This is a genomic window from Noviherbaspirillum humi (assembly GCF_900188095.1).
GTDB classification, from domain to species: Bacteria; Pseudomonadota; Gammaproteobacteria; order Burkholderiales; family Burkholderiaceae_D; genus Noviherbaspirillum; species Noviherbaspirillum humi.
Window position 1 is genome coordinate 1 of record NZ_FZOT01000013.1, and the last position, 115343, is coordinate 115343.

Consider the following 115343-nt stretch of genomic DNA (forward strand, 5'->3'; position numbering starts at 1 on the left):
CACCAACAACACCGGCCGCATCTACGGCGACGTGTTGGCAATCAGCGGCAACACCATCAACAACAGCGGTACCGGCACCATCGCCGCCCGCGACACCCTGCTGATCGGCGCGCAGACCCTCAACAATACGAATGGCGGACTGATCTACAGCCTGGGCGACATCACGATCGGCGGCGCCATCGTCGGCGGGCAGGTGCAGGGCACGATGCAGACGCTGACCAACGCCTCCAGCCGGATCGAAGCGGGAGGCGACTTGAAGATTGCCGCCAACACGGTCACCAACCGGAATGACAGGTTGACGACGGCCGAGGTGGTGGTGGGGACGGGGTATGAGGAAAAGGTCCGGGTCAAAAATACGGGGAACGAGTATCCAGTCAAAGACCGGTGCAAAGGAATCGGCGGTGACCAGGATGACAATGAATGTATTGTCTACCCTGATAAATATGGAAAGCGCAGCACGCTTCCCCAAGCGTTCTCTACGGTCTGCAAGGGAGGCGGGGACGACGGGCAAGTCTGCACCAGCACGCCGAACTACGATTGGAACTCGCCTGTATTTACAAAATTCCAAGTGGCTACGGTGGGAACGCCTCCGCCTGAGCCGCCGGCTGGCGGCTGCACGCAATATAGCGGTGACAATGGGCCAAGCGAAATTCTGTCGCCGGGATGCATTCAATGGCACGCTGACATGGACGCATGGATCGTGGCCAATAATGCGCGGCTCTCCGAGCTGGACACCAAGATCACTGCCTACAACGCCGAAGTCAATCACGACAATCTTGTTGAAAGTTTTGAGGACTACACATGGTTCAAGATTAATTCCACCACCACCCGTACCCAAGTAGTCAGCACTGCTCCCGGAGAACTGCTTTCGGGCCTGAGCATGACGACTACCGGGAAGGCAATCAATCAAGATAGTCGCGTGGTTGCGGGCGGCAAACTGGTTGCGACGCTTGGCGTAGACAACCTTGCCACGCAAGGTTTGGAAAAAACCGAGTACAGCGGTACCAGACAATTCACGGAAGTAAATCCTTGTCATGGAATTGATCATTGCCGCGATTGGGATCCTCCGCAAATTTATGAGCAGTCTCCCGACAAAGTTAAATTTAGTCTTCCCACCGTCGAGTACGTAGCCTACGCTGCCAACCCCACCGTCACCCGCAATCTCGTCGTCGGCAGGGCCGCTGCTGATCAATCGGTCGCTGCCACCGCGCTGCAGGCAACAGGCAACACCCATCCATCGATCAATCCAGCACCCATCGACGTAACCGTCCCGGTGTTGACAGTGCCGCAGAACAGCTTGTTCCAGCTGCAAGCCGCGCCATCTGCCCGCCACCTCGTCGAAACCGATCCACGCTTCACCAGCCAGCGCGACTTCCTCTCCTCCGACTACTACCTGCAAGCGCTGAACCGCGACCCCGAGCGCTCGCTCAAGCGCTACGGCGACGGCTTCGTCGAGCAGAAGCTCGTCAATGACCAGATCCTGGCCCTCACCGGGCGGCGCTACCTCTCCGGCTATGCCAGCACCGAAGACGAATACCGGGCGCTGATGGATGCCGGCGTGGCCTATGCCCGCCAGTACCAGCTCACTCCCGGCGTGGCATTGACCGCCGAGCAGATGGCGCAGCTGAGCACCGACATGGTGCTGCTGGTAGCGCAGACGGTGACGCTACCCGACGGCAGCACCCAGCAAGTGCTGGTGCCGCAGGTCTACCTGCGCCGCCCGGCAGCCGGCGACGTGCGCCCCGGCGGCGCGCTCATCGCCGCCACCGACGTGGTGATCAGGAGCCCCGGGGATATCGTCAACAGCGGCACCATCGCCGGCGACCGGGTCGCCATTCTCGCCGACCGCGACCTCACCAACACCAGCGGCCGCATCGCCGGCCAGGACGTCCTGCTGCGCGCCAATAACAACCTGAAAAACCTCTCCGGCACCATCGAAGGCGTCGGCGCCGGCAGCAAGGTGCGCCTGTCTGCCGGGCGCGACATTGTTCTGCAAACCCAAACTCTGAGCAGCGTCAGCAAGGACGGCACCAGCACCGGCACCACGCTGCAGCGCACCGCCACCGTGCAAGGCGGCAGCGTCAGCATGGCCGCCGGGCGCGACCTGCTCGCCAGCGGCAGCGTGGTCAAGTCCGACGGCGACCTGCTGGTTTCCGCCAAGCGCCATCTGGTGGCCGATACCGCCACCGCCGAGTCCCAGCTCCACAGCAAGGAAAGTACCGGCCGCACCGTGCAGGGCCGCAGCGGCTATATTGACGAGGCCAGCACCCGCCATCAGGGTTCGGTATTCGAAAGCGGCGGCAACGCCGTGCTGGTGGCCGACGGCGACGCCCGCCTCACCGGCACCCAGGTCAAAAGCGCCGATGTCACGGTGCAGGCGCAGAACATTACCATCAATGCCGCCGTCAACCGCACGGCAAGCGACATGCAAGTCATCGGCGAGAAGAGCTACAACCGCTTCGCCCGCGACAATGAAACCCTGGTCGGCACCGACATCCAGGCCGGCAACAACCTCACCCTGCGCGCCACCGGCAACAGCCAGGCCGGCAGCGGCAATCTCAGCATCACCGGATCCAACCTCAACACCGAGCAGGGCCGCGCGGCTCTCATTGCCGCCAACGATGTCACCATCAACGCCGCCGCCACCCGGCAGGCGGCCGTCGATGAACGCTACACCAAGAGCAGCGGCCTGTTCTCCTCCACCGCCACCACCCGGGCCACCAGCACCACGCTGAACCAGGCACAGGGCAGCGCCGTCTCCGGCAACACCGTCGTGGTGCAAGCCGGGCGCGACATCAAGGTGGCCGGCAGCGGCATTGCCGGCGAGGGTGACGTCAACATCGTCGCCGGCGGCAATGTTGACATCACGACGGCCACCAATACCAGCGAGCGCACCAGCGTCTTTGACGAAAAGAAATCCGGATTGTTTGGTAGCGGCGGCGCCTCGTTGACGCTGGGGCAGCGACAACTCAACCAGCAAAGCGAAGACAAGGCCATTACCCAATCCGGTTCGGCCATCGTCAGTCTAAGCGGCAACGTCATGGTCGACGCCGGCAAGACCTACACGCAGACCGGCAGCCAGGTCTTGGCTGAAAAAGGCGACATCGACATCGCCGCGCGCCGCATTGTCATCAATGCCGCTGAGAACAACAACGCTGCTCGCCAGGAAAGCCGGTTCTCGCAATCGGGGCTCACCGTCTCGGTCAGCACACCGGTGCTCGATGCCGCCCAAAGTGTTGGCCAAGTCGCCGATGCTGCCGGCAAGACCAGCAGCGGTCGCACCAAAGCCGCCGCGGTGGCAGCAGCTGCGGCTGCCGGGTACAACGCCTACGACGCCGTGCAGCGAGGCCAAGGCAGCGCCATAGACGGACGTGACAACCAACTACTCACAGGTCAGACCAATGCCGACGGCACGCCCCAGACCCGTGACGCCACCGCCGCCGACAAGCTAGGCGGCATCAATGTCAGCATCGCTTACAGCAGCGCCAGCAGCAACAGCCAAGCCACCCAGAACAGCCGCACCGCCGTCGGCTCCACCATCGCCGCCGGCGGCAATGTCCGGCTCGCCGTCACCGGCGACGGCAAGGAAAGCATCCTGACCATCACCGGCAGCACCATCAGCGCCGGCAACAAGGCGGTGCTCGAAGCCGACAACATCATCAACCTGCTTGCTGCGCAGAACATAGCTGATGAGCGCAGCAGCAATAGCAGTCGCAGCGGCAGCCTCGGCGTATCGATGGGCACCCAAGGCGGCATTGGCATCACTAGCAGCGTCAGCCGCGCCCGTGGCAATGCCGCCGGCAGCGATGTCACCCAGGTCAACACCCACGTACAAGCAGGCAACCAGGTCATCCTGAAAAGCGGTGGCGATGCTGACCTGACCGGCGCGGTCGTGGCCGGCAAGAAAGTCACGGCCGACATCGGCGGCAATCTCAAGCTGGAAAGCCTGCAAGACACCAGCCGCTACAGCAGCCGGCAGAACAGTATCGGCGGCAGCCTCACCGTCGGCACGGCCGGCGCAGGTGGCAGCCTCAACCTCAGCGACCGCAAGGTCGACAGCGACTACGCCAGCGTGCGGGAACAGACCGGCATCATCGCCGGCGAAGACGGCTACGACATCCACGTCAAGGGCAATGCCACGCTCACCGGCGCCGTCATCGCCGCCAGCGACCAAGCCCTGGCCGAAGGCAAGGGCAAGTTCAAGGCCGAAGGCAAGGTCACGCAGATCGACATCGTCAACCAAGCGCAATACGACGCCAGCGGCACCAGTATCGGCATCGGCGGCGGCATCTCCGGCGCTGCCGGCTTCAAGCCGGGCGTGTCGGTCGGCATGGGAAGCGACAGTAACAGCCAGACTACGGTGACGAAAGCCGGCATCGGGGTGAGCACCGGCATGAATACCACCGCGGCTATCAAGCCTATCTTTGACGCCAAGCGGGTAGAAGGCGAAGTCGACGCGCAGGTGACTATCACACAAACGCTCAGCCGCGAAGGCCCCAAGGTGGTAGGCACCTATGCCGAAAGCAAGCTGCGTGAAGCAAATGACAAGCGGCAGCAGGCTGCCAGCGAAGCGAGTACGGCAAAGCAGGCGTCGTTGAGGGCAGAGGCCGAGCAACTGGAGAACGACTGGAAGGAGGGGGGCAAGGCACGGATCGCGCTGCACACGGCTTCTGGGGCCTTGGGAGGTGGCGCCGCTGGTGCGATCGGAGCAGGTAGCAGTGCGGCTCTTGTACCGGTCATTGCTGAAGACATCAATAAGCTTGATGTTCCAACCACAGTCAAGCGGGGACTTATCGCTGTTACTGGCACTGCAGTGGGCGCTGCGTTGGGTGGGCAAATCGGTGCAGCCAGTGGCCTGACCCAAACGACCAACAACTTTTTGCTACACCAGGAGGCATCAAAGCGGGAAGAGGCCAAGCAAAAGCTGCTGCAGTGTAAGGATGACAATTGCCGTCAACAAGTAAGTAAAGAGGTCGATGAATGGAACAAGCTGGATACTTGGCGAGACGAACAGATCAAGGCCGCTTGTACCACACCGTCCAGTCCCGCCTGCCAAAGCTGGAATGCCGCAATTCAATATGCCAAGGCGAGCTATGCGGGTTACGACGCGAAGTCTGACGTTACGGGATCAGTTGCCGGCGAGAGGCGCGAAGTCAATGAAATGGCGTACCTGTACGGGCAGCGTGCGGATAATCCTTACCTGTTTGGCATAGGCAAAGGCTTGCTCAAGCTGACTCCGCCGGGTATGGTCGTTGGCGTAGGAGTAGGCAGCTATTCGCTTACCAAGACCATAATGGAAAAGGGCTTGGTTGACTCTGCCATTGGTATAGCCAAGGGTATCGAAAACTTGCCGTCGGATATCAAGGCAAGACTCAGTAGCGACGATCCGACAGTACGCGGCGAAGCGCTAGTGGACGCCTTGAGCATAGGAGGCGGAGCGGCAATAGTTTCAGCCAAGCTTGTACAGGTTGGGGGAGAGAGGTTAGCGCAGTCAGTGGCGAAGCAGGCCGCCATTAAGGCGGAAGCTGATGCACTGAAAAAGGGGCAAGTAGAGCTACAAGCCACGACCCAACTGCCGGAGGCCGACTATGCCGGCCAGATCCCGGTACGGCCGCGCGATGGAGCTGTCAAGCCAGGTACACCAGTTACTGAAGCACCTCTAGCAAAACATTTGATTGAAGCCGAGATTATAGGATCAGGAAAGAGTAAGGTCATTTCAGGAGGACATAACATGGATAACTTTGATGCTCTTGTGAAGAGAACAGGGGCACAGATTTTAAAAAGGGATGAACTGGCACCTGGAATATATCAAGTGGAGTATCAGCTACCTGGTGGAAAGGTCCAGCCGAAGACGGTATATGATCCTGCGGTTTATTCCGATGCGAAGATGGCAGATATGGCAAGTGAGGCAGCAAGTAGAGCAATCGTGCAATGGGGGATAAATAAAAATCCGATCCAGAACGTTGAGGTTGGTGGTGTCACATTTCGAGTTCCTATAAGTATTAAAAGTGGGAATGCTTCTATTCCAACTGCATTTCCAATCGATCCAAAACGGGTAACTGAATGATCTGGAAAAAAGTAACAGAAAAGCAGATTGGCGGTAACTATACTTGGTGGGACTCGGAAAACGACTCACATACCCTCTTGCCATTGCTTTATTGCGTCGGAAACGCTTTACCCTACCAGCCCTTGGATTACTTCCTTCGAGGGATATTTACTGATGACCCACTTGCCCCTGGAGGGGGAGACCCAGGCTGGGTCTGGTATCGCGAAAAACAGGATGATGGAACATATCGCTATTACGCTTGGACGTACGCGGAAATGAGTGGCCTCGATCCATGTGAAGGCGATTACGATGAAGCTACCGTAAAACGACTCGTCAGAGAAACATTGGAAAATTTTAGAAAGGCTCATCCTGACCGTGCTGCAGAGATAGATGAGGTAATCAACAAGTACGACTTGTAATCGAGCTTGTTAAGTTCTCAAGGTCACTCTCAACATACCAAAAAGCCGGCTGCCATACTGGCTGCGGAGCACCGGCAACCTCGGCATCACACGAAGCGGCATCAGCGGTGCGGAAATCATCATCACCGATGAAGAAGCGCAAAAGCGCAAGACCGGCCAGGACGCCGCCACGACGATTGCCAAGCTGAATCGCGATGTCGTCACCGGCCGCGACACCAGCAGCAAGCTGGCCAACGACTTCAACAAGCAGGAGATCGACGCTGCCTTCACGGTGACGGGCGAGTTCGGGCGGCAGGTTGGTACCTATGTGGCCAACAAGGCCGCTGAAGCCGATGCACTCAAAGAAGCCGCCAAGGACCCGAAGCTGAACAATGAGCAGCGCAACGAGCTGTTAGCCCAGGCCAACCAGATCGAAGCCGACTGGGGCCCGGGCGGCAAGAGCCGGCAATGGGCCACGGCGATCACGGCGGCGGCCAGCGGCAACGTCACCGGCGCCAGCGGCGAGATGGTCAATAGTGCGGTGGCGAACTACCTACAGCAGCAGGGGGCGAGCTATATCGGCCAGCTGGTGCAAGACAAAAAATTGATAGAAGGCAGCCCCGAGCATGCCGCCATGCATGCCATCGTTGCCTGCGCCGGAGCGGCGGCCGGCAATCAAAGCTGCGGAGCGGGCGCCATGGGCGCGGCCAGCTCCAGCTTGCTGACGAACCTGTTCGAGAAGAAGGACAACGAGACCAATGTCGAGCGGGAGCGCAAGCGCAATCTGATTGCCACCATTGTGACCGGGGTTGCAGCAACCACGAGTCCGGCAGCGGCCGCCACAGCTACTAGTGCAGCGATCGCAGCGACGGACAACAACTTCCTGACGCAGAACGAGGCATCCAAAGCCCGACAACAGCTCATGAACTGCAAAGGCGATGCGGCTTGCGTGAAACGCGTCAGCGCCGAGGCGCTGGCGCTATCGCTGGAGAACAGCGAAAAGATGAAGCAAGCCTGTGAGAACGACTTCGGCCGCTGCATGAAAACCTATCGGGAAGCCAAGGGGAGTTACAACACGGTCGAGCCAATATCGATTTAGACCATCGTGCCGGACCTGGGCGACAAGTTGCTGGCAATCCAGCAAAGCGACATAGCGTATGCACGGCAGCGGGCGGAAACGATGGCAAAAGCCATGCCGATCGGCTTAGAACGGGCGCGAGCCATGCTTGAGTTGTACGGGCCGGAGATGGGGGCGGCGGCTTTGGGTAGTAAGCGGGCTGGTGCCGCTATTCGAAGTGGCACTCGAGGCGGCGCGGTCATAGAGGAAGCTACGCCAGCTTCCGCAAACAAGATATATAGTACAGATGGTGCATTGGCGGACGCTTCGAAATCGAAAATTGGTACGGTTGAACAATCCAGAGATTCTGGACCGCAGCCGACTTCTCCAGTCAAGCAGTCCAATGAGGTAGGCAATGCGTCAAAAGTCGTTGAGCTCACTTATGACAAAAGCAACCAGACTTGGACAACGCCAGCAGGTCTTGACTATGGACCGGGATCAGTGCATGGGAATCGTGTGCAGCATATTCTGGATCATGCTGAACCGAATCCGACCAAAACAACTCATATTGTGTTTAACGTTGATAGAAAAGAGGTATTGGGGTTGGTTGATGAAGCGTGGTTAGCAAGAGGCAGTCCTTTGCCAAACGATCCAGGTGCGTATGTTGTTCCGATGGGGCGAGCTGTCGGTACTGCTGGTGAGACCAATATTAAAATAATTGTTCGTCCTGGAACCAATAAAATAATTACCGCTTACCCAATTCAATAAATAAGGAATAGAAATGCTGTGTCCTCGGTGTGAGCAGGGCGATATAGTTAAAGCGCAGATAAAAAAAAATGGAGAAGAGATATTTGTTTGTCAGGAATGTGAAGCAACGTGGTTTGCTTTAAAAGAAATTGGTGTTTCACCGTTTACTGATTTCAGCGCATACATGGAAGGCCTTGGCTTGTGTCCTTTATGGGATGAACTGATTGTTCAGAAATTACGACCGGGCTAGCGTCACAAATCCGCGCGGGCAATGACCTCACCTTGGTGGCCGACAGCCGGCTCGACCTGCTGGGTGCCGAAAACACTTCGGAGTTGCACAGTATGAACAGCGCCGCAGCATCGCGTTGGCATTGGGTGGTGTGCAAAACGGCTTCACCTTGGAGATCGGCGTCAGCGGGACCTGTGGACAATCTCAAGGCAACAACGTCACCTGAACTAAAGCTCATGTTTCCGCTGGCAACCAGCGGCGGATCGACAGCGGTGCGACACCTACCTCAAAGGTGCAATCATCTATGACTACGCCAGCGTAGGCGGGCAGACCGCCATACGGGCTGACGACGGCGGCTTCCAACTCAGCATCAAGGGCAAAACCTATCTCAAGGGCGGCGTCATCAGCAGCACGCAGGCCGCTATCGACAACCAGCAGAACCGCTTGAAAACCGTCACGCTGACCCACAGCGACATCGGTAACCATGCCGACTACCGCGCCGACAGCGTCCAAGGGACCGGGTGGTGTCGACCTGATCGATGCCGGCAAGCCGAATGGCGGACGCAGCGGCGCCAACATGCCGATCGCCCTGGGCGCCAGCGGCAGTAATAGCAGCGTCACTTAAGCGGTACTAACTATGCGGCCATCGTCATCACCAATGACGAAGCACAAGAGCGCAAGAACGCAAAAACGACCAGGATGCAGCGACGCCGGTCGACAAAGCAAATTGGCCAACGACTTCAATAGGCGGTAGATCGAAGCCGCTTTCGTAGTGACCGCCGAGTTCGGCTGCCAAGTTGACGTGTTTGTCGCAAGCATGATCTGTAGTAGTTCCAAATTTGTTATTGAAGCCAATGCGTTATTGACAGCCGTCACCGATCCAAAACTTAGCGAGAAACAATGAAGACCACCGCTAACCGCTGCAAGTGTTTTAATTATGTCAATTGAACAAAGGTTTTTAATCCACGATTCTTACTCGCTTCTATTTCACTATGACATTTCTATAATCTCGATTCGGCTTACAGATGAGTCAGGTAACGCTAAAAGTAACATAGTATGGATCATTCTAATTTCCATTTATTAACTTGGATTAATAAGGGTTGAACTGAATGATCTCTTTTACCAAATTGTGTTCTTCTAACTTTAGAAACATGAAAAATATAAAGCAAGAACTATTAATAAACCGGTTTGTTGCCGGATTGGCATGCATGTTGACTGCGGCATGTGGAGGAGGTGGGAGTAGCACTGAATCGTCAACTGCTTCTGCAGTAAGCGTGGCTGCCACTTCTAGTTTTGTCGACTGTGTGCAATTGACCCCGGGAGTAAGCTACAGGAATAATGATGGATACAAATACTTGATCGTTCAAGAAAAATTCAACGGTCAAGACACTTTCGGAAGATTGGAATATCGCCCCAACGGTACTCGGTTCGGGACTTTTTACCAAACCATCGGTGATGGGTATTTGAAATGGATAGGAGCAACTGGCTATACCTATAGCACCGATGAACATCAGCGTTTATTCTGATGGCGCTAAGATTCCTCTCGATCTAGCAGTTGGCCAGACCATACAAATTAACTGGACCACTACCGATAATTCACTTTATTCACCTCCGAGCGTCACCACGCGAAGCGAGGGTGCAGTTATCACGTTTAACGGATATGAAGACTTAACTATTGCCGGCCGCGCATTTCTCAATACTTGTAAACTTACCGATAAGTACATTCCGACCGGGAAGACCTCAGTCGTGTGGTTAGCAAAGGGATTTGGCCCTATTCGAAGCGAAGAACTGGACGAAAAGGGCGTGGTTGTTCCTGGTTCTAGGAAAGAGATCTCGGCAATTCTTGCTGCACCTTGAATCGTGGAAATTAAAGGCATTGAAAGGCGGCACACGAGTTTCACGTTGTTTCGACGCTTTATGTATGTGCTTTTCCTCGCACTCGCAAGTTCCAGGGGTTTGTTAGATGGATGGATCCAGCGTTACCTGCTTAGACATTCAGGAAAGGGCCAGTGACCGTGCCAATTTGAAAGGCGCTGATTCCTTTTTCAGTTAAATTGAAGCGCTAGTGAGAAGCGGTTATCCTCAAAACCTGGTGTGAAATGCTTTGGACGATGTCATGTAATCATCCACTGCGGAACATCAAGCTAACCCATTAAAATTCTTCAATTTTCACTTTCAGAATTTTTACTAGACAACACCATGCCCACAGGAACCGTTCAACTCCACCGTGTCCTCCGCACCAGCCCGGACCGCGTCTACAACGCATTCTTGAACCCCGATGCCATGGCCAAGTGGCTTCCTCCGTATGGGTTCACTTGCAAGGTACATCAGATGGATGCTCGTATCGGCGGCACCTTCCGCATGTCGTTCACTAACTTCGGCACCGGAAACACGCATTCCTTCGGTGGCGAGTACCTGGAGTTGGTGCCGGGCGAACGCATCCGCTATACGGACAGGTTCGACAATCCGGAGATGCCGGGCGAAATGATGACGACGGTGTCCCTGAGGAAGGTCATTTGTGGGACTGAAGTCAGCATTTTCCAGGAAGGCGTGCCGGAGATAATTCCAGTGGAGATGTGCTATCTCGGCTGGCAGGAATCGCTAGCGCAGCTGGCGACACTGGTGGAGCCGCAGATTCCGGACTGACGAATCGCAGGGAGCTATCCGCTGCAAAAAATTCGATGTGATGGCAGCATGAGTCCACACCGGTAAGTGGCGCCGCAAGGGTTAAAAAGCTGAGCGGTAAATCCCGTAAAAACGCCCTAATCGGCATGAGCCGTCAGGGCGTTTTGTTTTACTGAGCCAATTTGTTTAAGAGTCTGTTTGTGGAGGGATGTCTATACCAGCTCGCAGCTGGCAAGACGTCCTCCATTCCCTTTGACCCTTAATTCGATCAGATCCGAAATAGCTTACCGCGCCGTCGCCGCCTTCACCTTCAACCGCCACGCGTGCAGCAGCGGCTCGGTGTAGCCAGCCGGCTGTTCCAGCCCCTTGAAGACGAGATCGCTCGCGGCCTTGAAGGCATAGGACGAGTCGAAGTCCGGCGCCATCGGCTTGTAGAAGGGGTCGCCGTCGTTCTGCGCGTCCACTACCTTGGCCATGCGCTGCAGGGTTTCCTTCACCTGCGCTTCGGTGACGATGCCGTGCAGCAGCCAGTTGGCGATGTGCTGGCTGGAGATGCGCAGCGTCGCGCGGTCCTCCATCAGGCCGACGTTGTGGATGTCCGGCACCTTGGAGCAGCCGATGCCCTGTTCGACCCAGCGCACCACATAGCCGAGGATGCCCTGGCAGTTGTTGTCGAGTTCCTGCTGGATCTCTTCCGGCGTCCATTTCGGGTTGGCGACGACCGGGATGTCGAGCAGGCCGTTGAGCAGGTTCTCGATTTCCTTGGGCGCGTCGATTTTCTCCAGTTCCTGCTGCACCTGGGACACGTTCACCTTGTGGTAGTGCAGGGCGTGCAGGGTGGCGGCGGTGGGCGATGGCACCCAGGCGGTGTTGGCACCGGCCTTCGGATGGCCGATCTTCTGCTCCAGCATGGCCGCCATCAGGTCTGGCATGGCCCACATGCCCTTGCCGATCTGGGCGCGGCCGCGCAGGCCGCAGGAGAGGCCGACCAGCACGTTGCTGCGCTCGTAGGAGGTGAGCCAGGTGCTCTGCTTCATGTCGCCCTTGCGCATCATCGGGCCGGCGTGCATGTCGGTATGCATCTCGTCGCCGGTGCGGTCGAGGAAGCCGGTGTTGATGAAGGCGACACGCGACGCGGCTTCCTTGATGCAGGCGGTGAGGTTGACGCTGGTGCGGCGCTCCTCGTCCATGATGCCGAGCTTGACGGTGTTGGCCGGCAGGCCGAGCAGGTGCTCGACGCGCTCGAACAGTTCGCGGGCGAAGGCTACTTCATTCGGGCCGTGCATCTTCGGCTTGACGATGTAGACCGAGCCGGTGCGGGAATTGCCGATGGCCTGGCCTTCCTTGCGCTTGATGTCGTGCAGGGCGATGGCGACGGTGACGACCGCATCCAGGATGCCTTCCGGTATCTCCTTGTCGCCCTCGTACAGGACGGCCGGGTTGGTCATCAGGTGGCCGACATTGCGCAGGAAGAGCAGGGAGCGGCCGTGCAGGGTGACCACGCCATCCTTGGCGCTGGTGGCACCGATGCCGGCGGTGTACTGGCGGTCCGGATTCAGCGTGCGGGTGAAGGTCTTGCCGCCCTTGGTGACGTCTTCCACCAGGCTGGCCTGCAAGATGCCGAGCCAGTTGGCGTAGGCCTGCACCTTGTCGTCGGCGTCGACGGCGGCGACCGAGTCTTCGAGGTCGAGGATGGTGGAAAGCGCCGCTTCCAGCACCACGTCGGCCACGCCGGCGGGATCATCCTTGCCGATGCCCTTGCTGCGGTCGATCTGGATGTCGATGTGCAGGCCGTTGTTGATCAGCAGGATGGAAGAAGGCAGTTCCGGCTGCCCCTGGTAGCCAACGAATTTCTTCTCGTCGGCGAGGCCGGTGACGCTGCCGTCCTTCAGGGCGACGGCGAGCTTGTTGCCGTCGACGCGGTAGGCAGTGGCGTCCTTGTGGCTGCCCTTGGCAAGCGGCGCGGACTGGTCGAGGAAGTCGCGGGCGAAGGCGATCACCTTGGCGCCGCGCGCCGGGTTGTAGCCGCCGGCGCGGGTGGCGCCGTCGGTCTCGGGAATGGCGTCGGTGCCGTAGAGAGCATCGTAGAGCGAACCCCAGCGCGCGTTGGCCGCGTTGAGGGCATAGCGGGCATTGAGGATGGGGACCACCAGCTGCGGGCCGGCCTGCAGCGCCAGCTCGGCATCCACGTTCTCGGTGGTGACCTTCACGCCTTCCGGCCGCGGCACGAGGTAACCGATGGACTGCAGAAAGGAACGATAGGCCGGCATGTCCTGGATCGGGCCCGGGTGGGCACGGTGCCACTGGTCGATCTCGACCTGGATGCGGTCGCGCTCGGCGAGCAGGGAGACGTTCTTTGGCGCCATCTCATGCACGATGGCGTCGAAGCCTTCCCAGAATTTCGCGCTGTCGATGCCGGTGCCCGGCAGGACCTTGTTTTCGATGAAGCGGTGCAGGACGGTGGCTACCTGGAGCCGGTGGACATTGGTGCGTGCAGTCATGATGGGCAACCTCGCTGATGGTGACGTTCGTTAAAGATAGGGCGCTTCCAAACCGGCTGGGCAGGGAATCCGCCGACCGCTCTCGGCACCTTCCCGCATCCATGCCCGCATGCCGAAGTTCGACCCGCATTCCGTCGCGGGTTCCGCGAATGCAGAAAAATGGACCATTCGGCATGCGGCAACAATTTATTGATCCGCAACTTGATCGATGTTGCCAAAGTATATTCAAAACTTAAACGCTATGAACCCAACAAAAAATCATTTGATTATTGCATCGTAGTCACAAATGGCGGTTCTCCTGCGGCGATGGTGGACTTGCTCGATTGCCGCGCGACCCGCGCAGCAAAGGATAGGGATTGATGGCGCGCCCGGCGGCATAGATGCCGTAATGAAGATGCGGCGGTGTGGCGTGGGCGTTTCCCGTGTTGCCGACGTAGCCGAGCACCGTGCCAGCCTCTACCCGCTGGCCGGAACGCACCCAGCCATAGCCGTCGAGATGTGCGTAATAGTGGCGCTGACCGCCCGGGCCAAGCACCAGCACGATCTTGCCGCCCAGGTTGTTATGCCCGACCCGCAGGACCAGCCCCTCCGTCGTCGACAGCACCGGCGTGCCGCGCCGCGCGAAGATGTCGATGCCTTCATGATGCCGGCCGCCGCTTCGAACGGCGCCCCAAGTGTCGTGCAGCCTGGCAGGCGTTGCGGTCCAGAGCGGCGAAGGCAAATGGTCAGGACGAGGGCGGACGACAAGCAGCGCCGGATAGAACGCATCCCGGAGAAAAGGTATGCCCAGGCTCAGCGCCACATGCAGGATCAGGGCGACGCTTGCCGTGCGCAAAATGGCTGCTAGCAGTCCCATTGCTTCACTTCGTTCATTTACGTATTAACCGCATCGGGTGTTAAAGCGCGCGACCTCGGGGATCGGGTAGTCGGTGAAGCTAATGAGTTCCAAGAAACTGACGAAATCGATGAACCTGATAAAGCGGATAAGCCTGATAAAACGCGCAAGGAAATCAACGTTGCCCGGCGCTTCTCGACCGGCTCAATCGAAACGCGGAGCAGGGCCGGCTGCCGACCGTTAATTCGGTTTTATTCCGTCATCCCGTTCAGTGCTTCGATGTCGGCCTGCGCCATTTTCAACATCAATTCCGGCGTTGCTTCATGAGGGTCCATGGCCGACTGCAGCACATCGGGCACCGACTTTTTCATTTCGCCGTCGCGCTGGATGAAGTACTCGGCCTGGTCGTATTCAATGGTGTAAGTCAGGCGCTTGCCGGTGGAGCGGGTGTACTGGGCGATAGGCATCTCTGGTTCCTCATGGGTTTTGCTTCTTGGAGAATTCCCCATTTCGAAAGTTCGGTGAGGACCGGCGTTCATGCCGGGGAGAAACTTCACTCTTTACCAAAATCAAAGGTCGTGCCTATTTTTTTGGCAGAATCTTTCGGCGGTCGTTATAAAAAAGCCATCGGCATTGCTAGTCCATTCATTCATTTGTCTGCGCTTGCCCGCTTACCGGCACCGCAGCCAGGTCGGCTGTCCAGCTCACTGGAGAATTGCATGCTCAATGAAGTGTCCCGGCAGTCCACAGACGCCGCCGTCCATGGCGAGTCGACCGTGTTCCAGCGCATGGAAGCGCTGCTGCTGAAGGCGGATATCCGCGTCAACGGCAACCGGCCCTGGGACATGCAGGTACATTCGCCGCAGCTGCCCGAACGCATCTTCGCCTACGGCAATCTCGGCCTGGGCGAGGCCTATATGGACGGCGACTGGGACGTCAAGCAGATGGACGAGTTCTTCCATCGCCTGCTGCGCGCCCGGCTGCAGGACCACGTGCAGCCGCTGCATGTGATCGTCGATACGCTGAAGGCCCGTCTGTTCAACCTGCAGAACATGAAGCGGGCATGGCAGGTGGGCGAGGCGCATTACGACCTGGGCAATGATTTCTACGAAGCGATGCTCGACCCGCGCATGACCTATACCTGCGGGTACTGGCGCCGTGCGGAGACCCTGGCAGAGGCGCAGGAAGCCAAACTCGATCTCATCTGCCGCAAGATCGGCCTGCAGCCGGGCATGCGCGTGCTCGACATCGGCTGCGGCTGGGGCAGCTTCATGGGCTTCGCCGCCGAGCGCTATGGCGCGCATTGCGTCGGCCTGACGGTTTCCAGGGAGCAGGCCGAATGGGGCCGCCGGCGCTATGCCGGGCTGCCGGTGGAATTCCGCCTGCAGGATTACCGCGAGGTGAACGAAAAGTTCGACCGCATCGTCAGCGTCGGCATGTTCGAGCACGTGGGCCGCAAGAACCACCGGGTCTACATGGAAGTGGCGGCGCGCTGCCTCGACGACGGCGGCCTGTTCCTGCTGCACACCATCGGCAAGAACCAGCGCGACAGCGTGACCGACGCCTGGGTCGACAAGTACATCTTCCCCAATGGCGACCTGCCCTCGATCGGCCAGATCGGCGACGCGGTCGACGGCCTGTTCGTGGTCGAAGACCTGCACAATTTCGGCGCCGACTACGACAAGACGCTGATGGCCTGGCATGCGAACGTGGAGGCCGCCTGGCCGCGCTTTGCGGACAAGCTCGGCGAGCGCTTCCGACGCATGTGGCGCTACTACCTGAACTCCTGCGCCGGCGCCTTCCGCGCCCGCGACATTCAGCTCTGGCAATGGGTGCTGGCCAAGCGCGGCGTGCCAGGCGGATACACGCGCGTGGATTGAACCCGCCTCAACCGCTTCGGATGCGTGGCGACATTGCGGTATTGTCGCTTTGATAATACGCAAGCCGCTGTCTTCCTGCCTCCGGTAAGGTAGGGCACAACCCAAAAACAAGCCCGGACCGTGCACTTCGTCGATATCACGTTGTTCTATGCCGCCGAGGGCGGCGGCGTCAGTACCTACCTGAATGCGAAAGCGCGCTGGCTGGCGCGTCACGGCAATTTCCGGCACACCATCGTCAGTTCCAGCGTCCCGCTCAGAAGCCGGCAGCCTGACCTCATTCGCATCCCCGGCGTGGCGGTGCCCGGCGTCGACACCTTCCGCCTGCCGACCAGCGTCGGCTATCCGGCGCGCGTACTGCGACAGCTGCAGCCGGACCTGATCGAAGCTGGCGATGCCTTCCATTGCGCCTGGGCGGCGCTGCGGGCCGGTCGTCGCCTCAAGGTGCCGGTGGTGGCCTTCTATCACTCCGACATGCCGCAGCTCATCGGCCGGCGCTGCGGACATGCGGTCGAGACCCTTGCCAGGCGTTATCTCGCCCAGGTTTATCGCCGCTTCGACATGGTGCTGGCGCCGAGCGAAATGATGGTGCGCCAACTGCATGACATGGGTGTGCGCGATGCGATCCTGCAGCCGCTCGGCGTCGATACCTGGACCTTCTGCCCGCAGCGCCGCGACCCTTCGCTGCGTGAGCAGCTGCGCCTCAAGCCGGACGTGCGCCTGCTGGTCTACGCCGGCCGCTTCACCCCGGAAAAGAAGCTCGGCCTGCTGATCGAGGCGGTGCGGCGGCTGGGGAAGAACTATCACCTGGTGCTGATCGGCAGCGGCGACGAGCTGCCGCGCTCGCGCCAGGTCACCCTGATTCCCTTCCAGCGCGAACCGCGCCTGCTGGCCCAGCTGATGGCTTCCTGCGATGCGCTGGTTCATCCGGGCGATTGCGAAACCTTTGGCCTGGTGGTGCTGGAGGCGATGGCCTGCGGATTGCCGGTGATCGGCACCAGCGCCGGCGGCGTGGCGGAGCTGGTGAACGATGACACCGGGATACGAGTGGCGCCGAACAGCGTCGATGCGCTGTGCGAAGGCATCACCGGCCTGTTCTCGCGCGACCTGTCGCTGCTCGGACAGCAGGCGCGCCAGCGTGCCGTCGACCAGTTCGACTGGAACCGCATCGTCCCGCAACTGCTGAACCGCTATGCCGGCCTGCTGGCCAGCCAGCAGCGCGCCGAACTCGAAGCCAGGCTGTCCTATGTCGCCGATTGAGAAGAAGACGCTCTGCCTGTCCATCCACGACGTCTCGGCGCGCACCATGGCCGAGTGCCAGGTGCTGCTGCAGGCGGTGCGCTCGGTGGCCGACATCCCGCTCACGCTGCTGGTGGTGCCGCGCTACCACGGCTGCGAAAGCAATCTCGGCTTCGAGCGCTGGCTGGACCAGCTGCAGCGCCAGGGTCATGAGCTGGCCCTGCACGGCTATACCCATCAGGACCAGGGGCCGGCGCCGGCCGACTGGCGTGGCCGCTTCCTGCGCCAGCTGTACACCGAGCGCGAAGGGGAGTTCGCCGCCATCGACGCGGCGCAGGCGCGGCACCTGCTGCAGCTCGGGCTGTCCTGGTTCAGGGAGCGGGACTGGCCGGTGAGGGGCTTCGTCGCGCCCGCCTGGCTGCTCGGCCAGGGCGCCTGGGAAGCCCTGCGCGAATCCTCGTTCGAGTACACCACCACCATGCGACGCTTCCACCTGCTGCCCGGCGGGCCCTCGCTCTCCGCGCCCAGCCTGGTCTACACCGCCCGCAACGGCATAGGACGCGGCGTTTCCCGCTGCCTGAACAGCATGATGCTGCCGCTGCTCGCCGCCCGGCCGCTGACCCGCTTCAGCCTGCATCCGCGCGATGCCCGCCATCCCGAGCTGCTGCAGCATGCGCGCCGCCTCACGAAAAAACTGCTGCGCGATCATGCCCCGAGCACCAAGCTCGCTTTCGCGCGCCAATGGCGGATGCAGCTCGAGCAGGAGACGGTGGCGGCGCGTTAGCCGCGCCGCCAAATGCCTGCGAGCCCCGAGCCGAGCAGGCGTCTCGGCGCTTTCTTGCCCGCGGCGGCGAACTGAGGAAGCGGGGCACCAGCAATCGCAGGAGTACGCACGCCGCAACCGCCAGGACGCACGACGGGCGAACCCTGGTTCCGAAGCTTTCCAAAATGTCCTGGCCGAGAGCCGGCGCGCTTTGCGCATTCTCAAGCGCCGGGGTGCTTCGGCTTCTAGAATCCCCTCCAGACATCCGCTTCCCTTGCCTCCTCACACCGCGCCTGCTTCGTCAGGCGGCGACGATCGGGCATCCATGCCACACCGGACAGGCGCCAGCATGCTGCGCGCCCGGGAGAGGCTTTGTCCGCGCGTTCGGCTGCGTCGGGCCTCATGCATCCGCGCAGTCGCCGATTCAACGACCCGGGCGGCCATCCCGGTCGATGATGATCGATCGGATCGCCCGCCAGCAGAGGAGGAGACATCATGACCCAGCCCGTCGGACCCATGTGGCCAGGCGCTTTCGAGACCATCGTCGCCACCAAGGATGGCCGCCGGTACGAGATCCTGTACCTGCCCGACCTGCACAACGAGGAGCTGCAGGCGGAAGGCAAGGCGCCGGTCTACTACTGGCTGCCGAACGGCGTGCGCGTCGCCCGCAACGGCGACAGCGGCGACTACAAATTTCATCTGATCCATTTCGTCGGCGTGATGAACGAGGATGCCAACGTCGGCGTGTCCGGCACCAGCGAAGTGGCCGGCGGCGTGCTCGGCGTGACGGTCACCGCCGCGCCCCCGCTGGACGTGCTGCAGGCGGCGCATAACCAGGTGACGCAGAAGCTGCGCGCCGACGCGCGCAAGTACTGGGGCTGGCGGGTGCCAAGCGCGCCGCAGTTCGCGCCCATCCCGGTGAGCGATTCCCGCACCCACATGTCCAATCTCTCGCCGCGCCTCGATGGCACCGTGCCGAGCGCCCTGCCCAATGGCAGCCGCGGCGGTTCGCCCGCCATGCAGCCTGCTCCGGCAGCCGGCGGCGGACCGGGCGGGCCAGGCATGCCGACCCGCTCGGCGGAGCTGGTGCAGCGCATGCGGCCGCGCATGGTCGCGCAGCCGCGGACCTTCCGCGAAGGGCGCGACACCATGCCGCAGAACCTCGATGCCTGGTACATGCGCATCGAGGGCGACGGCCCCGGCTCCATCAATCCCGCCGCCGAGAATGCCTACGTCGCCCTGTGCGGCAGCCTGCCGGCGGCCATCCTCTGGGCCGGCTTCCATGGCACCTACAGCCCGGTGGTGGTCAGCCAGACGCTCAACCTCAAGGTCTGGAGCGAAACCCTGCGCATCAAGATCAGGGGCAACTGGGACCGCGTGTTTTCGCATTTCTCCGCTGCGGCTGCCGGCAGGACATGGTGGTTCGGGGCCGACATCAAGGTGGAATTCAACAACCTGCGCATCAACGGCGGCATCACCGTCGAGATCGAGATCGACGGCACCAATCCCGGCGCCGACAAGATGAAGGAAGAGGTGGACAAGCGCGTCGACATGGTGGTGGCGAAATTCATGGAAGCGGCCAAGGCCCGCATCTTCGATCCGGCGCCGCCGGACGTGAAGCCGGCGGAGGCGCCGAGCGGCGGCGGCATCCTGTCCTCGCTGTTCGGCGGCTTCGGCGGCGGCTTCGCGCTCAAGTACCGGCGCGACGAAACCCGGCTCGATCTGCATTACGACGAGACGCGCCAGGAGCGCTTCAACCTCTCCACCACCATCAGCAGTTCGCTGGAAGGCTTCTTCAACGAAATCAAGAACGATCCGGACGCAGAGAAGAAATACTTCACCACTCTCTATCTCGACGACTGGGACCGCAAGATCACCCACACCATCAAGCCGGTGGTGAACTGGCGCGACGACTCCCGCCTGTGGGTGGGCGATCCGGTGGCATTCATCGGCGTGCAGGTCGGCTATCCGAGCGCGAAGGGCGATCTGCAATGGACCGCGCATGTGTTCCAGAGCACCGATACCGGCGCCATGACCACCTGGCAGCCGGCGATGGCGAAGAAGAACGCCGCCGACGTCGCCAATCCGCCGCCGGGATGGAAGCCGGACATCAGTTACATCAAGCGCAGCATCCACTTCCTGGAGCCGCCGAGCGAATCCGAAAACCCCTATGTGCGCTGCTTCGTCGAGAAGAACGTGGTCGACCTCGATCCGCTGGAAGGCACGCCGACCAGCGACCTGAATATCGAAGTGCGGGCGGATGCGGCGGGCAAGCTCGACGTCGGCCCGATCCAGCTCAACGTCAACCTGGAAACGCCGGCGCAGATGGTGGAGATCGAATTCCAGGCAATGGGCATGACCGACGAAGGCAGCGAGCGGCCGGTCACCAAGTTCGTCTGGAAGAACGCCGACCAGGAACATGACCGTTACTGGACCATCTTCACCGGGCAAAAGGACTTCGTGCCGCGCTACCGCTATCGCTGCCGGGTGGTGGTGAAGGGCGGCCTGTTCACCAAGGGCATGGAATGGGTCGGCCCCTGGATGGAAACCGCCGGCAATGGCCCGCTGGTGGCCAGCGTGCCCACCGCCCAGGATCCCGGCGTACAGACACGCAGCCTGGTGCCCGATGCGCGGCCGGCGCTGCCGGCGGCCGAACCGGTGGCGGCACAGCCGCCTTCCCAACCGGGTGCCGGCAAGCCGCCGGCCGGTGCGCCGAAGGAGGCGCCGGCGCGCAGTCCCATGCCGGCCTTGGGCGAGATCCCGGTCGGCCGGCCGCCCGGCGCGCCGCGCAGCGAGACGCCGGTGCGCACCGCGCCCGCGGTGCTGGGGTATGACCTGGCACGGGAAGCGGAACCGGCCGCGCCGGCCCACCCTGCGGCCGCGACCACGCGTTCGGAGCCGGCGGAAGCCGGTGCGCCAGGAAAACCAGGAGCACCAGGGGCGCTCGACTTGCGCGATGCGGATGCCGATGGGCATGGGGCGGCTTATGAGAACGGCGAACTGCGCCAGCCCTACGTCGGCTGGACCACCATGAAGCCGGGTTCGCTCAGGCACTAGCCCAACCCGCGCAGCCTGGACCGGAGCCGGCGCTGAGCCGCCGAGCCGCTGGTCCACGGTTCCCGCCGGTCCTGCGCAGACCGGTATCGCAAACAAAGGGGACGCATCATGAAAGCGACCGATACGCCGGCCTTGTCTGCCGCAGTGAATGCCGCAGGAAGGGAGCGATCCGGTAACCCGCCTGGAGCGTCCGGGCCTTCTGCCGAGGCGCCTTGGCAGCTGCGCGCGCCGGCGACCGGCGGGCCGGGCTGGCATGTGCTGCCCGACGCCTGCGACCCGGATACGGCCTGGTGCCTGCCGGACCGGCTGGCCTTGGCACGCGGGCCGGACGGCTATCCCATCCTGTCGCTGACCCTGCTGCTCGACCGTCAACCCGATCCCGCCGTCGCCGCCATCGGCGAACGCCTGCTTCAAGCCACGCTCGCGCTGGAGCTGTCGCTGCCCGCCGGATTGCCGCCATCGGCCCATGCCGGGGAACAGACGAATACGATTTTCATCCGCAACCTGCAGGTCGAGTTGCGCGGCGCTGGCGGACGGCTGCTGGCTTCGGCGCAAGCCGGTGCCGGCGCCCGGCTTGCCTTGTCGGCGATGCTGGACAGGGCGCAGGCGCTGGATGTGATCGGTGCGCTCGATGGCCACGCCGGCGGCCTCTCCCTGCATGCCACGCTCGCCTTCCGGGCGCTCGCCGTTCCATCCCGCCTGCGCCTGAGCGGACGCTGGTGCGATGTGCATGATGCCCTGGCTGCCTTGCCTGGCCGTGAACCAGCGGCTGCCGTGACCGAGGCGGAGTTGGGTTCGGCGTATGCGCAGCTGGTGCGTACCGGCGCGCTGAGCGTGTCGACGGAGCAGGGCGGTGACGCCGTCGCCGCGGCGGGCGAAGATGGCCTGTTCCGCAGCTTCGCCGCCGCGGCGCGGGTCATGCTGCTCGATGCCGACGGCCGGCTCGGCATCCGGCCGGCGCCGGCGTTCGGCATCGAGCTCGCCCATCGCGGCGGCGGCGCGACGGAGCGCAGCCTCGACCTGGCCTGTCCGCTGGAGCAAATCCTCGGCGGCGCGCTCGACGGCCTCGACCGGGAGCGTGCCGTTCGCCTGCTGGCACCGTCGCCAGGTACCGGGGTGCGCGAAGCGATCGCGCCGGTGCCGCGCCGCGTCAGCATGCGCGAAGCGCCGGCGCGCCGCGGGGCGACCGGCAGTGCTCGCCTCGGCCGTCTTGCGGGCGGCAAGCTGGCCTCCGCCAGCCTACTGCTCGCGAATGAGGCGCGCCCGCTCAATCCACACCGCCTCCTTGCCCATATCGACCTCGATGCGCTGCACGTTCCGCCACAGCCCTCCGGCCCGATAATCGACGATGCCAATGGCTGGGTCTTCGCCGACGGGGCCGACGCCAGCTTCGTCTGGGTGCAGCCCGCGTTTGAACTGCTCATGCCCGACCCGGCCGGCGATGCCGCCGCCGGCCCCTTTCGATTCTCCTTCGCCCGCGCCGGGGCCAACGCATCGGGCGAACCGGGCATCGATGCCACCGTCCGATTCTGCCTGCGCCAGATGATCGGTCCGGAAGCGCAGGCCGCCCTGGCGGCGCGCGGAAATCCGGCTAGCCGCGTGATCGATGCGGCGGATGCGGCGGTGGAGCTGGAACTGCCGTTTCGCGATGCCGGCGGCGCCACCCGCAGCCAGCGCTTCGCAGCCGAGGTCAAGCGCAACGGCGATCTGCTCGACGTGACGGTGACGCTGCTCGATGCCTGGGCCCGGCTTTGCTACGGCGCGCTGTCGTCGCCCGGTTTCCAGTCGCGGCCCGCGTCGCTCTCGGTGGCCTGGAGCCACCCGGGCCTGGTGCGCCTGCCGCCGGGCAAGCTGCCGCTCGCCTTCGGCAACAAGGCGGCGCTGCTGCCGGTGGCCTGGAACCGGGAGGCGGCCGTCTCCCGGGAGCTGGTATTCGATGCCGCCGCCGCCACGCTGCGCTCGCCGCTTGGCGACTATGCCCTGAGAGTACCGCCGAAGTTGTCCAGCCTGGCCTTGGGCAGCGCCAGCGCGAGGCCGCTGGTGGCGCTGCCGGAACTGCTGCCGCAGCACGACAAGCGGCCGGAAGCCACCTTTGCCGAAAGGCGCTTCACCCGCAGCCAGGCGCTGCAGGCCCTGTATCCCTGCGCCGATTTTGGCGCCTGCTATGTCGAACGGCGACCCGAGGGAGAGCTGGCCATCGGCTGCCAGGATGCGCTGCGCCTGGGGCAGGCGCCATGGCGGCAATACGAAGAGATGGCGGCCCTGGCCGAACGCGGTTGCCGCGTGTTCCGCTCGCTGCAGCAGCCGGGCCGCTTCCTGCTGCTGCCGGATGCCTATCGCATCGGCCGCCACGCCGCCGATGCCGGCGACTCCGCCCGGCGGCCCCTGATCCTGCTGTACGCCGCGCTAGACCCGGACCGGCCGGAGGCCAACCAGGTGGTGCTCGATATGCGGCTGCAGCCGGACATCAGCCCGGCGTCGCTCATGCTGCTGCGCTCGAAGCTGAAGGCGCATGCGGCCAGTCCGGTGCTGCTCCTGCCCACCGACATCGAATGCGGCGCCGAGTTCGACTGGGGGCTGGCGTCCATTCCCGGCATGGAACTCGCCGCGGCGCTGCAGCCGGACGGCATCGCGGTCTCCATTTCCGCCGGCCTCTCGCAAGCCCTGCTGCTGCGTGAGCTGCTGGAAAGAAGCGGCATCGCCGGCGGCGCCAGCTTCCTTCTGCCGGATGGCACCCGGCTGCGATCGGCCCTGCAGCTGAGCCTGTCCGCCCTGTGCGGTCCGCTGGCGGACGGGCCGGTGGAGATCACGCTTTCGCAGCGCCAGGCGCTGCTGCGAAATGCCATCGAGCGGCCGGTGGCGGTGAGCGACCTGCTGCTGTTCGGCGGCGGCCCGGCGCCGCAGCGCGTGCCGGTGGAGCGGCAGCTGGCGCCGCAGGAAAGCTGCAGCGTGGCCTTGGCCGACGGCGCGCCGACCGACATCGCTTGCGTCGAATACGGCCTGCCGCCGGCGCCGCCCGCCGCGCTGGAGGAAGTGCGCGCCTTCGTCGAAGAGGTGCGCACCAACATCGTGTTTGTGGACCTGGTCGACCATGCCGGCCATGGCCTGCAGCGCATCGACGTGCAGGCGCGCATGGCCGGCGTGGCGGGCATCGTGCCGGTGGCGATGAGCGGCGCGCCGGCGGTGGGCAACGCCGCCTTCGTGCTGCCGCTGACCACCTACCTCGCGCAGCGTCTTTTGTCCTACCAGGTCACCGTCACCCGCGACGATGCCAGCGAGTCCAGCGGCCGCTGGCTGGAGTGGGATGTCGAAAAGCTGGGCGCGCTGGTGAGCCTGACCTGGGAAACGCTCGGCTTGTGAGCGCGACTGCATCGCCTGTTTGAAACGCACCGCCCCATCGAGGAGGAACCATGCCACCGGACACCCATACCGCCAATGCCACCAATGCCGCCAATGCAGATCTGCTCTATTACCCGAATGCCACCGATCCGCCGGTGCGCCTGCTGCGCGACCCGAAGAAATTCAGCGTGCGTTTCGGGCTGGCCCGTTCGGCGCTCTCGCCCGAGGCGCAGAACCTGCTGCGCAAGCATGCCGCGCCGCTGACCCGGGTGGATCACTACGGCATCATCGTCTACGAGCTCGGCTCCGAACCGGAGCAGCAGCAGGCGGTGCAGGTGCTCAACCGCGAGCGCGACATCGAAATCGCGGCCCCGGTCATGCATCGCGGACGGCAGGAGAATGACGACGTCTACCTGACCCGGCGCTTCATCGTCCAATTCTGGCCCGAGGTAGGCCGGCAGCAGATCGATGCCTTGAATGCCAAATACGGCGTGCGAATCATCAGCCAGCTCGATTACGCGCCCAACGGCTATGTCCTGCTGGCGCCGGCCGGCGCCGACGGCACCGGCGCGGTGGAGGCGGCCAACGCTTACCGCGCCAGCGGCCTCACCGTGTTCTCCCATCCCGACCTGATCAGCCGGCGGCACAAGCGCGACACCGCCACCTCGCCGGCGACCCGCGCCGAACGCGACGCCCGCGCCACCCGCGACGCCGACTACCTGGGCCGGCAGTGGCATCTCGCCACCGCCCGCGTCAACGATGCCTGGACCCTGACCCGCGGCGTGCCCTCGATCGCCGTCGCCATCCTCGATGACGGCATCGATGTCGATCATCCGGAATTCGCCGGCAAGCTGTGCGCCGGGCATGATTTCAGCGCCGGCGTGGACGACCCGCGGCCGAAGTCGGGTTCGGACAACCACGGCACCGCCTGCGCCGGCGTGGCGGTGGCCAAGGGCGTGCGCGCTTCCGGCGCCGCGCCGGGATGCAGCCTGATCGCGGCGCGCTTTCCGGCCTCGCTCGGCGATGCCGACGAAGCGGCGATGTTCAAGTGGGCGGCGGATAACGGCGCCGATGTCATCAGCTGCAGCTGGGGCCCGGCCGACGGCACCGGCAGCGTCGATCCGCTGCCCGGCAGCACCCAGGCGGCGATCGCCTATTGCGTGCACCAGGGCCGGGGCGGCAAGGGCATCCCGGTCTGCTTCGCCGCCGGCAATGGCGACGAGTCGGTAGACCTCGACGGCTATGCCTCCAATCCGGACGTGATCGCGGTGGCCGCCAGCAACGACCAGGAGCGCCGCGCCTGGTACAGCGACCATGGCAATGCGGTGTGGATCTGCGCCCCCTCCAGCGGCGACCGCGACGCGGGCGAAAAATCAGTGCTCACCGCCGACCGCCACGGACCGGACGGCTACAACAACGGCGGCAACGAGGTCGATGCCGATTACACCGCCACCTTCGGCGGCACCTCGTCGGCATCGCCGCTGGTGGCCGGCATCATCGGCCTGATGCTGTCGGCCAATCCCGACCTGACGCAGACCCAGGTGCGCGATATCCTGCGCCGCACCGCGCGCAAGATCGACGGCGGCTACGATGCCGATGGCCACAGCCCGGAATACGGCTATGGCCGGGTCGATGCCTGCGACGCGGTGCGGGCGGCGCTGGCCGCCGCATCGGACGGTCCGGTGATCGCCCTGCGTCCGCCGCGCATCGACGCACCGGCCTCCTTCAGCCGCGGGGGCCCGCCCCCGAGCTTCGACATCGATCCCGGCGACGGCGCGGCCCTCTACTATGCTGTGGAAATCGCCACCCGGCATGAGCTGTTCGACGATGCCGCGCACGGCCAGGAACGCAGCCCGTCGAGTTTCTACGCCTCCTGGCAGGACAGCCCGCTGCTGGCCAGCAATCCCTACGTCATGCCGGAAGCGGCCTGGGCGCGGCTCTGCAGCGCCGACACGCTGTATTACCGCGCCTGGTTCAGCAGCAGCGCCGATGGCTGGACCGACGTGGCGGGAACGCTGGACGACGCCGATCATGCCGGGGCGCCGTCATTGGCGCTCACCGGCGCAGCGGTGCGCGATGCGCCGCTGCGGGCGCGGCGCGATGCGGTGAACACCCACGCCGGCTTCGACCGGCTTGCGTATCCCGGCGACGACGTCATGCGCGCGCTCTGGCAGCACACCAACCTCGCCTGGACCGGCTTCTACCTCGCGCCCAGCCCATCGCAGGGCTACACCGGATGGATGAGCAAGGCGGCCACCCTGCGGCAGATGGGCTGGGGCCTGGCGCCGGTCTATGTCGGCCAGCAGTGGCCGGGCGGCCCCGGCTCCCACATCCTCGGCTCCGACCAGGGCCGGCTCGATGCCGCCGATGCCATCCGCCTGGCGGACCAGGCCGGCATCGGCGACAACGCGGTGATCTATCTCGACATCGAAGTCGGCGGCCTGCTGCCGCCGACCATGCTGGCTTATGCGCAGGCCTGGATCGCCGGCGTGCGCGGCTCGAATTACCGGCCGGGCGTCTACTGCTCCTTCCTCAATACCGCCGCCCAGCTGCGGGAGAATAATCCTGACGTGTTCTTCTGGGTGTTCAACATCAACAAGTTCGCGCCGACCCAGGCGCGGAACCCGGACGGCTCCTTCCGCACCCCGCCCGTCGCCGATTCCGGCTGCCCGTTCGCGGTGGCGTGGCAATACATCCAGGGCGCGCCGACCATCCCGGTGCCCCAGGATGCCGGCCCGGCGCTGTCGCTGGCGACGGTGGACATGGATTGCGCCACGGTGCTCGATCCTTCCTATCCGGAGCGGGTCGATGCCGCCGCGCCGCAGGCGGCGAGCCCAGCGTCGATCATGGCGCCGCAGAGCCTGGCGCGCGCCGACGGCCCGCCGCAGTTCGCGCTCGATCCCGGCAGCGGCGCTGCGATCTACTACGCCGTCGAAGTCGCCACCGAGCCGGAACTGTTCGACAGCGCCAACGAAGCCGAACGCGACCCGGACAACTTCTATGCCTCGTGGGAGACGGAACCGTTCCAGGCCGACAGTGTTTATGCCCTGCCGGCCTCGGCGTGGAACCGGCTGATGCAGGCGGAGCGGCTGTATTACCGCGCCTGGTTCAGCAGCAGCGCCGACGCCTGGGAAAACGCGGTGGCCACCACCGCCGATGCGGACGCAGCCGCAGCGCCTTCCATCCTGCTGAGCGGTCAGGCGGTGCGCGACGCCGGCAAGGTGGAGCGGCCCGCCATCGACGCGCCGTCGCATGCCGGGCGTGACGGTCCGGCGCCGGTGTTCCGGCTGCGGCTGCCCGCTGCAGCGCGCAGCTTCCGGGTGGAGGTCGGCGCCGATCCTGCGCATTTCACGGAAGCTGCGGCCCCCGGCGCTGCCAAAGGTCGTTATGCCTCGCCGGTACGGCCGGTGAAGCCAGAGCCGCTGTTCGCGTTGCCGGTCGATGCCTGGGATGCGCTGCGCCTGGCGCCACGGCTGTATTACCGCGTCTGCGTCTCGTCCCGGCGGCCCGGCGCAGCCTGGCGCGCCGACGACAGCTCGACGCCGGATGCGGTGCTGGAACGGCTGCCCTGGATCGACATCGTTCCCGGCGAGGCGGACCGGCTGCGCGGCATCGAGGCGGGTGTCCGGCGCAGCCGGTCCGGACGTCCGGCGCCGCTGGATAATCAGGAGAGGGAAGGCGAGGAGGGCGGCGAGGGAGGCGGCGGCACGGATCCGGACGAAGCCGCATGGCGCCGGCGGCCGCGCGCCATGCCCATTGCGCCGGCGCATCAGGCGCCAAGGTGAAGCGGGGCGCGCCGGGACTACGAGCGCCGGAGGATCGCCGTCCCGGGCGGCGCTATTCGCGGCGCCGCGCCGGGCCTTGCGCGCGTTCCGGCGCGGCTTCCATGGGAATGCCTTCATGCGGCAGGGATCGCGTCAGCAGCACCATGATGGCGGCAATGAAGCCGCCCAGCAGCAGGATCAGCCAGCGCACCGGCACGTCGAGCCAGACCAGCGCCGCGTAGCCGGCCAGCATGCCGAGCACCGCCAGGTTCTCCAGGAAATTCTGCACCGCGATCGACTGGCCGGTATGCATCATCCGCTGCGCCCGGTGCTGCAGCACGGCGTTCATCGGGATCAGGAAGTAACCCGACACGAAGCCGATCAGCAGCAGCAGCGCGAGGGCGGCGCGGACATCGCTCACCCAGATCATCAGCACCAGCAGCAGTCCCATCAGAATGCCGAGCGGCAGCACCCGGAAGGCCTTTTTCAGCGGCACGAAGCGCCCGGCGGCGAAGGCGCCGGCAGCCACGCCGACTGCCACGGCGCCCTGCAGCATGGCCGCCTGGCCGAGCGAGTAGCCGAGCGCCACGGCGGCCCATTTCAGCACGATGAACTGCAGCACCGTGCCGGCGCCCCAGAACAACGCCGTCACCGCGAGCGATATCCGGCTCAAGGGATCGGACCACAGCGCCCGCGCCGAACGGGCGAAGGCGGCGGTCAGGCGGCCCGGGCCGGCGCGCTGCCTGGGCGCTGCCCGAACCGGCCGCGGGATGAACAGGCTCAGCACGGTGGCGGCGAGATACAGCAGGGCCATGGCGGCGATGCTGAAATGGGCGGGACGCTGCGCCAGCTGCTTGCCCTCTTCGTCGATGAAGGCTGCCGCCGCCAGCAGCACGTCGGGCCGCAGCAGCAGGCCGCCGACGATGCTGCCGAGGATGATGGCGATGATGGTGGTGCCCTCCAGCCAGCCGTTGGCGGCCACCAGCTGGCGCGCCGGCAGCAGCTCGCCGAGGATGCCGAACTTCGCCGGCGAGTAGAGCGCCGCGCCGAGGCCGACCAGCGCATAGGCGGCAAGGGGATGCATGCCCAGCAGCATCAGGGCGCAGCCGGCCGCCTTGATGGCATTGGCCAGCACCATGACCCAGGACTTCGGCAGCGCATCGGCGCAGGCGCCGGCGGCGACGGCCAGCAGCACATAAGCGCCGTTGAACAGCAGCTTCAACGCCGGCGTCATCCAGGGCGCGGCCTGGATGTCCAGCAGCAGGGCGATGGCGGCGATCAGCAGCGCGCTGTCGGCGAGCGAACTGAGGAACTGGGCCGGCAGCAGCAGGCGCAGGCTGCGATTGATCATCATGGCATGCAGAAAAGCATCAGTGAATGAAGGCGGAATCAGGAATCAGAACGAGAAATGCTGGCGGAGTTTCGCATTCATGCTTTCACGCATGGTTTTCCCTTCTCCACGGCATTCCCTGACGGGAACCCTGATCCCTGGCACCTGCCTAACCCTTAGGCAATCCAACGGGAGGCCCCATGGCCTTGATACGAAAATCGGCCGGCGCGAGCATGCCGGCCTTGCCGGTCCACCCGACCACAACGATCAGGGAGCCGGCATGCGGCGGCTGAAGGTCGAGTTGTCGCTGACCAGCATGGTGGCCATGGTGCTGGTGCTCGCCGCCGTCTGGCTGATGATCAAGCTGCTGCCGGCCTTGCTGCTGCTGGTGGCGGCGCTGTTTCTGGCCGGCGCCCTCAGTCCCGTGGTCGAGTGGCTGGAGGGGCGCGGCCTGCGGCGCCATGTCGCCATCGGCCTGGTTTTCGGCGGCCTGCTGCTGGTGGCCGCGGCCGGCTTGGCCACCACGCTTCCCGAATTCTTCGATCAGGCGCGCGGCCTGATCGACCAGGAGCCGGCGATACGCAAGAAGCTGATCGATTTCCTGTCCGCCTATCCGATGACCGCATCGCTGGCCGATGAATTGCACAATCTGCGCTACGAGGAGCTGCTGCGCGGTTCGGGCAAAAACCTGTTCGCCTTGTCGCTGCGCATCGTCGAGATCTCGGTCTACGCCATTGCCGCGATCTTTCTTGCCCTATACGTGATGCTGGACCGCGACCGCCTGCGCGGCGCGCTGTTCGCCATCGTTCCGCGCGAACGCCATGTGCGGCTCGCCCACATCCTGCTGAAGCTGCAGACCATCGTCGGCGGTTACATCCGCGGCCAGATCGCCACCTGCATCCTGATGGGCGTGTTCATGTTCGTCCTGCTGCGCCTGTGCGGCGTGCCGAACGCGCTGGCGTTGTCGGTGTTCGGCGCGCTCGCCGACCTGCTGCCGCTGGTCGGCATCTTCCTCACCATGGGACCGGCGGTTCTGGCGGCGCTGGCGGTGAGCACCACCATCGGCATTGTGGTGTTCGTGCTGATGCTGATCTACGAAGAGGTGGAAAGCCGCGTGCTGATTCCCCTCGTCTACGGCCGCGCGCTGCGGCTGCCGTCGTCGGTGGTGCTGTTCGCGCTGTTCGCCGGCGCCACCCTGTACGGCGTGGTCGGCGCGCTGCTGGCACTGCCGGTGGCGGCGACGGTGCTGATGCTGGTCGATGAGCTGCAGGTGGAGCTTCCCGGCGAGGCCAAGGCGCCGGAAGACTTGCGCGCCGAGCGCGAAACCGAGCAGGCCGAGCGCGAGTATCAGCGCCGCACCACCAGCATGCCGGCAAAGCAGGCGGCCGGCGTGGCGGTGCGGATATCGGAGCAGCGCGAAGAAAGTTCACCGCCCGCCGGCGAGAAATGAAGCCGGCATTTTCCGGCGGGCCAGACGGTTGAGTGCGAACAAAGAAGAGAACTTCGCCGGAACGCCGCGACCCAATGAACGAGCCGGACGCAAAAAATAACAGCGCCGGCGGCCTGGCATCGGCTCGATGCATTTGCCAATCGGCTTTCAGGGAGAGCACCATGCAGATTCACCGTTTCGCTCCTGGCGGCGCCTTGCCGTCGGCGCGCGATCGCGTCGGGCAAACCGACACCGCCGAAGGCGATCTGACCTTCACCTGTTACGAGAACCAGGTGCCGCCGTGGATGGAGCCCGACCTGATCCGCCTGTACGGCAGCCTCTACGCTTCCCACGCCAACTTCAGCGCCTACAATGCCCCGGACAGCGCCAGCCTGTTCGTGGCCCGCCGCGCCGGCTTGGTGGTCAGCGCCCTCATGTACCGGCGCCAGGGGCGGCGCATCCAGGTCCTCAATGAAGTGACCCACATCGGCCGCCAGGAAATGGCGCTGTTCGCCCGCCACATGTTCGCCCGCCATCCCGAGGCGAGGCAGATCGGTTTTCGCGCCATTTCCACCGATCCCGAGGGTCCGGATCTTCCGCAGCTGCGCCTGTTCTACACCGAGAACATCGTGATCTCCCTGCCCGATACGAAGGAGGCCTACATCGGCAGCCTGGGCAAGTCCACCCGCAAGAACATCAAGCACCACATCAGCCGCGCCAAGCGCGCCTTTCCTTCCTTCGAGCACGTCGTGGTGGAAGGCGCGCAGGCCGATGAAGCCGATGTGCGCGCCATCATCGACTACAACCACCAGCGCATGGCCGGCAAGAACAAGGTGTCTTCCCTCGACGAGGAGGAAGCCGCACGCCTGCTCCAGCTGGTGCGGGCGTGCGGCCTGGTCAGCCTGATCCGCATCGAGGGCGCAGTGCGTGCCGGCGCCATCTACTTCCGCATCGGCGACAGATTCTTTTCGGTGGTGAACGCCCACGACCCGGCCTACGACAACTACCGGCTGGGAATGAGCTGCTGCTACCTCACCGTGCTGGACGCCATCCATCGCGGCGCTACCGAGTTCCATCTGCTGTGGGGCCGCTACGAGTACAAATATGCACTCCTCGGCGTGCAGCGCGACCTGGAGCAGGTGGTGCTGTACCGTTCCAGTCTGGCCATGATTGCCGAACTGCCATCGGCCTTCGCGCTTGCGTGGAGCAGCTACGGCAAACGCTTTCGCTTCTGGTTCATCGAGCAGAAGAAGCACGACACGGCGCTAGGCCGTCTGCTGCGCGGCGCTCGGCGCCAGCCGGCTGCCAAATCAGCCCGGGCTGCCTAGCTTTCCTGACAATCGTCCCTGACAAATGTTGGCCGCCGGCATCCGTGCCGCCGGCCTTCTTTTCGTCGTCGTGCCGCAAACGCATCCGAAACGCCGCGTGGCATTGCCGTGCCGTTATCGTTTTTTCGGGTGTTTGGCAAACTCCTTGCCCAACGCTCCCGACATCCCCAAAATACGGTACCAGTCAGCATATTGTCAGCTTAGGTTCAGGAAACTGACAGCATTTCCTCCTATCCTCATCCCTCCGCATTCTGGTGCCTTTCCGCGCCCGCGTGACGCTTGAATCCATCCCAGTGCAAGGGTACAAAGTGAAGTTCATGTCGAAGAGTAGTAAAGCCTTGACAGCCGCGGCGCTGGCCGTCGCCTGGCTGACCGCCGGCCCGGTACTGGCCCAGTCTGCGCCACCCGCCCCGGCGCTGTCGGGACTGAGCCTGCAGCAAGCCCTGGCCCTGGCACAGGAGCGCAATCCCGACCTGCGCCTGAGCGCGATCGCGGTGCGCAACGCGGAGGCGGCGGTGCTGTCGGCCAGCGCCGCGCCCAATCCCACGCTTTCCATCCAGAGCAGCAGCATCAACCCGCGCACCGGCGTCGGTTCCGGCGGTCTGCGCGACAAGAACATCGATACCACCGTCCGTCTCGACCAGCTGATCGAACGCGGCGGCAAGCGCGAACTGCGCACCGAGAATGCCCGCCGCCTGGTGGAAGCTTCCCGCCTGGATGTCAACGACACCCGCCGTCAGCTGACGCTGGCTACCAGCGAGGCTTACTACGATCTGCTGGCGGCCCAGGAGCGGCTGGCCGTCACCCAGGAAACCACCCAGCTCTTCGACAGCACCCTGGAAGCGGCGCAGCGCCGCCGCAAGGCGGGCGACATCGCCGGCGCCGACGTCGAGCGGCTGCAGGTGGATGTCCTGCGCGCCCGCAACGACGCACGGCTGGCCCAGGCCGATCTGGCGCGCGCCCAGCTGGCGCTGGCGCAGCTGCTCAATGTATGCTGCGACACCGCCGGCATCCGCGCCACCGATCCCTGGCCCGGCTTCGAGGCCAGCGACAACGTGGCCGACATCGACCGCCTGATCGAGCAGCGTCCTGACGTGCGCGCCGCCCAGGCCCGGCTGGAAGCGGCGCAGGCGGCGCGCCAGCTGGCGCTGGCCTCGCGCACCCGCGATGTCTCGGTCGGCGTCCAGTTCGAGCATGCCCCTGGCGACAATGCCAACAATACCTACGGCCTGGCGGTGCAGATTCCGCTGTTCGTGCGCTACAACTTCGAGGGCGAAATCCGCAGCGCCGAGGCCAACCTCGATACGGCGCGTGAAGTGCTGGACAAGACCCGCATCGTGGCGCGCAACGATGCCAGCCGCGCGCTGCAGGACCTGCAGGCTGCCGCCGACCGCGCCCGCCGCTTCGAGCAGGAACTGCTGGTCGCCGCCAAGAAATCCGCCGATGCCGCCGAGTTCGGATTCCGCAATGGCGCCAGCGCCGTCATGGATGTCCTCGACGCCCGCCGCACCTACCGCGCCACCCAGCTCGACGCGGTTACCGCCCGAGCCGACTATGCCAGGGCGCTTTCCGCCTGGCGCACCGCCGTCATGAAGGAAGAAGGAAAATGAGTACCCGCAAGAATGTGATTTCGGCCGCCATCCTGGCGCTGGTCGTGGCCGGTGGCGTGGTCGGCTACCGCATGCTGGACAACGCCGGGCCGGAAGCCGAGGCGCCGGCCGAACCGGCGAAGAAGGGCGAACCGGGCGTGATCCGCTACGAGAAGGGCGCGCCGCAACTGGCTTCCCTGCGGGTCGCCCGGGTGGAAGAGATGGCGATGCCGGTGGCCGAGCCGAGCAATGGCCGCATCACCTATGACGAAAACCTGACCGCCCGCGTCAGCTCGCCCATCGCAGGCCGCGTCACCGCCCTGCGCGCCGAGGTCGGCGATCCGGTGGCGCGCAATGCGGTGCTGCTGGACATCGATTCGCCAGACTTCGCTTCCGCCGACGCGGACTACCAGAAGGCCCGCGCCGACGAGCAGCGCAAGAAGCTGGCCTTCGACCGCGCCAAGGGCTTGCTGGAGCATGAAGTCATCGCCCGCAAGGAGTATGAAGTGGCCGCCGCCGACTACCAGCAGGCCGTGGCCGAAAGCCGCCGCGCCAGCCTGCGGCTGCGTAACCTCAACGTCGCCGGCACCAGCGACAGCGGCCGCTTCCAGCTGCGCGCGCCGATCGCCGGCGTGGTCGCCGACAAGCAGGTGAATCCGGGCATGGAAGTCCGCCCCGACCTGCAGAATCCGCTGTTCGTCATCACCGACGTCACCAAGCTCTGGGCCATCATCGACCTGCCGGAGCGCAGCATCGCCAACGTCAGGCCCGGACAGGCGGTCAGCATCGAGACCGATGCCTATCCCAACGAGCGCTTTGGCGGCCGCGTGGAGCGGGTCGGCCTGGCGCTGGATCCGACCACGCGCCGGGTCCAGGTGCGCTGCATGGTGCTGAACCCGGACAAGCGCCTCAAGCCGGAGATGTTCGCCCGCGTCGCCTTCATCGCCGACGGCGAGAAGAAGGCCATCCGCGTGCCGAACTCCAGCCTGATCGTGGAAGGCATCTACAACCATGTCTTCGTCGAACGCAAGCCGGGAGAATTCGAAAAGCGCCGGGTCCGGATCGCGCTGCGCGGCACCGAGGCCAGCTTCATCGATGCCGGCCTCGCCGCCGGCGACCGCATCGTCACCGAAGGCGCGCTGCTGCTGAATGCCGAGGTGGGCTCCGATGCTAAATAAGATCGTCGACTTCGTCCTCAAGCAGCGGGTCTTCGTGCTGGTGCTGGTGGCGGCGCTGTGCGCCTTCGGCTACCGCGCGCTGACCAACCTGCCGATCGAGGCTTTCCCCGACGTGCAGGACGTGCAGGTGCAGATCGTCACCCAGTACCTCGGCCAGGCGCCGGAAGAGGTGGAGCGCACCGTCACCCTGCCGATCGAGCGCGAGATGAGCGGGGTGCCGCGGCAGACCCAGCTGCGCTCGGTCACCATCACCGGCCTGTCGGTGGTCACCCTCACTTTCGAGGATGGCACCGACGACTACTTCGCGCGCCAGCAGGTGCTGGAAAAGCTGCAGAACGTCACCCTGCCGCCCGGCATTCAGCCCAGCCTGGCGCCTCTGTCGACGGCGGTGGGCGAGGTGTTCCGCTACATCCTGGAAGCGCCTCCCGGCATGTCGCAGAACGAGCTGCGCTCCCTGCAGGACTGGATCGTGCGGCCCAACCTGCGCATCGTGCCCGGCGTGGCCGACGTGGTCAGCTTCGGCGGCACCGTCAAGGAGTACCAGGTGCGGGTCGACCCGTATGCGCTCAAGCGCTACGGCGTCACGCTCGACCAGGTGAGCCAGGCGCTGACCGCCAACAGCGCCAACGTCGGCGGCGGCCTGGTGCATCGCGGCGACGAGGCCCTCGTCATCCGTGGCATCGGCATCTTCAACAGCTTGGAAGAGATCGGCCGCACCGTGGTGCTGGCCAAGGGCGGCAAGACGGTGCTAGTGTCCGACTTGGCCGAGGTCGAGATCGGCAACCGTCCGCGCTCCGGCATCGTCGCCTATGGCAAGCAGGACAGCGTGGTGCAGGGCATCGTGCAGATGACCAAGGGCGGCAATGCCAGCAAGGTGGTGGCGGCGGTGAAGGAGCGCGTCGATCTGATCAACGCCAAGCTGCCCCAGGGCGTGAAGATCCGCGCCATCTACGACCGCACCGACCTCGTCAACCACACCGTGCTGACGGTGGCGGAAAACCTCATCGTCGGCGCCTGCCTGGTGATCGCCATCCTGCTGATCTTCCTGCGCAACTGGCGCGCCGCGCTGATCGTGGCCACGGTGATCCCGCTGTCGCTGCTGTTCGCCTTCATCATGCTGGATGCGCGCGGCATCCCGGCCAACCTGATCTCGCTCGGCGCGGTGGACTTCGGCATCATCATCGACGGCGCGGTGGTGCTGGTGGAAGCGCTGATGGTGCGCCTTGCCGTGCGCCGCTTCGACGAGGCGCATGCCGAGACCGATGCCGGCTGGCGCATGCGCACGCTGAAGCAGACGGTGGTGGAGATGGGCCATCCCATCCTGTTCGCCAAGGCCATCATCATCCTGGCCTTCATCCCAATCTTCACCTTCCAGCGGGTGGAGGGCAAGATCTTCTCGCCGGTGGCGCTGACGCTGAGCTTCGCCATGATCGGCGCGGTGATCCTCACCATGACCTTCGTGCCGACGCTACTGGCGCTGACCATGAGGCGGCATACGCTGGAAGAAAAGCACATCCCCTGGATGCACAACCTGCAGGAGCGCTATCGCCGCTGCCTCGACTGGGCCAATCCGCACCGCATGCTGGTGATCGGCGTGTCGGTCGCGGTGCTGGTGTTCTCGCTGCTGCTGGCACCGCGCCTGGGCAGCGAATTCCTTCCCAAGCTGGACGAAGGCAACATCTGGCTCACCATCACTTTGCCGACCTCCAGCTCGCTGGAGAACACCAAGAGCGTGGAGCGCCAGGTGCGCAGCATCCTGATGAGCTACCCGGAGGTCAAGAGCGTGATCTCGCAGGTCGGCCGTCCCGATGACGGCACCGACCCCAAGGGCGTCAACAACATGGAGTTCCTGGCCGACCTCAAGCCGCACGGCGAATGGCGCTTCCCCAGCAAGGAGAAGCTGGTGGCCGACATGACGAAGAAGATCACCGTGCTGCCCGGCGTGCCGACCAACTTCTCGCAGGTCATTCAGGACAACGTCGAGGAAACCATGTCCGGCGTGAAGGGCGAGATCGCGGTCAAGGTATATGGCCCCGACCTGCAGATCCTGACGCAGAAGAGCGAGCAGATCGCTTCCATCCTGAGCGGCATCCGCGGCGCCACCGACGTGGCGGCGATCAAGATCGGCGGCCAGACCGAGCTCAACGTCGCCATCGACCGCGAGAAGATCGCCCGCCTAGGCGTCAACGTGGCCGACGTCAACAGCGTGATCCAGTCGGCGCTGGCCGGTTCCACCGTCAGCACCTTCTACGAAGGCGACCGCCGCTACGACATCACGCTGCGCCTGCAGGAAAAGTATCGCGACTCGATCGACGACATCGCTTCCATCCAGGTCAACCTGCCGAACAATGCCGGCACGGTGGCGCTGGGCGACATCGCCCGGGTGCAGGTGCGCCAGGGCGCGGCCCGCGTCAGCCGCGAGGCCGGCGGGCGCAACGCCTCGATCAAGGCCAACCTGCTCGGCCGCGACCAGGGCAGCTTCGTCGCCGAGGCGCAGCGCAAGGTAAAGGAGCAGGTCAAGCTGCCGCCGGGCTACCAGATCACCTGGGGCGGCCAGTTCGAGAACCAGCAGCGCGCCGTCAAGCGCCTGAAGGTGATCGTGCCGGTCACCATCCTGCTGATCTTCTCGCTGCTGTTCTGGGCCTTCCGCTCGGTGCGCAAGGCGTCGCTGGTGCTGCTGATCGTGCCGTTCTCCCTGATCGGCGGCATCGCCGGCCTGGCCGCGGCCGGGCTGCATTTCTCGGTGTCGGCGGCGGTCGGCTTCATCGCCGTGGCCGGCATCTCGGTGCAGAACGGCGTGATCATGCTGGAGCAGATCATCGAGAACGTGAAGAATGGCGCCGGCTTCGTGCCGGCTTCGATCGAAGGCGCGGTGTCGCGCCTGCGGCCGATCCTGATGACGGCGCTGATGGCCGGCCTCGGCCTGCTGCCGGCGGCGCTGTCACGCGGCATCGGATCGGAAACGCAGCGCCCGTTCGCGGTGGTGATCGTCGGCGGCATCATTTCGGCGACATTGTTTACACTGCTGCTGTTGCCGCTGGCGTACCCCTTCTTCGAAGACCGCAACAAGGAAATCGAAGAGGGTGACGATGCCTACAATCAATACTGAAATCGACCCCGGAAATGGCGGAGTGAACATGCATGTCCTGCTAGTTGAAGACGACCCGGTGCTGGCCGACGGAATCGAGCGCATCCTGAGCGGCCAGGGGATGGTGGCCGACGTGGTCCACAACGGCGTGACCGCCGATTCCCTGCTGCAGCGCCAGGAAGTGGCGGCGGTGGTGCTGGACATCGGCCTGCCCGGCATGGATGGCTTCGAGATCGTGCGCCGCCTGCGCGCCCGGGGCAGCACGGTGCCGGTGCTGCTGCTCACCGCGCGCGACGCCATCCAGGACCGGGTGCACGGCCTTGAACTCGGCGCCGACGATTATCTGGTCAAGCCTTTCGCCGCGCCGGAACTGGTGGCGCGGCTGAAGGCGCTGGTGCGGCGCAGCGGCCCGCGCGTGACCGAGCTGCAGATCGGCGGACTGGTGCTCGATACCTTCGCCAAGCGCGCCCGCGTCAATGGCCAGCCGCTGGAACTCTCGGCGCGCGAATGGGCGGTGCTGGAGTATCTGATGCGCCAGGCGTCGCGGGTGGTGTCCAAGCAGCAGATCATCGATGCCATCCTGCCCTGGGGCGAGGAAGTCACGCTGAACGCGGTGGAGGTCTACGTCTCGCGCATCCGCTCCAAGATCGCCGAAGCCGGCGTAAGCATCCGCACCATCCGCGGCTTCGGCTACATGCTGGAGAGCGCCGCCCCATGACGCGCAGCATCCGGGTAAAACTGCTGAAGTGGCTGATCGTGCCGCTGCTGGCGGTGAACCTGATCGGCGCCATGCTCAGCTACTGGCTGGCCTGGACGCCGGCGCAGACGGCGCTGGACCAGAGCTTGGCAGACGCCGCCTGGGCGGTGCTGCCGCACCTGCGGGCGCGCGGCGATCAGCTGGAGATCAATCTCTCGGAGCAGGCGGAGCAGGTGCTGAGGGTGGACCATTTCGACAAGGTGTATCTCGTCGTGCGGGATGCCGCCGGCCATACCCTGAGCGGCGATCGCGATTTCCCGGCGCTCAGTCTCCCGACCGAACTCGGCAAGCCGCTCGCCTATGACGGCCTGATGCGTAGCGAACCGGTGCGCATCGTGTCGCTCAAGGCGGATATCGGGCGCGAGCAGGTGATCATCGGTGTCGCCGAGACGCTGCGCAAGCGGAACCTGATCCGGGCCGAGATCCTGATCGGGCTGCTGGTGCTCGGCAGCGCGCTGGCGATCCTGTCGGTCTGGGTGGCCTGGTTCACCGTATCGCACGGCCTGTCGCCGCTGCGCAACATCGCCGCCAAGCTGCGCGCGCGCGCCGGCGACGATCTCTCCACCATCGACGAGGAACAGGTGCCGACCGAGGTGCAGCCGGTCATCCATGCGATGAATCATGTGCTCGACCGCGCCCGCACCGGCAACCAGGCGCGGCAGGATTTCCTCGCCGACGTCGCGCACCAGCTGCGCACGCCGCTGGCCGGCCTGAATACCCAGCTCGCCTGGCTGAAACAGAATCCGGACGCCGCGCCGCAGGCGGCGCAGTCGCTGCAGATGATGTCGTCGTCAGTGGAACGCATGATCCGCCAAACCAACCAGTTGCTGGCACTGGCGCGGGCAGAGCCGAGCCAGTACGAGAAGCAGCGGCTGGAACTGGTGGCGCTCGATACCATTGTCGCTGAATCGGTGCAGCATTTCGTGCAGGAGGCGGACAAGAAGCAGATCGACATCGGCTTCAACCTGCAATCCACCACCATCCTCGGCGATCGCTTCCTGCTGCGCGACCTGGTGGACAATCTGATCGATAACGCCATCCGCTATTCGCCGCCCGGCGCCGAGGTCACCGCCAGCTGCTATCCCGGCAATGGCGTCGGCGTCTTCCATATCGAAGACAACGGCCCCGGCATTGCGGCGGCGCACCTCGACAGGATCTTCGACCGCTTTTACCGCATCGATGAGCACAGCACCGGCAGCGGGCTCGGTCTCGCCATCGTGCGCGATATCGTCACCGACCATGGCGCGCGGCTATCGCTGCGCCAGCGCGCGCAGGGCAGCGGCACGGTGATCGAAGTGGTGTTTCCGGTGAAGAGCCCGGACGCCGTCACGGCGCCGGCCGAAGCCTGAATCAGACCAGCAAGGTGTAGAACATCGTCAGCGAGGCGGCGATCATCAGCGCCGTCGCCGCCCAGCCGAGCAGCTTCACCCGGCCGCGTACCACGAAGCGGCCCATCACCCGCTCGTCCGTCGCCATCAGCATGGTCACGACCATGATCGGACCGGAAATCACGCCGTTGATCACCGCGCTCCAGTACAGCGCCTTGATCGGGTCCAGACCGGTGAACTGCAACGCCACGCCGCCCAGGGTGGCGAACGCGATCACGCCGTAGAATTCCTTGGCCAGCGCCGGCTTCAGCTCCAGGCTGTTTCGCCAGCGGAAAGCCCCCGCCATCGCATAGGCGGAGGACCCGGCCAGCACCGGCAGGGCCAGCATGCCGGTGCCAATGATGCCGAGCGCGAACAATGAAAAGGCGAAGTCGCCCGCCGCCGGCTTGAGCGCCTCGGCCGCCTGCGCCGAGGTCTCGATCGACGTCACGCCGTTCGCATGCAGGGTAACCGCGGTGGTCAGGATGATGAAGAAGGCCACCAGATTGGAAAAACCCATGCCGACATAGGTGTCGATCTGGATGCGGCTCAACTGGACGCGCGCCTGTTCCGGAGCCTTCCTCACCGGCCGCGCCCCAGCGGTTGCGCGCAATTGCTCCACCTCTTCCGAGGCCTGCCAGAAGAACAGGTAGGGACTGATGGTCGTGCCGAGAATGGCGACAAGCGTGACGATGTATTCCTGCTGCCAGCTGATGTGCGGCAGCAGGGTGCGCCGTGCCGCCTCGCCCCACGGCACATGGATGACGAAAGCCGTGGCGGCATACGCCAGCAGGGCCAGCGTCAGCCATTTCAGGATGGCGACATAGCGCTTGTAGGGAATGAAGATCTGCAGCAGCGCCGACAGCAGCCCGAAGCCGGCCGCGTACCATTTGGCCGAGCCACCCACCAGCAGCCGGAAGGCATCGCCCATGGCGGCGATGTCGGCGGCAATGTTTATCGTATTGGCGACGAGCAGCAGGACGACGCACACATACAGAATCCAGGGCGGATAGATGCGCCGCATGTTGCTCGCCAGGCCACGGCCGCTGACCCGCCCGATGCGGGCGCTGACAACCTGGATGCCCACCATCAGCGGATAGGTGAGCAGCATCGACCACAGCAGGTTGAAGCCGAAGGTCGCCCCCGCCTGCGCATAGGTGGCGATGCCGCTCGGGTCATCGTCGGCGGCGCCGGTCACCAGCCCGGGTCCAAGCTTGGCCAGCCACGACTCCTCCAGCGCTTCCGCCTTGGCGGTCTCCAGCTGTTCGCGCCCGGTCGCCATCCCCGGCCCTCCGGATCATTTGTCCACGGAACGATTAACGCGCTTCTTTCGCCGCCTTCACCTCAGCCTTGTTCTGCGCCTTGGCGACATCCGACACGGCGTCATTCACTTCCTTGCGCGCCTTCTGATGCGCCTTCAGCTTCTTCTTGTCCGCCTGCGCATCCGCCTCGACGTTCTCCTGCGCCTCCTTGGTCAGTGCCTTGTTGATCTTGGTATTCGCCTTGATCGTGGCCTGGTCCACCTTGCCTTGCGCCTTGGCGTCGGCAGGCGTGGCCGGCGCATCGGTTTGGGCATGGACGCTGCCGGCCAGAAGGAAAGCAGTAGGGATAAGCGTAACGAGGAATTGCTTCATGGCTAGACTCCGATAAAAAGGATTACCTTTAAGATACCGGTATTGCCAGAAAGTTCACAAAACCGTTTCCAAACGTTAACTCTCCCGTCTTTATCCTTAACCATGGATAGATTCAGCTTCTTGTCAGCCACCCGAAAGCTAAGCGTAAGAACGAAGGAGTAATCTGAACGCCGACTTCACGTTTTTGGTCTCCTTCTTGGTGGAGTCTTTTGACCCGTCATCATTTTTTGGTGGCGGGTTTTTTGTTTTGTGCTTCAGAATTTTGCGCCGGGCTTAGGAGATGCTTGATTGGTCCAAGTATGTAGTTCATTGCTTTCCCAACTGCTTCGACATCCTTACCGTTGGGATTGAAACCACCGTTCCCATTAATAAAACCTTCCCGATAACCGGTTACACCAGTTTTGACCTTCAGCGGATTTCTAAGGCCAATCAAGTCTAGGAAATTGATAGTTGCAAGATTGAGAGGACCAGAAATCCTAGTATCCATGTAATTAATCGGTCCCACAGTGAAGCGATCTGTTGTGTATAGATTTAGTGGGGATGCTGATACGGCAACACTGACTTCGTTGACCCTTGTCTGAGTCACGTTTCGATTCCAATCCATTTCGACCTTGGGTAGATTAGCGGTCAGCGCCAGGAGAGAGGCACGTCCATACTGGCCAACTCCGAAATTTTCGGTACCGAAGTTCCACAGAAGAGCACCGGAAGGCCCATACCAGCCAGCCGTGGGAAAGAAAGAAGTCGTTTTCCCAATTACTCCTCCAGCTTGAGCCGTACCAGGTTGTCCAGGCATTCCGGGTGGTAGAGCCATGTGGTCAGCTTGGAAACCCCCGATAATCGCATAACCGTTGGTAGTTTCCATGCCTGGAATCGGAGCAACCCAAACATCGACCTGAACATTCTTAGGCAATGCAAGGCGTCGGGCAATCTGCTTCTCCAATGGCGTTAGATCAGTATCCCCAGGCTTGAATTGCAGATGCTGGGTCTGGCCATTGGTTAGACCACGCGCAATTACGGCTATGGCCGCATCGCGTCCGATCTTGATCGGTGATTTTGTAACTTCTGCAGCGTGATATATCGTCTCGATCGTCTTGTGGACGCCGCTATTGCCATAGAAGCTGTTGATTGTTTTACCAAGCGGGGTGTCCGCAATTTTGGTTAACGAATCGCGCAGCACACCTTCTGTGACCCATTTGGCAACCTTGATGTCATTGAAAAGTGGAGAATTCGGAAGGGTCTCTTTAATCCTTTTAAGTAGTGCATCTTTTGAGCGTACTGATAGATTGCCGACAACTTTGGCAGTTGCATTCAATGCGCTATCAATAGGACTTTGATAGGTTAACCGCTGCCACCATGGCTTGCTCTGATTCGGTATCACATCTGTGTTAGCCGTCGGCTTGGCTGCAGTAGTAGTGCTCGCCGCTGATGATTTTGTCCCGCCGAGCTGCCACGGATTGTGCTGATCCGGGGCCAGGGGCACCTTGGGCGCCTGCTCGGCTACGCCGGATGGTTTCGCTGTCAACGGTTCTGACGTCCCTGAACCAGAACGAGGTGGATTTTTAGCTTTCGAGCTAATCGACGGCAATTCCCTTGGATCGACAGGCCATTTGGGCAGATAAGACTCGGGCTGTTTTAGGCCAGGGGTGGTCTTGGCCGGTTTGGGCTTCATTTCGAGAAGGTAGGCTGGCTTCCCATTTTTACCTTGAATCCGTGTCGCTTGATATGCATCGACGCGCCCTTTTTCAAGAAAAGATTGAGCCATGCGGACAAAGGAGCTGACTTCTGCTGGATTCTCAGTCGAAAAATAAAGCGTTTCCGGATTCTCCATTCTCACGGAGGCAATCGCGTTTTGAAGAACTGGCTCCGAAAGCGTACCGATTTTTCTACTTGCGGCGGGCGAGCCAAGGCGGGGCAGGGATTCGTTTTCAAGCGCGACTCGCGTCAAACTTCTATCCTTGAAGACGGTGAAGCCGCTAAGCGTCCCTTCCTCAGTGAGCAATCGAACTCTTTCGGAAAGCGAAGGTTGAGCCACAGGTGGCGTTTGTGGAGTTTGCTTCGCATTCCTAGGCGATGCTGGCTCCAGAGAGTGAACACCCTCCCGCTTCGGCTGCATTTCAAGGATAAATGACGGTTTTCCTTGACGATCAGCGACTCGAATGGCTTGGTAGGCAGAAATGCGACCTTGCTTGAGATAGGCTTGTCCCAACTCGATAAAAGAAGTCAGTTCATTCGGGTTGGCAGTTTCATACTGGATCGTATGGGGCTCACCTGTCTTGGGCAACGAAGCCATTGCGTTGTCGATGGCGGTAGAGGATAACTCTTGTACTCTTGTACTGCTAGCTGGGGATCCAAGGCGAGTTGGTGTTTCTATTGCTAACGAAATACGCCAATTCGAATTGGCATGTTCCCAGATCTTGACGCCGGAAAGAGACCCGTTCTGCATGAGATCTTTGGCAGTTCCTGTATAGACTTCCCCCGCCTTAAAATTTTTAGTGTAAAAAACGATTGCTGCCTGACCATTGTCGCGAGCAATTGCCACCACTTCTGGAAGTAGCGTTGAGACCGCACGTGGAACCGTTGAATTTTTTCCCACCGGACCATGGGAGAATAATTCTGGATACCGTATGTCTTGAGCACTGTTAACGACATGGCTTAGATAAGCGGTATTTTTTGGACCGCCATAGGAAAGAGCTCGAGGGTCATTCAACGTCACTGCTGCGAACGCTCCAATCTTGTTCCCGGGGAGCGTCACCATAATTTTATAGGCGCCCTCTATCTCGCCAGCGATCTGCAAGGAACCTTTTCCGGCATGAGTACCCCTGTTTCCCCCGTTAATGTTGATTCCCTGCTCAATCTGAATTTGGCGTGGCACTTTACCGGGCGTATAGACCGTAACTGTTCCTGCGACTACCTCTGCTTTATTCAGCGGATTTTGAAGCGGGGTCGTGTATTGATACGGTCTTTGGTAAGCTTGCGGCGTCCTTTGCCCGATGTTTCCCTGCCCAGTCTTTGCCGTGTCCAGCTGCGAGCGGGTAACCGGATCGAGATTATTGAAAAACCTTTCCCACTCGGTTCCAGGAAGATCGCGCTCGAGCTGTAACGCCTGTTGGAGCTTTGGGCTCATTACAGTTACCGGTTTGGCTGTATTGTTGGGCGTCGACTTCGCGGGGAGCATTCGCGAAGTTGGAACTGGCGCCGTGCCGGGAAGTGCTTTTTGAACCGGCTGAGCCGCAGAGCCATTTTCTTTCCTTGGTTTTTTGAGGCTAGTGGCGCCACCAGTACCGCGACTTTCATGAGAAGTCACAGGATTCGAACGTCTTTTAATGATACGCACTTGTCCAGGTTTCGTTGCAGTGGAAGCTGTACTAGTCTTTTCTCGAAGCGGCTGATTTTTACCCGCTGATTGTCCTCTTAACGGTTCTGGTCTTACTTGCGCCGACCGTTTCTCCATCACTGAATTCATAGTGGAAGCAGACCTGTTCCGATTTTCTAGCGTTGCTTGTGGAGTTCCATTGGTCTTGGGCGAGACACCGCTTGCTTTAGAGGGTGAATTCCGGTTCTCTGCAAGAGAATTGCGGACTGTGGACTTTGGAATTGAATTCTGCGTTGATCCAGACGCATTTCCAGAGGCAGGTTCAGTTTTTGTTGTGCGAGTATTAGGTGAAACACCGGCTTTAGCAGTTTCGGCGGGTTTGTTCGGCTTGGCATTATTTGGGCCAAATTTTTTCATCGCGTAGCCACCCACGGCCATCAAACCGTCCAGCGTTACTCTCGCTACCAACCCATTTATTAACTCTGCCGCTCTTTCCATATTTGCTACACTCGGACGGTCTATTAGCTCCTTGATCTTCTTTAACTCCGTGAAGATATGCACCAGTTCTGCCGCGCCGAAGCCCCATGCGGCGAGTTCGGCCAGCTTGCCCCATCCCTTGAGCCAAGATGCGGTAAAAAGAACTACGCCCCCCCAGAAAAGCGGGGACTGTATCATCTCACTAAACTGCTCTCCAACGCGCCCACCAAGCGAGTTGAGATTAAAAATGTCTTTGGTGACCCATCTCAGACGGGCGTTCCAATCCATCTTGGCCAACTGCTTCGCGTTCAGGGGCGCCTGCGACGTTGCCGCGGCCGGTTGTGGGCCATCGGTTTTGTACGTAAATCCATGGTTCTTGATCACTTCCCTCGCGCGATCCATCGCAGCGTTTAGATCAGTGATCGGCTGGCCGGTTTTGGAAGTCAGCTTTCGGCGTTTTGAAACAGAGGTATCAGTCACAAGCGGCGAATCAACCGGCCCTTCATAGTAGCCATCCAGGTAGTACCCAACAACCTCTTTCTTATTGGTCTTCCGGTTGTACTTGAGTTCGGGCGTGACGTCGGTCTTTATCAGTCGATGATCCACTTCTACCGAAACCCGTACCGGAACATCCGCACCGACATTCAGAGTCGGTCTCTCTCTTCGCCGAGACTCAAGAATTCCCTTTCCTTGCGGACTCAACAGGTCCTTCCATAAATTGATACCCGTACTTGAGCTTTCGAGATCTTTTTGCAGAGCCCTCGACAGCATGGAGAACGTTGGCCCACCTTCACCACTCCAATTCACTGCCGCATGATTAGAGTAAAAGTAGACCAAGTGCTCGATGCTTGTTACTTGGCCATTGCTAAGGCTGCGAACGACTTGATCTAAACGGACCTTAACATTGGCGCGATATTGCGGGTCGAGATAATTTGGAGGTCCGACCGTCTGTGGCACATACCTTATCTCAAGATTTCGGTTCAGCTGATTTAGCCAAGATTGCGCAGTTGAGTTCTCTCCTGTTTTTGAATGACTTTTCGAGTTGGATTGTTTGGACGAGTTGGAAAGAACGGGTGAAGATTGGGGACTTATTGTCGACGTTTTTTCTCTGGAGGTGGATTGACTTGGACCTAAGTTGCGACCAGACATGGACTTCTCCCCCTAATTTTTCAAGCTTCAATGGACAGATGATTGCAAGTCAACGCGACATTCAACGTAGCTAAATGTGTGCGTTCGCAATTAACAAGCCAGATTCGTGCCAATCAATTTCAGAAATCCTGAGAATTATTGACAGGTCAATTGGCCATTAGCGAGCAGAGGTTCTTACAAAAGCGGTTCATGGCGGATATTGGGAAATCGCCTGGCTGCTATTTTTTGGTGTAACTTCACAAATTGACTTTTATGCAAACCGTGTGAACAACAGATGTTATGAGATTTAGACTGAACAACGTCGTCTGCAGTGGGTGGAAGCGAGAGTCGCTACTGCAGGAAATGGGGTGCTGTCGGGCCAAGACACGCTTGCGGTGAGCCGGCGATTGGCGCCGAGTACGCGATTGGCAAAGACTGCTCCTGGTCCTGCCAGCCAGTAGATTCTTTAATAACCGGTTCGATCTTTTGACTCGATTGTGAATACCTCATCCGCGAGGATAGGACGCAGTCGAACGCAGCGTGCGCCCCAATGAATCAATATTGAGCGAGCGGAAAGAGCAGTCTCGTCGTTGCTCACAACAGCAAGTCTGAAAATGCTGTCGCAGTGGTGTAATCTGCCGAATTTCTATGAGTCGGAGCCGACGTACGCAATGGTGCTTGTGTTTGCTTGTCAAGGTGGCTGGCCGCTACGCAAACCGTGGTGCGTGGAGGCCAGCTACCGTTAGGATCAGTCCAAGGATCGGATTAGAAGCATTGCGAAAGTTTGATTCAGGAGATCTCTTGCTGAGAATCCATCGATCCAAGACGCTTCAAAAACGCTTCGCACTGCGCCACCTGATCGAGTGACACAAACTCATTAGGCTTATGGGCTTGCTCAATGCTTCCCGGACCGCAGATTACCGTCGGGATGCCCGCATGTTGAAATAGTCCGGCTTCCGTCCCATAAGGAACACCACCGCCATGGGGTTTTCTGGAAAGCTTTACTGCCAGGTCAATCAAGGGATCGCTTGCTTCCATAAAGAGTCCAGGACTTCCGGAGACTTTTTCGAAGCTTATTGCTGCTTCTGGTGATTCGTTTCGCATGGCCGCGAGGAGAATGTCTGCATACGTCTGGATCTCGGAAAATAAGATTTCCGGATCGGTGCCGGGCAAGGTCCGTAGCTCAAACTGGAATTCGCAGTCACGTGGCACGACATTGGGTGCAATCCCTCCTCTTACCAGTCCGGTTTGAAGCGTTGAATAAGGGATGGAAAAGTTGAAGTTTTTTGATTCCTCCCTGGCGAGCTTGTCGGCAATTTCGCGGATCTTGACGATAAGTCTCGATGCATACTCAATAGCATTCACGCCATGGGTGGTATAGCTCGAATGAGCTTCCTTGCCCCGAACGCAGCAACGAAACCGGTGCGTTCCTTTATGGGCAATGACCGGGCGCATGTCTGTCGGTTCGCCAACAATGCATCCCGCAGGAGCGATTCCTTGCTCTTTCAAGTCGGCGATCAAGCTGCGGACGCCGAGGCAGCCCACTTCCTCGTCATAGGAAAACGCGAAGTGGATTGGCTTCTTTAGGTTTTGTTCAAGAAAATAGGGCACCAAGGCGAGTGAAGTGGCAATGAAACCCTTCATATCGGAGCTACCTCGGCCGTAGATGCGACCATTGTGCAACGTAGCGGTGAAAGGGTCAGTGGCCCAGTTTTGGCCGTCCACCGGAACAACGTCAGTATGTCCGGACAGTATCATTCCGCCCGATTTTCCATCGCCAAGCGTTGCAAACAGGTTTGCTTTCTTCCCGGATTGGTCGTACGTCAGCCTTGATTCAACCCCAAATTTTTTTAGATAGTCCCTGGTCCATTCGATGAGTCCGAGATTTGAGTCCCTGGATACAGTTGGGAAGGCAATGAAACGCGTAATCAAATCAATCACGTTTTTGGATGGATGTACACTCTCAGCGGTTTCTAACTTGGTATTCGGGCTAGTCTCGAACATATAATTGGGATTTGTTATTGAGGTATTTGTATTGGTAATTGCGCCAAAAGTTGGACCTCACGTCGTAAGGAACCAACCAGAATCGTCCGGCAGATGGGGCTTTCAGAATTGCTATATACAAATAAAACTAGAGCGGTAATCGATGAAACTTAAGTATCATCGGAATACGTGATCTGCATCGCTAATGCGGTTACTTGACGGTGCCCAAGTTTTATGGAAACCACCCGCGTTATTTCAGTCCCATATTCGAACCGACATAGCGCGGGCCTATCAATAGGCAGGTTGACTACTCAGGAAGTCAGGCGTTTAACTGGCGTCAAGCTTGATTCCCTGCTTTTTGACGAGGTCCTTCATCTTGTTGTACTCGGTCTGAATTTCAGTGTTGAAAGCCTCAGGGGAGTTGCCAACTGCTTCCGATCCGCCCGCTTTGAGACGTTCTTTAACTTCCGGCAGATTGAGGACCTTAACTACGGCTGCATTCAGTTTTTTAACGATTTCCGCAGGTGTCTTTGGCGGAGCGACCAATCCATACCATGCAGGATCGTTCACTGATTGAAGACCTAATTCTGAAAATGTTGGCACTGTTGGCATTGCGTCCAGACGCTTATTCCAGGCGACCGCAATCGGGCGGAGTTTCCCGCCCTGAATGTGCGGAAGGGACGAAGGTACATTGTCAAAAATAATTTGGACTTGTCCGCCAAGGACATCATTCAAGGCAGGTCCAACGCCACGATAGGGTACGTGGAGGATGTAAGTGCCGGTGGAAACCTTGAATTGTTCGCCCATCATGTGAGCCAAGCCACATGTACCTGAGGATGCATAGCTAAACTTCGCCGGGTTCTTGCGTACAACATCAATGAATTGCTTGTAGTCCTGTGCCGGGAAATTCAGATTGACGGCCAATACGTTCGGAGAACGAGCGATATTGGTGACCGGGGCAAAGTCCTTCGTGGGATCGTAGCCGACCTTAGGATTGCAAGCAGGATTGACAGCGTGTGTGGACACCGTTGCGATGCCTAGCGTATATCCGTCCGGTTCAGATTTGGAAATTGCGGCTGCTCCAATACTGCCTCCGGCTCCAGCTCGATTGTCGACAATAACGGGCTGTCCCAATTCGCGGCCAAGGTGTTCGCCGACGATTCTTGCAACGAGGTCAGTAGTCCCGCCGGGAGGAAAAGGAACAATTAATTTAATTGGCTTGGAGGGATAATTTTGGGCGAGTGCCGGTGCCACCATACAAGTAGTCATGAGTCCGGCTACAACTAAAGATGTGACGCTAAATTGCAATTTCATTTTCTTCTCCAGTTACGTTGGTCCATCGAAGAAAGCACTATTTATTCCTACCCAGTATTGGTAAAGAACGAATTTGGTGCAAATGAATTAAACTGGACCTGGTATTCCTTAGTAATGTTGCCCGGTAGCTAATGTTTATGGCTCAGGCCGTTAGCCACAATCCAGGATGCTAAATGAAGGTAGCCGAAAGACGGTTATTTAAGCGATAAGTTGCTGATCTGATAGCTACCAGATGACGTGTGATGACGCCGTGCTTGAACAGTCTCTCGCTTTCTGCAGTCATGCATCTGGTTCAACGGCACATGCGGGTAGTGATTGCCGCTTGATCGTTCAGCTCGTCCGGAGGATCCGTCTGTCGCGGTTCCGGCGTTGCGTTGAAGGAATCATACCCTCGTCTGATGCAAAAGCTCTAGCGCGCCAGACGAAGCGGACGCTCTTCAGTCTCCAGGCATCGGACGTTCCGCCTGACTGAGGCGCGGTCCCTGGAGGAGAGGGATATCGACGCTTTACCTTTCTGTGACTCCCGGCGTTCTGCCGCAGTCGCTTAGGCTCTTCGAAGAGTTTGACCGGAGGTGCCGGTGCAGATCTGCGACTCTAGTCTTTCGGCTTGATCAACCATTTGCGCACTTGGTCTATAAGCTGTGCTGATTATTGGAACTTCATCGCCGGAAGGAGAACAGGCACATCATCCCAGCCTGACACCAATTGGCAGCTAGGAAGTTCATCTATGAGTTTGACGTGACAGACGAACCATTCATGTCGCTGACACGCGGCGACACCGCGTGGGCCAGTTGACAGCGGTCTCTTGCCCGAAATGTGTTTCCTTGCTTCCTTATTCTGAGAAACCGATTCTGTGTCGCTAATCTGCAGCATAATCTCAAGCAACACCGGGACATGCATGGCCAACCGAATGGCGGCATGCCGACTAAATGTAAATCGACAAAGGACCATTTTCTTCGAACGCAATACTGATTTGAAAAGCTTCCTGTTACGCTACATAGTAGGGTGGATAGTCGACTGGCGACTATATGTTATATACCCATGCGGAAATTAACTGACTGCTTCGCTATTCACTAACCGCTAATGTACCGGGTGCTGCGGAAATGTCCGTGAACAAGTAAACACCAAGGGTATCTATGTGACTTACTACAAATTAGAAGATCATCGAATTTCACTTGATCTTTGCATAGTAGAAATGGTCCGTAAGCACTAATTCGTCCTCGATCAAGCGGTGCGGCGATGAGTACTTTACCCCACCATCCTCATCGAGATTGATGCATGTCTGGTTTGTTACTCATAGGTGTGCCTATTCTTGAACGACCTATCCTTTTTGAACCTTTTCCGCACCCCGCAGCCTCTTCGCCGATAGGGCTTGCTGCAAGCGCCGGCGATCTGTTTGGAGCTTTCTATGGACAAACATCTTGGGCAGCTGCTCGGAGCGCCGCCTCCGCAATCTCCGGTGCAGCCGGCTGCAGGCAACCATCGGCTGCCGGTGTTTCCGATCCTGGAGAAGATGCCTGCGGCGGCGATGGCCATCGGCCCGGACATGCGGGTGGTAGGCATCAATGCAGCGTGCCGCGCCATGCTGTCCACGCTATGCGGCAGGTCGGTTGAACCCGGAGACCACGTATCGTCCATCCCCATCCGGATTGAAACCCCGACGGCTGACCACGATACGCTCGAGCGGTTTTGCCGCCACGCGTTTGCAAGCACCGATGCCTATATCGTGGGACACTGCCTCGGCTCGAAGCAGCTGCACGGCGTGTTGATGAAATTCACGCCGGTGCTGGATGCCTTCTTCCAGCCTTTGCTTCTCCATCTGACACTACACCGCTTCCCGGGAGACCAGGGCGGTGATGGTGTCGAGCATCAATCCGGCAGGCCGGTAGGCGAGCCGCCGCGTGATGACATTTTCCCGGAGCGGGAAAACGAGCTGGATCGGGCGCTCGAAGCGGTTCCGGTGGGAATTGCCCACGTGGCGCTGGACGGACGTTTCCTGCGAGTGAATTCCTTCCTATGCAACATGCTGGGCTACAGCAAGCGGGAGTTGGTCGCCCTTACCTATCAGGATGTTACCGACCCGCTCGACCTCGAAGCGGACGAAGCCTTGGTGCAGGAGTTAATCGATGGAAAGCGCTGCTCCTATGTGATGGAAAAGCGCTACCGCCAGAAGAGCGGCAATCCGATCTGGGCGTATCTGGCAGTCACTTTGCTGCGGGACGAGTCCGGCGCGCCGAAGTATTTCGTGTCGGTCGTAAGCGACATCAATCACCAGAAGAAGGCGCTGGCGGATGTCGAAGAAAGCCAGGCCCGGCTGAAGGCGGTATTCGACAGCCTGAGCGAGGCGGTCTTCGTCTTCAATACCAAGGGACAGCTGCTGGACGCGAACCTGGCCGGGCTGGCGATGTTCGGTTACCAGGATATCGCCGAAGCGGCGGCGAGCGTCGCCGATCTGGATAAGCATTTTGATGTATGGAATCTGGATTCGAAACGTGTGCCGATGGAGAGCTGGCCGATATACCGCTTGCTTCGCGGGGAGCAGGCCACGAATGTCGAATTGAAGGTCAGGCAGCGCAGCTCGGGCCGCACATGGATAGCAAGCTTCAGCGGCTCGCTCATGGTCGACGGACAGGGAAGGCCGCAGTTCGCGGTATTGACCATCCGCGACATCACCAAGCGCCATTACGCCCAAACATCCTTGAAGGCGAGCGAACAGCGCTTTCGTACGGCGCTGGACCACATCCCAGACATGATCGTGCTGTACGACCGCGACTATCGCATACGCTATGTCAATCATGCGATGGTGGCTGTGACGCAGCAGCCGGCATCGGCGCTGGTCGGGCGGCAGGATGACGAGCTGCGCGGCATCAAATGGGCGGACCTGCGCCGGTCGGCATTGCATGCGGCAGCGGAAACCGCAAGCGTGCAAAAGACGGACATCGAGTTTCCGTCGCCGAACGGCACCCGCCACGTCGCCGTGACTTGCGTGCCCCTCATGAGCGGCAGGGGAAACATCGAAGAGATCATGTGCCTCTACCATGACTATACCGAGCGCAAGCGCGCAGAGGAAAAGGCGCGGCAGGCGGCGTTGCACGACCCGCTGACACGGCTGCCGAACCGGGCGCTTCTTTTTGAATACGCACGCCATGTGCTGGGCATCGCCAGGCGCGCGCACGAAAAGGCGGCAGTCTTGTTCATCGACCTGGATCGGTTCAAGCCGATCAACGACTTGCATGGGCACGAAGCCGGCGACGAGGTTCTGCGCCAGATCGCGCAGCGCATCCTGACCCACGCGCGGGAAGAGGACATGGTGTTTCGCCTGGGTGGCGACGAGTTTCTGATTCTGCTGCCGCGGGTCGATAGCGCCGAGGACGTCGGCGACATGGCGATGCATCTGCTTGCCGCATTGAATCAGCCTTTCTATGTCGGGCATTTGAAGCTTGTGCTATCGGCGTCGATCGGCATCAGCCTGTACCCGGATCATGGCGGCCAGATCGACACGCTGATCAATCATGCAGACGCTGCGATGTATCACGCCAAGCAGCAGGGACGCAACGGCTTCCAGTTCTATGAGTCGGAGATGTCCGACCATATCGACCAGCAGGCCGCGCTGGAGCAGGAACTGAAGATCGCCATCGAGCGAAACGAGTTCCGCCTGGTTTATCAGCCGGTGGTCGACATGCATACCGGCCGGCTGACATGCGTCGAAGCGCTGATCCGCTGGCCGAAGAACGATACCAGCGCCGACCGCTTCGTTCCGGTGGCGGAGATGACGGGCCTTATCGGGCCAGTCGGCGACTGGGTGCTGGCGGAAGCATGCCGCCAGCACTGGCGCTGGAAGGATGCCGGGTTGGCGGAGGTGCCGATTGCGGTCAATGTCTCGCCGGTACAGTTCCGGCGGCTCGACCTGGCCGAACAGGTGCAGGTGACGCTGCAGCGCCATGGCCTTCGTCCGTCCGCGCTCCAGCTCGAACTGACGGAAACGGCGGTCATGGATGACATCGGGCGCGCAGTCGAGGTGCTGAACCGGTTGCGGAACATGGGCATTCGGATTTCATTGGATGATTTCGGTACCGGATACTCCAGCCTGAATTACCTCAGCAGTCTGCCCTTGGATAAGCTCAAGATAGACCAGAGCTTCGTGCGCCGGATCGAGTCCGACAGTGCGGGCCGGGCCGTGACGGATGCGGTGATCGTGCTGGGCAGGACCCTCGGCATGACGGTCGTGGCGGAAGGAATCGAGTCAGGGCCGGTGCTCGAGTATTTGCGCGAACATGGCTGCCACGAAGGTCAGGGCTATTTCATCTGCAAGCCCATGAGCGGCGAGGCGATGATCGATTGGATTCGTGGCCGGGAGCAGTTGGCGTAATCCGGGACCAGCGAAAGCGGGCACGCCGGCAAGCCGGATCGGCAAATGGCGGATGCTGGCGCCGGGCCGATGCAAGACGCCGGAAAGGGGGGGCAGCGGGAAGCGTTTTCAATCCGCCGACCGCCCGGAGCGATTCCGAGAGCTGTTCAGAGGAGGGTCTTCACGATATCTGAACAGGCCTTTAAGAAATGCTGCTTTCGCCGTCCTGGAGAATGACTACAATCGGGCAGGTATGAGCGGTTGTTGCCGTGATGCGTGACCATGCTCTTCCTGCGGCGCAGATTCAAGCTTCGTCGTCAGGCACGAAAGGGCGGCGGGCTCCCTGGCCCGCTCTTCTGCGCATTGAGCATTGTCAAGCGGGGCGAAGCGGGCATCATGTTACGGTCTGTCGAGGCGCATCTGCCTTGCACGGCACAAAACATCAACGATGGAGGAGACCATGCCGGAGAGCCATGAGCTGAAAATCAGTTCGATGAAAGGAAAGTGCACCGATGCGGAGTGGCGGGCCCGCGTGGACCTTGCCGCCTGCTACCGTCTCGTCGAGATGTATGGCATGTCCGACATGATGGCAAACCATATCTCGGCCCGCATCCCCGGGGAAGAAGGAACCTACCTCATCAACCCCTACGGCATGATGTACGAGGAAATCACCGCCTCCTGCCTGCTCAAGGTGGACCACGACGGCAATATCCTGTCGTCGCCCGATTTCGGCGAATTCAACTACGGCGTCAACAAGGCGGGGGCGGTCATCCACAGCGCCGTCCATGCCGCCCGGCCCGAGGTCGGATGCGTCATCCATACGCACAGCTGGGCATCGATGGCGGTGTCCTCCCTCGAATGCGGTCTTCTGCCGCTGACGCAGACCGCCATGCGGTTCCTGAAGATCGGTTATCACGACTACCAGGGCGTGGTACTGAACACTGCCGAGCAGGAATCGCTCATCAAGGACCTGGGTCAGGGCGAAGCGCTCATCCTGCGCAATCATGGCGTGCTGACGGTGGGGCGAACGGTCGGCGAGGCATTCAACTGGATGCACCGTCTGGAACTGGCATGCCGGTCGCAGCTGGCGGCCATGGCGTGCAACTCGCCGTTGATCAAGGTGCCGCAGCCGGTCCTGGAAGAGACCTGGAACAATTACCAGCCCGGCACCCGCCGTCCCTACGGACAAATGGAGTGGCCGGCGCTGCTGCGCAAGCTTGACCGCATCGACCCCGGTTATAAGACCTGAAGCCGCATGGCGCTGCCGATGAAGCGGCGCCGGCTTGTGCCATCGCCTTCCGCGGCCATGCGGTTCCGGGCCGCTTGCGGGCAGGTCCGCCGGTCGCGTCGCAAGGATGGACGAGCATGATGCATCCGGATGACCTGCGCGGCGACCAGCCAATGCCAGGATGGCTTCCGGAAAGCCGGCTCGGCTCATGCGCACGATCCAATTCCAACGACAAAGCAGAGACAGGAGACACCATGATCAAAGGCATTGCAAGCTGCATCCGGCCGGTATTGCCCGCCAATTTCACCAGGACGATTCTGCTGGGTGCATTGGTCCTGGCGTGCGCCTCTTCTCAGGCCCAGGAATATCCGGTCAAGCCGGTCAAGGTCGTGGTCGCCTTCACCGCAGGCGGTACCACGGACATTCTGGCGCGCGCGGTCGCCCAATCGCTGACGGCGCAGCTGAAGCAATCGTTCTTCATCGAAAACAAGCCTGGCGCAGGCGGCAATATCGGTACCGAGTTCGTCGTTCGGTCGCCGGCGGATGGCTATACGCTGCTGGTCAATTCGGTCGGGCCGATTGCGATCAACCAGACGCTCTACAAAGGCCTCAAGTACGACCCGCTGACCGACCTGACTCCGGTGGTGCAGATCGCCGACGTCCCCAACGTGCTGGTCGTTCCGCCGGCCATCCCGGCCAAGACCTTCGAAGCGTTCCTGGACTATGCCCGCGCCAATCCCGGGAAGATCAGCTATGGTTCGACCGGGGTCGGCACGTCATCGCATCTGTCGAGCTTCATGCTGTTCAAGCGCATCGGCGTCGAAGCGCAGCATGTGCCCTACAAGGGCGCCGATGCGCTGAACGACCTGCTGACCGGACGGATACAGGCCATGTTTGCCACGATTCCCTCGGTGATATCGCATATCCAGGCGGGCAAGCTGAGGGCCATTGCCGTCAGCAGCACCGCCCGCTCACGCTCGCTGCCCGATCTGCCGACCGTGGCCGAGAAGGGCTTTCCCGGCTTTTCCGCCGGATCCTGGTTCGGCATCTTCGTGCCGAAAGGCACGCCGGCCCCCGTGATCGAGAAGATCAATCTTGCTGTCAACAAGGCGCTGCCCGATTTACAGGCGCAAATGGTCCGCGAGGGCGCCGATCCGGTTGGCGGAACGCCGGAGCAATTCGATGCCTTCACTCACAAGGAATATGAGAAGTGGAAGACGGTGGTGCTGGAATCGGGCGCAAGGCAGGAATAGCGCATGACGCAGAAACGTTCATCGCTGCCTGGCGGCCCCACCCTGCGCATCCTGCTGTCCCGGCAGTGCGCGCAGCGCCTCGGGCCGCGCATCGGCAGCGTGTTGGGCGATAGGCCGCACGAGCTGGTGATTCACGAGGCGACAGAGGGAAGCGCCGATGCCGACATCGCGTTCGTGTCGCGCGATGTCACGGGGCTGTCCACCAAGCATGAAGTGCATCCGTCCACACAGGCGTTCTTCGACGCCATGTTGGGCGCGCCGAGCCTGCAATGGGTGCATACGCATTCTGCCGGCGCGGACCGGCCCGTTTATGTTGCCCTGCGGAGCCGCCGGGTGGTGGTGACCACTTCCTCGGGCGCGAATGCCAGCGTCGTGGCGCAGACCGCGCTGGCCGGCATCCTGGCGCTCGCCCGCCACTTCCCGCTGCTCGCCGGCGCACAGTCCGAATGCCGGTGGGCGCCGCTGATTCAATCGGGCATGCCGCGCGACCTCGCGGGACAGACCGCCACCATCGTCGGCTGGGGACCGATCGGCCAGACCATCGGCGCTTACCTGTCCATGCTCGGCTTGCGGGTGATCGCCGTCCGGCGGTCGGCAACGCCCTCGCCGCCGGCGGCGGAAGCCGTGGTCTTCGATGCGCTGCATGGCGTGTTGCCGCGGACCGACTGGCTGGTGCTGGCCTGCCCGCTGACCCCGACCACGCAAAACCTGATCGACCGGCAAGCGCTCTCGCTGTTGCCGCGCACCGGGCATCTGGTGAATGTATCGCGCGGCGAAGTGGTGGATGAAGCCGCGCTGTGCGAGGCCTTGCAGGAAAAGCGGCTGGCGGGCGCATTTCTCGATGTCTTCGCGCATGAGCCGCTGTCGCCGGCGTCTCCCTTATGGGCGCTGCCCAATACGATCGTCACGCCGCACAGTGCCGGTTTTTCCGATGGAAACAGGGAGCGCGTCGAGAGCCTTTTCCTCGACAACCTGGGGCGTTGGATCACCCGGGCGCCGCTGGCGAATGTCGCCTCGTCCGACCCGCCCGCATGAGAGGGTGGCCGGCGGTTCGCCAGCGCTCTGCATCAAGTCCTTTTCTGCCAGGCTGTGGACGGCGGCGAAGTCAATCGCCGGAGAGCGGCTTCCACCGTCGCCGCGGGCGGCCGGAAGCGACTCCGCCTCCCGCGCCGCTGCGCTCCATCCTTCACTGCTTCTCGATCTTGGCCTGCTCGATCACCTTGCTCCATTTTGCGATGTCCGAAGCCAGCAGGTTCTTGGTCGCATCAGGCGTGCTGGACTGCGCACTCACGCCGAGTTCGATCAAGCGCTGCTTGACATCGGGTTGCGCCACGGCCGCCGCGACTTCCTTGCTCAGTCGGTCGACGATCTCCTTCGGCGTCTTGGCCGGCGCCGCCAGGCCGTTCCACGACGTGGCCTGGTAGTTCGGCAGACCGCTCTCGGCCACCGTCGGCAAGTCCGGCAGCCCGGGGAAGCGCTTGCTGGACGTGAGCGCCAGTGCCTTCACATTGCCGGACTTGATCTGGGCCAGCATCGGGCCGAGAATTTCGAAGCCGATGTCGATGTCGCCCGCCGTGGCAGCGGTGATGACGTCCGGCGTGCCCTTGTAGGGAATGATCACCGCCTGGATGCCGGCGGTATTCGTGAACAGTTCGGCCGCGAGGTTCTGGGTGCTGCCGCGGGTGATGGTGCCGACGTTGAGCTTGCCCGGATGGTCCTTCGCGTACTTAATGACCTCGCCGATATTGGTGAACGGCGCCTTCTTGCTGGCGATGACCACCAGGTCGAAGAAGCCGATGGTGGATATCGGCGCGAAGTCGTTGAGCGTGTTGTAGGGGAGCTTGTTGAACAAGCCGGCGCTGACGGCCGTGCCATTGCTGATCAACAAAAGCGTGTAGCCGTCGGGCGCCGCCTTGGCCACCGTGTCGGCGGCGACGATGCCGCCGGCGCCCGGCCGGTTGTCCACGATCACCGGCTGCTTCAGCGACTCCGCCATCTTCTGCGCCACGACCCGCACGGACAAGTCGGCGATGCCGCCCGGCCCGAAAGGCACCACGATCTTGATCACCTTGTTCGGGTAAGCCTGGGCCCCGGCCACACCCGGCAGCGCGAAAAGGGCGGCCATGCCGAGCAATGCCGCGCGCTTGAGGAAGTTACGCATCGAAATATCCTTTCCATCCATCGGTTATGCAGCTTGAGGTTGCCCCGGCGTCGCCTGACGGCGGGGCAGCTGGATCAATCCTTCCAGTAGAGGCGCTCGGGATTGTCCACCAGGATACGGTGGCGCACGGCTTCATCGGTGCACATCTCGGCGAACAGGTTGACCAGCTCGCCGTCGTTGGGCATGTCGCCGCTGATGTTCGGATGCGGGAAGTCGGTGCCCCACAGCACCCGGTCCGGCGCCGACTCGATCAGCGCGGCGGCGAAGGGGATGGCATCGCGGAAGGGGGCGCCGGCGGCGGAAATGCGTTCCGCGCCGCAGATCTTCACCCACGCCTTTTCATTGGTGCGCATCAGCTTGAGCAGGCTCTGGAAGGGTGCCTGCTCGATGCCGTCGGCCACCTTGGCCCGGCCCATGTGGTCGATGATGAACGGCACCGGCATGCCGTCGAGCAGCGACTGGTAGGTGAGGATGTCGGCGGAGTCGAGGTGCAGCACGACATGCCAGCCCATGTCCTTGATGCGGTCGATGGTGCTGTGAAAGGTATCGAAATCGGGCGCGCCGCCGAGATGCTTGACGAAGTTGAAGCGGATGCCGCGCACGCCACCCTCATGCAGCGCCGTCAATTCGCGGTCGCTGACATCCTTCTCGACCATCGCCACGCCGCGATAGGCATCGTTGCTGTCGGCGATGGCATCGAGCATGGCGCGGTTATCGGTGCCGTGGCAGCTGGCCTGCACCAGCACGGCGCGGTCCAGGCCCAGGTGCGCATGCAGCTTGCGCAGCATTTCCTTGGGGGCGTCGGCCGGCTTGTAGGTGCTCTTGGCGGAAAACGGGAATGTCGCCTCCGGCCCGAAGATATGGCAGTGGGCATCGCACGCTTTGGGCGGCGGCGTGTAGCTCGGTTTGACGGGATTGTAGTCCGGGGCTTTGACAGCTTTCATGGCGTGAATCCAATAAAGATGCGTGATGAAGAACGGTATGGATGCCCGATGCGGCACGACCGCCCGGGACAAATCGACTGCCATTATTGGACAATGCCGTCCGATTAACAATGCTATATTTCCCAAAGCTGTTATACCGATTTGATATAGCTCACGGTTCGCCGTTTGCCCACCTTGCCCCTGAACCACGCCATGGATTTGAAGCAGCTGGAGTATTTCGTGCGGGTTGCCGAGTTCGGCAGCTTTTCCCGCGCCTCGATGGTGCTGAACATTGCCCAGCCGGCCCTCAGCCGCCAGATACGGGCGCTGGAGGTGGAGTTTCGCCAGACCCTGCTGATACGCAATGGGCGCGGCGTGACGATGACCGAGGCCGGGCGCCTGCTGCTGTCCCACAGCCTGGGCGTCCTGCAGCAGGTGGAGCATTTGAAGAACGCCCTCGAGGAGCAGCGCGGTTCGATCGTTGGCCGGGTGGTGGTCGGCATGCCGCCGAGCGTCGGGCGCATCCTCGCGGTGGCCACGGTCAAGGAGTTTCAGAGGCGGTACCCGAACGCGGTGCTGAGCGTGGTGGAAGGCCTGTCCGTCCACATCATGGAGTGGCTGCAGGTCGGCAAGGTGGATCTCGGCCTGGTCTACAACCCGAATTCCGCGCCCACCATGGAGATCGTGCCGCTGATCGAGGAAGACCTGTTCCTGATGGCGCCCAAGCCGCGCAGGACGGCCGGCCTGAAGCTCGGAAAGCCGGTGACCCAGGCTGCGCTGGCGGACTATCCGCTGGTCATCCCCAGCAGGCCGCACGCCATTCGCATGCTGGTGGAGACGCGCCTGGCCGATGCCGGATTGAAGATCAACGTCAGGAGCGAAGTGGACAGCGTTCCAGCCATCCTCGACCTGGTCGCCCAAGGTTTGGGCTTCGCCGTGCTGCCGCTCAACGCGGTGCATTCCAACCAGATGGATGCCCTGATCCAGCCCCGGCCGATCACCGCGCCGCGCATGACCAGCCTGCTGGCCATCGCCAAGTCGCACCAGCGTCCGGCGTCGCCGCTGGTGTTCCATACCGGCCAGCTGATCGAGCAGCTGGCCAAGAGCCAGGCGGTCCAGGGCGGCGCGAAAGTTCTCCTGCCAGGCCAGGCTGCGCATTGACGAGCGCCGAGGATTCGTTCCTGAGCCGCTTCAAGACACGCTGCTCGCGATGTGCGGTCCCGTTCCGCGCCGGGGGGTGGACCATTTTCTTCTTCCCCGGTAAGGGAAGAAGAAAACCTGGGGGCCGGTTTCGCGCCTTGTGAGCGCAAGAAGATCTTACTGCTCAGGTCGCGAAATGTGCTGCTGTTGTTGAAGAAGAATCCCTTGAAAACCGGAAGATCATTCTTCATTATGCGCCGAATGTGGATAGAATCACTTTCATCGAAATAGACGACGAGAAAACGGTACCCCATGAAGGAAAGCCGGTTGGATGAGATCGATCGAAAGATCCTGCGCATACTGAGCCGCGACGGACGCATCAGCAATCAGAAGCTGGCGGAAGGCGTGAACCTGTCGCCCACGCCATGCTGGAACCGGGTGAAGGCGCTGGAAGAGGCGGGGTTCATCGCCGGTTATGTCGCACTGCTGGACCAGCGCGTGCTCGGACTCCCGGACACCGTCATCATCGAAGTGACGCTGGAGCGGCACGACGATGAAATCTTCCAGCGTTTTGGCGAGGCATTGGCCGAATTGCCGGAAGTGATGGAAGCCTATCTGCTGACCGGCGAGTACGACTACCTGATCAAGGTGGCGGTCTCGGGAACGGAAGGGTATGAGCGCTTCCTCCGGCAGAAGCTGTACAAGATCCCCGGCATTCGCCACAGCCGTTCAACCTTTGCCCTGCGCTGCTTGAAGCGGGTGCATTCGGTCACGCCGTAAGCGCTTCAACCTGCATCGACGGTTCCCATCCGGTCGGCAACCAATGTGCCGAAGGCCTCCTCCTGCCGTGATGGCGGCATGCGCCATCCGCTCGTCCATGGTCACAAGGTCCAGGGCGCGGCCGCCTCGGCGTCGATGCCGAGGCGCGCTATCGCAGCGGCGCAGCAGCCGGCGTCGACAAGCCCGTCCAGCCTCAGCGCATCCAGCGCCGCCAGCACGATGTGGCGCTTATCCACTTCGAAGAAGCCGCGCAGCGCGGAACGGGTATCGCTGCGGCCGAAGCCATCCGTGCCGAGCACGGTGAAGCGGGCGCCGACGTGGGGCGCGATCAGCTGCGGCCAGGCGCGGACGTAGTCGCTGGCGGCGACCACCGGCGCATCGCCCGCCAGGCAGCGCTGCACATGGCTGATGCGCGCCTCGGCCTGCGGATGCAGCCGGTTCCAGCGCTCCGCCTCGCGTGCGTCCCGCTCCAGTTCGCTGAAGCTGGTGGCGCTCCAGATTTCGGTTTCGATCTGCCATTCGGCGGCCAGCATTTCGGCGGCGGCAATTACTTCGCGCAGGATGGCGCCCGAGCCGAGCAGGCGTACCCTGGCGCGTGCCGATGGCGGCGCATGGCCGCCGTAGCGGTACATGCCCCGGATCAGGTCGTCCTCGACGCCTGCCGGAAGCGAGGGCTGCGCGTAGTTCTCGTTCATCAGCGTGACGTAGTAGAAGACGTCCTCCTGCCGCTCCAGCATCTGGCGCAAGCCATGATCGAGGATGACGGCGAATTCGCCGGCAAAGGCGGGATCGTAGGCGCGGCAGTTCGGCACCATGGCGGCCATGATCGGGCTGCCGCCGTCCTGGTGCTGCAAGCCTTCCCCGCCGAGCGTGGTGCGGCCGGCGGTGGCGCCGAGCAGGAAGCCGCGCGCCCGCTGGTCGGCGGCGGCCCAGATCAGGTCGCCGATGCGCTGGAAGCCGAACATCGAGTAGTAGATGTAGAACGGCAGCATGGCCTGGCCATGCACGCTGTAGCTGGTGGCCGCGGCCACCCAGGAACTGATGGCGCCGGCTTCGCTGATGCCTTCCTCCAGGATCTGGCCGTCGAGCGCCTCGCGGTAGCTGAGCATGGAGCCGATGTCCTCCGGCTCGTAGCGCTGGCCGGCGCTGGAGTAGATGCCGATCTGCTTGAACAGGTTGGCCATGCCGAAGGTGCGGGCTTCGTCAGCGACGATGGGCACCATGCGCGGGCCGAGTTCGCGGTCCTTGAGCAGACTGCCGAGCAGGCGCACGAAGGCCATGGTGGTGCTCATCTCGTGGCCGCCGGCATTGAGCGCGAACTCGGCGTAGGAAGCAATGGCCGGCACCGGCACTGTATCCGCCTGCGTGGCGCGCGACGGGATGGCCCCGCCCAGCGCCGCGCGGCGTTCATGCAGGTAGCGCATCTCGGGACTGTCCGACGCCGGCTTGTAGAAGGCGAGAGCGGCTGCCTGCTCGTCCGACAGCGGCAGGTTGAAGCGGTTGCGGAAGGTGAGGAGGGCGTCGCGGTCCAGCTTCTTCTGCTGGTGAGTGGTCATCTTGCCTTGTCCGGCTTCGCCCATGCCGTAGCCTTTCTTGGTCTGCGCCAGGATCACCGTCGGCTGCCCACGATGGCGGCTGGCCGCCTCGTAGGCGGCGTAAATCTTCACCAGGTCGTGGCCGCCGCGCCGCAGGCGGTCGATCTGCTCGTCGGACAGGCCTTGCGCCAGCTGCTGCAGGGCCGGATCGCGGCCGAAGAAATGGTCGCGGTTGTAGCGGCCGCTCTTGGCGGCGAAGGTCTGGAACTGGCCGTCCACCGTGTCGGCGAAGGCGCGCACCAGGGCGCCCTGGGTGTCGCGCGCGAACAGGCCGTCCCAGTCGGAGCCCCAGACCAGCTTGATGACATTCCAGCCGGCGCCGGCGAACAGCCGCTCCAGCTCGTCGATGATGCGGCCGTTGCCGCGCACCGGCCCATCCAGCCGCTGCAGGTTGCAGTTGACTACCCAGACCAGATTGTCCAGGCCTTCGCGCGCCGCGAGGGTGAGCGCCGACATGCTCTCCGGCTCGTCCATCTCGCCGTCGCCGAACACGCCCCATACCTTGCGGCCCTCCGTCGCCAGCAGGCCGCGATGCTGCAGGTAGCGCATGAAGCGCGCCTGGTAGATGGCGCTGATCGGACCGATGCCCATGGAGCCGGTGGGAAATTGCCAGAAGTCCGGCATCAGCCAGGGATGCGGATACGACGACAGGCCGCGCGCGCCGTCGGCGCGGGCGCCGAGTTCCTGGCGGTAGTGCTCCAGGTCGCGCTCGCCCAGCCGGCCTTCCAGGAAGGCGCGGGCATAGACGCCGGGCGCGCAATGCGGCTGGTAGAAAACCAGGTCGCCGCCGAAGCTGTCGGTGCGGGCGCGGAAGAAATGGTTGAAGCCGACTTCGAACAGGTCCGCGGCGCTGGCATAGCTGGCGATGTGGCCGCCCAGCTCCCCATACGCCTGGTTGGCGCGCACCACCATGGCCAGCGCGTTCCAGCGCATGATGGAAGCCAGCCGCTCCTCGATCGCGAGGTCGCCCGGAAACGCCGGCTGGCGATCCGCAGGAATGGTGTTCACATAAGGCGTGCCGGTCTTCGCCTGCCAGCCGACCGAGGGCCCGCGCGCCATCTCCGCCAGGGTGTCGAGCAGGAAGCGGGCGCGCTCGGGCCCGGCGGTCGCAATCACCGACAGCAGGGCTTCGCGCCATTCGGCGGTTTCAGCGGGATCGGCGTCGGACGCGGCGATCGCGTCGAGCAGGCAGGATTCGGGAATGCGATTGTTCATAGGGCCTCCATCGCTCTCATTTTATTTTCGATGCCGCGGAATTTATTGCCGAAAATGTTTGATGCCGCTCATCCTGCGGCAGATAATGCTGCGAAAAACGAACCGCACGGAATTCATGGAACTCGACAGCATCGATCTCGCCATTCTGCGCGAGCTGCAGGCCGACAGCAGCCTTTCCAACGTGGAACTGTCCCGCCGCATCAACCTCTCTCCCTCGCCCTGCCTGGCGCGGGTGAAGGCGCTTGAGGCATCCGGGGTGATACGGCGCTACGTCGCGCTGCTCGATCCGAAGCAGCTCGGCTTGAACCTGAACGTCTTCATCTCCATCAGCCTGAAGCAGCAGAGCGAGAAGGCGCTGCAAGCCTTCGAGGCGCGCGTCTGCGCGCGCGACGAGGTGATGGAGTGCTACCTCATGACCGGCGACGCCGATTACCTGATACGGGTGGCGGTGCCCGACATCGCCGCCCTGGAACGCTTCATCCTCGACCATCTCACGCCGATTCCGCAGGTGGAAAAGATACGCTCCAGCTTCGCGCTCAAGCAGGTGCGCTACAAGACCGCGCTGCCGCTGTAATGAATGGCGAAGCGGGCGCCGGTTTGCCACCTCTCGCTTCACCACCTACAATCAACGCGCGAGCCGCCGGGGCGATGCCCCCGCCGCAGAACAACGACAACAGGAGACAAGATGAATCTTTTCGCCAAGCTGCGTCTGCGCGCCGAACAAGGCAAGCCGCTGCGCGTGGGCCTGATCGGCGCCGGCAAGTTCGGTTCGATGTATCTGTCCCAGGTGCCGCGCACGCCGGGCATCCATCTCGTCGGCATCGCCGACCTGCAGCCGGAGCGGGCGCGGCAGTCGCTGCGCCAGGTCGGCTGGCCTGACGACCGCTTCTCCGCCCGCACGCTCGACGACGCCGCGAACAGCGGCGCCACCGCCATCATCGAGGACAGCCAGGCGCTGATCGCTTCGCCCCATGTGGAGATCATCATCGACGCCACCGGCAGTCCGTCCGCCGGCATCGCCCACGTGCTGGCCTGCTGCCGGCACGGCAAGCATGTGGTGATGGTGAACGTGGAGGCAGATGCGCTCGCCGGCCCGCTGCTCAAGCGGCGCGCCGACGAAGCCGGCATCGTGTATTCGCTGGCTTATGGCGACCAGCCGGCCCTGATCTGCGAGATGGTGGACTGGGCCCGCGCCGCCGGTTTCGAGATCATCGCCGCCGGCAAGGGCACCAAGTACCTGCCGGCCTACCACGCGTCCACGCCCGAGACGGTCTGGCAGCATTACGGACTCTCCTCCGAGGACGCGCGGCGTGGCGGCATGAATGCGCAGATGTTCAACAGCTTCCTCGACGGTACCAAGAGCGCCATCGAAATGGCGGCGGTGGCGAACGCGACCGGCCTGCATGCGCCGTCCGGCCTCGCCTTTCCGGCGGTCGGGGTGGACGACCTGGCGCGGGTGCTCAAGCCGAAGGAAGAGGGCGGCGTGCTTTCGCGGCGCGGCCAGGTGGAAGTGATCTCCAGCCTCGAGACCGACGGCTCGCCGGTGTTCCGCGACCTGCGCTGGGGCGTGTACGTCACCTTCGCCGGCGGCGGCGAGTACGTCGAACGCTGCTTCAGGGAGTATGGGCTGGTGACGGATCCGAGCGGCCGGTATTCATCCATGTACAAGCCCTTCCACCTGATCGGCCTGGAGCTGGGCATCAGCGTCGCCTCGATCGGGCTGCGCGGCGAAGCGACCGGCGCGCCGGTCTGCTGGCAGGGCGATGTGGTCGCTACCGCCAAGCGCGATCTCGCCGAGGGCGAGACGCTGGATGGCGAAGGCGGCTTCACCGTCTATGGCAAGCTGCTGCCGGCAGCGGAATCGCTGGCGCTCGGCGGCCTGCCGCTCGGCCTGGCGCATGGCGTGAAGCTCAAGCGCGCGCTGAAGGCGGGCGCCACCGTCGGCTGGGACGATGTCGATTTCGATGCGGCTGCGCCGACGGTACGCTTCCGGCGCGAAATGGAGTCGGTTTTTGCGAACGCAGGCGCGGCATCGAAGATCGCCTGAACCGGGCGCCAGGAAAGGGCTGCGCGCTGCGGTTCCAAGGCAATGGAAAGCGCAATGCCGTAGCGCGGGCGGATCTGCCGTGACGCACAACGGGCTTGCTCATGCCCTGTGACGGCCTTGCTCGATACGCCCTTCAAGGCAGGTCTGCTTTTTGCATCAATGCGGTCATGAAGTGATGCAAGGAGAATGTATGCATGCAGAAATAACTGCGTATCGCGGCAGGCTCGTCATTGCATTGTTGACGAAACGGTCGATCCAGGGGGAAGTCACCACGTCCGAAGACAGCCCCCGCTTCCCAGGACAAATCATCCACGACACGGCCCAGTATCTGGGCATATCCAATGAAGCGCTCCGCTTGCTGCGCAAGCTGAAGCCGAGCGGCGAAGATGTTGGCGACCTGAACTGGTTCATGAACGACAAGGGCAAGTCTGTCTTCTTCTGGCGCGGCGGCCGCTACGCCATCTTTTCCCCCGAATACTGTATCGCCGCGAAAGATTTCGGCATCAGGGATTACATAACCATCCCCAACAAGGTGCCTCGAGGCGCGCAGGAGCAGCTGGACGCAATGCCGCGGGTGCACAAGCCCCGGGTCGGACTGCTTACGCGCATGGCCTTGTAGGCAGCGCAGACAGGTCGTGATTCAACGCAGCCGTCTTCGGCTGCGAGAAGCAGTCGCCACGGCGCGATCCCGGAGCGGCCCTGGTGCTGCAGGCCGGCGATGCCGGCCGGTGCCGGTCCGGCCCCGGGGTTCTACGCGAAGGCGATTCCGTTCAGTGCTGCCTGGCCAGCTGCTGGCGAACTTCGGCAAGCGCGTCCCCCAGCAGGTTGCCCGACCCCGGCGACTCGTCCAAGTTCCGATCCGGTTCCGCATCGGCGGCGCTGAAGTCCCAGAGCGATCGCACCTTGCGCAATTCCCCTTCGCTTTGTTGAAGCAGCCAACGGCATAGCGTCGGTTCCTGGGCGAACTTGGCTTTGATGCCGCGCTTGAGCACTTCCGGGTAGAGCGCCTCCCACGCAGCCGATGCATCGGTGTCCACCGCTTCTTTCCTGATGCGTCTCAACTGATCCCGTGGCTTGGCTTTCAATATTTTTTCGGCAATCCGATAGTCGCCTAGGAAAAGTGCCTGTTGATAATAAACATACTGTGTAAGTCCTACAAAGCGAATCCCATCATGGACGAAATTCGCAGTGCCCTTGGGATGTAGAACCCGTTGTTCCGATCGTTTCTGCGGCATGGAAATCCTCCTTATGCCGCAGTGCAGCAAATACCATGCCACTGAAATTCCGGCGCCAAGCGCCAGGCGACCGGATTGCTGGCGAAGCGTCAGCCTTTCATTTCTGCATGGCCCGCGCATCGACCAGCGCTTCGATGGCCTCCACCGAATCCACCAGTTCCACGTCAAAATCTTCGTCGGAAAAATCGATGCCGTGCCGCTCTTCTAGGAACATCACCAGCTTCATCATCGTGAACGAATCGAGCCGGCCGCTGGCAAACAGCGATTCCCGGTCGTTCACTCCCGCCCGGTCTCCGTGACCGGCGAGCGCGTTCTCAATGAATGCCCGAAGCTGCTGCTTTTCCGCTTGATTCATACCGTTACTCCAAAAAGACTTGCCATGAACTTGAAGCGCTGGCCGAGCGTATGAACGCGCGTGCCGTCGCCGAAGATGTGGATGCAGACGATGAAGGACCAGACGAACACGAAGGACCCCAGGCGCCCCGTGAAAGAAGAAGATGGACGCATGCCCCGGTTCGCGCGGACTTGCGACAGGCCTACGCCGATGGCGAGAACCAGCGCGTAGAACAGGTAGCTGGTATAGCTGGCGAAGGCATTCGCCGGCCCCGCGACGGCGACTTCCAGCAGGTTGCGGCTGAAGTGCCAGACGGCATTGCCGACGCCGGCCGCCATGAAGGTCGCGAAGAACATGCGCAGGCGCGGATGCGCGCGGAACATGCGGAAGAAGGTCGGCATGAAGAACAGGTCGACCAGCAGCTCCTTGAAGTAGTAATGGAAGCGGTTGAAATAATCCATCAGGGTCCGCGCTTCCAGCGGCCGCCAGGAGCCGCGCGGCAGGCGGTAGCCGGCGAGGCGCGCGATGCCGATGAAGAGATCGGCCCAGGCGGCGACCTGCAGCGCATAGGTGGCCGTGGCCAGCACCAGCGCGGCCCATCCGATCACCGCCGGGTAGGCATGGCCGGCGAGCAGGGCGTCGATTGCATCGTGGGGATCGGGAATGCCGGCGCCGTCGGCGAAGACCCGCATCAGAACGTCGCGCAGGATGAACAGCAGGTTGGCCCAGATCAGCAGCTTGAGTCCCTTGATCTGCGTGACGGTGAGCTCCATCGGCGTCAGCGACAGGTGCTTGCGCAGGAAGGCGGCGCCCTTGCCGAAGGGCAGATAGGACGGGCTCCAGAATGGCCGCAGCGTCGCCATCTGCATGGCGAGCGGCGAGGGCGCGCGCGAGCGCAGGTCGGCGATCGCGAACGGCAGGAACCACAGATAAGGCGCGAAGACGAAAACTGCCGACCACAGCAGCGCCCGCGGCCAGCCGTTGAGCAGGCCGAAGCTGCCGACCGCGCACAGCAACGCTTGGACCGAGAGCAGGGTCAGCAGCGGCCGCCGCGCGAGCAGCGACTGCGGCCGCTTCTGCACATGGCGCAGCATCGACAGCATGACGGCGAAGAGCAGGCACAGGAACCCGAGCGACAGCATGGTTCCCATGGATGGCGCGATCTGCTCCTGCTGCAGCACCGCGCGGATATTGTCGGCGGTATCGACTTCGCCGAGGCTGGTATTGAGCAGGGCGCTGATCCAGGTGAGGCCGAACAGGATCGCGCCGCGCCGCGCCGGCCAGGCGGCCGCTGCCATCGCGCCGGCCACCGCCGCCAGTGCGGCAATCCCGCCGAAATGCGGCGCCACAGCCGCCAGCGCGGCGAGCAGCAGGCAGCAGCGTCCGGCGCGGGTTTGCACGAAGGCGATCAGGGCGTCGTGCCGTTCGAGGTCGAAGCGGCGCGCGGCGGCCCCGTCAGGCGCCGACGCCGTGCGGGGAGATGGGCTGGCGCTCATTCCGGCGCATCCTGCAGCAGCCGCAGCAGCGCCTGCCTGTCGACCTTGCCGCTCGGATTGAGCGGCAGGCTGCGCATCGTCACGACCCGGTGCGGCACCATATAGGCCGGCATCCTGGCCTTCAGGCCGGAAATCAGGCTGTCGCCGTCGGCATCATGGGCGCCGATGAAGGCGACGAGGCCCTGCGCCGCGCCATGCAGCAAGGGCCAAGGCACGGCGCCGACCACGTCTATGCCGGACACGCTGCGCAGGTGCGCATCGACTTCCTCCAGTTCGATGCGGTGCCCCAGCACCTTGACCTGGTTGTCGATCCGCCCGAGGCAATGGAAGCGACCGCCGGCATCGCGCAGCGCCAGGTCGCCGGTCAGGTACCAGCGCTTGCCGCCGAAGACACGGAACCTGCGCTCGGTGAGTTCCGGCATGCCGAGATAGCCCTGGGCCAGCTGCGCCCCGGCCAGCGCCAGTTCGCCGGCGACGCCGTCCGGCAGCATCCGGCCTTCGCCGTCGACGACCGCCGCCTCCGTGCCGGGGAAGGGCATGCCGATGGCCACCACGTCCCGGCCCGGCGTCATCGGCAGCGGATCGTCGATCTCCTGCGCCATGCAGCCCACGGTCGCTTCGGTCGGGCCATAGACATTGAAGATGGCGGAGCCCGGCGCGGCGTCGCGCCAGGCGGAGACGATGGCGGCCGGCAGCGCTTCGCCGCCGAATGCGGTGATGCGCAGGTCGGGCAGGCTGCCAGGCCCGAGCGCCTTCATCTGGCGCAGCATGCCGACCAGCGAGGGCACCGAGTTCCACACGGTGAGCCTGGCCTGCCGCGCATACTTGACCGCATTGAAGGTGGCGGCGGCCGGCAGCACGTGCAGCGCGGCGCCTGCATGCCAGGTCGCGAACATGTTGTGGACCGACACATCGAAGCTCAGCTCCGACACGCCGAGCACCCTGTCGCTCTCGCACAGGCGAAGAACTTCGGTAACGGCTTCCACATAGCAGCGCAAGGCGCCGGCGGAGACCATCACGCCCTTGGGGACGCCGGTCGAGCCTGAAGTGAAAATGATGTAGGCGGTGTCGCCGGCAGCGGCGAAGGCCGGCTCCCGGAGCGGCCCCAGCGCATCCGGCACAGTGCAATCATTCTCGCTGCAGTTCAGGATCACCGGGCAGGCCTGCGCCAGGCGCGGGCCGACCAGCTTCGCGCCGGCGTCGTCGGTGATGATCGCCGACAGCCCGCATTGCGCTGCCAGCGCCAGCATCCGCTCCTCGGGCTGCTTCAGGCCGAAAGGCACATAGGCTGCGCCGGCCCAGCAGGCGCCGAGCGCAGCGACGCAGGCGCCGATGCTGCGCGAGGCGAGGATGCCGATTCGTGGCCGCGTACCGTGCGCGCTCGATACGCCGTTTTCGGCAAGGAGTGCGGCGAGGCGCGCGGCGCGCGCGGCCAGTTCGCCATAGTTCAGCGCCCGGTCCTTGCAGACCAGCGCGATGCTGCTTGGCGCGTCCAACGCGCGCCGATAGACGGCCCAGCCGGGATTGCAGTTCTCGGTCACGGATCGGATCCTCGGGGATTTGCTGCCTGGCAAAGAAGCGGCTTGCATGCCGCTTCGCCTGTTGGCATTCGGCAGCCGCTTGATGATGGGTAAGGTTGCCCACACCGTCAAGGCAGCATGCACGAAAGTTTAAGCTGCATCCATGATTTCGGCCGCAGCGCAGCAGACCCGCCTCGCCTCATGCCGAGGCAATCCCGGTACACCATGGCCGAGCGGGAGCGGCATGATTTGCCGGCGGGAATCGTCGGCGCCTGGTCGTGCCCGCGAGCGGCGGGCGTCACTCGTGCAGCAGGAGGAGAGGCAGGTTGGGCGAATCTGCTTGTCAGCGCCTGTCGGTGGCCTCAGCCCCCGATCGCATCAATCGCCGCCGAATTCATTTTCGAAAGCCTGGGCCAAGCTGGCATCGCCGATGGCCGCGATGGCCTGGCCGGGATGATTGAAGACGCCCGCCACGGTGTCTCCCTTGCGCAGTACGAAGGCGAAACGCCACGTTCCGTCGACCGTTTCCACCAGCGCCGGCGGCAGGGTGAACCATTCGCTTCCTAGGGCGCGCAGCCACTGCCTGAAGCTTTCGATCAGGGCATGCTGTTCGTCGAGCCAGAAACTGGCAAAGCCGGCGAGTCCGTCGTGAGCGTCTAACACATCGTAAGCCATGGTGGATGAAGCGTCATTCGAGTGAAGCCGTTACATTAAGTTACCTGAAGGACACTCACTTTGAGAAAGATCATGCGGGCAACATGGTGACATGGAGGAGGGGGCCAGCCGCCGTGACGCGGCGCCGGCTATCCCTTCATTCAGCGGGTTCGCCGGCATGCCCGCTGCGCGATCAATCGGAACAACCTTGGAGATGCATCATTGCCGATGCGGACAGCAGCGCTGGCAATCGGCGCGCAAGAACTTATCATGCATCTGACGGCGCAAATTGCAATTTCCGTTGGAGTGGCGGTGAACGGCCCGCGGCGATACGGGCGTTATTGTCGAATGCTGTGCGAACCAAGAGGAAAGCATGGAAGTTTTGATCACGGGGGGCGCGGGCTTGCTTGGCGCGCGGCTTGCCAGGCAGTTGCTCGAACGCGGTACGCTGGCTGATGCCGAGGGCAGGCAGGCATCGATTTCGAAGATCACGCTGCTCGATGTGGTGCCTGCCCAAGGCTTCAACGACCGTCGCATCGACCTCGTCACGGGAGATGTCGCCGACGTGGCCACGATCGAACGGGTGCTCACGCCGGCAACCGAATCGGTATTTCACCTCGCGGCCATCGTCAGTGGACAGGCGGAAGCCGAGTTTGATCTCGGCATGCGCATCAACTTCGATGCGACGCGCTTGATCCTCGAGCGCGCCCGCCACAACGGCAACAAGCCGCGCCTGGTCTTCACCTCCTCGGTTGCCGTCTTCGGCGGCGACCTGCCGGCGCAGGTGCCGGATGCCCAGGTCCTGATGCCGCAGAGTTCGTACGGCGCGCAGAAGGCGATGGGCGAATTGCTGGTCACCGACTACAGCCGCAAAGGGTTCATCGACGGCCGCGCGCTGCGCATGCCCACGGTCTGCGTGCGCCCGGGTGCGCCGAACAAGGCGGCCTCGAGCTTTGCCAGCGGGATCATCCGGGAGCCGCTCAACGGCATCGAAGCGGTATGCCCGGTGTCGCCGGACACGCCGATGTGGCTGCTGTCGCCGCGCCGCGCGATCGACAGCCTGATCCATGGCCATGACATCGACGCCGGCGCATTCGGTGGCAGCCGGGCGCTCAGCCTGCCGGGCCTTGCGACGACGGTACGGGAGATGGTCGCGGCGCTCGAACGCGTGGCCGGGGCCGACGTCGTCAAGCGCATCCGCTGGCAGGAAGACCCGGCCATCATCAGGATCGTCAATACCTGGCCGGGCGACTTCATCACGGCGCGCGCCGATGCGATGGGCTTCCAGTGCGATGCCGACTTCGACAGCATCGTCCGCGCCTACATCGAGGATGAACTGGGCGGCAAGACCGCCGCGTGACCGTGCGCCATGCCCATGGATGCCGGCAGACCCGCATCCATGGCGTTCCGCCCATGGAAATTCCGCTCCCCTCAAGGCAAAGCCACCGAAGCACGCGGCTTTTCTCGCTGGGTCTTGCCCGGTTTTGCAGCGCCGTTGTTGCCGGTGTGGATGGCGGTTGCCTTAAGGCGCGAAGCTATGCGCCGGTCCCGGTGCCGTTCGTGCCTGCGGCGGGATGGGGCAGGTCGACGCCCGGGAAAATCTTCACGACGGCCGCATCGTCCTCCGCGCCGAGTCCGGCGGAGGCAGCCATGAGAAACATCTGGTGGGCGGCCGCGGTCAACGGCAGTGGAAAGGCCGCCCGGTGCGCGGCATCGAGCACGATGCGCAGATCCTTGACGAAGATGTTGACCGCCGAGCGCGGCGCATAGTCGCCATCCAGGATGTGCGGCACGCGGTTTTCGAACATCCAGGAGTTGCCGGCGCTTTGGGAGATCACGTCGTAGAGCGTCTGCGGGTCGACCCCGGCCTTGATGCCCCAGGCCATCGCCTCGGCCGCCGCCGCGATGTGCACGCCGGCCAGCAGCTGGTTGATCATCTTGACGCGGGATCCTTGTCCCGCCGTGTCGCCGAGGCGGTAGACGCGCGCCGCGATGGCGTCGAGCACCTGCTGGCAGCGCTCGAAGGCTTGCGCGCTGCCCGAGCCCATGACCGTCAACTCGCCGGTCGCTGCCTTGGCCGCCCCTCCGGAGACGGGCGCATCGATCATGAGCAAGCCCATCTCCTGCAGGCGGGCGCCGAGCTGGGCGGCGTAATCCGGCGCCACCGTCGCGCTGCAGATGACGGCTGCGCCGCGGGGCAAGGCCGCCGCAGCGCCCTCTTTCCCGAAGAGGACGCTCTCGGTCTGCTCGGCATTGACCACGAGGATGACGACCGCCTCGGCATGGCGCGCCATCTCGGCCGGCGACGCAGCCGGCATGCCGCCGGCCTGGGCCAGTTGCTGGAGCGCGGCGTCGTGAACATCGTAGCCATGCACGGTGAAGCCGGCCTTGAGCAGCGATTGCGCCACCCCGCGTCCCATGGACCCCAGGCCGATGACGCCGACGCCGGCAGGCGGGGAAATGGCGGTGCTCATGCTTCGGTTCCTACATCGCGTTCAACGCCTGGCTTCATGATTTACTCCTTGACTGCGCCGGTCATGCCGGACACGTAGGACTCGACGAAGAACGAATACACCACCGCCACCGGCAGCGAGCCCAGCAGGGCGCCTGCCATGAGCGCGCCCCAATGGTAGACATCGCCTTCGACCAGCTCGGTGACGATGCCTACCGGCACCGTCTTCACTTCGGAAGAAGAGATGAAGGTCAGGGCATAGATGAATTCATTCCACGACAGGGTGAAGGCGAAGATCCCGGCCGAGATGAGGCCCGGCACGGCCAGCGGCAGGATCACCTTGGTCAGGATCTGCCAGCGGCTGGCGCCGTCGATCAGTGCGCACTCCTCGAGCTCGTACGGGATGGAGCGGAAATAGCCCATCAGCAGCCAGGTGCAGAACGGCACGAGGAAGGTGGGGTAGGTGAGGATCAGGGCCCAGCGGGTATCGAACAGGCCCAGCTTGAACACGATCTGGGCCAGCGGAATGAACAGGATGGACGGCGGAATCAGGTAGGCCAGGAAAATGGCGAGCCCGACCGGCTTGGATCCCTGAAAGCGCAGGCGCTCGATCGCATAGGCGGCGAACACGCTGGCGGCCAGCGACAGCACGGTGGACAGCACCGACACCAGCATGGTGTTGAAGAGCCATTGCGGATACGGCGTATCGAACAGGAGCTTCTTGAAGTGCGCCAGGGTCGGGGCGATCACCCAGAACGGATTGCCGCTCTGCATGAGCAGTTCCGAGTCCGGCTTGAAGGCGGTGATCGTCATCCAGTAGAACGGGAACAGGAGAACGAAGACGAATATGCCGAGCGGTATGTAAATCGTCACCCAGCGGCGCGGCAGGGATTCGAGATAATCCATGCCCGAGTCCTGTTGCTTTTCCATCATTGACCTCCTTGCTGCCATGCGCGCCGCTGCAGGCCGAAATAGGAAAACATGATGGCGGCGAGCAGGAACGGAACCATCATGGTGGCGAGCGCGGCGCCTTCGCCCAGCGCACCGCCGGGGATCGCGCGCTGGAAGGAGAGCGTCGCCATCAGGTGGGTGGCGTTCATCGGGCCGCCCCGCGTCAGGACATAAATCAGCTGGAAATCGGTAAAGGTGAATAGCACCGAGAACGTCATCACCACTGCGATGATGGGCGAGAGCATCGGCAGCGTCACATAGCGGAACTGCTGCCAGCGGGTCGCGCCGTCGATGGACGCCGCTTCGTACAGCGAGGGCGAGATCGTCTGCAGGCCCGCCAGCAGCGAGATTGCGACGAAGGGAATGCCGCGCCAGACGTTGGCGATGATGGTGGAGATGCGCGCCAGCCAGGGGTCGCCGAGGAAATCGATGTAGTGGTCCATCAGGCCGCCCTTCACCAGCAGCCAGCTGACGACGGAGAACTGCGGATCATAGATCCACCAGAAGGCGAGGGCCGACAAGGCCGTCGGCACGATCCATGGCAGCAGAACGATGGTCCGGAAGAAGGACTTGAAGGGCAGGTTCCTGTTCAGCAGCAGCGCCAGCCACAGGCCCAGGATGAACTTGAAGACGCTCGCGACCACGGTGTAGAAGACCGTGTTGAACAGCGCGAGCAGGGTGAGCGAATCATCGATCAGGAAGCGGTAGTTTTCCAGGCCGACCCATTCGCCGCTGCGGCCGATCTTCGTGTCGGTGAATCCCAGCCAGGTCCCGAGCCCCAGCGGATAGGTCAGGAACAGCAACAGCAGGATCGCGGTCGGCAGCATGAACAGCAGTCCGAGCAGGTTGCGTTGATTCAGGAGGCGATGCATTCTGGTCCTCGATCGGAATCCCCGGCGTCGTGGACGGGGTGTGCGGCGCCTGCTCCCGCTGGGCAGGCGCCGGCCGGTTACGCCTTGTAGTGCCGCTCCGCGCGCTGCTGGGCTCGCTCGGCCGCCTGCTTCGGCGTTTTCGAACCGCTAGCCGCTTCCGCCACCATGTCGACCACGATGTAGTCCGCCATGGCGGCCGCCGACGCCTGGCCGAGCGGTCCGGAATAGCCGTTGTCCAGCATCAGCACGGCCGCATCGCGGTACACCGTATGCTTCGGATCGGCAGTCCAGACCGGGTTGGCCTCGTAAGCCTTGAGCGGCTGGCTGACATAGCCGATGGCCGCCTGCATCCAGGGATTGAACTGGTCGGCTTCCATCATGAACTGGATGTAGGCCTTGGCCGCATTTGGAAACTTCGTGTGCTTGAAGAGCATCATCTGCGTGATCTGCATCAGCTCGGTCGGCTTGCCGACCGGGCCGATCGGGAAATGCGCATGCTGGATGTCCTTCGCCAGTTCCTGGATCTTCGGCTCCTTCGAAGTCTTGGCCGAGTAGTAGACCGAGATGCCGTTGGCCGTGAGGCTGATCTGGCCGTCGATGAAGGCCTTGTTGTTCGACGGGTCCTGCCACGACAGCGTGCCGGGCACGAAGGTCGGGTAGAGCTGCTTCGCATACTCCAGGGCGGCGATGGTTTCCGGCGAGTTGATCACCACCTTGCCTTTCTCATCCACCATCCTGCCGCCGTGCGACCACAGCAGCCAGTGCGCCCAGTTGTTGCCGTCGCCGACGGCCTTGCCCAGCGCAAATCCCGAGGGCGTGCCCTTGGCCTTGAGCGCCTGGCACAGTTTCAGGAAGCCGGCGGTGTCCTTGGGGAAGGTGTCGAAGCCGGCCGCCTTGACATGGCTTTCGCGATACACCATGGCGTTGCCGACCACGCCCATCGGCAGGGCGATCCAGCGGTTGTTCCGCGTGCCGTAGCGCTTGCAGACGTCGTACCAGCCGCCGTATTTCCCGCCGAGGTAATCCGCGAGGTCGGTCAGGTCGACTAGCTTGTCCGGATACTGGTGCGGATCGTCGAACCAGCCGAGAATTAGGTCCGGGCCGCTGCCGATGTTGGCCGCGACCGCCGCCTTGGGCCGGACGTCTTCCCAGCCCTCGCTGTCGATGCGCACCTGGACGCCGGTCTGCTCGGTGAATTTCTTGGTGTTTTCCATCCAGAGGTCTTCGTCGCCCTGCACGAAGCGCTTCCAGCGCAGCAGGCGCAGCGTCGCGCCCGCTTCGGGCTTGTAGCGCAGCTCGGTGGCGGCAAATGCGTTGACACCGATGGCCGACGTCGCCGCAGCAGCCGCCGCGGTCGCCAGGAAATCACGTCTCGTCATGTTCATGTCTTCCACTCCTCCATAGGTATAGCGAACTGCCGGGGCTCCGGCCCTGCAACGATAGCTACCGCTGAACTCAAATCTGGCCTCACTCGCCGAGCAGGCTCTTGCCCGACTCGGCATCGAACACATGCGTGTGCCCGTGTTCAGGGACGAGGTGGATCACGTCGCCTGCCCTGAATTCGTGGCGCTCGCGGAAAATCGCAATCACGTCCGTGCCGCCGACCTTGGCGTATATCTCGGTCTGGGCGCCCGTCGGTTCGACCACCGACACGACCGCGCGCATGCCTTCGCCGGCGCTCCCAAGCCGCAGGTGCTCGGGGCGCACGCCGTAGATGACGGGCTTGCCGCCCAACGGGCCGAGGCGGCTGGCGCGCAGCGGCGCCGGCAAGCGGCTGCCGTCCGCCAGTTCGACCGCGATGTCGCCCCCGTTCAGTACCATCGTCCCCGGCAGGAAGTTCATCGCCGGCGAGCCGATGAAGCCGGCGACGAAGGTATTCACCGGCCGGTCATACAGTTCGAGCGGCTTGCCCTGCTGCTCCACCACGCCGTCGCGCATGACGACGATGCGGTCGCCCATCGTCATCGCCTCGATCTGGTCGTGGGTCACATAAACGGAGGTGGTACGCAGGCGCTGATGCAGTTCCTTGATCTCGGCGCGCATCTGCACCCGCAGCTTGGCGTCGAGGTTGGAAAGCGGCTCGTCGAACAGGAAGACCTGGGGATCGCGCACGATGGCGCGGCCCATGGCGACGCGCTGCCGCTGGCCGCCGGAGAGCTGGCGCGGATAGCGGTCGAGCAGCTGGCCGAGGCCGAGGATGGAGGACGCCTTGTCGACGCGTTCCTTGATGAGGGCTTTGTCGGTCTTGGCCAGCATGAGCGAGAACGCCATGTTGTCGAACACCGTCATATGCGGATAGAGCGCATAGTTCTGGAACACCATGGCGATGTCGCGCTCCTTCGGTTCGACGCTGTTGACCACCCTGCCGCCGATCGAAATCTCGCCGGAGGAGATTTCCTCCAGCCCTGCCAGCATGCGCAGCAGGGTGGACTTGCCGCAACCCGAGGGACCGACCAGCACCGCGAACTGGCCATCCTCGATGTCGATGTCGACGCCTCGGATGACATGGGTGCCGCCGAAGTACTTCTGTATGCCGCGAATCTGAACCGATGCCATTGTCTCGCTCCTGGTTCTTCAGGCGCCGGGTCTGTTGCCCGGGTCTCGTCCGCTGCCGGGAAATCCCGCAGCGGTGTTGTCTTGCCCTCTGCCACATTGAAAAGCGCCGGCGATGCAGCCGCTCTTCGTTCAGTTCGGTTGCTGCCTTCCCTCCACGACCACGTATGCGGGACGGCCCAGGCGCTGCCAGTCGATCAGGTTCTGGGCCGCCTTGCGCCGCAATTCATTCGCCGCGATGTCCGAGTAAAAGGCCGCATGCGGCGTGAGCAGCACGCGCGGATGCCGGACGATCGGCGATTGCGCGTCCGGCGGTTCCATCGGCAGCACGTCCAGCCCGGCGCCGGCAAGCCGCCCGGCATCCAGCGACGCCAGCAAGTGATCGATATTCACCACCGCGCCGCGCGCCGTATTCACCAGCACGCTGGCGGGCGGCATGCGGTCCAGCAGCGAACGATCGACCATGCCGCGGGTTTCCTCGTTCAGCGGCACATGCAGCGACACCGCATCCGACGCTTCGAACAACCGTTCCTTGCTCACCCGCTCGACGTAGGCGGGAAAATCACCGTCGATCAGATACGGATCGCAGGCGATGACCCGCTTGAAGCAATCGCGCGCGACGTGCGCCATGCGCTTGCCGATGCGCCCCAGCCCGAGAATGCCGAGCGTCAGGTCCGAGGTGCGCCGCATCGCGCCGGCGCTGGTGTAATGCCAGACGCCGCGCTTCACGTCGCGGTCATAGAACGCAATGTGGCGCAGCAGCGCCAGCGTCATCGCCAGCGCATGCGTTGCGACTTCACCGACGCCGTAGTCGGGCGAGTTGGCTACCCACACGCCGTAGTCGCGCGCGGCGCGGGTGTCGACCGTGTCGTAGCCGGCGCCATAACGGCTGACAATGCGAATCTCCGGGCGGGCGGCGAACACCCTGGCGCCGACCGGCGCATACTGCACCAGCAGGCCCTGGCATCCGGCCGAGGCGGCGATCACCTCGTCTTCGGTGCGGCACTGCGCGCTGACGACGTCCACGCCCGAGCGCCGATAAAGGGATTGCTCGAGTTCGATGTCCGGGAAATCGTAGTCAGTGATCAAGATCTTCATGTTGATCTTGCTTAATGATTGACCCAAGGAATCTCCGCGCCGCCGTGCCTGGCCGGGCGAGCGAGGCTGAATCATGGCTGGCGTGCGGCATGCGCGGATAGCGGCGCCTAGCCGACTCGCGTTGCATTGCGAGTTCACCGGACGCTCGATCGGAAGACGGCATGAGCGATGTCTGTCATCCGATGCCAAGCTGCTGCATGGCGTGACCATGGTGGCCAACTGACGGTTCGCCGTGCAGCACCGGGCGCTTCATATCACTCACAGGTTCCCTTTCTCAGATGGGCGCAGGGCCGGCATTCGAATCACGGGCGCGGGTTCGAGCTTTGGGTACTCTACTTCACAACCCGAAGTATATGAGGCGGCATGAGCAATCCCATGAGCTACATCAGTCGTGCTTGACAAACCGGCGAGCGCGGTGAAATGCTTGGGCAGGTGCCAAGGTTGCTTCCAGGGCCGTAAGCAGGCCTGAGTGTTCTGATCGGCATGAAACGCGCCATGGGACGCTGGCGCCGTCAACCGACCGGCGCGCCATTTCTGTTCAACTCCACAGCGATTCTCCAGCCATCCGCCATGACGAATCCACTCGACCTCCACGCCTGCCTGCCGCATGATCATGAATCCGCCCTGCTGGTCGGACGTGTATGGAAACCCGGTGTCGGCCCGGTGCTGGTCAAGGTGGAAGAGGGCGAGGTCCTCGACCTCAGCCCGCTGGCAGCGACTTCGGCGGAACTGTTCGAACTCGAAGAATTGCCCGCCCGTCTGCGCTTGGCCCGGGGATTGCGGCGCATCGCGTCGCTAGCGGAGGCGCTGGCCGGTTCCTGGGGAGACGGCCGCGACCTTGATGCACTGCGGTTGCTCGCGCCCTGCGACCTGCAGGCGGTGAAGGCAAGCGGCGTGACCTTCGTCGCCAGCATGCTGGAGCGGGTGATCGAGGAACAGGCGCGCGGCGATGCTTCGCGGGCTGCGGAAGTCAGGCACCTGATTGCCGCCGTCATCGGCGACAACCTCTCCCGGCTGGTGCCCGGCTCGCCCGAAGCGCTGCGGCTGAAGGAGGTGCTGGTCGAGCAAGGCGCCTGGTCTCAATACTTGGAAGTCGGCATCGGCCCCGACGCGGAAATCTTCACCAAGACCCAGCCCATGGCAGCAGTCGGCTCCGGCGCGGAGGTCGGCATCCACCCGAAGTCGGCATGGAACAATCCGGAGCCGGAAATCGTCCTCGCCGTCAGCAGCCGCGGCAATGTCCTCGGCGCGGCGCTGGGAAACGACGTGAATCTGCGTGACTTCGAAGGGCGCAGCGCGCTGTTGCTGGGCAAGGCGAAGGACAACAATGCCTCCTGCGCCATCGGGCCTTTCATTCGCGTCTTCGACGACGGCTTCACCCTCGATGACGTGCGCCGCTGCGACCTGGCGCTCGAGGTGCAGGGACCGGATGGCTTCATCCTGAACGGCCACAGCTCCATGGGCATGATCAGCCGCGATCCGCTCGACCTCGTGGCGCACGCGATGGGCGCCACCCATCAATACCCCGACGGCATGATGCTGTTTCTCGGCACCATGTTCGCGCCGACGCAGGACCGGCATGGCGATGGCTCGGGTTTCACGCACGAGATCGGCGACATCGTATCGATTTCCTCGCCCCGCCTCGGCGCGCTGGTGAACCGTGTCAACCACTGCGACCGCGTTCCGCCCTGGACCTTCGGCGCGGTGGCGCTGATGCGCAGCCTGGCCAAGCGTTAGCGATCTCCCCATGGACAAGGCATTTGACGCGGTCCTGCTGGGCGAGGCGATGATGATGCTGATGGCGGACCGGCCCGGACCCCTCGAACTCGCGGATGCTTTTCTCAAGCGCACCGCCGGCGCCGAAACAAACGTCGCCATCGGGCTGGCCCGGCTCGGCCTGAGGGTTGGGTGGAGCAGCCGCCTGGGCGAGGACTCGATGGGTCGCTACCTGCTGGCGGCGATGCAGCGGGAAGGCATCGATTGTTCCCGCGTGGCACGCGATCCTTCGCGCCCGACCGGCTTCCTGTTCAAGGGGCGTGTGGACGATGGCAGCGATCCGCCGGTGGAGTACCACCGCAAGGGCTCGGCAGCCAGCGCCATGGGGCCGCAGGACCTTGATCCGGGCTGGCTGGCCTCGGCCCGCCACCTGCATGCCACCGGGGTGTTCGCGGCGCTGTCGCCCTCCACGCTGGCGCTGCAGGAGCAATGCATGAAGGCGATGCGCGATGCCGGCAGAACGGTCTCCTTCGATCCGAATCTCCGTCCCTCGCTCTGGCCGAGCGAAGAACGGATGCGCAGCACCATCGACGGCTTGGCTCGCCTGGCCCACTGGGTATTGCCGGGGCTGGAGGAAGGGCGCTTCCTCACCGGCCGCGAGCGGCCGGAGGATGTGGCCGATTATTACCTGGAGCGGGGTGCCCGGGCGGTGGTGGTCAAGCTCGGCAGCAAGGGCGCCTATTTCCATGGCGCCGGCCAGGGGACGGCGTCCTGCGCCGGTCATGTGCCGGCATTTCCGGTGCCGGCGGTTGTGGATACCGTCGGTGCGGGCGACGGATTCGCCGTCGGTGTCATCAGCGCCCTGCTCGAGGGACGCGATCTGCAAGCAGCCGCGCGGCGCGGCGCCTGGATCGGCGCGCGGGCGGTTCAGGTGCGCGGCGATACCGAAGGATTGCCCAGCCGAGCGGAGCTCGATTCGGCCGGACTGTAGCGCCGGCTCAGCCCACGCGCGGGCGCATGGCGAGTGGTTTGCAAAGCCTTTCCGGAAGGGGCAGGCGTCAGGTGAGAAAACCATGCAGACCGGCTGCCGCCGTTGCCGGAGAAACCGGTCTTCTCGAGCCGACCGTTATCCGGATCGACGGAGAAGCACGCAATGGCGCCGCAGTCACTCCTGCAAACAAGATCGGGACTGCTTGCGATGCCCGGGCGTGAGCCATTGAGGCTGCCGTTGCCGGGGCAGCGGCAGTGATGAAGGCAGCCATACACTGCATTTATTTTTGGATCTATGCAATAATGGTCATCGAGAAATGGCCGCACTTTCTGGCGAGGGCGAGGTCATGCGTGGGCTTCGCCATTTCAGCTTCGTCCAAACGCGCGGCGGGACTGGCCGGCCGTTTCGCATGGCCTTTCATGGAGCGGTCTACAATCATCATCGGCGGAGTTCCGCTCCTTACCATCCATTGCCATGAGCGTCGACACCACCATACCCAAACAAATCGTTGAATTGATCAAGACCGAAGCCTGGGGGCCCGGCAGCCACTTGCCAGCCCAGATGCTGGCGGACCGCCTGCGCGTGTCCCGCCAGCCGGTCAATGCGGCGCTTGCCTTGCTGCACGAGAAAGGCCTGCTCACCCGGGAACGCAACCGCGGCTACTTCCTGGCCAAGCCGGTGACCGAACCTTTGTCCGATGTCGTGAGCCGGCTTGGCTTGGCCGAGTCCGATCTGGTTACCCATACCTACTTCCAGATCGCGGAAGACCTGCTCAAGGGAGAGCTGCCGCAGGAATTCTCGGAACAGCTCATTAAGAACCGCTACGGCCTGACCGCCTCTCAGCTCAATGCGGTCCTCAGCCGCATTGCCCGGGAGGGCTGGGCGGAACGCAAGCCCGGCTACGGGTGGACGTTTTCTGCGATGCTCTCCACGCCGGACAGCCTGCTGCAATCCTACCGGCTGAGGCTGGCGCTGGAACCGGCGGCGCTGCTGGAGCCCGGTTACCGGCTCGATCCCAAGGTGCTCGAGCAATGCCGCGCCACGGAGCTCCACCTGCTCAACAACGGCATCATGAGCGCATCCACCGACGAGCTGCACGATCGCGGCGTACGCTTTCACGAGAGCCTGGTGGAGGCATCCGGCAATGCCTTTTTCATCGACACCATCCGCCGCGTCAACCGGGTGCGGCGGCTGTTGTCGTATCGTTCGATGAAGCAGCGCGAGCGCTACCAGGAGCACTGCCGCCAGCATCTGCATATCCTCGACCTGCTGGAACGGGAGAGGAACGAAGAGGCATCCGCTTTCATGCGTGAACACCTGCTGCATACGATGAAATCGCTGTCCAAGATCAAGGACATCCTCAAATCCAAGGGTTGAACCCATTTTCCGCCGACATTCATGAACCTTACCTCCGACATCCGTTCCGCCTTCACCCCGACCGGCAAGCTGCGCGCCTCCATCAATCTCGGCAACCCGATCCTTGCCAATGCGGATGCGGCGGGAAAGCCGTATGGCGTCTCGGTCGATCTGGCCACTGAGTTCGCCAAGCTGCTCGGCGCGGAGCTGGAGCTGGTGGTGGTCGATGCCGCCGGCAAGTCGGTGGATGTGGTCGTGTCGGAGCAGGCGGACATCGGCTTCTTCGCGATCGACCCGGTGCGCGGGGCGGAGATCGCTTTCACGCCGCCCTATGTGCTGATCGAGGGCTTCTACATGGTCAAGGAAGACTCGCCATTGCGCGCCAACGACGAGGTGGACGATGCCGCCAACCGCGTCGTGGTCGGCAAGGGCAGCGCCTATGACTTGTACCTGACGCGCACGCTCAAGCAGGCGCAGATACTGCGCGCGCCGACCTCGCCGGCGGTGGTGGAAACCTATCTCGCGGAAGGCGCGGAAGTCGCGGCGGGCGTCAAGCAGCAGCTGGAGGCGGATGCCCGGCGCCTGGGCGGCTTGCGCCTGCTGAATGAGCGGTTCATGGTGATCCGGCAAGCGATGGGAACGCCGAAGAGCCGCGGCAGCGAAGCGGCCGCATTCCTCAGCCAGTTCGTCGAGGCCATGAAGGCAGACGGATTCGTGGGCGCGGCATTGGCGCGCCATGGCATCCAGGGGGCGTCAGTCGCTCCGGCGGAAACGCACTGAGCATACGCCTGCCGACCTGCGGTATCAGCAGCGGACAGGCATGCAACCGGCGGCACGCAGATCCGTGCCGCCCAAGCAGCATCAATCGATCTTGATGTTGGCCGCCTTGACGACTTGCGCCCAGCGCTTGTTCTCAGCCGCAATGAAGGCGGCGAACTCTTCGGGCGACCCTCCGCCGATCTCATTCCCCGGCCCGGTGATCTTGGCCTTCAGATCGGGAAGCGCCAACGCCGCGTTGAACGATTCGTTCAGCTTCTTCACCACGCCGGGCGCCATGCCTTTCGGCCCGATCAAGCCCAGCCAGTTCGACACGGTCGCCTTCGGATAGCCGAGTTCGGCCATCGTCGGCACATCCGGCAGACTGGGCAGGCGCTTTTCGCTGGTGACGGCCAGCGCGCGGGTCCTGCCTGCCTGGATGGACGGCAGGGCGGCGTAGGTTTGCTCGAACATCATGTCGACTTCACCGGCCAGCAGGGCATTGGAAGCAGGCCCTCCGCCCTTGTAAGGGACCGGCAGCAGCGAAATACCGGCTTGCTGCTTGAACAGCTCTCCACTCAGGTGATGTGCGCCGCCCGGGCCGGCGTTGCCTATGGTCAGCGAGTCGGGCTTGGCCTTGGCTGCCGCCACCACATCTTTCAGGGACTTGAAAGGCTTGTCCGTGCGCGTCACCAGGACCAGCGGCGCCTTCTCGATCAGCAGGATGGGCGTGAAATCCTTGAGCGGATCGAAGTTCACCTTCGGGAAAACAAAGGGATTCACGGCGAGCGGTCCCATGGCGCCAATGCCGAGCGTATAGCCGTCCGCGGCCGCGCGCGAAATGAATTCGTGGCCGATATTGCCGCTCGCGCCAGGCTTGTTGTCGATGATGACCGGCTTGCCCAGCATCTTCGAGACCTCGACGCCAAGCTGGCGCGCGCGGACGTCGTTATTGCCGCCGGCGCTGAAAGACACGACGACGGTAATGGGCTTGGCCGGATAGGCGTCCTGGGCGAGCGCCTGTACGGGAAGAGCCAGAGAAGCCAGTCCCAAGGCGGAAAAGCGGATGAAGGTCCGACGCTGCATGTATGTCTCCAGAAAGGTTTTGCACTTTGATGCAATGAAAAGCACGATTGCATTTTAAAGCGTAGAAAACCAAAAAAGCAAGGGGTTGGTGTTTGTTCGTCTGGCAGATTCAGGAATTGAAGAAATTCAATAAAGCAGCCTCTCCTCAAAGAGGAGCCACGAAGTTCATTCGCCACCGCGTCGCCAACAGTTCGGCTTTCATGCGCCTTGTGAGTCCTTGCCAGTGCGGGCTCGCCCGCGAGTCCTGCACGATGCATTGCGGTCTCCTTCCCAACGGTGGCACCAAGGGATTGAAGATTCTGCGCATTGGCCAGCCGGCATGAACGAGCGGCTTGGGCGACGCGGCAGGGCATGCCGAACAGCGTCTGCACGCGCAGCGGCAGCCGTCATCCCGCTGCCGTCCCGGGCGCTGGGCAGCGGCCAGGATTCCTCCAAGCCCGCCCAACCGCGGCCGGCGCAAGTGATGCAGTTCCCGCGGCTCTTCCGCCCGCGGGACCCTTGTTTTTCGCTGGACCTGCTTGAACAGAAAAGATGCGGCGCTTCCCGCCTGTCGATTGCGCCGGCAGACGCACAGGCGCTGTAATATTGGCTTCCTGAGGCGCTGGCGTTATTGCCCATCGCTTTGGGTGCGCCCTGCATGTCTTCGTTCATCCGCGGAGTCAGGTGATCGGCACGCCGACGCCTGCGCCGAGGCGACCGGCGCATGGGCATTGCAGCGCCTCGGCCGCCGGTGCGGCTCATCATTGCCGCGTTCATGGAGAAAACTATGTATCTTGGTTGCATTGCCGACGACTTCACCGGCGCCACCGATCTGGCGAACAATCTGGTGCGCGCGGGGATGAAAGTGGTGCAGACCATCGGCATTCCGTCGTCGCCGCTGCCGGCCGGGGCGGATGCCGTCGTGGTGGCGCTGAAGTCGCGGACCATCCCGGCGCAGGAAGCGGTCTCGCAGTCATTGGCGGCGGCATCGTGGCTGAAGGCGCAAGGGGCAAGCCAGCTTTATTTCAAGTACTGCTCGACCTTCGATTCGACGGATGCAGGCAATATCGGTCCGGTCACCGAAGCGCTGATGGATTTTCTCGCCACGGATTTCACGATCGCCTGTCCGGCATTCCCGGACAACGGCCGCACCTTGTTCAAGGGACATCTGTTCGTCGGTGACGTCCTGCTCAGCGATTCGGGGATGAAGAACCACCCGCTCACGCCAATGACGGATGCGAACCTGGTCCGCGTTCTGCAACGGCAGTCGGCCCGGAAAGTCGGGCTGATCGATTACGCGACCGTCGCCGCCGGCACCGAAGCGATACAGGCGCGTATCGCCCAGTTGAAGCAGGATGGCGTCGGCATCGCCATCGTCGACGCCATTTCCAATGCCGACCTGATCAAAATGGGCCGTGCATTTGCAGCCTTGCCGCTGGTGACGGCCGGATCCGGCGTTGCCATCGGCCTGCCCCAGAACTGGAACATTGCGGCGAATCCCGAGTCTGCGCTGCTGCCGTCCGCATCCGGCGCAAAAGCGGTGGTGTCGGGCAGCTGCTCGACTGCCTCCAACGCTCAGGTCGCTGATTTCATCGCGCGGGGCTGGCCGGCCATGGCAATCGACCCGCTGCAAGTCGCCGGCGGCGTGGATATGGTTGCCAGGGCATTGGACTGGGCGCGTCCACGGCTGGGCGCGACGCCGGTATTGATCTACGCCACCGCCGAGCCTTCCGCGGTGAAGGCGGTGCAGGCAAAGCTCGGGGTGCAGGAGGCCGGCGAGCTGATCGAGAAGACGCTGTCCGCGATCGCGCTCGGTCTGGTGCAAGGCGGCGTGCGGCAATTGCTGGTGGCCGGCGGCGAGACCTCCGGCGCCTGCGTGCAGGCACTCGACATCAAGACCATGCAGATCGGACCGCAGATCGATCCCGGCGTGCCGTGGTGCTTCGCGCATTCTCTCGCTGCGGACAGCGGTGTTCATATCGCGCTGAAGTCGGGCAACTTCGGCACGGTCGATTTCTTCAGCAAGGCATTCGCGCAGTCATCATGACCGACCATGAACAGCATCTGCGGCAGGAGATCTGCCGCGTGGGCAAAAGCCTGTTCGACCGCGGCTATGCGCATGCGACCGCCGGCAACATCAGCGCCCGGCTGCCGCAGGAGCAGGGCGGCGGTTTTCTGATCACGCCCACCGATGCCTGCCTGGGCTTCCTCGAGCCGCAGCGCATTGCCCGCGTCGGCACCGATGGCGTGCAGGTATCCGGCGACCGCGCCAGCAAGACCCTGGTGCTGCACCGGCGGATCTACGAGGCGGATGCCGACGCCGGATGCGTGATCCATACCCACTCGACGCACCTGGTGCAGCTGACGCTTTCCGGCGTCTGGCAGAGCGATGCGATCCTGCCGCCCATTACGCCTTACTTCGTGATGAAGGTCGGCCGCGTGCCGTTGATCGCTTATCAGCGTCCGGGCAATCCGGCGGTCGGCGACGAGGTGGCGGCAAAGATCGCCGGCATGCGGGATGCCGGTACGCCGATCCGTGCGGTCTTGCTGGAGCGGCTCGGCCCCAACGTCTGGCACCGCGACCCGGCATCCGCCATGGCGACCGTGGAAGAGCTGGAAGAAACCGCGAAACTCTGGCTGCAGGCGCAGCCCAGGCCCGAGCCGCTTTCCCTGTCGGCGATCGACGAATTGCGCCAGCATTTCGGGGCCGTCTGGTGACGCCATCGCATCCTGGACGCGGGCGATGGAGCGGCGTCCCCGGCCTTGCCAAAACCGGCTGATTCGATCTCTTCAATACGCTCTTTCTCGCCGCTACTGAGGGAACAGGGGTTCCCGGCCGTTTGAAAGAACGGCAGACTTTTCTTTGGCTGTTTCTGCCTGCTGAAGCGGGGCCATTTCCGGCGCTCTGCAGCAAGAATCCTTACGTCGAACGCATCTGCCTGTTCGCCGAACGAGCACAGATGTAATTAGTGATGTGGAGTGTGCGTCGGACGGTCGATTTATCCAGTTTTCACATTCGGCGTTTGCTTCGGATTGTACTTTTTCCGTAAAAAAGGCAAAATAGGGCCATGAGTCATCCAAGCCCCATTGCAGCTTCCAGCTTGAACGTTGGTGGCGAGCGTTACGCATTTATTGATTTGCCGTCGCGGTTCGGCGCGCGTGTCCACCAGTTGCCCGTGGTACTGCGCATCCTTCTGGAAAACGTGCTGCGCAATACTTCAGGCGCGGAACAGGACGCGGCCGTCGCAGCCTTGTTCGATTGGCTGGAACGAGGCAGCAGCGAAGCCGAGCTTGCGTTCCAGCCCGGTCGGATCCTGATGCACGACACCACGAGTACGCCGGCCCTGGTCGATGTCGCCGCGATGCGGGACGAGGTGGCGGAAGCGGGCGGAGATCCGTCCATCCTGAATCCGGTGCTGCCGGTCGATGTATCGGTCGATCATTCGCTGGCCGTGGAAGCCTATGGCCGTGCGGACGCCGCCGTCATCAACATGGGCCACGAGATCCGGCGCAATGGGGAACGCTACCGTTTCCTGCGCTGGGCTGCGGGCACGCTCAATCATGTGCGCATCCATCCGCCCGGCACCGGCATCATGCATACCATCAACCTCGAACAGCTGGCGACGGTCGTCACGACGCAGGACCTCGATGGCGTGCGATGGGCGGTTCCGGACACGATGATCGGCACCGACAGCCACACGCCGATGATCAACGGCATCGGCGTCCTGGGATGGGGCGTCGGCGGGCTGGAAGCCGAGACGGTGCTGTTCGGCATGCCCACCATGCTGCGCATCCCGGAAGTGGTCGGCGTCAAGCTGACGGGCCGACTCAGGCCGGGCGTGACGGCGACCGACCTGGCATTGACCGTCACCCACCATCTGCGCGAGCTCGATGTGACCGGTTCGTTCGTCGAATTTTATGGCCCCGGGGTCGGCGGCCTGTCGGCCAGCGAGCGCAGCGTGGTCGCCAACATGGCGCCTGAATATGGCGCCACCACCGGCTTCTTCCCGGTCGATGCCGCCACGGTGGACTATCTCCGCATGACGGGCCGCAGCCAGGCCAGCCTCGAACTGGTGGAGCATTATTGCCGCCGCAACGCGATGTGGTTCGATCCTGCCGCGGAGCCGCGCTACACGCGGACCCTGGAAATCGACCTCGCCGGCATTGCCTGGCATGTGGCCGGGCCGCGCCGCCCGCAAGACTTGCTCAACTATGGCGATACCGCAGCCGCCCTGGCGAAGGTCGGCTTCCAACCGGCGCAGGCAGGCGAGCTGCCGAAGCATCCGGTGGCCATCGCCGCCATTACCAGCTGCACCAATACCTCGGATCCCGGACTGCTCATCGCCGCCGGTCTCCTCGCACGCAAGGCGCGCTCGCTCGGCCTGTCGGTCCCGCAATGGGTCAAGACCTCCCTCGCTCCCGGGTCGCCGGCCGCCGCTTCCTATCTGCGGCGAGCCGGCCTGCTGGATGATCTGTCGGCGGTCGGCTTCGACATCGTCGGTTTCGGCTGCACGACCTGCATCGGCAATCCGGGGCCGCTGACCGAACCCATTCGCCAGGCGCAGGATCGGCATGCCAGCAAAGCGGTCGCCATCCTCTCCGGCAACCGGAATTTTCCCGGGCGCGTGCATCCCGACCTGGAGCTGAGCTTCATCATGTCGCCGGCGCTGGTGATTGCCTTCGGCCTGGCCGGCGATGCGGAACGGGATTTGAGCCGGCAGCCGGTGCAAACGACGGCGGCAGGAAAGCCGGTCTATCTCCATGATCTCTGGCCTCAGCCGGAAGAAGTGCGGGCGCATCTAGCACGCGCACTGGCGGCGGAGGATTTCGGCCGCGATTTCGCGCAGGCCAGCGCCAATCCGCTCTGGCACGACCTGGAAGCGCCAAGCACGCCGCGCTTCCCCTGGAGCGAAACGTCCACCGCATTGCGCCGTCCGCCATTCGCTTCCCGGTCTCAGGGGAGCCAACTGGGCAGTTATACGGCCTGGCCGCTGATGGTGCTCGGCGATGACGTCACGACGGACCATATCTCGCCGGCCAGCGCCATCCCGCCGGACAGCCTGGTGGCCGATTACCTGGTGGCGAGGGGGGAGCAGCGAAACGATCTGAATGTGTTCGCATCGCGCCGCGGCAACTGGGAAGTGATGATGCGAGCCGCATTCCATAACAAGACACTGCGCAATCTGCTTGCGCCGGAAGCGCCGGTGGCGCACACCCTGCATGTGCCGAGCGGGGACGTCTTGCCCATATGGGACGTGGCGGAACGCTATCGCGCCGCCGGCGAGCCGGTGGTGGTGCTGGCGGGCGAACGGTACGGCATGGGCTCATCGCGCGACTGGGCCGCCAAGGGACAGCGGCTGCTTGGCATTCGCGCCGTCCTCGCGGTCAGCTTCGAGCGGATTCACCGCTCCAACCTGATCGGCATGGGGATTCTGCCCTTGATGATGCCGGCGGAGATGCACCCGGCCCGGCTGATGCTGCTCCCCGGCGACCGCGTTCAGGTGGATGTGCCCGCCGATGCGCTTCGTCCACGTGCTTCGGTGCCGGTGCACATCATTCGGAAAAACGGAACGACTGAAACGTTCAGCGTCACGGCGGCCGTGGAGACACAACTCGAATGCGAGTTGCTGCGGCACGGTGGCGTCATTCCCAGCATCCTGCGGAAGACCCTGGCAAACGCCTAACACAGGGCAACCGGGCGGATGACCGCAGACGGCTTCCTGCTGTCATCCGCAGCGGCAGAATCCGGCAAATCCTGCAATTCGGGCAGCGGACTTCGCTACTTCTCCGGCATGGCGGAAGAGTGATGGCTTGTGATCAGCCACTGCGATCCATCCCAGGCATAGGAGTACGTGTATCGGGCCGGAACGACTGCGCCCGTTCTCCCGAAGGTGAACGTGTACAACCCGGCGTCCACTGCCGAATTGCACCCCAGGTAAATCCTGCGCGAGTCGATTTTTCCCGACGGGCGGTCGGCGAGGAATTTGCGGAAGTAATCGTCCCTCTCCCCTGAGGTGAGACGCGGCTGGTTCGAGACGGTAGGCAGGAGAATCGCCTGCTCGGCGTAGTTCGCCGTCACCTTCCTCGGGTCTCCAGTCAGCAGGGACTGGTTCCATCGATCGAACAATGCAGCAATTTCCTGTTCCGAAGTTTTCTTGCATCCGTCTGCGCTGGATGCTTGCAAGCCCTGTTTCCCGGCACATCCGGAAAGCGCCAGGGTCAGAAAAATCGCGCCGGCTAGTTTCATGATGGAACTCCTGCGGTCGGATGTGGCGGCTAATGCAGGCTCGCCCTTGGCAAGGCACGCTGAGCACCGATTAACCGGGAGGCGGCGTCGTTAGAAAAAGCGGCAACGACCATACAAAAATAGTCGACCAGTGGAAGAATGCAAAATGAATATGCATCCGAGCGGGCCTTGGCTGTTCGCGTCTGCCGTTTGGCAAGCGCCGGCCGGATCGGCGCGGATCGAACCTGGCTGCCGGGTGTGGCGGTACGTCAAGGCATGCAGTGCGAATCGCCCCCTATACTTCGGGAAGATGCTTGCGACATGTGCCCTTCCTGATAATCCCCCGCGCTTAGGAGAAGCTGCTATGGAACGCCAAATTCTTTCTCCGCAGGAAATTCAACAGTACGTGCAGGTCCGGGTGAACCAGCTGCGTGAAGTGCAGGAGGACGATGCGCATGTATCCGTTCCCTTGCCCGAACCGCGGTCGGCGGGTATCGACGGCTGCAACTGGACCATGCAGATACCGGGCGAGGAAAAGGCCTACAGGCTGGACATCCGCTATATCGTCGAAGAGGCGCAGAAGAGAGTCAATCTTCCCTGAAGGAGGCGGCCCAGGGTAGCCCGGTATCCACGGCCGAGAGGATTCGCAGCGCCTGCGACCTGCCACCGCGAGTCTCTGCTTCCACCGATCGGCATGCTGAAGGAGGGGAGCTTCAACCGATGGCGCCTCCCCGGTGTCAGATCATGCGGCAACGAGTTCAAAACCCTTCAAGCACGATCTTGCCCCGCGCACGGCCGCTTTCGATGAGCGCATGAGCGCGGCGAAGGTTTTCGGCGGTAATGCGTCCAAAGTGTTCGCCCACCGTGGTGCGAAGCGTGCCGGCGTCGACCAGGTCGGCGATCCGATCGAGAATCTCGTGCTGCCGCACCATGTCCGGCGTCTCGAAGAGGGAGCGGGTAAACATCAGTTCCCAGTGCAGCGAGATTGCCTTGCGCTTGAGCGGCATCGCATCCAGCGTGGCCGGATCATCGATGATGCCGAACCGGCCCTGCGGGGCAAGCGCTTCGACGATTTGCGCAAAATGCTTGTCCGTCTGCGTGAGGCTGGCGACGTAACGCACCTGAGACACACCGATGTCCTGCAAGCCGTCCAGCAACGGCCGCGAATGGTCGATGACATCATGCGCGCCCAGTTCCCGCGCCCAGGCCTGCGTTTCCGGGCGCGAAGCCGTCGCGATGACGCGCAAGCGGGTCAGGCGGCGCGCCAGCTGCGTGAGTATCGAGCCGACGCCGCCAGCCGCCCCGATGATCAGGAGGGCCTCGCCCTCGCCGCCGCCTTCCGCCACGCCGAGGCGGTCGAAAAGCAGTTCCCAGGCGGTGAGCGAAGTCAGCGGCAGCGCGGCGGCATGGGCATCGGTCAACGACACCGGCTTGCGGCCGGCGATGCGCTCATCCACCAATCCGTATTCCGCATAGGCGCCGGGCCGCGCGATCGAGCCGGCGTAAAACACGTCGTCGCCGGGTTTGTACAGGGCGACGTCGTGGCCGACGGCCTCCACCGTGCCGACAGCATCCCAGCCCAGCACGCGCGGCCCATCGGTCGGCGACCCCTTGCGCACCTTGGTGTCGACCGGATTGACCGCAATCGCCCGGATCCTGACGAGCAAATCCCGCGGTCCCGGCTCGGGCTTGGGAAGTTCCGCGTCGTAGAGGGAGTTTGGGTTCTCGGCCGGGAGACCATGCTGCGTATAGACGATAGCTTTCATTTCGAGCTCCAGTCAGTGGGAAATCGGCAGGCACGAAAACGGGTTCATGCCTGGCATATGGACCGTATTCTCCACGCTGAAAATTCCATGAAAAACCGGGAAAATGGAGCAACACCTTCACTCTGATAATGAAAATGATCCGGATCGACGACCTCCAGCTTTTCGTGCGCACCGCGGCGCTGGGCAGCTTCTCCAACGCTGCCCGGGAGGCCGACCTGCTGCCGGGACAGGTCAGTGCGGCGATTCAGCGGCTGGAACGCGAACTGGAGATACGGCTCTTTGCCCGCTCTACCCGCAGCCTGAAACTCACGGCGGAAGGCGAGCAGTACCTCCCTTATGCGCAAAAAGTCCTGTCCACCCTCAGCGAAGGAAAAGACTGCCTGCAAGGCGAACGCCGGGAGCTTCGGGGCACGTTGAAGATTTCAGCCCCGTCGGACCTCGGCCGCAACGTGCTGCTGCCGTGGCTGACGGCGTTTCGCGAAGCGCATCCGAAGCTCGTGCTGAAGTTGTCGCTGTCGGACCACGTCACGGACGTGTTCCGGGACCCGGTCGACCTTGCCCTCCGCTATGGCCTGGTCGAACATGCGCGCTATGTGGCATTGCCGCTGGCGGAAAGCAACCGGCGCGTGCTCGTGGCTTCGCCGGATTACCTGGAGCGCCATGGCAGGCCGTCCTCGCTCGACGAACTGGCCATGCACAAGAGCCTGCTCTTCGTGCTGGATGGCCGGGTGTACGACAGGTGGGTTTTTCCGGTCGGCGCCGCGCGCAGACAGGTCACGGTCAAGGGGGAACTGCTTTGCGACGACGCGGACGTCGCTCGGCGCTGGGCGGTCGAAGGGCTCGGCATTGCCTATAAATCCTGGCTCGACGTTTGCCGCGACGTCACGAGTGGACGGCTGGAGATCGTCATGCCGGAGCAGTTGGGCGAACCGGTGCCGCTGCATCTCGTATGTCCGCATCGCCGACAATTCTCTCCCGCTGTGCGATACCTGCATGCCGAGCTCAGGGAGCGAATCGCGCCGCTGCTGGCCGAGTTGAGGCACTACACGAAATTCGACGAACATGGTGCGCTGGAACCGTCCCACGAGCCAAACTGACCATTGCCTGCAATACGGATCCATGCGGTATGTCTGCACGGTTAATCAGCCGGCATGCGAAGAGCCGATGAGCGTTTCGAGTAGAATCGGGCGAGCGCAAGCGCCTTTCGCCGCATCGTCTTTAACATGGCTGGCGCGCGGGCTGCTGCGCCCATGACGGATGCGGCGTTATCTCGGTTCGGACAAAGGCATGAAGGGCAGCCCGCGCCAGCGTCCGCTCTCGATCGCAGGCTTGACCCGTTTCTCCACTTCCAAGGAGTCGACCGCAATGGCTTATGCATATGTCGTTGGCCAGATAACGATTAAAGATGAGACCAAGTGGGCCCGGTATCGGGATCAGGTGCCCGCCACAATCGCGCCGTGGGATGCGGAAATCGTCTTCCGCGGCAAGCAGGCCGCCGTCCTGGCGGGCGCGAATCCGCATCCGGATATTGTCGTCATCCGGTTTCCCAGCATGCGCGCGGCCGACGAGTGGCATGCCTCCTCCCAGTACCAGGCGCTCATTCCGCTGCGACAGGAAGCTGCCGATGTGGTGCTGACTGCGTACGAAGCCTAGGCGGCCGACCCGCGGCTCGGGTAAGGAATCTTCCCTGTGCGACCGCTGGCGCAGTGGCACGGCGGCCACTCAAGCAGCCGTGCGCCTCCCGGGCTGAAAATCAGCACGCCCGCGCAGGATCACCCTGGCCGTTGTCCGGGACGCGGCAACCGGAATGGCGGCGTCAGGTGTCGATGAGGCAATGGCGTTTTCTCGTGCGACAATCCCGCTCCTTTTGCGTTTTCAAAATGAGGTTCATCGATGGCGCACGCACCGAGGCGGCGCAGGCTCCTGCAGGCAGCCGCCTTTGCTTCTCTCGCAGCCGGCGCTGGATGGGCTGGCAGCATGCCGCAGGAACCGGTCGCCATGACACGGCTGGAAGAGTTGGAGAAGGCATTCGGCGGACGGCTGGGGTTGTTCGCGCTCGATACCGGCAGCGGCGCCAGCCTCGGTTACCGCGATGCCGAACGCTTTCCGCTCTGCAGCACCTTCAAGGTGATGGCGGCGGCGGCGCTGCTTCGCGCAAGCGAACGCCGCCCCGGATTGCTGGCGCAGCGGGTGCACTACCGGCAAAGCGATCTGGTTGAATACTCGCCGCTCACGGAAGGCCATGTCGACGATGGCATGACGGTTGCAGCGCTGTGCGCGGCAGCCATCCAGTACAGCGACAATACCGCCGCCAACCTGCTGTTGCAGGTGCTGGGCGGCCCGGACGAGGTCACTGCATTCACCCGTTCCATCGGCGACGCGCGGTTTCGGCTCGACCGGTGGGAAACCGCGCTCAACAGCGCGATCCCGGGCGACCCGCGCGATACCTCCACGCCTGCCGCCATGGCAACCAGCCTGCAGCGCCTAGTCTTGGGCGAGGCATTGGCGCCGGCTCAGCGCAGTCTGCTGCGCGACTGGCTGCGCGGGAACACGACCGGGGCGGCGCGCATCCAGGCAGCCCTGCCGGCTCGATGGATCATCGGCGACAAGACCGGCACGGGCTCATACGGCACGGCGAACGATGTCGCCGTGTTGTGGCCGCTCCGGCGCGCTCCTATCGTCCTTGCCATCTACAGCACCCATCCGCAGGAAGACGCCAAGGGCCGCAGCGACATCGTCGCGGCGGCCGCCCGCATCGCCGTCGACTGGATGGGATGATCGGCGCCGAACCAAGGCATGTCGCTCCAGCTGCCCGGAAGGCGCTGCGCCGGTTTCCCGGCCTGACCCGGTCCGGCAGAGAGCTGTTCGAATGCAATTCGGTCAGCCAACTGCTGTCACGGTTCGCCGATCCTCGAAATCGGTCAATCTCGACGTGCTCGACATGGTCTTGTCCAACGCGCAGTCGTCGATCCGGGCGCGACAGGGAAACAGCCGGCCGTAGCGCGGGCGGCGCGAGCGGCGGTCACTGCCGGGGATGGCGCGTCGCAAGCATTGCTGCCGTGCGGGGGAGTGGCGGACCGGGCATTGGCATTCCAAACCTTGATCTACACTTACATTAAGCGCACGCGCCTGAACTCAGGCGGAAACTTGGTATCGGCATTAAAAATGCAAACAGGGAAGCGCCTCGTTCCATGGAGAAAGGCAGATGAACCATGCCTTAGTCAACGATCCGGACCGCCTTGGTACCTTGCGTGCTCTCCATCTGCTTGATACGCCAGCCGAATCGTTTTTCGACGAAATCGCGCGTTTTGCAGCCCACCTCGCGGGCACGCCGATCGCCACCGTCACTCTGATTGACGAGCAGCGGCAGTGGTTCAAGGCCCGCGTGGGCCTGGAACTGCCCGAGACGCCGCTGGCCATGGCGATCTGTCTCTATACGATCATGTCTTCCGGCATTTATGTCGTCGAGGACACCATGAAGGATCCCACGCACAGCAGCAATCCCCTGGTGACAGGCAGCCCCTACCTGCGTGCGTACGCCGGCGTGCCGCTGCGGATGGAAAACGGCCATGTCATCGGTGCCCTGGCCGTGATGGACACGCGGCCGCGCCGGTTCAGGTCCAGCGTTCTGGAAGGGCTGGTAATGCTGGCGCAGCAGGTGGTGATGCACATTACTCTGCGCCAGCAAAAGCTGGAATTGGAGCTGCAGACGCGCCGCTTGCGCGAAGCGCAGCGCATCGCCGATATTGGCAGTTGGGAACTCGACCTGACGACGCATACTTTCCAGATCTCGGAGCAGGTGTACCGCATCTACGGCGTTTGGCATGCAGAGCCTCAAGCGCCGCTGATTCCGCTGGACCGGTATCTGGACTACGTCCACCCAGACGACTTGGCGTCGGTGCAGCGGGCGCTGGAAGATGCGCGCAGCGGCGTGCGGCCGATGGACATCGTGCATCGCATCGTGCTTGCCGATGGCAGCGTGCGCCATGTGCGCCAGCATGCGGAGCTGATCCGGAGCCTGGACCAGCATCTGGCCCTGGCCGGCACCGTTCACCACGTCACTGAGTTGATTGAAAAGCAGGCGAAGCGGGAGTTGCTGGAAGAGTGCATCGAGCGGGTCAGCGATACGGTCATGATCACCGAGGCATCGCCGCTGGACGAGCCCGGGCCGAGAATCGTATTCGTGAACAAGGCGTTTGAAAACACCACCGGATACCGGCGCGATGAAGTGCTGGGACGCTCACCCCGTTTTCTGCAGGGGCCCGGCACGCAGCGCTGCGAACTCGATCGCGTGGGAAATGCGTTGCGACACTGCCTGCCGGTACAGTCGGAGCTCATCAATTACACCAAGCGGGGAAAGCCATTCTGGGCGCAGCTGGACATTGCGCCCGTGGCAGTCCGCTCAGAAACGCCCACGCATTTCGTTTCGGTGCAGCGCGACGTCACGCGCCGCAAGGAAGATGAGCATTACATCAGGCAGCTCGCGTTCTATGATGCGCTGACCGGCCTGCCCAACCGCAGGCTCCTGATGGACCGTCTGGCGCACGCGCTGCAGATCGCGTTGCGCCATGCCCAGTCCGGCGCCGTCATGTTCATCGACCTGGACAACTTCAAGACGTTGAACGATACGATGGGGCATGACAAGGGCGATATCCTGCTGACCCTGGTGGCGCAGCGGCTCCAGCGCTTCGTGCGCAAGAGCAATACCGTCGCGCGCTTCGGCGGAGACGAGTTCGTCATCCTGCTGGAAGACCTCGATCCCCAATCCGACATGGCGGCCACCCAGGCGCGCATCCTCGGCGAAAAGATTCTCGGTGCGTTTCAAGTGCCCTTCGACGTGGCTGGCTACAGGCATAGCTGCACGCCCAGCATCGGGGTGGCGCTCTTCAACGGCGAGCCGGTCGGCCCGGATGAAATCCTCAAGCGCGCCGACGTCGCCATGTACGAGGCGAAGGCGAGCGGCCGCAACGGCCTGCGCTTTTTCGACAAGGGCATGCAATGCCGGGTCAACAAGCGCGCCGCACTCGACCGCGACTTTCGCAAGGCGCTGCAGGCCGGCGAATTCGTGCTGCATTATCAACCTCAGGTCGACCAGTCGGGCCAGATGATCGGCGTCGAAGCGCTGGTGCGCTGGCGCCATCCGCATCGCGGCTTGCTTTATCCCTCGGAATTCATGTGGATCGCCGAAGACAGCAACCTGATCGTCGAGCTCGGAGACTGGGTGCTGGGACAGGCTTGCCGGCAGATGGCGCTCTGGCAGCGCCGCGCGGGCAGGCCGGTGCCAGGCATCTCGGTAAACGTCAGCGCGCGGCAGTTCCATCATCCGGAGTTTTTGCCACGCACGATCGATGTGCTGCGGGCGGCCGGCGTCGACCCTCGGTCGCTCAAGTTGGAGCTGACGGAAAGCACGCTGGTGGATCGGATCGATGACACGGTGGCCAAGATGGATACGCTGAAAAGCTGGGGCGTCAGGTTTTCGCTGGATGACTTTGGCACCGGTTATTCATCGCTGGCGTACCTGAAGCGGCTGCCGATCGACGAGGTGAAGATCGACCGTTCCTTCATACAGGATATCCTGTGCAACCAGGACGATGCAGCAATATCGCAGACGATCATTTCCCTGTGCCAGATCCTCGGCTTGAATGTCATGGCGGAAGGCATTGAAAACGAGAGCCAGCGCGACCTGCTGGCGAAGCAGGGCTGCAAATACTATCAAGGCTACCTGATGGGCCGGCCGGTGCCGCCGGAGCTTCTGTAGGAGTCCATCGGGCCTGTGCAAGCAGCGGCACCCAGCATCGTCTCAATGACCAAGGGATGGACGTCATTGTTCCGACAGCACGACAGAACCTGTCTGACGTGAACGTTATTGCAGCACAACGGAGGCTTGCAGGCTAAGCCGCATCTTCATGAGGCGCAAACGTGGAACTGCGAATCTCGCGCTCGCTGCGGCTGATTTGCAGGTCAACACGCGTCAGCAAGCCGGCGGCCAATGGTGCGGACAGTATCTTGAACGTGTCCACATCCAGCCGGGTTCGGTTGGGCAGCTTCAGCACGGGCAGGTCTTCCGACAAGCTTCCGAGATAGGCCCAGCGGTCGACCACATGCACCTGATGCAGCCGGCCATCGTTTTCGACGACACCGATCGGCCCTTCATAAGGCCATGCATATTGATCGAGCTGCCTCAAGGCTTTCAGCACGCGGCGCCTGTGCGCCAGGGGCGTTTCCAACCCGACGCAGGCGCCGCGGCAATGGCCGAGCTGATGGGCGAAACATGCGCGCCCGAGCGTTGTCTTCTCGATGCCGAGCAGCGAAGGGCAAAGCCCATGACGCTTGATCTGCGCCCGCCATCCCGCTTCCGCCGTCCTGCGTGAAGCGAAAAGACCATGAACGCGATCGCGGCCGGCGTCTTCATAATCGACCACGTGTGGCTGCAGGCTTCCTTTGGGGAGATATAACGCATAAGCCGGTGCCGCAGACTTCAGCAACACGTTGTATGGTGGTTGCCACTTCTTGATGAGCTGCGATTCAAGGAGCAATGCGCCAATCTCGCCCGCTGTGCGGATGAAATCGACGCGCCGCGTCGCGCGCAACAAGGCGCGTTCCTGCGGCGTGCGCAGATGCGCCTGCACGCGGGCGCGGATGTTGACGCTTTTTCCGATATAGAGAGGGGTGCCTCGCGCGTCGAGAAAGCGGTAGACGCCCGCGCTTGCCGGCAAGGCTTCCAGGCTTGCGGGATCGATACTGCGGATGGAAGCGGTCAATGCCGTGTCTTGCGATGCAGGGCGCGGGATCAAGAGACCGATCGAGCTGATCCGTACGTGCATTATCTGGTTTCTGTTGCCATATATGCCATGGCATGGCTGCCGGCATAAAAAAGTTGCCTCGAAGGCGGAAAGCGTGATCTGACTTCGAGGCGAATCCTGGCCAATGGTTCATCGCGATGCGGCAGGAGAAGCGATTCTTGCCTCGATTTGAATGCGCGACAAGATCGATAACGGCGCCGTTCATGCGTGCGCTGGGGATGCCGCGGCGATCAGCACGTTGGACAAGCTCGCCCGCAGACTTCGCCGCCCGGTACCAAGGTTCAGATACGCGGCCTGAACCGGGCCGCTGCCGCGTCGTGATCAGGCTTGCGGCTTGCGGCGTGCGGCAAGGACGGCGAAAGCGAAATCGCGCCAGGTCACTATTCAACCGAATGACGCCGCTGCGGCCGGCACCCGTCACATCCGCTGTCGTCCCTTGGGCAACAGCACGGCGGCCAGTCCCAGCAAGGGCAGATAGGCAATGGTCTGATACACGAACCCGATGCTGGTCCGGTCGGCGAACAGGCCCAGCACCGCCGCACCGAGGCCGCCCATGCCGAAGGCGAAGCCGAAAAACAGCCCGGAGACCGTGCCTACCTTTCCCGGCATCAGTTCCTGGGCATAGACCAGGATGGCGGAAAAGGCCGAGGACAGCACCAGGCCGATCATGATGGTCAATGCCGTGGTCCAGAACAGGTTTGCATGGGGCAGCAGCAGCGCAAAGGGTGCCACCCCGAGGATCGAGATCCAGATCACCGGCTTGCGGCCGATGCGGTCGCCGACCGGTCCGCCGAGCACCGTGCCCACGGCCGATGCGAACAGGAAGTAGAACAGGTGCATCTGTGCGTTCTGCACGCTCAAGCCGAAGTGCTCCATCAGATAGAACGTGTAGAAGCTGCTCAGTCCGGCCATGTAGAAATACTTGGAAAAGATCAGCACCAGCAGGACCGCGATGGCGCCGATCACCACCTTGCGCGGGTAGGGCGACGCGGCTGCCTGTTTGCGGCCGGCAGGCTGGCCGGCATGGTGCCGCGCATACCAGCGGCTCACCTGGAGCAGCAGGCCGACGCCGAGCAGGGCGACCAGCCCGAACCAGGCCACGCTGCGCTGGCCGTGCGGCACGATCACGGCCGCCGCCAGCAGCGGCCCGATGGCGGTGCCGAGGTTGCCGCCCACCTGGAACATCGACTGGGCGAAGCCATGCTGGCCACCCGACGCCAGGCGGGCGATGCGCGACGACTCCGGATGGAAGATGGACGATCCGATGCCGATGCAGGCGGCCGCCAGCAGCACGATGCCCAAGCTGGGCGCCATGGACAGAAGCAGCAGGCCGACCAGCGTGGAGAGCATGCCGAAAGGCAGCGAGTAGGGCCGCGGCCGGCGGTCGGTGATCAGGCCGACCATCGGCTGCAGCAGGGAGGCGGTGAGCTGATAGGTCAAGGTGATGAGGCCGACCTGGGCAAAGCTCAGCGACAGCCCGGTTTTCAGGATGGGATACAGCGCCAGTATCAACGACTGCATCATGTCGTTGACCATGTGGGCGCAGCTGATGGCGCCCAGGATGCCGAACGTCGGTTTCGCTTTCTGGGCGCCGGCAGCGGGAACCGCGGCGATGTCGGGAGCGCTGGCGCTGGCGGCGCTTGCCTTGGCTGAAGTGTTCATGCGGGAATTCCGGGGTTTGTGCAGCCGGTCTCGGGAAATGGACTGCCCGGGCCGGCACGTGCTAGAAAAGATTGAATTATGCGATGATGCGGCATGCCTGTCTTGCGGCATTCGACCATTAATCTTTGAGAAAAAGACATGGGAACCCAGCCCAGACCGAAGGCGCTTTCCGAGGCGCTCCAGGAAATCGAGGGCGCCTCGTCGCCCGTGACCGGCCGCCCGACCGACTACCCCGCAGGCTGGCACATCAAGCCGCATGCGCATTCCAAGCATCAGCTGATCTATGCCGTGCGCGGCGTGATGGTCGTGAAAGCCGAAGCCGGGCAATGGGTCGTGCCGCCGACCCGCGCCATCTGGATGGCGGCCGGCATGACGCACGAGATCCGATGCGTTGGCGAAGTGCACATGCGCAGCCTGTTCGTCGCCCCCGGCGCTGCGCGCACGCTATTGGCGGGAACGCAGGCGGTCGCCATACCGCCGCTGCTGCGCGAACTCATCCGGGCGGCGATGGAAGTGCCGCAGCCCTATGAGGCGGCCAGCCGGGACGGCCGCCTCATGCGCCTGATCCTCGATGAGCTGCACGTCCTGCCGGTGCTTCCCCTGCATCTGCAAACGCCGTCCGATCCGCGGCTGCTCCGGATCTGCGAATCGCTGCAGCAGCGTCTGGACGACGCTTCCACCCTGTCCGATTGGGCCAGGAGCCTGGCAGTGGACGTCAAGACCATCCAGCGCCTGTTCGTGAAGCAGACCGGCATGACCTTCGGACAATGGCGGCAGCAGGCGCGGCTGTTGCGCGCCCTGGAACTGCTGGCCACCGGTGAAAAGGTCATCGATGTCGCCCTGGCGCTCGGCTACGACAGTCCCAGCGCCTTCTCCACCATGTTCCGCAAGCAGTTCGGCCAGACCCCGAGCCAGTTCTTCGCGCAAGGATGATGCAGCGGCCGTTCCGGCCGAGTCGAAAGCCGCCTCGCGCGGATTTCGGATTTCTTTTCGCCGGTCAGCGCAGCAGGGCCAGATTGTCTTGCAGGCGCGGCTGCAGCAGGTCCCGCAGCTCAGGGCTGAGCAGGCCTTCGACCCGGGTGAAGCCGGCGCCAATCCGGTCGAGCAGGGCGTCCAGGTGCGCGCTCGCCTCATCCAGGGTTTTGAAGCCGAAGCGAATCGCATCCGCCAGCGCCGCTTCTCGGGAAATATCGAACCGCCCCATCGACAGCTGCATGGTCAGCGCGCGTGGGGCTTCGACGGGATTGGGCACGACGTCGAAGGCCGGCGCCAACCGCCAGCGGTTCTCCTGCGCGTGGTACATGGCCGCATGGTTCCGCGGGTGGTCGTCGTCATTGCCGGCCACGGCATTGAACACCATGCGGTCAAAGAGCTCGACGCGGTCCGCAAGAGGCGCGCCGATGCGCTTGAGCTCTTCCGCCAGGCGCGGATAGCTCCAGCGCGCCGATTCTTCGGGGCCGATGAACGGGTACTCGGTCTGCAGCAGGGAAGCGCCGCTTACCGCCATAAAACGCCGCTTGCCCAGGCGGTCGAAGCGCAGCACCCGCACCACGGAAAGACCGTCGCCGAGCGCGTGATGCACCGTTTCCGCAAAATTCAGCCCGCAAGCCCGTCCCCACTGCTGGGCAACGTGCTCCAGCAACGGGATGTCGGCCGCGTCCGTGGGCAAAAAAGGCTTCACCAGCCAGTAGCGGTCCGCATCCTGTATCGTGGTCTTCGGGCGCGCGCCGCCCAGGCTTGGCGTGGCTACCAGGCGCTGCCGCAGACGGGCGTCCAGCGCCGGCCGGCGTTCGAAGAGGGCGATCAGCTCGCGGCTCAGGGCCTCCAGCATGGGCAGGCGCGGACTCGACAGCGCGGCCACCGATGGTGTGGCCGACGGCCCCACCGCCAGGGCCCCCCAGCGGTCGACATTGCCGGCCAGCGCCAGATAGCGGGAATCGTGCGCATCCGCCGGCAGATTGTGCTGGCGCTGCAACAACATCTTGCCCCAGGCGTCCGGGCAAGCGTCGCGCAGGACATCATGCAGCCCGCGGTAGCGCCGCGCTTCCCAGTCCCTGCCGGGGAGATAGGGCAGGTTGACCGGATCGATCGTCCAGGCATGGCCTGCCGCCTCATAACTCGGCGCGTACCTGAACCGGCCGATCTCGGACTCGCCATCCAGCTTGTAGCGGCCCACCGTGACCCAATCGCCGGTGTCCGGCCGCTGCAGGTAGACGTAGAGCGGCTTAGAAGTCATCGTCATCCTCCGCGACCGCATGCTGCCGCCTCGCCCGGCTGCGGCCCGTCGGCGCCCACAGTTCCGGCGGCAGGGCCGGCACGACCAGGTCCAGCAGACCGAGCACGTAGAGCGCGGAGAAATACAGCCCGATGCCAGGGCGGCTGTCACCGCTTTCCAGCCGGCGCAAGGTGTTGTCCGAAATTCCCATCCTTTCGCACAAGTCCGCCCTGCGCATCTGCTGGACGAGACGCTGGTTCCTGATGCAGCCGCCCCACTGACGCAAGCGCTCCTGCACCAAGGTTGGCACGGCATCATGCGGCAAGATTTTTTTCGGCATAAAAACCCTCCATAGAATGATTATTATAACGATTAAGTCTCATTCTATGGAGTTTTATGAAGCTTTAATTATGCTATAGATTGAGCGTTATTGAGGATAAAATGAAATCTATGGCGGATTCAGATGAGGTTCCCGAAGTGCCTCGATCTGCAAAACAGCCGTCGTCAAGGATTCGCTTGCTTGATCTGGTCAAGCCCCCGGGACAGACCACGATTCTTGGCTGCCTGCCGTGGAAAGCGGCGCGGCGCCGAACCTGCCTCCGGTGAGATGGTGTCCGCAGGCAGGCTCTTACCCCGGCCGAGCAAAGCGTTTTCGGGCATCTTGCACCCGGGCCCTGATCACGCAGTCTTCCGCATGATCATTGATCAGCCCCATTGCCTGCATGAAGGCATAGACGGTCGTCGGCCCGACGAACTTCCAGCCCTGCTTCTTCAATTCCTTGGAAAGCGCCACCGATTCCGGCGAGGTTGTCACGGTCTGCGGGCGTGGCAGCGATGCCGCATCGGGTTCAAATCGCCATAGGAAGGCTGCCAGCGATCCTTCGCGCCCGACCAGCTCCTGGGCACGCTGGGCGTTGTTGATCACGGCTTCAATCTTCCCGCGGTGCCGAATGATTCCCTCGTCCTGAAGCAGGCGGTCGACATCGCGCTGCGTGAAGCGAGCGATCCGGTCGAAGTCGAAGCGATGAAACGCCTTCCGGAAATTCTCGCGCTTGGCAAGAATGGTGCGCCAGCTCAAGCCGGACTGGAAAGCTTCCAGGCTCAATTTCTCGAACAGGCGCTGATCATCGCCCACTGGAAAACCCCATTCAATGTCGTGATAGGCGAGAAACTCCGGCGCCGCGCTGCACCACTGGCAGCGCAGCTTGCCGTCGGGACCTGTAATGGTGGTACTCATGGTGGGTTATAGCCTTTCCTCAGTAAGCAATGCAGGGCCTGCAGGGTTGGCCGCAGTGCAGCAGCATGCAGGCGCCCCGGCCATGGAAACGTCCGACACGGGCGCGCGCTGGAAGCCACGATGCAGAAGGCGCAGGCAACGGCAAGGAAGATTGCCCACAAAGCGACCGCGAAAATGCCTTCTCCACCGAGGCCGACAGCGACGCCCGCATGCGGTTGAATGCCGGCAATTGTGCCTGCAAAGGCAGGAAGACGCTCAAGGGCGAGAGAAACCGAGACCTGCAACCCGTCGCCCCCAAACCAGGCCATCACCGCGAAAGCCTGGGCGCAAGCGCGCAACCGGCGGGCGGCCGCCGGTCCACGAGTCCGCGGCAAAAGCGCGGAAGGCGCCTACACCAGCACAACGCGATTCGGATCGAAGCCGCCGTTCTCGGCCGCGCCGTTTCGCATCCGGTAGCCAAGCGGATTGCAGACGACTTGGCACTTGCCGATGCGGTAATCGAGGCTATCGTGGGTATGGCCGTGGATCCAGACGTCCGCCATGGCGGCCAGATCATCCAGGTTGGATGCGAAAGCCGCGGAAGAGGATGCATTCTCATACGGCGCGACGATGGACGTCTTCGAGGGAGCCATATGCGTCAGCACTACCGTCCGGCCAGAGAAGGGTTGCAGCAGCTTCTTTCTCAGCCAGGCTTTCTGCTGCTCATGGAGACGTATCGTGTCCGTCGGATCCAGGAACCCGTCATCGGCGATCCGGACTTTGATGCGGCGGTAATCGTTCATGACTGCACGTGCCTCATTCAGGCAGGCATCGCGGCGCCCGGCACCGAAAAGACGAAAGTCGGTCCACAGGGTGCAGCCGAGGAAGCGCACATCACCGATCACGACTTCATCACGATTCAAATAGCGAACGTTCGGATGCCGGGCGCAGGCTTCACCGATTGCCCGATCCGTCTCGTCGACGGCGCCGCCGTACATCTCGTGGTTGCCGCTCACATACAGAACGGGCAAGCCCGGAAACCGCGCGGCTGCCCAGCCGGGAGCGTGAGCGCCGGCATGGATGTCTCCCGCCAGCAGGACGGCATCGGGCCGGCTGGCGGCTAAGTCGAAGCGAAGGGCATCTTCGCCCCAGACTTCAAGGTGAAGATCCGACAGCACTAGCAGACGCACGGCGTTCCTTGCGCGTGATTGACTGCATGAGCAGACCGCGCAAACACGGCCAAAGTTTTCGAGCGGGCTTCCTCAGGCGATCACGACGATGGGCTCATGCCTGCACTGCACGCGGCGCAGCTCAGCCTGGGGACATCGCCTGGGCCAGCTCCGACCGCACCAGCGAGGTATCGTAGAAGGTCGTCATCTTTCTGATTTTTGTCCGGTCTGGCGTAAATTCGAACAGTGACATCCCGCCGAACTCGATCGTCTTGTCATTGTTGAGCAGCCACCGATAGCGGGAATGGATGGCGATCGTGATGTCGCCATTCAATGCCTGAAATACGTTCTGGACCTCAACCGTTGATCTCTTGACATTCTCGAACAGCCATTCGTGATAAGGCCTGACCTTGCAGGTACCCCTTAACGGCGTTTCGATGACGGCATCCGGCGCAAACATCGACAGAATCGCATCCAGGTTGCGCTCCTTTACCGCTATGCGGTATTTCAGGCTCAAATCGAACGCATACATAATCGTTTTTAATCCAAAAAATCCGGTGGGTTGCGCGCACCCGCGATCGGTGAAAGGCCGAGAGACTTGGGCAAACGGCGTGAGCCAAGCAGATGCTGGCGTTGCAAGCGCAGGCTTTCCTAAACAGCAATAACTTGGCTGAAACGAGCCGTGAGAAAACCGAAAACGATAGCGTTGTTTGTGCGCAAAGTCAAAACCGGCTAATCACGTGAACCGATGACCGGCTCACCAACTCGGCCACGCCGGAGCATCAGCGCCTCACCCATCCGTCAGCGCCGCCTCCAGGCGCATCCGATTCCTCCAGATGGGTGACGGCCAGCTCGGCGATGAAGTTGCGCAGCGCAAGCACGCGCTGGCTGCCCTTGAGGTCGCGGTGATAGACCAGCCAGAGCCCGTTCGAAGGAAGCGCGATCGGCACCGGGATGCGCGCCAGCGCCGGGTCGCGGTCGGCGACGAAGCAGGGAAGCAGGCCAATCCCGAGACCCGCGCGTATCGCGGTGTACTGCGCCTGCATGCTGTTGCAGGCAAACAGCGGGCGCTTGCCGCCGAAGGCGCTGGCAATCCAGCGCGCCACCGGCAGGTTCGCGGCGGCCTCGTCCCAGGACACATAGTCCATCTCCTGCCAGGCGGCGGCCTTGGCGCTCACGCTCTCGACGGCGCGCCTTTCGCCATACATGGCGAAGCGCAGGTCCCCGATCCGGTTGGCGACATAGTCGCCGGCATCGTCATCTTCGCTCGGCGGCACCACGCGCAGCGCCAGGTCGGCTTCCCGCCTCGTCAGATTCGCACGCACCAGCGCGACCACGATCTCGACCTGCAGGCGCGGATAGGCCGAGTGGAATTGCGGCAGGTTGGGTACCACCAGGTGCAGCGCCAGCATTTCGGTGGTCGCCAGCCGTACCTGTCCCGACATCTGCCGCTGCGCTGCCTGGGCGGCGCTGCGCTCGGTAGCCATGACCGCCTGTTCGACCTGCTCGGTGCGGCTGAACAGCGCGCTGCCGTCATCCGTCATCGCGTAGCCGGTCTGGTGCCGCACGAACAAGGTGTTGCCCAGCTTTTTTTCGAGCGACGCAATATGGCGCGATACCGTCGATGGACTGGTGTCCAGGGACGCTGCCGCGCCGGTCAGCCCGCCATGCCGGGCCACGGCGAGAAAATACTTGAGGTCATTCCAGTCGAAGTCCGAGTTTTTCATTTATGGAAAATGATTTGCCGTCCAGATTGTTTTTATTCTAATTCAGAAAAACTAGACTGCTTCCCATCATCTCCAGGAGGCATGTCATGAAAGCGTGGGCAATCTATTCGAGGCTGGTGCTGACCACCGTATGTTGGGCAGCCGTGTTCCATGTCGCCAAATTCACCGTGGCGGCCGCTTCTCCGGCCGCGGTCGTCGCGTGGCGCTTCATGCTGGCGGCGGCCATTCTCGTGCCGGTGGTCTGGTACCGTGAGCGGCTGCCCTGGCAGGCATTGCGCCGCAATGCGCTTCCGCTGCTGGCCATGTCGGCGATCGGCATTTTCGGCTTCAACATCGCCACCTTCTACGGCCTGCGCTCGACGTCGGCCACCAACGCCGCGATGATCATGGCGCTGAATCCGGCCATGACAGCGGTGCTGGCGGCACTGGTTGGCAGAGAGCGGGTATCGAGACATCAGATCGCCGGGCTGGTGCTCGGCATCGCCGGCGTCATGGTGGTGGTGAGCCATGGTTCGTGGCAGGCGATCGCCACGCTCTCATTCTCCGGCGGCGACTTGCTGATGCTGCTGGCCAGTTTCTGCTGGGCCTGCTATCCCGTGATTCCCAAGCGCTTCATCTCCGGCATGTCGCCGATGCAGATCACCGCTAGCACGATTGCCGGCGGCGCCTTCCTGATGGCGCTGTTCGCATTGCGTGCCGCGCCGGATTTCATGGATGCGCCATCCGGGCCGGTCGTGGCTGGCATTGCCTTCATGGGCGTGTTCGGCACCGTGCTGGCCTACATCTGGTGGAATCAGGGCGTGAAGGCGCTCGGTGCGCCGGCGGTGGCGGGCTTCATCAACCTGGTGCCGATGCTGACCGCCGGTTTCGGCCTGATGCTGGGGCAGCCGGTCTCGTGGGCCCAGGCCTGCGGCGCGATCCTGGTCGTCACCGGCGTACTCTATCCGTCGCTCGCTCCGGCGCTTCGCCTGCGATGGGCGGCGCCGGCGAAATCATGGTCGCGCGGCTGAGAAGGGCGATGTCAGGCGGCCTTCCAGGGTTCTGCGGAAAAGGTGAAGCGCTCGGCGTCGCGCCGCCACACGACGCCGTCCTTGCTCACCGCCAGCCACCAGGTCTGCATGAACCGGTCGGGGCTGGGCTTGGCAAAGGCGCGCGGCGTCAGCAGGGCCACATTCCAGCCGGGTTCGGGATCGCGCACCGACTGATAGACGATGCCGCCGATCCCGGCCTCCCGTGCAATCGCGGCAAACCGTTGCGTTGCCCGGTAATCGGCCGGATGCATCCACGCCGCGGCATCGGCGGAGAAGGGCGGCTGGCGCAGGTCGACGACCCGGGTGTCGAACAAGGCCTTGAACCCGGTATGGGACACCGGGTCGAGGTGATCCAGGCCGTCGGCATCCTGCAGGAACTTCCAGCGCCAGTAGCCGAGTTCGGCGCAAGCCGTGCGGATCGTCTCGGCGCCGTAAAAAACGCCGGGATCGAATTCGCCCCGGAAGCGGGAGCCGCCTCGTCCTGGCCAATAGCGAAAGGGGGTGGCAAGCAGATAGTGCAAGCGCGCCAGGTCATCCGGCAATGCCGGCTTGCTGGATTCCAGCAGACTTTCGAGGATGTCCTGTTCGTTCGGCGTATCGACGATCTTCATGGTCGAAGCGACGTGCTGCGACTCCACCAGGCGCCAGGCGTCCGCCGACCAGAGCGCCGCGCTAGACGAGACCGCGATGGGCGTCCAGGTATTGCGTGACACGTACCAGGCCCTCCGTGTTGGCGATGAGATCGATCGGCCGGCCGTTCAAGCCGCGATTATTGCTTTCCAGCCATTGGCGCGCCGATGTCTCGTTGCCGACGATGGAGTCCAGCGAGCGGAAAACGCGTACGAAAAGCAGCGCGAACTCCCACTCCTTGCGGGTGCTGTCGAGCCGATACTCGCCGGCATACAACCGGGTGATCGTCGAAGCGCTCACGCCCAATATCCGGGCCAGCAGGGTGCGGGAAAGCGCGAGGCGGTCGGCTGCACGGGTGACGGCCTTGCTGAGCACGGCGGCTTGCTCTGCTGGCGTCGGAACGGGCTGCTGAGTAACTTTCATGGCGGCTCCTGGCTTTCTATGGAAAATTTATACCATAAAAATTGCTGTTGCAAGAGTTATCCCGCCAAGGCGATGCTACTGAGGCCATTGGCGTCGAAATCAGGGAGGAAGGCGTCATGGTCGATCCGCCGCGCTGGCGTCAGGGAGGACGTCGATCGGTTTGCGCGATTCACGGTGAAGCAGCAGAAGCCCGCCTTCGACCCTCGGGCAAGGGGGCCGGCGGGCTTGCTCCTGGCTGGGAGCCAGGGCTTGAAATGGCGGGCCCGGACGTGGAGGTAAACATGGGCGATCAAGCGGCAACGGTACCCGGTTTATGTGCCGGTTGCCGGACGGCGCCTGCCATGTTTAGCCCTGCATCGACCCGCGAAGCCGGTTTCAGGCGCCAGCGCCCTGCCTGATTCGAATCCGCTCCGGTGCCTTCCAGGAGGCGCCACGTCCGGCCATCGATGTTCGCGCATGGAGCACCCGACGGTGCGGTGCTCGCGATGCATTACTACTTGCCGCGATGCCGCCCGGACGTCGAGCGTTTGGATGACTGTCTGACCGGTCCCCGACTATAGCTTGAAGCCATTGATTTCCCTGGCCAGGTGAGACGCCTGGTCGCGCAAGGCTTGCGCCGCGGCGGCGGCCTGCTCGACCAGCGCCGCGTTCTGCTGGGTTGCCTTGTCCATCTCGCTCACCGCCTGGTTGACCTGCACGATGCCGTTGCTCTGTTCGGCGCTGGCCAGTTCGATCTCATGCATGACCTCGGACACCTTTTTCACGCTGGCGACGATCTGCTCCATGGTCTGTCCCGCCCGGTCGACCAGCTTGCTGCCATCCTCCACCTTGCCGACCGAGGTCTCGATCAATTGCTTGATTTCCTTGGCAGCGGCGGCCGAACGCTGGGCCAGTCCGCGCACCTCGGTGGCCACCACGGCGAAACCCTTGCCCTGTTCTCCGGCGCGTGCGGCTTCCACCGCGGCATTGAGCGCAAGGATATTGGTCTGGAAGGCAATGCCATCGATGACGGAGATGATCTCGGCGATCTGCTGGGAGCCCGCCTTGATCGCGTCCATGGTCGCAACCACATCGTGAACGACGGCGCCGCCCTGCATGGCGATGGTGGACGCGTCCGCCGCGAGCCGGGTCGCTTGCTGCGCGTTGTCGGCATTCTGACGCACCGTCTGCGTCAGCTGCTCCATGGTCGAAGCGGTCTCTTCCAGCGAGGCGGCTTGCTGCTCGGTGCGCGATGACAGGTCGAGGTTGCCGACAGCGATCTCGTCGGATGCGGTCTGGATCGTGTCGCTGGCTTGCTTGATGTTGGTGACCAGGTCGGTCAGCTTGTCTTCCATCTGGCCCAGGGAGTTGATGAGCGCGCCAAATTCATCATGCCGATCGCTTTCGAAATCCTGGCTCAGGTCGCCGGCGCTCACCGTATCGGCGATTCGCGTGGCGTCGCGCATGCCCGCCATGACCGCGGCGATGATCCACCAGGCCATGGATGCGCCCACCAGCAGAGCCAGGATGACGGCGGCGATGGTCTCCATGCGCGATTCTTCATATCGCTGCTGCGACTTGCCGAATTCCGCCTGGCTGACGTCCAGCTGGAGCGCGACGAGCGCTTCCAGATCCTTGCGCGCGGGCGCGTAATGCCGAGCGAGCTGGTTGCGCGCGATATCGGATGCCTGATCGAAGTCGCCTGCGCGCAGCGCCGCGATCGCCGGCTCCAGGCCGTCGCGCAAAAACTGGCCCCGGCTTTGCTCGAAATGCGCGGCGAGCGATTTCTCTTCCGTGGTCAGATAAGTCGCCATGTAGGCTTTCCACTGGCTATCGATTGCTGCGCGCCGCGAAGCCACGCCGTCGATCTGTCCCTGGCTGTACTTGGCATCACGGCTCAGGGCAGCCATCGCGATCGCGCGCTGGTTGTGTTCCATCATTCCCTGGACCGCATTGAGCTGGCCGAGTGACACGACCCGGTCCTCGTACAGCGTCTTGACGGCAGCATTGGTGGTGCTCAGGTTGTAGATGCCCTGGACGCCAACGAATACAGTGGCGAGGCAGAGGAAGCTCGTGACCGCCACGAGCTTGGTTTTGATGGAGAGGCGTTGGAACATGGGTTTCAAGAAGAGTGGAAGGGCGCAGGGGAGCGGCAGATCGAGTTGCTTTCCAGCAATTATAGCGATCTTCTCCAGACGCGTATCTTCTTAGCGGTATTCGCGCACAGAATCCCCATTTGGGTGCATGAAATGGCGCCTGGCTGCAACAGCCTGTCAACCGGCACAACGCCACCGCATCCGGATGCGGACCGCCCACGAGCCAAGTTCAACAGCAATCCGCTGGCGTGTCGCATCTTCCTCATGCAACTCGATAGGTCCTGATCCGCACTTCGTCTTCTCACCCGCGTCCGGGCGACACAGTGCTTGCCCTGCGTGTCCCTGCGATGCCGCGAGAGCCGGCGCGAGGCGCTGCGCCGGCGGCAGGAGGGTCTCCGCCGATCAGTTGGTCTTGATGTTCGCCGCCTTCGCCACGCCGCGCCACAACGCCGTTTCCTGGCCGAGGGCGGCCTTGAACTGCGCCGACGTCATCGAATAGGTTTCCGCGCCTTCATTGGTCAGGCGTTTTTTGATCGCTTCGCTGGCCGAGATTTCGTTGATGTAGCCATTGAGCCTGGCCACGATGGGTTCCGGCGTGCCGGCCGGCGCAACGATGCCCCACCAGGTGGAGATGTTGAAATCCTTCAGGCCGGCCTCGGCGGCGGTCGGGGTATTCGGATAACCGGCCATGCGCTTGGTGTCGGTCACCGCCACCAAGTCCACCTGGCCGGACTTCACGTATTGCTGGATGGTCGGCACCGTCGAGAAGAAAACATCGATGCGCCCGGCCAGCAGGTCGAGCGTGGCCGGGCCGCTGCCCTTGTAGGGCACGTGGCTCAGGACCGCGCCGGTCTTTTGCGCGAACAGTTCGCCCGCCATGTGGTTGATGCCGCCCACGCCGGATGAGCAGTAGGACAGCCCTTCGGGGCGTGCCTTCGAGGCGGCGACGATCTGCTCCAGGGTTGCCGTGCCGAGCCCCTTGCGGGTGACGACCATCAGCGGGCCCCGCCCTATCATCGCAACCGGCGCAAAATCCTTCACCGCATCGTACGAAGGCTTCGGTTCCGCCGCCACATGAGTGACGAAAGTGGAGGTGACGAACAGCAGCGTATGGCCATCGGCGGGAGACGAGGCCACCTGCTTGGCCGCGATCGCGCCGCCGGCGCCGCCCCGGTTGTCGACCACGACCGGCTTGCCGAGCCGCTGCGACAGGCCGACCGCCATCTCGCGCGCGATGGAATCGGTGCCGCCGCCGGGGGCGAACGGCACGACCAGCGTGACCGGCCGATTGGGATAATTCTGGGCGAGGGCGGCGCCGGGAAGGACGAGGGCGGCGAACGGGCCGCACAGCGCCGAGGCGGCAAGCGCCTGGCGCAGGAATTGACGACGAGTCATCGTGGGGGTCTCCTTCGAAGAATTCGGTGCGGCGTCGGACCGAGCCCGCGCCCTGCATTGTTTTTTGCCCGCCCATTATCGGCATTGAAATGGTGCATGTACAATGCAAAGAGTTTTGCAATTGATGCGTCTGGCACATGAATTTCGATCTCGGCGACCTGCGCGCCTTCACCGCCGTCGTCGACCATGGCGGTTTCGCCGCCGCCGCCGGCAAGCTCAACCTGTCCCAGCCGGCATTGTCGCGCCGGGTCGAGAAGCTGGAGGAGGCGCTGGGCGTCAAGCTGTTCGAGCGCACCACGCGCCGCGTCGAGCTGACGCCGGTCGGGCGCCATTTCATCCATCGCGCGCGGCACGTGCTCAATGAGGTCGAAGGCGCGCTGGTCGGCGTCCAGGAACTGGCCGACCGTCTCGCCGGCGAGGTGACCATCGCCGCCATCCCTTCCGCCGTGCGCTATTTCCTGCCCAGCGTGATCGCCGCCTACCATCGGCGCTTTCCCGGCATCCGCATCCGGATTCGCGATGTGCGCGCCACCGAGGTGCTGACCGCCGTGGCGAAATCCGACGCCGATTTCGGGCTCACCTATGTCGGCACCCAGGAGCCGGATCTGGAATTCCTTGCCGTGTTCGACGAGCAGTTCGTGCTGGCCTGCGGCCGAGCCCACCCGCTGGCGGGCAGGGAAAGGGTGACGTGGCGGGAGCTCGCCGACCATGATTACATCGCCGAGGCGCCCGGCAGCGCCAACCGCACCCTGATCGACCTGGCGCTGGCCAAGGCGGCGATCCGGCCGAAATGGTTTTGCGAGGTGCAGCATGTGCCCGCGCTGGTGAACCTGGTGGAGGCCGGGCTTGGCGTCGGCGTGGTGCCGCGGCTGTC

Annotated in this window: 86 protein-coding genes (1 of these 86 running past the window's edge); 47 read left to right on the forward strand and 39 right to left on the reverse strand. The window is 63.0% G+C overall.

The window, feature by feature from the left end; translation table 11 throughout:
• The first annotated feature begins 34 nt into the window (after positions 1-34).
• The 5 genes from CHB88_RS16840 to CHB88_RS16860 all read left to right on the forward strand — a co-directional run bounded on the left by CHB88_RS16840 (position 35) and on the right by CHB88_RS16860 (position 8498).
• A complete protein-coding gene (locus tag CHB88_RS16840) occupies positions 35-6067 on the forward strand; it encodes a hemagglutinin repeat-containing protein (protein WP_217900186.1) in 6033 nt (2010 codons plus the stop codon).
• The gene (locus CHB88_RS16845) at positions 6064-6465 is read left to right on the forward strand and encodes a hypothetical protein (protein ID WP_217900187.1); all 402 of its coding nucleotides are present in this window, start codon (positions 6064-6066) and stop codon (positions 6463-6465) included. Before CHB88_RS16840 ends, CHB88_RS16845 begins: the two co-directional genes overlap by 4 nt.
• Before the next feature lie 271 nt (positions 6466-6736).
• Entirely contained in the window at positions 6737-7543 is an 807-nt protein-coding gene (locus CHB88_RS16850) for a DUF637 domain-containing protein (RefSeq protein WP_089400510.1), read from the forward strand.
• Positions 7544-7624: 81 nt separating this feature from the next.
• Positions 7625-8269 (forward strand): pretoxin, encoded by a 645-nt coding sequence (locus tag CHB88_RS25205; protein WP_176442519.1) that lies wholly within the window; start codon positions 7625-7627, stop codon positions 8267-8269.
• Between the two features lie 13 nt (positions 8270-8282).
• Positions 8283-8498, forward strand: a complete 216-nt coding sequence (locus tag CHB88_RS16860; RefSeq protein ID WP_089400511.1) for a zf-TFIIB domain-containing protein — start codon at positions 8283-8285, stop codon at positions 8496-8498.
• 213 nt (positions 8499-8711) lie between these two features.
• Here CHB88_RS16860 and CHB88_RS16865 read toward each other — a convergent pair whose 3' ends face one another.
• A complete protein-coding gene (locus tag CHB88_RS16865; protein WP_089400512.1) occupies positions 8712-8963 on the reverse strand; it encodes a hypothetical protein in 252 nt (83 codons plus the stop codon).
• On the opposite strand from CHB88_RS16865, the gene CHB88_RS25210 reads away from it, so the two are divergent.
• The 4 genes from CHB88_RS25210 to CHB88_RS16870 all read left to right on the forward strand — a co-directional run bounded on the left by CHB88_RS25210 (position 8962) and on the right by CHB88_RS16870 (position 11123).
• Positions 8962-9102, forward strand: a complete 141-nt coding sequence (locus CHB88_RS25210; RefSeq protein ID WP_176442520.1) for a hypothetical protein — start codon at positions 8962-8964, stop codon at positions 9100-9102. The genes CHB88_RS16865 and CHB88_RS25210 overlap by 2 nt on opposite strands.
• A gap of 484 nt (positions 9103-9586) precedes the next feature.
• Positions 9587-10003, forward strand: coding sequence for a hypothetical protein (locus CHB88_RS24640; protein WP_176442521.1), 417 nt, complete (start codon positions 9587-9589; stop codon positions 10001-10003).
• Positions 9981-10334 carry a hypothetical protein gene (locus CHB88_RS24645; RefSeq protein ID WP_143131326.1) on the forward strand — a complete coding sequence of 118 codons (354 nt, stop codon included), beginning with the start codon at positions 9981-9983 and terminating at the stop codon, positions 10332-10334. The genes CHB88_RS24640 and CHB88_RS24645 overlap by 23 nt, the downstream gene beginning before the upstream one ends.
• A gap of 342 nt (positions 10335-10676) precedes the next feature.
• A complete protein-coding gene (locus CHB88_RS16870) occupies positions 10677-11123 on the forward strand; it encodes an SRPBCC family protein (RefSeq protein ID WP_089400513.1) in 447 nt (148 codons plus the stop codon).
• Between the two features lie 263 nt (positions 11124-11386).
• Here CHB88_RS16870 and CHB88_RS16875 read toward each other — a convergent pair whose 3' ends face one another.
• From CHB88_RS16875 to CHB88_RS16885, 3 genes are all read right to left on the reverse strand, one after another.
• Positions 11387-13603 carry a malate synthase G gene (locus CHB88_RS16875; RefSeq protein ID WP_089400621.1) on the reverse strand — a complete coding sequence of 739 codons (2217 nt, stop codon included), beginning with the start codon at positions 13601-13603 and terminating at the stop codon, positions 11387-11389.
• 280 nt (positions 13604-13883) lie between these two features.
• Positions 13884-14459, reverse strand: a complete 576-nt coding sequence (locus CHB88_RS16880) for a M23 family metallopeptidase (RefSeq protein ID WP_089400514.1) — start codon at positions 14457-14459, stop codon at positions 13884-13886.
• A gap of 230 nt (positions 14460-14689) precedes the next feature.
• On the reverse strand, positions 14690-14905 hold the full coding sequence (locus tag CHB88_RS16885) for a hypothetical protein (RefSeq protein WP_089400515.1): 216 nt from the start codon (positions 14903-14905) through the stop codon (positions 14690-14692).
• A 252-nt stretch (positions 14906-15157) separates the two neighbouring features.
• Between CHB88_RS16885 and cfa the strand changes: the two genes are divergently transcribed.
• The 6 genes from cfa to CHB88_RS16915 all read left to right on the forward strand — a co-directional run bounded on the left by cfa (position 15158) and on the right by CHB88_RS16915 (position 28498).
• Entirely contained in the window at positions 15158-16318 is a 1161-nt protein-coding gene (gene cfa / locus CHB88_RS16890; RefSeq protein WP_089400516.1) for a cyclopropane fatty acyl phospholipid synthase, read from the forward strand.
• Between the two features lie 120 nt (positions 16319-16438).
• Positions 16439-17575 carry a glycosyltransferase gene (locus CHB88_RS16895; protein ID WP_176442522.1) on the forward strand — a complete coding sequence of 379 codons (1137 nt, stop codon included), beginning with the start codon at positions 16439-16441 and terminating at the stop codon, positions 17573-17575.
• On the forward strand, positions 17562-18338 hold the full coding sequence (locus CHB88_RS16900) for a DUF2334 domain-containing protein (protein ID WP_089400518.1): 777 nt from the start codon (positions 17562-17564) through the stop codon (positions 18336-18338). Before CHB88_RS16895 ends, CHB88_RS16900 begins: the two co-directional genes overlap by 14 nt.
• Before the next feature lie 474 nt (positions 18339-18812).
• A complete protein-coding gene (locus CHB88_RS16905) occupies positions 18813-21374 on the forward strand; it encodes a hypothetical protein (protein ID WP_143131327.1) in 2562 nt (853 codons plus the stop codon).
• 108 nt (positions 21375-21482) lie between these two features.
• Entirely contained in the window at positions 21483-24734 is a 3252-nt protein-coding gene (locus CHB88_RS16910) for a hypothetical protein (protein WP_143131328.1), read from the forward strand.
• Positions 24735-24784: 50 nt separating this feature from the next.
• A complete protein-coding gene (locus CHB88_RS16915; RefSeq protein WP_089400521.1) occupies positions 24785-28498 on the forward strand; it encodes a S8 family serine peptidase in 3714 nt (1237 codons plus the stop codon).
• Positions 28499-28550: 52 nt separating this feature from the next.
• Here CHB88_RS16915 and lplT read toward each other — a convergent pair whose 3' ends face one another.
• A complete protein-coding gene (gene lplT / locus CHB88_RS16920; RefSeq protein ID WP_089400522.1) occupies positions 28551-29831 on the reverse strand; it encodes a lysophospholipid transporter LplT in 1281 nt (426 codons plus the stop codon).
• A gap of 256 nt (positions 29832-30087) precedes the next feature.
• On the opposite strand from lplT, the gene CHB88_RS16925 reads away from it, so the two are divergent.
• From CHB88_RS16925 to CHB88_RS16955, 7 genes are all read left to right on the forward strand, one after another.
• Positions 30088-31257 (forward strand): AI-2E family transporter, encoded by a 1170-nt coding sequence (locus tag CHB88_RS16925; protein ID WP_176442523.1) that lies wholly within the window; start codon positions 30088-30090, stop codon positions 31255-31257.
• Between the two features lie 161 nt (positions 31258-31418).
• Entirely contained in the window at positions 31419-32564 is a 1146-nt protein-coding gene (locus CHB88_RS16930) for a GNAT family N-acetyltransferase (protein WP_176442524.1), read from the forward strand.
• A 317-nt stretch (positions 32565-32881) separates the two neighbouring features.
• A complete protein-coding gene (locus CHB88_RS16935) occupies positions 32882-34174 on the forward strand; it encodes a TolC family protein (RefSeq protein WP_089400525.1) in 1293 nt (430 codons plus the stop codon).
• Positions 34171-35331 (forward strand): efflux RND transporter periplasmic adaptor subunit, encoded by a 1161-nt coding sequence (locus CHB88_RS16940; protein WP_089400526.1) that lies wholly within the window; start codon positions 34171-34173, stop codon positions 35329-35331. Before CHB88_RS16935 ends, CHB88_RS16940 begins: the two co-directional genes overlap by 4 nt.
• Positions 35321-38440, forward strand: a complete 3120-nt coding sequence (locus CHB88_RS16945; protein ID WP_089400527.1) for an efflux RND transporter permease subunit — start codon at positions 35321-35323, stop codon at positions 38438-38440. The genes CHB88_RS16940 and CHB88_RS16945 overlap by 11 nt, the downstream gene beginning before the upstream one ends.
• A gap of 28 nt (positions 38441-38468) precedes the next feature.
• A complete protein-coding gene (locus CHB88_RS16950; RefSeq protein ID WP_089400528.1) occupies positions 38469-39137 on the forward strand; it encodes a response regulator transcription factor in 669 nt (222 codons plus the stop codon).
• Positions 39134-40525 (forward strand): sensor histidine kinase, encoded by a 1392-nt coding sequence (locus tag CHB88_RS16955; RefSeq protein WP_089400529.1) that lies wholly within the window; start codon positions 39134-39136, stop codon positions 40523-40525. Before CHB88_RS16950 ends, CHB88_RS16955 begins: the two co-directional genes overlap by 4 nt.
• Before the next feature lies 1 nt (position 40526).
• Here CHB88_RS16955 and CHB88_RS16960 read toward each other — a convergent pair whose 3' ends face one another.
• The 5 genes from CHB88_RS16960 to CHB88_RS16975 all read right to left on the reverse strand — a co-directional run bounded on the left by CHB88_RS16960 (position 40527) and on the right by CHB88_RS16975 (position 50392).
• On the reverse strand, positions 40527-41825 hold the full coding sequence (locus CHB88_RS16960) for an NRAMP family divalent metal transporter (RefSeq protein ID WP_089400530.1): 1299 nt from the start codon (positions 41823-41825) through the stop codon (positions 40527-40529).
• A 34-nt stretch (positions 41826-41859) separates the two neighbouring features.
• Positions 41860-42177, reverse strand: a complete 318-nt coding sequence (locus tag CHB88_RS16965; protein ID WP_089400531.1) for a hypothetical protein — start codon at positions 42175-42177, stop codon at positions 41860-41862.
• Between the two features lie 220 nt (positions 42178-42397).
• Positions 42398-47116 (reverse strand): hypothetical protein, encoded by a 4719-nt coding sequence (locus tag CHB88_RS24650; protein WP_143131329.1) that lies wholly within the window; start codon positions 47114-47116, stop codon positions 42398-42400.
• Between the two features lie 768 nt (positions 47117-47884).
• Positions 47885-49099: an acetylornithine deacetylase gene (gene argE / locus CHB88_RS16970; protein ID WP_089400532.1), complete on the reverse strand. Its 1215-nt coding sequence runs from the start codon at positions 49097-49099 to the stop codon at positions 47885-47887.
• A 306-nt stretch (positions 49100-49405) separates the two neighbouring features.
• Entirely contained in the window at positions 49406-50392 is a 987-nt protein-coding gene (locus tag CHB88_RS16975) for a tripartite tricarboxylate transporter substrate binding protein BugE (RefSeq protein WP_089400533.1), read from the reverse strand.
• A gap of 1372 nt (positions 50393-51764) precedes the next feature.
• Here CHB88_RS16975 and CHB88_RS16980 point away from each other — a divergent pair.
• The 4 genes from CHB88_RS16980 (at position 51765) to CHB88_RS16995 (ending at position 58256) form a co-directional block, all read left to right on the forward strand.
• On the forward strand, positions 51765-54761 hold the full coding sequence (locus tag CHB88_RS16980) for a sensor domain-containing protein (RefSeq protein ID WP_176442525.1): 2997 nt from the start codon (positions 51765-51767) through the stop codon (positions 54759-54761).
• A 439-nt stretch (positions 54762-55200) separates the two neighbouring features.
• A complete protein-coding gene (locus tag CHB88_RS16985) occupies positions 55201-55989 on the forward strand; it encodes a class II aldolase/adducin family protein (protein WP_089400622.1) in 789 nt (262 codons plus the stop codon).
• Positions 55990-56222: 233 nt separating this feature from the next.
• Complete coding sequence (locus CHB88_RS16990) at positions 56223-57221, forward strand: Bug family tripartite tricarboxylate transporter substrate binding protein (RefSeq protein ID WP_089400535.1); 999 nt, start codon at positions 56223-56225, stop codon at positions 57219-57221.
• A gap of 3 nt (positions 57222-57224) precedes the next feature.
• Positions 57225-58256, forward strand: a complete 1032-nt coding sequence (locus CHB88_RS16995) for a D-2-hydroxyacid dehydrogenase (RefSeq protein ID WP_089400536.1) — start codon at positions 57225-57227, stop codon at positions 58254-58256.
• A gap of 151 nt (positions 58257-58407) precedes the next feature.
• Here CHB88_RS16995 and CHB88_RS17000 read toward each other — a convergent pair whose 3' ends face one another.
• Entirely contained in the window at positions 58408-59388 is a 981-nt protein-coding gene (locus CHB88_RS17000) for a Bug family tripartite tricarboxylate transporter substrate binding protein (protein WP_425436123.1), read from the reverse strand.
• A gap of 68 nt (positions 59389-59456) precedes the next feature.
• Complete coding sequence (locus CHB88_RS17005; RefSeq protein WP_089400623.1) at positions 59457-60326, reverse strand: amidohydrolase family protein; 870 nt, start codon at positions 60324-60326, stop codon at positions 59457-59459.
• A gap of 192 nt (positions 60327-60518) precedes the next feature.
• On the opposite strand from CHB88_RS17005, the gene CHB88_RS17010 reads away from it, so the two are divergent.
• On the forward strand, positions 60519-61466 hold the full coding sequence (locus CHB88_RS17010; RefSeq protein WP_089400538.1) for a LysR family transcriptional regulator: 948 nt from the start codon (positions 60519-60521) through the stop codon (positions 61464-61466).
• 291 nt (positions 61467-61757) lie between these two features.
• A complete protein-coding gene (locus CHB88_RS17015; protein ID WP_089400539.1) occupies positions 61758-62225 on the forward strand; it encodes an Lrp/AsnC family transcriptional regulator in 468 nt (155 codons plus the stop codon).
• A 101-nt stretch (positions 62226-62326) separates the two neighbouring features.
• Here the strand turns inward: CHB88_RS17015 and mdeB are convergent, their stop codons facing one another.
• Positions 62327-65035: an alpha-ketoglutarate dehydrogenase gene (gene mdeB / locus CHB88_RS17020; RefSeq protein ID WP_089400540.1), complete on the reverse strand. Its 2709-nt coding sequence runs from the start codon at positions 65033-65035 to the stop codon at positions 62327-62329.
• A gap of 115 nt (positions 65036-65150) precedes the next feature.
• Here mdeB and CHB88_RS17025 point away from each other — a divergent pair, with 115 nt between their 5' ends.
• From CHB88_RS17025 to CHB88_RS17035, 3 genes are all read left to right on the forward strand, one after another.
• Positions 65151-65609 carry an Lrp/AsnC family transcriptional regulator gene (locus CHB88_RS17025; RefSeq protein WP_089400624.1) on the forward strand — a complete coding sequence of 153 codons (459 nt, stop codon included), beginning with the start codon at positions 65151-65153 and terminating at the stop codon, positions 65607-65609.
• Between the two features lie 111 nt (positions 65610-65720).
• Complete coding sequence (locus tag CHB88_RS17030) at positions 65721-67082, forward strand: NAD(P)H-dependent oxidoreductase (RefSeq protein WP_089400541.1); 1362 nt, start codon at positions 65721-65723, stop codon at positions 67080-67082.
• Positions 67083-67272: 190 nt separating this feature from the next.
• Positions 67273-67701, forward strand: coding sequence for a hypothetical protein (locus CHB88_RS17035; RefSeq protein ID WP_089400542.1), 429 nt, complete (start codon positions 67273-67275; stop codon positions 67699-67701).
• 151 nt (positions 67702-67852) lie between these two features.
• Here the strand turns inward: CHB88_RS17035 and CHB88_RS17040 are convergent, their stop codons facing one another.
• From CHB88_RS17040 to CHB88_RS17060, 5 genes are all read right to left on the reverse strand, one after another.
• Positions 67853-68317: an NADAR family protein gene (locus CHB88_RS17040; protein WP_176442526.1), complete on the reverse strand. Its 465-nt coding sequence runs from the start codon at positions 68315-68317 to the stop codon at positions 67853-67855.
• A 97-nt stretch (positions 68318-68414) separates the two neighbouring features.
• On the reverse strand, positions 68415-68672 hold the full coding sequence (locus tag CHB88_RS25215) for an acyl carrier protein (RefSeq protein ID WP_089400544.1): 258 nt from the start codon (positions 68670-68672) through the stop codon (positions 68415-68417).
• Complete coding sequence (locus tag CHB88_RS25220; protein ID WP_089400545.1) at positions 68669-70147, reverse strand: hypothetical protein; 1479 nt, start codon at positions 70145-70147, stop codon at positions 68669-68671. Before CHB88_RS25220 ends, CHB88_RS25215 begins: the two co-directional genes overlap by 4 nt.
• Positions 70144-71688 (reverse strand): amino acid adenylation domain-containing protein, encoded by a 1545-nt coding sequence (locus tag CHB88_RS17055; RefSeq protein ID WP_176442527.1) that lies wholly within the window; start codon positions 71686-71688, stop codon positions 70144-70146. Before CHB88_RS17055 ends, CHB88_RS25220 begins: the two co-directional genes overlap by 4 nt.
• Positions 71689-72045: 357 nt before the next feature.
• Entirely contained in the window at positions 72046-72330 is a 285-nt protein-coding gene (locus CHB88_RS17060) for a hypothetical protein (RefSeq protein ID WP_143131331.1), read from the reverse strand.
• 364 nt (positions 72331-72694) lie between these two features.
• On the opposite strand from CHB88_RS17060, the gene denD reads away from it, so the two are divergent.
• Positions 72695-73681 (forward strand): D-erythronate dehydrogenase, encoded by a 987-nt coding sequence (gene denD / locus CHB88_RS17065; protein ID WP_089400548.1) that lies wholly within the window; start codon positions 72695-72697, stop codon positions 73679-73681.
• Positions 73682-73856: 175 nt separating this feature from the next.
• On the opposite strand, the gene ltnD is transcribed toward denD, so the two are convergent.
• The 6 genes from ltnD to CHB88_RS17095 form a co-directional block, all read right to left on the reverse strand.
• On the reverse strand, positions 73857-74795 hold the full coding sequence (gene ltnD / locus CHB88_RS17070; RefSeq protein ID WP_089400549.1) for an L-threonate dehydrogenase: 939 nt from the start codon (positions 74793-74795) through the stop codon (positions 73857-73859).
• A 41-nt stretch (positions 74796-74836) separates the two neighbouring features.
• Positions 74837-75706, reverse strand: a complete 870-nt coding sequence (locus CHB88_RS17075; RefSeq protein ID WP_425436119.1) for a carbohydrate ABC transporter permease — start codon at positions 75704-75706, stop codon at positions 74837-74839.
• Positions 75703-76596 (reverse strand): carbohydrate ABC transporter permease, encoded by an 894-nt coding sequence (locus CHB88_RS17080; RefSeq protein ID WP_089400551.1) that lies wholly within the window; start codon positions 76594-76596, stop codon positions 75703-75705. Before CHB88_RS17080 ends, CHB88_RS17075 begins: the two co-directional genes overlap by 4 nt.
• Before the next feature lie 77 nt (positions 76597-76673).
• Positions 76674-77981 carry an ABC transporter substrate-binding protein gene (locus CHB88_RS17085; protein WP_089400552.1) on the reverse strand — a complete coding sequence of 436 codons (1308 nt, stop codon included), beginning with the start codon at positions 77979-77981 and terminating at the stop codon, positions 76674-76676.
• An 82-nt stretch (positions 77982-78063) separates the two neighbouring features.
• Positions 78064-79152, reverse strand: a complete 1089-nt coding sequence (locus tag CHB88_RS17090; RefSeq protein ID WP_089400553.1) for an ABC transporter ATP-binding protein — start codon at positions 79150-79152, stop codon at positions 78064-78066.
• A 129-nt stretch (positions 79153-79281) separates the two neighbouring features.
• The gene (locus CHB88_RS17095) at positions 79282-80247 is read right to left on the reverse strand and encodes a C-terminal binding protein (protein ID WP_089400554.1); all 966 of its coding nucleotides are present in this window, start codon (positions 80245-80247) and stop codon (positions 79282-79284) included.
• 570 nt (positions 80248-80817) lie between these two features.
• Here CHB88_RS17095 and CHB88_RS17100 point away from each other — a divergent pair.
• From CHB88_RS17100 to CHB88_RS17115, 4 genes are all read left to right on the forward strand, one after another.
• Entirely contained in the window at positions 80818-81984 is a 1167-nt protein-coding gene (locus CHB88_RS17100; protein WP_089400625.1) for a fumarylacetoacetate hydrolase family protein, read from the forward strand.
• Between the two features lie 10 nt (positions 81985-81994).
• Complete coding sequence (locus tag CHB88_RS17105; protein WP_089400555.1) at positions 81995-82954, forward strand: sugar kinase; 960 nt, start codon at positions 81995-81997, stop codon at positions 82952-82954.
• A gap of 474 nt (positions 82955-83428) precedes the next feature.
• Entirely contained in the window at positions 83429-84331 is a 903-nt protein-coding gene (locus tag CHB88_RS17110; protein WP_089400556.1) for a GntR family transcriptional regulator, read from the forward strand.
• A 21-nt stretch (positions 84332-84352) separates the two neighbouring features.
• Positions 84353-85090 (forward strand): ABC transporter substrate-binding protein, encoded by a 738-nt coding sequence (locus tag CHB88_RS17115; RefSeq protein WP_089400557.1) that lies wholly within the window; start codon positions 84353-84355, stop codon positions 85088-85090.
• 81 nt (positions 85091-85171) lie between these two features.
• Here CHB88_RS17115 and CHB88_RS17120 read toward each other — a convergent pair whose 3' ends face one another.
• The gene (locus CHB88_RS17120) at positions 85172-86152 is read right to left on the reverse strand and encodes a Bug family tripartite tricarboxylate transporter substrate binding protein (RefSeq protein WP_089400558.1); all 981 of its coding nucleotides are present in this window, start codon (positions 86150-86152) and stop codon (positions 85172-85174) included.
• Between the two features lie 766 nt (positions 86153-86918).
• Here CHB88_RS17120 and otnK point away from each other — a divergent pair.
• The 3 genes from otnK to acnA all read left to right on the forward strand — a co-directional run bounded on the left by otnK (position 86919) and on the right by acnA (position 91815).
• On the forward strand, positions 86919-88178 hold the full coding sequence (gene otnK / locus CHB88_RS17125; RefSeq protein WP_425436120.1) for a 3-oxo-tetronate kinase: 1260 nt from the start codon (positions 86919-86921) through the stop codon (positions 88176-88178).
• Positions 88175-88849 carry a class II aldolase/adducin family protein gene (locus CHB88_RS17130; RefSeq protein WP_089400559.1) on the forward strand — a complete coding sequence of 225 codons (675 nt, stop codon included), beginning with the start codon at positions 88175-88177 and terminating at the stop codon, positions 88847-88849. Before otnK ends, CHB88_RS17130 begins: the two co-directional genes overlap by 4 nt.
• A 350-nt stretch (positions 88850-89199) precedes the next feature.
• Positions 89200-91815: an aconitate hydratase AcnA gene (acnA, locus tag CHB88_RS17135; RefSeq protein WP_089400560.1), complete on the forward strand. Its 2616-nt coding sequence runs from the start codon at positions 89200-89202 to the stop codon at positions 91813-91815.
• Between the two features lie 95 nt (positions 91816-91910).
• Here acnA and CHB88_RS17140 read toward each other — a convergent pair whose 3' ends face one another.
• The gene (locus CHB88_RS17140; protein ID WP_089400561.1) at positions 91911-92378 is read right to left on the reverse strand and encodes a DUF4440 domain-containing protein; all 468 of its coding nucleotides are present in this window, start codon (positions 92376-92378) and stop codon (positions 91911-91913) included.
• Positions 92379-92721: 343 nt separating this feature from the next.
• On the opposite strand from CHB88_RS17140, the gene CHB88_RS17145 reads away from it, so the two are divergent.
• Complete coding sequence (locus CHB88_RS17145; RefSeq protein WP_089400562.1) at positions 92722-92958, forward strand: hypothetical protein; 237 nt, start codon at positions 92722-92724, stop codon at positions 92956-92958.
• 157 nt (positions 92959-93115) lie between these two features.
• Here the strand turns inward: CHB88_RS17145 and CHB88_RS17150 are convergent, their stop codons facing one another.
• The gene (locus tag CHB88_RS17150) at positions 93116-94123 is read right to left on the reverse strand and encodes a zinc-binding alcohol dehydrogenase family protein (protein ID WP_089400563.1); all 1008 of its coding nucleotides are present in this window, start codon (positions 94121-94123) and stop codon (positions 93116-93118) included.
• A gap of 134 nt (positions 94124-94257) precedes the next feature.
• Here CHB88_RS17150 and CHB88_RS17155 point away from each other — a divergent pair, with 134 nt between their 5' ends.
• The 4 genes from CHB88_RS17155 to CHB88_RS17170 all read left to right on the forward strand — a co-directional run bounded on the left by CHB88_RS17155 (position 94258) and on the right by CHB88_RS17170 (position 99881).
• Entirely contained in the window at positions 94258-95220 is a 963-nt protein-coding gene (locus CHB88_RS17155; RefSeq protein ID WP_089400564.1) for a LysR family transcriptional regulator, read from the forward strand.
• A 190-nt stretch (positions 95221-95410) separates the two neighbouring features.
• The gene (locus CHB88_RS17160) at positions 95411-95776 is read left to right on the forward strand and encodes a DUF1330 domain-containing protein (protein ID WP_245845029.1); all 366 of its coding nucleotides are present in this window, start codon (positions 95411-95413) and stop codon (positions 95774-95776) included.
• Between the two features lie 240 nt (positions 95777-96016).
• Positions 96017-96901, forward strand: a complete 885-nt coding sequence (bla, locus tag CHB88_RS17165; RefSeq protein ID WP_089400565.1) for a class A beta-lactamase — start codon at positions 96017-96019, stop codon at positions 96899-96901.
• 427 nt (positions 96902-97328) lie between these two features.
• On the forward strand, positions 97329-99881 hold the full coding sequence (locus tag CHB88_RS17170) for a sensor domain-containing phosphodiesterase (protein ID WP_089400566.1): 2553 nt from the start codon (positions 97329-97331) through the stop codon (positions 99879-99881).
• A gap of 133 nt (positions 99882-100014) precedes the next feature.
• Here CHB88_RS17170 and CHB88_RS17175 read toward each other — a convergent pair whose 3' ends face one another.
• Together CHB88_RS17175 and CHB88_RS17180 are read right to left on the reverse strand one after the other, a co-directional pair.
• Positions 100015-100884 carry an endonuclease gene (locus CHB88_RS17175; protein WP_143131332.1) on the reverse strand — a complete coding sequence of 290 codons (870 nt, stop codon included), beginning with the start codon at positions 100882-100884 and terminating at the stop codon, positions 100015-100017.
• 459 nt (positions 100885-101343) lie between these two features.
• A complete protein-coding gene (locus CHB88_RS17180; protein WP_089400568.1) occupies positions 101344-102588 on the reverse strand; it encodes an MFS transporter in 1245 nt (414 codons plus the stop codon).
• Between the two features lie 138 nt (positions 102589-102726).
• On the opposite strand from CHB88_RS17180, the gene CHB88_RS17185 reads away from it, so the two are divergent.
• Positions 102727-103521: an AraC family transcriptional regulator gene (locus CHB88_RS17185; protein ID WP_089400569.1), complete on the forward strand. Its 795-nt coding sequence runs from the start codon at positions 102727-102729 to the stop codon at positions 103519-103521.
• A 64-nt stretch (positions 103522-103585) separates the two neighbouring features.
• Here CHB88_RS17185 and CHB88_RS17190 read toward each other — a convergent pair whose 3' ends face one another.
• The 6 genes from CHB88_RS17190 to CHB88_RS17215 form a co-directional block, all read right to left on the reverse strand.
• The gene (locus CHB88_RS17190; protein WP_245845032.1) at positions 103586-104824 is read right to left on the reverse strand and encodes a type II toxin-antitoxin system HipA family toxin; all 1239 of its coding nucleotides are present in this window, start codon (positions 104822-104824) and stop codon (positions 103586-103588) included.
• Positions 104814-105143 carry a helix-turn-helix domain-containing protein gene (locus tag CHB88_RS17195; RefSeq protein WP_089400571.1) on the reverse strand — a complete coding sequence of 110 codons (330 nt, stop codon included), beginning with the start codon at positions 105141-105143 and terminating at the stop codon, positions 104814-104816. Before CHB88_RS17195 ends, CHB88_RS17190 begins: the two co-directional genes overlap by 11 nt.
• 288 nt (positions 105144-105431) lie before the next feature.
• Positions 105432-106040 (reverse strand): DNA-3-methyladenine glycosylase I, encoded by a 609-nt coding sequence (locus CHB88_RS17200; RefSeq protein ID WP_089400572.1) that lies wholly within the window; start codon positions 106038-106040, stop codon positions 105432-105434.
• A gap of 389 nt (positions 106041-106429) precedes the next feature.
• A complete protein-coding gene (locus CHB88_RS17205) occupies positions 106430-107209 on the reverse strand; it encodes a metallophosphoesterase (protein ID WP_089400573.1) in 780 nt (259 codons plus the stop codon).
• Positions 107210-107330: 121 nt separating this feature from the next.
• On the reverse strand, positions 107331-107705 hold the full coding sequence (locus CHB88_RS17210; protein ID WP_176442528.1) for a nuclear transport factor 2 family protein: 375 nt from the start codon (positions 107703-107705) through the stop codon (positions 107331-107333).
• Between the two features lie 265 nt (positions 107706-107970).
• The gene (locus CHB88_RS17215) at positions 107971-108915 is read right to left on the reverse strand and encodes a LysR family transcriptional regulator (RefSeq protein ID WP_089400575.1); all 945 of its coding nucleotides are present in this window, start codon (positions 108913-108915) and stop codon (positions 107971-107973) included.
• 86 nt (positions 108916-109001) lie between these two features.
• Here CHB88_RS17215 and CHB88_RS17220 point away from each other — a divergent pair, with 86 nt between their 5' ends.
• A complete protein-coding gene (locus CHB88_RS17220) occupies positions 109002-109925 on the forward strand; it encodes a DMT family transporter (RefSeq protein WP_089400576.1) in 924 nt (307 codons plus the stop codon).
• An 11-nt stretch (positions 109926-109936) separates the two neighbouring features.
• Here the strand turns inward: CHB88_RS17220 and CHB88_RS17225 are convergent, their stop codons facing one another.
• The 4 genes from CHB88_RS17225 to CHB88_RS17250 all read right to left on the reverse strand — a co-directional run bounded on the left by CHB88_RS17225 (position 109937) and on the right by CHB88_RS17250 (position 114469).
• Positions 109937-110557, reverse strand: a complete 621-nt coding sequence (locus tag CHB88_RS17225) for an RES family NAD+ phosphorylase (RefSeq protein WP_245845034.1) — start codon at positions 110555-110557, stop codon at positions 109937-109939.
• 61 nt (positions 110558-110618) lie between these two features.
• The gene (locus CHB88_RS17230) at positions 110619-110999 is read right to left on the reverse strand and encodes an antitoxin Xre/MbcA/ParS toxin-binding domain-containing protein (protein WP_089400577.1); all 381 of its coding nucleotides are present in this window, start codon (positions 110997-110999) and stop codon (positions 110619-110621) included.
• 554 nt (positions 111000-111553) lie between these two features.
• Positions 111554-113095: a methyl-accepting chemotaxis protein gene (locus CHB88_RS17240; RefSeq protein ID WP_089400579.1), complete on the reverse strand. Its 1542-nt coding sequence runs from the start codon at positions 113093-113095 to the stop codon at positions 111554-111556.
• Positions 113096-113476: 381 nt separating this feature from the next.
• Positions 113477-114469, reverse strand: coding sequence for a Bug family tripartite tricarboxylate transporter substrate binding protein (locus CHB88_RS17250; RefSeq protein ID WP_089400581.1), 993 nt, complete (start codon positions 114467-114469; stop codon positions 113477-113479).
• Between the two features lie 137 nt (positions 114470-114606).
• Between CHB88_RS17250 and CHB88_RS17255 the strand changes: the two genes are divergently transcribed.
• Positions 114607-115343 carry the 5' portion of a LysR family transcriptional regulator gene (locus CHB88_RS17255; RefSeq protein WP_089400582.1) on the forward strand. 175 nt of this gene lie beyond the right edge of the window, so 737 of the gene's 912 nt are visible here — the first part of the coding sequence; the start codon lies at positions 114607-114609; its stop codon lies off the right edge, out of view.

Bases quoted from the DNA above. Each gene is read 5' to 3' on its own strand.
- CHB88_RS16960 (WP_089400530.1), bottom strand. From the start codon at position 41,825: ATGGCGACCGGGCGCGAACAGCTGGAGACCGCCAAGGCGGAAGCGCTG.
- CHB88_RS16875 (WP_089400621.1), bottom strand. From the start codon at position 13,603: ATGACTGCACGCACCAATGTCCACCGGCTCCAGGTAGCCACCGTCCTG.
- argE (WP_089400532.1), bottom strand. From the start codon at position 49,099: ATGTTCGAGACTAGCCCGAATACCAAGTTAGAAACCGCTGAGAGTGTA.
- denD (WP_089400548.1), top strand. From the start codon at position 72,695: ATGGAAGTTTTGATCACGGGGGGCGCGGGCTTGCTTGGCGCGCGGCTT.
- CHB88_RS17100 (WP_089400625.1), top strand. From the start codon at position 80,818: ATGACGAATCCACTCGACCTCCACGCCTGCCTGCCGCATGATCATGAA.
- bla (WP_089400565.1), top strand. From the start codon at position 96,017: ATGGCGCACGCACCGAGGCGGCGCAGGCTCCTGCAGGCAGCCGCCTTT.
- otnK (WP_425436120.1), top strand. From the start codon at position 86,919: ATGTATCTTGGTTGCATTGCCGACGACTTCACCGGCGCCACCGATCTG.
- CHB88_RS16865 (WP_089400512.1), bottom strand. From the start codon at position 8,963: ATGGTTACCGATGTCGCTGTGGGTCAGCGTGACGGTTTTCAAGCGGTT.
- CHB88_RS17220 (WP_089400576.1), top strand. From the start codon at position 109,002: ATGAAAGCGTGGGCAATCTATTCGAGGCTGGTGCTGACCACCGTATGT.
- CHB88_RS17230 (WP_089400577.1), bottom strand. From the start codon at position 110,999: ATGAAAGTTACTCAGCAGCCCGTTCCGACGCCAGCAGAGCAAGCCGCC.
- CHB88_RS17145 (WP_089400562.1), top strand. From the start codon at position 92,722: ATGGAACGCCAAATTCTTTCTCCGCAGGAAATTCAACAGTACGTGCAG.
- CHB88_RS17180 (WP_089400568.1), bottom strand. From the start codon at position 102,588: ATGAACACTTCAGCCAAGGCAAGCGCCGCCAGCGCCAGCGCTCCCGAC.
- CHB88_RS24640 (WP_176442521.1), top strand. From the start codon at position 9,587: ATGATCTCTTTTACCAAATTGTGTTCTTCTAACTTTAGAAACATGAAA.
- CHB88_RS25210 (WP_176442520.1), top strand. From the start codon at position 8,962: ATGCCGACTACCGCGCCGACAGCGTCCAAGGGACCGGGTGGTGTCGAC.
- CHB88_RS16905 (WP_143131327.1), top strand. From the start codon at position 18,813: ATGACCCAGCCCGTCGGACCCATGTGGCCAGGCGCTTTCGAGACCATC.
- CHB88_RS24645 (WP_143131326.1), top strand. From the start codon at position 9,981: ATGAACATCAGCGTTTATTCTGATGGCGCTAAGATTCCTCTCGATCTA.
- CHB88_RS16915 (WP_089400521.1), top strand. From the start codon at position 24,785: ATGCCACCGGACACCCATACCGCCAATGCCACCAATGCCGCCAATGCA.
- CHB88_RS17160 (WP_245845029.1), top strand. From the start codon at position 95,411: ATGAAGGGCAGCCCGCGCCAGCGTCCGCTCTCGATCGCAGGCTTGACC.
- CHB88_RS16945 (WP_089400527.1), top strand. From the start codon at position 35,321: ATGCTAAATAAGATCGTCGACTTCGTCCTCAAGCAGCGGGTCTTCGTG.
- CHB88_RS17195 (WP_089400571.1), bottom strand. From the start codon at position 105,143: ATGCCGAAAAAAATCTTGCCGCATGATGCCGTGCCAACCTTGGTGCAG.
- CHB88_RS25215 (WP_089400544.1), bottom strand. From the start codon at position 68,672: ATGAATCAAGCGGAAAAGCAGCAGCTTCGGGCATTCATTGAGAACGCG.
- CHB88_RS17140 (WP_089400561.1), bottom strand. From the start codon at position 92,378: ATGAAACTAGCCGGCGCGATTTTTCTGACCCTGGCGCTTTCCGGATGT.
- CHB88_RS16900 (WP_089400518.1), top strand. From the start codon at position 17,562: ATGTCGCCGATTGAGAAGAAGACGCTCTGCCTGTCCATCCACGACGTC.
- CHB88_RS16930 (WP_176442524.1), top strand. From the start codon at position 31,419: ATGCAGATTCACCGTTTCGCTCCTGGCGGCGCCTTGCCGTCGGCGCGC.
- CHB88_RS16845 (WP_217900187.1), top strand. From the start codon at position 6,064: ATGATCTGGAAAAAAGTAACAGAAAAGCAGATTGGCGGTAACTATACT.
- CHB88_RS17240 (WP_089400579.1), bottom strand. From the start codon at position 113,095: ATGTTCCAACGCCTCTCCATCAAAACCAAGCTCGTGGCGGTCACGAGC.
- CHB88_RS16910 (WP_143131328.1), top strand. From the start codon at position 21,483: ATGAAAGCGACCGATACGCCGGCCTTGTCTGCCGCAGTGAATGCCGCA.
- CHB88_RS16995 (WP_089400536.1), top strand. From the start codon at position 57,225: ATGACGCAGAAACGTTCATCGCTGCCTGGCGGCCCCACCCTGCGCATC.
- cfa (WP_089400516.1), top strand. From the start codon at position 15,158: ATGCTCAATGAAGTGTCCCGGCAGTCCACAGACGCCGCCGTCCATGGC.
- CHB88_RS17150 (WP_089400563.1), bottom strand. From the start codon at position 94,123: ATGAAAGCTATCGTCTATACGCAGCATGGTCTCCCGGCCGAGAACCCA.
- CHB88_RS17005 (WP_089400623.1), bottom strand. From the start codon at position 60,326: ATGAAAGCTGTCAAAGCCCCGGACTACAATCCCGTCAAACCGAGCTAC.
- CHB88_RS16990 (WP_089400535.1), top strand. From the start codon at position 56,223: ATGATCAAAGGCATTGCAAGCTGCATCCGGCCGGTATTGCCCGCCAAT.
- CHB88_RS17010 (WP_089400538.1), top strand. From the start codon at position 60,519: ATGGATTTGAAGCAGCTGGAGTATTTCGTGCGGGTTGCCGAGTTCGGC.
- CHB88_RS16885 (WP_089400515.1), bottom strand. From the start codon at position 14,905: ATGCCTATCGCCCAGTACACCCGCTCCACCGGCAAGCGCCTGACTTAC.
- CHB88_RS17110 (WP_089400556.1), top strand. From the start codon at position 83,429: ATGAGCGTCGACACCACCATACCCAAACAAATCGTTGAATTGATCAAG.
- CHB88_RS17225 (WP_245845034.1), bottom strand. From the start codon at position 110,557: ATGAAGATCGTCGATACGCCGAACGAACAGGACATCCTCGAAAGTCTG.
- CHB88_RS17185 (WP_089400569.1), top strand. From the start codon at position 102,727: ATGGGAACCCAGCCCAGACCGAAGGCGCTTTCCGAGGCGCTCCAGGAA.
- CHB88_RS16860 (WP_089400511.1), top strand. From the start codon at position 8,283: ATGCTGTGTCCTCGGTGTGAGCAGGGCGATATAGTTAAAGCGCAGATA.
- CHB88_RS17095 (WP_089400554.1), bottom strand. From the start codon at position 80,247: ATGAAGATCTTGATCACTGACTACGATTTCCCGGACATCGAACTCGAG.
- CHB88_RS16985 (WP_089400622.1), top strand. From the start codon at position 55,201: ATGCCGGAGAGCCATGAGCTGAAAATCAGTTCGATGAAAGGAAAGTGC.
- CHB88_RS16975 (WP_089400533.1), bottom strand. From the start codon at position 50,392: ATGAAATTGCAATTTAGCGTCACATCTTTAGTTGTAGCCGGACTCATG.
- CHB88_RS16940 (WP_089400526.1), top strand. From the start codon at position 34,171: ATGAGTACCCGCAAGAATGTGATTTCGGCCGCCATCCTGGCGCTGGTC.
- CHB88_RS17105 (WP_089400555.1), top strand. From the start codon at position 81,995: ATGGACAAGGCATTTGACGCGGTCCTGCTGGGCGAGGCGATGATGATG.
- CHB88_RS17190 (WP_245845032.1), bottom strand. From the start codon at position 104,824: ATGACTTCTAAGCCGCTCTACGTCTACCTGCAGCGGCCGGACACCGGC.
- lplT (WP_089400522.1), bottom strand. From the start codon at position 29,831: ATGATGATCAATCGCAGCCTGCGCCTGCTGCTGCCGGCCCAGTTCCTC.
- CHB88_RS16965 (WP_089400531.1), bottom strand. From the start codon at position 42,177: ATGAAGCAATTCCTCGTTACGCTTATCCCTACTGCTTTCCTTCTGGCC.
- CHB88_RS17030 (WP_089400541.1), top strand. From the start codon at position 65,721: ATGAATCTTTTCGCCAAGCTGCGTCTGCGCGCCGAACAAGGCAAGCCG.
- CHB88_RS17250 (WP_089400581.1), bottom strand. From the start codon at position 114,469: ATGACTCGTCGTCAATTCCTGCGCCAGGCGCTTGCCGCCTCGGCGCTG.
- CHB88_RS17130 (WP_089400559.1), top strand. From the start codon at position 88,175: ATGACCGACCATGAACAGCATCTGCGGCAGGAGATCTGCCGCGTGGGC.
- mdeB (WP_089400540.1), bottom strand. From the start codon at position 65,035: ATGAACAATCGCATTCCCGAATCCTGCCTGCTCGACGCGATCGCCGCG.
- CHB88_RS17025 (WP_089400624.1), top strand. From the start codon at position 65,151: ATGGAACTCGACAGCATCGATCTCGCCATTCTGCGCGAGCTGCAGGCC.
- CHB88_RS25205 (WP_176442519.1), top strand. From the start codon at position 7,625: ATGGCAAAAGCCATGCCGATCGGCTTAGAACGGGCGCGAGCCATGCTT.
- ltnD (WP_089400549.1), bottom strand. From the start codon at position 74,795: ATGAGCACCGCCATTTCCCCGCCTGCCGGCGTCGGCGTCATCGGCCTG.
- CHB88_RS17080 (WP_089400551.1), bottom strand. From the start codon at position 76,596: ATGCATCGCCTCCTGAATCAACGCAACCTGCTCGGACTGCTGTTCATG.
- CHB88_RS17075 (WP_425436119.1), bottom strand. From the start codon at position 75,706: ATGATGGAAAAGCAACAGGACTCGGGCATGGATTATCTCGAATCCCTG.
- CHB88_RS17035 (WP_089400542.1), top strand. From the start codon at position 67,273: ATGCATGCAGAAATAACTGCGTATCGCGGCAGGCTCGTCATTGCATTG.
- CHB88_RS17085 (WP_089400552.1), bottom strand. From the start codon at position 77,981: ATGAACATGACGAGACGTGATTTCCTGGCGACCGCGGCGGCTGCTGCG.
- CHB88_RS17115 (WP_089400557.1), top strand. From the start codon at position 84,353: ATGAACCTTACCTCCGACATCCGTTCCGCCTTCACCCCGACCGGCAAG.
- CHB88_RS25220 (WP_089400545.1), bottom strand. From the start codon at position 70,147: ATGAGCGCCAGCCCATCTCCCCGCACGGCGTCGGCGCCTGACGGGGCC.
- CHB88_RS17015 (WP_089400539.1), top strand. From the start codon at position 61,758: ATGAAGGAAAGCCGGTTGGATGAGATCGATCGAAAGATCCTGCGCATA.
- CHB88_RS17090 (WP_089400553.1), bottom strand. From the start codon at position 79,152: ATGGCATCGGTTCAGATTCGCGGCATACAGAAGTACTTCGGCGGCACC.
- CHB88_RS17200 (WP_089400572.1), bottom strand. From the start codon at position 106,040: ATGAGTACCACCATTACAGGTCCCGACGGCAAGCTGCGCTGCCAGTGG.
- CHB88_RS17170 (WP_089400566.1), top strand. From the start codon at position 97,329: ATGAACCATGCCTTAGTCAACGATCCGGACCGCCTTGGTACCTTGCGT.
- CHB88_RS16935 (WP_089400525.1), top strand. From the start codon at position 32,882: ATGTCGAAGAGTAGTAAAGCCTTGACAGCCGCGGCGCTGGCCGTCGCC.
- CHB88_RS16880 (WP_089400514.1), bottom strand. From the start codon at position 14,459: ATGGGACTGCTAGCAGCCATTTTGCGCACGGCAAGCGTCGCCCTGATC.
- CHB88_RS16925 (WP_176442523.1), top strand. From the start codon at position 30,088: ATGCGGCGGCTGAAGGTCGAGTTGTCGCTGACCAGCATGGTGGCCATG.
- CHB88_RS16955 (WP_089400529.1), top strand. From the start codon at position 39,134: ATGACGCGCAGCATCCGGGTAAAACTGCTGAAGTGGCTGATCGTGCCG.
- CHB88_RS17155 (WP_089400564.1), top strand. From the start codon at position 94,258: ATGATCCGGATCGACGACCTCCAGCTTTTCGTGCGCACCGCGGCGCTG.
- CHB88_RS17040 (WP_176442526.1), bottom strand. From the start codon at position 68,317: ATGCCGCAGAAACGATCGGAACAACGGGTTCTACATCCCAAGGGCACT.
- CHB88_RS17215 (WP_089400575.1), bottom strand. From the start codon at position 108,915: ATGAAAAACTCGGACTTCGACTGGAATGACCTCAAGTATTTTCTCGCC.
- CHB88_RS17120 (WP_089400558.1), bottom strand. From the start codon at position 86,152: ATGCAGCGTCGGACCTTCATCCGCTTTTCCGCCTTGGGACTGGCTTCT.
- acnA (WP_089400560.1), top strand. From the start codon at position 89,200: ATGAGTCATCCAAGCCCCATTGCAGCTTCCAGCTTGAACGTTGGTGGC.
- CHB88_RS24650 (WP_143131329.1), bottom strand. From the start codon at position 47,116: ATGTCTGGTCGCAACTTAGGTCCAAGTCAATCCACCTCCAGAGAAAAA.
- CHB88_RS16870 (WP_089400513.1), top strand. From the start codon at position 10,677: ATGCCCACAGGAACCGTTCAACTCCACCGTGTCCTCCGCACCAGCCCG.
- CHB88_RS16950 (WP_089400528.1), top strand. From the start codon at position 38,469: ATGCATGTCCTGCTAGTTGAAGACGACCCGGTGCTGGCCGACGGAATC.